Annotated in this window: 99 protein-coding genes and 1 pseudogene (1 of these 100 only partly in view); 66 read left to right on the plus strand and 34 right to left on the minus strand. The window is 72.4% G+C overall.

Annotated features, from left to right (window positions below; genetic code table 11):
* Positions 1-141: 141 nt before the first annotated feature.
* Positions 142-1173 (minus strand): class II fructose-bisphosphatase, encoded by a 1032-nt coding sequence (gene glpX, locus ACH4K1_RS03780; protein WP_398086219.1) that lies wholly within the window; start codon positions 1171-1173, stop codon positions 142-144.
* Between the two features lie 188 nt (positions 1174-1361).
* On the opposite strand from glpX, the gene ACH4K1_RS03785 reads away from it, so the two are divergent.
* Entirely contained in the window at positions 1362-1901 is a 540-nt protein-coding gene (locus tag ACH4K1_RS03785) for a DUF4245 domain-containing protein (protein WP_398086221.1), read from the plus strand.
* 87 nt (positions 1902-1988) lie between these two features.
* On the opposite strand, the gene ACH4K1_RS03790 is transcribed toward ACH4K1_RS03785, so the two are convergent.
* From ACH4K1_RS03790 to ACH4K1_RS03805, 4 genes are all read right to left on the minus strand, one after another.
* The gene (locus tag ACH4K1_RS03790) at positions 1989-2579 is read right to left on the minus strand and encodes a malonic semialdehyde reductase (protein ID WP_398086224.1); all 591 of its coding nucleotides are present in this window, start codon (positions 2577-2579) and stop codon (positions 1989-1991) included.
* Between the two features lie 280 nt (positions 2580-2859).
* A complete protein-coding gene (locus tag ACH4K1_RS03795; RefSeq protein ID WP_073764334.1) occupies positions 2860-3102 on the minus strand; it encodes an exodeoxyribonuclease VII small subunit in 243 nt (80 codons plus the stop codon).
* A gap of 48 nt (positions 3103-3150) precedes the next feature.
* Complete coding sequence (gene xseA / locus ACH4K1_RS03800; protein WP_398086226.1) at positions 3151-4362, minus strand: exodeoxyribonuclease VII large subunit; 1212 nt, start codon at positions 4360-4362, stop codon at positions 3151-3153.
* 110 nt (positions 4363-4472) lie between these two features.
* Positions 4473-6062, minus strand: coding sequence for an APC family permease (locus tag ACH4K1_RS03805; RefSeq protein ID WP_398086229.1), 1590 nt, complete (start codon positions 6060-6062; stop codon positions 4473-4475).
* Positions 6063-6155: 93 nt separating this feature from the next.
* On the opposite strand from ACH4K1_RS03805, the gene ACH4K1_RS03810 reads away from it, so the two are divergent.
* Positions 6156-7145 (plus strand): 4-hydroxy-3-methylbut-2-enyl diphosphate reductase, encoded by a 990-nt coding sequence (locus ACH4K1_RS03810; protein ID WP_398086231.1) that lies wholly within the window; start codon positions 6156-6158, stop codon positions 7143-7145.
* Positions 7146-7183: 38 nt separating this feature from the next.
* Positions 7184-7933: a polyphosphate--glucose phosphotransferase gene (gene ppgK / locus ACH4K1_RS03815; protein WP_398086234.1), complete on the plus strand. Its 750-nt coding sequence runs from the start codon at positions 7184-7186 to the stop codon at positions 7931-7933.
* A gap of 195 nt (positions 7934-8128) precedes the next feature.
* On the opposite strand, the gene ACH4K1_RS03820 is transcribed toward ppgK, so the two are convergent.
* The gene (locus ACH4K1_RS03820) at positions 8129-8701 is read right to left on the minus strand and encodes a DUF6542 domain-containing protein (protein ID WP_398086597.1); all 573 of its coding nucleotides are present in this window, start codon (positions 8699-8701) and stop codon (positions 8129-8131) included.
* 479 nt (positions 8702-9180) lie between these two features.
* Here ACH4K1_RS03820 and ychF point away from each other — a divergent pair, with 479 nt between their 5' ends.
* The gene (gene ychF, locus ACH4K1_RS03825; RefSeq protein WP_073764325.1) at positions 9181-10269 is read left to right on the plus strand and encodes a redox-regulated ATPase YchF; all 1089 of its coding nucleotides are present in this window, start codon (positions 9181-9183) and stop codon (positions 10267-10269) included.
* Between the two features lie 133 nt (positions 10270-10402).
* Here ychF and ACH4K1_RS03830 read toward each other — a convergent pair whose 3' ends face one another.
* The 3 genes from ACH4K1_RS03830 to ACH4K1_RS03840 form a co-directional block, all read right to left on the minus strand.
* A complete protein-coding gene (locus tag ACH4K1_RS03830) occupies positions 10403-10666 on the minus strand; it encodes a type II toxin-antitoxin system RelE/ParE family toxin (protein ID WP_398086236.1) in 264 nt (87 codons plus the stop codon).
* Positions 10659-10928, minus strand: a complete 270-nt coding sequence (locus tag ACH4K1_RS03835) for a type II toxin-antitoxin system Phd/YefM family antitoxin (protein WP_019434848.1) — start codon at positions 10926-10928, stop codon at positions 10659-10661. Before ACH4K1_RS03835 ends, ACH4K1_RS03830 begins: the two co-directional genes overlap by 8 nt.
* Before the next feature lie 638 nt (positions 10929-11566).
* Positions 11567-11713: a CPCC family cysteine-rich protein gene (locus ACH4K1_RS03840; protein WP_398086239.1), complete on the minus strand. Its 147-nt coding sequence runs from the start codon at positions 11711-11713 to the stop codon at positions 11567-11569.
* A gap of 143 nt (positions 11714-11856) precedes the next feature.
* Between ACH4K1_RS03840 and ACH4K1_RS03845 the strand changes: the two genes are divergently transcribed.
* Positions 11857-12111, plus strand: coding sequence for a hypothetical protein (locus ACH4K1_RS03845; protein WP_398086241.1), 255 nt, complete (start codon positions 11857-11859; stop codon positions 12109-12111).
* A 38-nt stretch (positions 12112-12149) separates the two neighbouring features.
* On the opposite strand, the gene ACH4K1_RS03850 is transcribed toward ACH4K1_RS03845, so the two are convergent.
* Positions 12150-12794 (minus strand): TetR/AcrR family transcriptional regulator, encoded by a 645-nt coding sequence (locus tag ACH4K1_RS03850; protein WP_398086242.1) that lies wholly within the window; start codon positions 12792-12794, stop codon positions 12150-12152.
* Between the two features lie 385 nt (positions 12795-13179).
* Between ACH4K1_RS03850 and ACH4K1_RS03855 the strand changes: the two genes are divergently transcribed.
* The 5 genes from ACH4K1_RS03855 to ACH4K1_RS03875 all read left to right on the plus strand — a co-directional run bounded on the left by ACH4K1_RS03855 (position 13180) and on the right by ACH4K1_RS03875 (position 19164).
* Entirely contained in the window at positions 13180-14409 is a 1230-nt protein-coding gene (locus tag ACH4K1_RS03855) for a YncE family protein (protein ID WP_398086599.1), read from the plus strand.
* Between the two features lie 264 nt (positions 14410-14673).
* Positions 14674-15111: an NfeD family protein gene (locus ACH4K1_RS03860; protein WP_398086243.1), complete on the plus strand. Its 438-nt coding sequence runs from the start codon at positions 14674-14676 to the stop codon at positions 15109-15111.
* A gap of 140 nt (positions 15112-15251) precedes the next feature.
* Positions 15252-16367 carry an SPFH domain-containing protein gene (locus ACH4K1_RS03865; protein ID WP_398086246.1) on the plus strand — a complete coding sequence of 372 codons (1116 nt, stop codon included), beginning with the start codon at positions 15252-15254 and terminating at the stop codon, positions 16365-16367.
* A gap of 252 nt (positions 16368-16619) precedes the next feature.
* Positions 16620-18176: a hypothetical protein gene (locus tag ACH4K1_RS03870; RefSeq protein WP_398086249.1), complete on the plus strand. Its 1557-nt coding sequence runs from the start codon at positions 16620-16622 to the stop codon at positions 18174-18176.
* Positions 18177-18303: 127 nt separating this feature from the next.
* Positions 18304-19164 carry a hypothetical protein gene (locus ACH4K1_RS03875; RefSeq protein ID WP_398086252.1) on the plus strand — a complete coding sequence of 287 codons (861 nt, stop codon included), beginning with the start codon at positions 18304-18306 and terminating at the stop codon, positions 19162-19164.
* Between the two features lie 69 nt (positions 19165-19233).
* On the opposite strand, the gene ACH4K1_RS03880 is transcribed toward ACH4K1_RS03875, so the two are convergent.
* Both ACH4K1_RS03880 and ACH4K1_RS03885 read right to left on the minus strand, forming a co-directional pair.
* Positions 19234-21870: a glycosyl hydrolase family 65 protein gene (locus ACH4K1_RS03880; RefSeq protein ID WP_398086255.1), complete on the minus strand. Its 2637-nt coding sequence runs from the start codon at positions 21868-21870 to the stop codon at positions 19234-19236.
* Between the two features lie 158 nt (positions 21871-22028).
* Positions 22029-23288, minus strand: a complete 1260-nt coding sequence (locus tag ACH4K1_RS03885; RefSeq protein WP_398086257.1) for a threonine synthase — start codon at positions 23286-23288, stop codon at positions 22029-22031.
* Between the two features lie 268 nt (positions 23289-23556).
* Here ACH4K1_RS03885 and ACH4K1_RS03890 point away from each other — a divergent pair, with 268 nt between their 5' ends.
* Positions 23557-25140: a S8 family peptidase gene (locus tag ACH4K1_RS03890; protein ID WP_398086259.1), complete on the plus strand. Its 1584-nt coding sequence runs from the start codon at positions 23557-23559 to the stop codon at positions 25138-25140.
* A gap of 96 nt (positions 25141-25236) precedes the next feature.
* Here ACH4K1_RS03890 and ACH4K1_RS03895 read toward each other — a convergent pair whose 3' ends face one another.
* Positions 25237-26637, minus strand: coding sequence for a glycoside hydrolase family 18 protein (locus tag ACH4K1_RS03895; RefSeq protein ID WP_398086261.1), 1401 nt, complete (start codon positions 26635-26637; stop codon positions 25237-25239).
* Positions 26638-27032: 395 nt separating this feature from the next.
* Here ACH4K1_RS03895 and ACH4K1_RS03900 point away from each other — a divergent pair, with 395 nt between their 5' ends.
* The 5 genes from ACH4K1_RS03900 (at position 27033) to ACH4K1_RS03920 (ending at position 32480) form a co-directional block, all read left to right on the plus strand.
* Positions 27033-27785 (plus strand): GntR family transcriptional regulator, encoded by a 753-nt coding sequence (locus ACH4K1_RS03900; protein WP_398086264.1) that lies wholly within the window; start codon positions 27033-27035, stop codon positions 27783-27785.
* A gap of 250 nt (positions 27786-28035) precedes the next feature.
* Positions 28036-28236: a hypothetical protein gene (locus ACH4K1_RS03905; RefSeq protein ID WP_073765605.1), complete on the plus strand. Its 201-nt coding sequence runs from the start codon at positions 28036-28038 to the stop codon at positions 28234-28236.
* 338 nt (positions 28237-28574) lie between these two features.
* Positions 28575-28979, plus strand: a complete 405-nt coding sequence (locus ACH4K1_RS03910) for an NUDIX domain-containing protein (protein WP_398086266.1) — start codon at positions 28575-28577, stop codon at positions 28977-28979.
* Between the two features lie 197 nt (positions 28980-29176).
* A complete protein-coding gene (locus tag ACH4K1_RS03915) occupies positions 29177-29698 on the plus strand; it encodes an ATP-binding protein (RefSeq protein WP_398086268.1) in 522 nt (173 codons plus the stop codon).
* A 214-nt stretch (positions 29699-29912) separates the two neighbouring features.
* The gene (locus ACH4K1_RS03920; protein WP_398086600.1) at positions 29913-32480 is read left to right on the plus strand and encodes a SpoIIE family protein phosphatase; all 2568 of its coding nucleotides are present in this window, start codon (positions 29913-29915) and stop codon (positions 32478-32480) included.
* Positions 32481-32528: 48 nt separating this feature from the next.
* On the opposite strand, the gene ACH4K1_RS03925 is transcribed toward ACH4K1_RS03920, so the two are convergent.
* Together ACH4K1_RS03925 and ACH4K1_RS03930 are read right to left on the minus strand one after the other, a co-directional pair.
* Positions 32529-33242: a PspA/IM30 family protein gene (locus tag ACH4K1_RS03925; protein ID WP_398086271.1), complete on the minus strand. Its 714-nt coding sequence runs from the start codon at positions 33240-33242 to the stop codon at positions 32529-32531.
* Positions 33243-33486: 244 nt separating this feature from the next.
* Positions 33487-35610 (minus strand): TPM domain-containing protein, encoded by a 2124-nt coding sequence (locus ACH4K1_RS03930; RefSeq protein ID WP_398086274.1) that lies wholly within the window; start codon positions 35608-35610, stop codon positions 33487-33489.
* A 250-nt stretch (positions 35611-35860) separates the two neighbouring features.
* Between ACH4K1_RS03930 and ACH4K1_RS03935 the strand changes: the two genes are divergently transcribed.
* From ACH4K1_RS03935 to ACH4K1_RS03945, 3 genes are all read left to right on the plus strand, one after another.
* A complete protein-coding gene (locus ACH4K1_RS03935; protein WP_398086277.1) occupies positions 35861-37459 on the plus strand; it encodes a glycosyltransferase in 1599 nt (532 codons plus the stop codon).
* Between the two features lie 8 nt (positions 37460-37467).
* The gene (locus tag ACH4K1_RS03940; RefSeq protein ID WP_398086279.1) at positions 37468-39033 is read left to right on the plus strand and encodes a DUF6056 family protein; all 1566 of its coding nucleotides are present in this window, start codon (positions 37468-37470) and stop codon (positions 39031-39033) included.
* Positions 39034-39150: 117 nt separating this feature from the next.
* Positions 39151-39591 (plus strand): hypothetical protein, encoded by a 441-nt coding sequence (locus ACH4K1_RS03945; RefSeq protein ID WP_398086281.1) that lies wholly within the window; start codon positions 39151-39153, stop codon positions 39589-39591.
* A gap of 159 nt (positions 39592-39750) precedes the next feature.
* On the opposite strand, the gene ACH4K1_RS03950 is transcribed toward ACH4K1_RS03945, so the two are convergent.
* Positions 39751-40821, minus strand: coding sequence for a hypothetical protein (locus tag ACH4K1_RS03950; protein ID WP_398086284.1), 1071 nt, complete (start codon positions 40819-40821; stop codon positions 39751-39753).
* Between the two features lie 103 nt (positions 40822-40924).
* Here ACH4K1_RS03950 and ACH4K1_RS03955 point away from each other — a divergent pair, with 103 nt between their 5' ends.
* Entirely contained in the window at positions 40925-41386 is a 462-nt protein-coding gene (locus ACH4K1_RS03955; RefSeq protein ID WP_398086287.1) for a PaaI family thioesterase, read from the plus strand.
* A gap of 200 nt (positions 41387-41586) precedes the next feature.
* Here ACH4K1_RS03955 and ACH4K1_RS03960 read toward each other — a convergent pair whose 3' ends face one another.
* Positions 41587-42369: a D-Ala-D-Ala carboxypeptidase family metallohydrolase gene (locus ACH4K1_RS03960; protein WP_398086290.1), complete on the minus strand. Its 783-nt coding sequence runs from the start codon at positions 42367-42369 to the stop codon at positions 41587-41589.
* Between the two features lie 289 nt (positions 42370-42658).
* On the opposite strand from ACH4K1_RS03960, the gene ACH4K1_RS03965 reads away from it, so the two are divergent.
* The 9 genes and pseudogenes from ACH4K1_RS03965 to ACH4K1_RS04005 all read left to right on the plus strand — a co-directional run bounded on the left by ACH4K1_RS03965 (position 42659) and on the right by ACH4K1_RS04005 (position 52749).
* Positions 42659-43510, plus strand: coding sequence for an alpha/beta fold hydrolase (locus ACH4K1_RS03965; protein WP_398086293.1), 852 nt, complete (start codon positions 42659-42661; stop codon positions 43508-43510).
* 168 nt (positions 43511-43678) lie between these two features.
* Positions 43679-44209 (plus strand): VOC family protein, encoded by a 531-nt coding sequence (locus ACH4K1_RS03970; RefSeq protein WP_398086296.1) that lies wholly within the window; start codon positions 43679-43681, stop codon positions 44207-44209.
* On the plus strand, positions 44202-45017 hold the full coding sequence (locus ACH4K1_RS03975) for a MerR family transcriptional regulator (RefSeq protein ID WP_398086299.1): 816 nt from the start codon (positions 44202-44204) through the stop codon (positions 45015-45017). Before ACH4K1_RS03970 ends, ACH4K1_RS03975 begins: the two co-directional genes overlap by 8 nt.
* A 58-nt stretch (positions 45018-45075) precedes the next feature.
* Complete coding sequence (locus tag ACH4K1_RS03980) at positions 45076-45525, plus strand: transposase (RefSeq protein WP_398086301.1); 450 nt, start codon at positions 45076-45078, stop codon at positions 45523-45525.
* Between the two features lie 220 nt (positions 45526-45745).
* Positions 45746-47218, plus strand: coding sequence for an MFS transporter (locus tag ACH4K1_RS03985; protein WP_398086304.1), 1473 nt, complete (start codon positions 45746-45748; stop codon positions 47216-47218).
* A gap of 209 nt (positions 47219-47427) precedes the next feature.
* The gene (locus ACH4K1_RS03990) at positions 47428-47778 is read left to right on the plus strand and encodes a hypothetical protein (protein WP_398086306.1); all 351 of its coding nucleotides are present in this window, start codon (positions 47428-47430) and stop codon (positions 47776-47778) included.
* Positions 47775-49655 (plus strand): caspase family protein, encoded by a 1881-nt coding sequence (locus tag ACH4K1_RS03995; RefSeq protein ID WP_398086308.1) that lies wholly within the window; start codon positions 47775-47777, stop codon positions 49653-49655. The genes ACH4K1_RS03990 and ACH4K1_RS03995 overlap by 4 nt, the downstream gene beginning before the upstream one ends.
* Before the next feature lie 125 nt (positions 49656-49780).
* Positions 49781-50197 (plus strand): annotated as a pseudogene (locus ACH4K1_RS04000) (transposase family protein); the annotation flags it as partial.
* A gap of 386 nt (positions 50198-50583) precedes the next feature.
* Positions 50584-52749: an alpha/beta fold hydrolase gene (locus tag ACH4K1_RS04005; RefSeq protein WP_398086310.1), complete on the plus strand. Its 2166-nt coding sequence runs from the start codon at positions 50584-50586 to the stop codon at positions 52747-52749.
* A 72-nt stretch (positions 52750-52821) separates the two neighbouring features.
* On the opposite strand, the gene ACH4K1_RS04010 is transcribed toward ACH4K1_RS04005, so the two are convergent.
* The 3 genes from ACH4K1_RS04010 to ACH4K1_RS04020 all read right to left on the minus strand — a co-directional run bounded on the left by ACH4K1_RS04010 (position 52822) and on the right by ACH4K1_RS04020 (position 54322).
* On the minus strand, positions 52822-53154 hold the full coding sequence (locus ACH4K1_RS04010; protein WP_398086313.1) for a hypothetical protein: 333 nt from the start codon (positions 53152-53154) through the stop codon (positions 52822-52824).
* Between the two features lie 113 nt (positions 53155-53267).
* Positions 53268-53486 carry a DUF397 domain-containing protein gene (locus ACH4K1_RS04015; RefSeq protein WP_398086316.1) on the minus strand — a complete coding sequence of 73 codons (219 nt, stop codon included), beginning with the start codon at positions 53484-53486 and terminating at the stop codon, positions 53268-53270.
* A complete protein-coding gene (locus tag ACH4K1_RS04020; protein ID WP_398086602.1) occupies positions 53483-54322 on the minus strand; it encodes a Scr1 family TA system antitoxin-like transcriptional regulator in 840 nt (279 codons plus the stop codon). Before ACH4K1_RS04020 ends, ACH4K1_RS04015 begins: the two co-directional genes overlap by 4 nt.
* 241 nt (positions 54323-54563) lie before the next feature.
* Between ACH4K1_RS04020 and ACH4K1_RS04025 the strand changes: the two genes are divergently transcribed.
* The 3 genes from ACH4K1_RS04025 (at position 54564) to ACH4K1_RS04035 (ending at position 55734) form a co-directional block, all read left to right on the plus strand.
* Positions 54564-54758 carry a hypothetical protein gene (locus ACH4K1_RS04025; protein WP_267488511.1) on the plus strand — a complete coding sequence of 65 codons (195 nt, stop codon included), beginning with the start codon at positions 54564-54566 and terminating at the stop codon, positions 54756-54758.
* Positions 54759-54880: 122 nt separating this feature from the next.
* Positions 54881-55333 carry a hypothetical protein gene (locus tag ACH4K1_RS04030; protein ID WP_398086319.1) on the plus strand — a complete coding sequence of 151 codons (453 nt, stop codon included), beginning with the start codon at positions 54881-54883 and terminating at the stop codon, positions 55331-55333.
* 23 nt (positions 55334-55356) lie between these two features.
* Positions 55357-55734 carry a hypothetical protein gene (locus ACH4K1_RS04035; protein ID WP_398086322.1) on the plus strand — a complete coding sequence of 126 codons (378 nt, stop codon included), beginning with the start codon at positions 55357-55359 and terminating at the stop codon, positions 55732-55734.
* Between the two features lie 81 nt (positions 55735-55815).
* Here ACH4K1_RS04035 and ACH4K1_RS04040 read toward each other — a convergent pair whose 3' ends face one another.
* On the minus strand, positions 55816-56235 hold the full coding sequence (locus tag ACH4K1_RS04040; protein WP_398086324.1) for a GNAT family N-acetyltransferase: 420 nt from the start codon (positions 56233-56235) through the stop codon (positions 55816-55818).
* A 579-nt stretch (positions 56236-56814) separates the two neighbouring features.
* Positions 56815-57483, minus strand: coding sequence for a hypothetical protein (locus tag ACH4K1_RS04045; RefSeq protein WP_398086325.1), 669 nt, complete (start codon positions 57481-57483; stop codon positions 56815-56817).
* A gap of 356 nt (positions 57484-57839) precedes the next feature.
* Between ACH4K1_RS04045 and ACH4K1_RS04050 the strand changes: the two genes are divergently transcribed.
* Entirely contained in the window at positions 57840-58853 is a 1014-nt protein-coding gene (locus tag ACH4K1_RS04050) for an acetylxylan esterase (RefSeq protein ID WP_398086328.1), read from the plus strand.
* 90 nt (positions 58854-58943) lie between these two features.
* Here ACH4K1_RS04050 and ACH4K1_RS04055 read toward each other — a convergent pair whose 3' ends face one another.
* The gene (locus ACH4K1_RS04055; protein ID WP_398086330.1) at positions 58944-60137 is read right to left on the minus strand and encodes a PP2C family protein-serine/threonine phosphatase; all 1194 of its coding nucleotides are present in this window, start codon (positions 60135-60137) and stop codon (positions 58944-58946) included.
* Positions 60138-60644: 507 nt separating this feature from the next.
* On the opposite strand from ACH4K1_RS04055, the gene ACH4K1_RS04060 reads away from it, so the two are divergent.
* On the plus strand, positions 60645-61121 hold the full coding sequence (locus tag ACH4K1_RS04060) for an RICIN domain-containing protein (RefSeq protein WP_398086333.1): 477 nt from the start codon (positions 60645-60647) through the stop codon (positions 61119-61121).
* Positions 61122-61345: 224 nt separating this feature from the next.
* On the opposite strand, the gene ACH4K1_RS04065 is transcribed toward ACH4K1_RS04060, so the two are convergent.
* Together ACH4K1_RS04065 and ACH4K1_RS04070 are read right to left on the minus strand one after the other, a co-directional pair.
* The gene (locus ACH4K1_RS04065; RefSeq protein ID WP_398086335.1) at positions 61346-62500 is read right to left on the minus strand and encodes a serine hydrolase domain-containing protein; all 1155 of its coding nucleotides are present in this window, start codon (positions 62498-62500) and stop codon (positions 61346-61348) included.
* Between the two features lie 113 nt (positions 62501-62613).
* The gene (locus ACH4K1_RS04070; protein ID WP_398086338.1) at positions 62614-64953 is read right to left on the minus strand and encodes an MMPL family transporter; all 2340 of its coding nucleotides are present in this window, start codon (positions 64951-64953) and stop codon (positions 62614-62616) included.
* A gap of 249 nt (positions 64954-65202) precedes the next feature.
* Between ACH4K1_RS04070 and ACH4K1_RS04075 the strand changes: the two genes are divergently transcribed.
* From ACH4K1_RS04075 to ACH4K1_RS04165, 19 genes are all read left to right on the plus strand, one after another.
* Positions 65203-66393, plus strand: a complete 1191-nt coding sequence (locus ACH4K1_RS04075) for a sensor histidine kinase (RefSeq protein ID WP_398086341.1) — start codon at positions 65203-65205, stop codon at positions 66391-66393.
* A 191-nt stretch (positions 66394-66584) separates the two neighbouring features.
* Positions 66585-67256 carry a response regulator gene (locus ACH4K1_RS04080; RefSeq protein ID WP_398086603.1) on the plus strand — a complete coding sequence of 224 codons (672 nt, stop codon included), beginning with the start codon at positions 66585-66587 and terminating at the stop codon, positions 67254-67256.
* 267 nt (positions 67257-67523) lie between these two features.
* A complete protein-coding gene (locus ACH4K1_RS04085; RefSeq protein ID WP_398086343.1) occupies positions 67524-68345 on the plus strand; it encodes a S1 family peptidase in 822 nt (273 codons plus the stop codon).
* Positions 68346-68552: 207 nt separating this feature from the next.
* Positions 68553-68831, plus strand: a complete 279-nt coding sequence (locus tag ACH4K1_RS04090; protein WP_398086345.1) for a polyprenyl synthetase — start codon at positions 68553-68555, stop codon at positions 68829-68831.
* The gene (locus tag ACH4K1_RS04095; RefSeq protein ID WP_398086605.1) at positions 68821-69876 is read left to right on the plus strand and encodes a polyprenyl synthetase family protein; all 1056 of its coding nucleotides are present in this window, start codon (positions 68821-68823) and stop codon (positions 69874-69876) included. The genes ACH4K1_RS04090 and ACH4K1_RS04095 overlap by 11 nt, the downstream gene beginning before the upstream one ends.
* 52 nt (positions 69877-69928) lie before the next feature.
* A complete protein-coding gene (locus ACH4K1_RS04100; RefSeq protein ID WP_398086348.1) occupies positions 69929-71092 on the plus strand; it encodes an oxygenase MpaB family protein in 1164 nt (387 codons plus the stop codon).
* A gap of 238 nt (positions 71093-71330) precedes the next feature.
* Positions 71331-73778, plus strand: coding sequence for an ABC transporter family substrate-binding protein (locus tag ACH4K1_RS04105; protein WP_398086350.1), 2448 nt, complete (start codon positions 71331-71333; stop codon positions 73776-73778).
* A gap of 368 nt (positions 73779-74146) precedes the next feature.
* Positions 74147-76021 (plus strand): translational GTPase TypA, encoded by a 1875-nt coding sequence (gene typA, locus ACH4K1_RS04110; RefSeq protein WP_073764236.1) that lies wholly within the window; start codon positions 74147-74149, stop codon positions 76019-76021.
* Between the two features lie 631 nt (positions 76022-76652).
* Positions 76653-78269 carry an ABC transporter substrate-binding protein gene (locus ACH4K1_RS04115; protein WP_398086354.1) on the plus strand — a complete coding sequence of 539 codons (1617 nt, stop codon included), beginning with the start codon at positions 76653-76655 and terminating at the stop codon, positions 78267-78269.
* Between the two features lie 128 nt (positions 78270-78397).
* Complete coding sequence (locus tag ACH4K1_RS04120) at positions 78398-79327, plus strand: ABC transporter permease (protein ID WP_398086356.1); 930 nt, start codon at positions 78398-78400, stop codon at positions 79325-79327.
* Positions 79320-80273, plus strand: a complete 954-nt coding sequence (locus ACH4K1_RS04125; RefSeq protein WP_398086358.1) for an ABC transporter permease — start codon at positions 79320-79322, stop codon at positions 80271-80273. Before ACH4K1_RS04120 ends, ACH4K1_RS04125 begins: the two co-directional genes overlap by 8 nt.
* Positions 80274-80284: 11 nt before the next feature.
* The gene (locus tag ACH4K1_RS04130; protein ID WP_398086361.1) at positions 80285-81343 is read left to right on the plus strand and encodes an ABC transporter ATP-binding protein; all 1059 of its coding nucleotides are present in this window, start codon (positions 80285-80287) and stop codon (positions 81341-81343) included.
* Complete coding sequence (locus tag ACH4K1_RS04135) at positions 81336-82478, plus strand: ABC transporter ATP-binding protein (protein WP_398086363.1); 1143 nt, start codon at positions 81336-81338, stop codon at positions 82476-82478. Before ACH4K1_RS04130 ends, ACH4K1_RS04135 begins: the two co-directional genes overlap by 8 nt.
* A gap of 165 nt (positions 82479-82643) precedes the next feature.
* Positions 82644-84278, plus strand: a complete 1635-nt coding sequence (locus ACH4K1_RS04140; protein ID WP_398086366.1) for an ABC transporter substrate-binding protein — start codon at positions 82644-82646, stop codon at positions 84276-84278.
* Positions 84279-84411: 133 nt separating this feature from the next.
* A complete protein-coding gene (locus ACH4K1_RS04145; RefSeq protein ID WP_398086369.1) occupies positions 84412-85335 on the plus strand; it encodes an ABC transporter permease in 924 nt (307 codons plus the stop codon).
* Entirely contained in the window at positions 85328-86305 is a 978-nt protein-coding gene (locus tag ACH4K1_RS04150) for an ABC transporter permease (RefSeq protein ID WP_398086372.1), read from the plus strand. Before ACH4K1_RS04145 ends, ACH4K1_RS04150 begins: the two co-directional genes overlap by 8 nt.
* Before the next feature lie 13 nt (positions 86306-86318).
* Positions 86319-87296, plus strand: a complete 978-nt coding sequence (locus ACH4K1_RS04155) for an ABC transporter ATP-binding protein (RefSeq protein ID WP_398086375.1) — start codon at positions 86319-86321, stop codon at positions 87294-87296.
* A complete protein-coding gene (locus tag ACH4K1_RS04160) occupies positions 87286-88560 on the plus strand; it encodes an ABC transporter ATP-binding protein (protein WP_398086378.1) in 1275 nt (424 codons plus the stop codon). The genes ACH4K1_RS04155 and ACH4K1_RS04160 overlap by 11 nt, the downstream gene beginning before the upstream one ends.
* Positions 88561-88826: 266 nt before the next feature.
* A complete protein-coding gene (locus ACH4K1_RS04165) occupies positions 88827-89885 on the plus strand; it encodes a hypothetical protein (RefSeq protein ID WP_398086380.1) in 1059 nt (352 codons plus the stop codon).
* A gap of 23 nt (positions 89886-89908) precedes the next feature.
* Here ACH4K1_RS04165 and ACH4K1_RS04170 read toward each other — a convergent pair whose 3' ends face one another.
* The gene (locus tag ACH4K1_RS04170) at positions 89909-92035 is read right to left on the minus strand and encodes a prolyl oligopeptidase family serine peptidase (protein ID WP_398086383.1); all 2127 of its coding nucleotides are present in this window, start codon (positions 92033-92035) and stop codon (positions 89909-89911) included.
* A gap of 168 nt (positions 92036-92203) precedes the next feature.
* Between ACH4K1_RS04170 and ACH4K1_RS04175 the strand changes: the two genes are divergently transcribed.
* The 4 genes from ACH4K1_RS04175 (at position 92204) to ACH4K1_RS04190 (ending at position 96285) form a co-directional block, all read left to right on the plus strand.
* Positions 92204-92398 (plus strand): hypothetical protein, encoded by a 195-nt coding sequence (locus ACH4K1_RS04175; protein WP_026290246.1) that lies wholly within the window; start codon positions 92204-92206, stop codon positions 92396-92398.
* Positions 92399-92475: 77 nt separating this feature from the next.
* On the plus strand, positions 92476-93378 hold the full coding sequence (gene mshB / locus ACH4K1_RS04180; protein WP_398086386.1) for an N-acetyl-1-D-myo-inositol-2-amino-2-deoxy-alpha-D-glucopyranoside deacetylase: 903 nt from the start codon (positions 92476-92478) through the stop codon (positions 93376-93378).
* The gene (locus ACH4K1_RS04185; protein WP_398086388.1) at positions 93375-93980 is read left to right on the plus strand and encodes a DUF6113 family protein; all 606 of its coding nucleotides are present in this window, start codon (positions 93375-93377) and stop codon (positions 93978-93980) included. The genes mshB and ACH4K1_RS04185 overlap by 4 nt, the downstream gene beginning before the upstream one ends.
* 175 nt (positions 93981-94155) lie before the next feature.
* Entirely contained in the window at positions 94156-96285 is a 2130-nt protein-coding gene (locus ACH4K1_RS04190) for a hypothetical protein (RefSeq protein ID WP_398086390.1), read from the plus strand.
* Between the two features lie 223 nt (positions 96286-96508).
* Here ACH4K1_RS04190 and ACH4K1_RS04195 read toward each other — a convergent pair whose 3' ends face one another.
* Positions 96509-97063: a sugar O-acetyltransferase gene (locus ACH4K1_RS04195; RefSeq protein WP_398086606.1), complete on the minus strand. Its 555-nt coding sequence runs from the start codon at positions 97061-97063 to the stop codon at positions 96509-96511.
* A 53-nt stretch (positions 97064-97116) separates the two neighbouring features.
* Complete coding sequence (locus ACH4K1_RS04200) at positions 97117-98397, minus strand: MFS transporter (protein ID WP_398086392.1); 1281 nt, start codon at positions 98395-98397, stop codon at positions 97117-97119.
* A 241-nt stretch (positions 98398-98638) separates the two neighbouring features.
* Here ACH4K1_RS04200 and ACH4K1_RS04205 point away from each other — a divergent pair, with 241 nt between their 5' ends.
* The 5 genes from ACH4K1_RS04205 to ACH4K1_RS04225 all read left to right on the plus strand — a co-directional run bounded on the left by ACH4K1_RS04205 (position 98639) and on the right by ACH4K1_RS04225 (position 106679).
* Positions 98639-99616, plus strand: coding sequence for an ArsR/SmtB family transcription factor (locus tag ACH4K1_RS04205; protein WP_398086395.1), 978 nt, complete (start codon positions 98639-98641; stop codon positions 99614-99616).
* 208 nt (positions 99617-99824) lie between these two features.
* Positions 99825-102500 (plus strand): class III lanthionine synthetase LanKC, encoded by a 2676-nt coding sequence (lanKC, locus tag ACH4K1_RS04210; RefSeq protein WP_398086398.1) that lies wholly within the window; start codon positions 99825-99827, stop codon positions 102498-102500.
* Between the two features lie 43 nt (positions 102501-102543).
* On the plus strand, positions 102544-102675 hold the full coding sequence (locus tag ACH4K1_RS04215; RefSeq protein WP_003966507.1) for a SapB/AmfS family lanthipeptide: 132 nt from the start codon (positions 102544-102546) through the stop codon (positions 102673-102675).
* Between the two features lie 204 nt (positions 102676-102879).
* The gene (locus ACH4K1_RS04220; protein WP_398086401.1) at positions 102880-104625 is read left to right on the plus strand and encodes an ATP-binding cassette domain-containing protein; all 1746 of its coding nucleotides are present in this window, start codon (positions 102880-102882) and stop codon (positions 104623-104625) included.
* A 5-nt stretch (positions 104626-104630) separates the two neighbouring features.
* The gene (locus tag ACH4K1_RS04225; RefSeq protein WP_398086607.1) at positions 104631-106679 is read left to right on the plus strand and encodes an ATP-binding cassette domain-containing protein; all 2049 of its coding nucleotides are present in this window, start codon (positions 104631-104633) and stop codon (positions 106677-106679) included.
* On the opposite strand, the gene ACH4K1_RS04230 is transcribed toward ACH4K1_RS04225, so the two are convergent.
* From ACH4K1_RS04230 to ACH4K1_RS04240, 3 genes are all read right to left on the minus strand, one after another.
* Positions 106648-107253, minus strand: coding sequence for a LuxR C-terminal-related transcriptional regulator (locus ACH4K1_RS04230; protein ID WP_398086403.1), 606 nt, complete (start codon positions 107251-107253; stop codon positions 106648-106650). The genes ACH4K1_RS04225 and ACH4K1_RS04230 overlap by 32 nt on opposite strands.
* A gap of 289 nt (positions 107254-107542) precedes the next feature.
* Entirely contained in the window at positions 107543-108424 is an 882-nt protein-coding gene (locus ACH4K1_RS04235; protein WP_398086406.1) for a transglutaminase-like domain-containing protein, read from the minus strand.
* A gap of 184 nt (positions 108425-108608) precedes the next feature.
* Positions 108609-109604 carry a GNAT family N-acetyltransferase gene (locus ACH4K1_RS04240; RefSeq protein WP_398086408.1) on the minus strand — a complete coding sequence of 332 codons (996 nt, stop codon included), beginning with the start codon at positions 109602-109604 and terminating at the stop codon, positions 108609-108611.
* A gap of 117 nt (positions 109605-109721) precedes the next feature.
* Here ACH4K1_RS04240 and fdxA point away from each other — a divergent pair, with 117 nt between their 5' ends.
* Together fdxA and dapC are read left to right on the plus strand one after the other, a co-directional pair.
* The gene (gene fdxA / locus ACH4K1_RS04245) at positions 109722-110042 is read left to right on the plus strand and encodes a ferredoxin (protein ID WP_018956287.1); all 321 of its coding nucleotides are present in this window, start codon (positions 109722-109724) and stop codon (positions 110040-110042) included.
* A gap of 141 nt (positions 110043-110183) precedes the next feature.
* Positions 110184-111278, plus strand: a complete 1095-nt coding sequence (gene dapC, locus ACH4K1_RS04250) for a succinyldiaminopimelate transaminase (protein WP_398086409.1) — start codon at positions 110184-110186, stop codon at positions 111276-111278.
* 66 nt (positions 111279-111344) lie between these two features.
* Here the strand turns inward: dapC and ACH4K1_RS04255 are convergent, their stop codons facing one another.
* Positions 111345-111785, minus strand: coding sequence for an ATP-binding protein (locus tag ACH4K1_RS04255; RefSeq protein ID WP_398086411.1), 441 nt, complete (start codon positions 111783-111785; stop codon positions 111345-111347).
* A 290-nt stretch (positions 111786-112075) separates the two neighbouring features.
* A complete protein-coding gene (locus ACH4K1_RS04260) occupies positions 112076-113002 on the minus strand; it encodes a hypothetical protein (RefSeq protein WP_398086414.1) in 927 nt (308 codons plus the stop codon).
* A gap of 61 nt (positions 113003-113063) precedes the next feature.
* On the opposite strand from ACH4K1_RS04260, the gene dapE reads away from it, so the two are divergent.
* Together dapE and ACH4K1_RS04270 are read left to right on the plus strand one after the other, a co-directional pair.
* Entirely contained in the window at positions 113064-114143 is a 1080-nt protein-coding gene (gene dapE, locus ACH4K1_RS04265; protein ID WP_398086417.1) for a succinyl-diaminopimelate desuccinylase, read from the plus strand.
* Between the two features lie 103 nt (positions 114144-114246).
* Entirely contained in the window at positions 114247-115032 is a 786-nt protein-coding gene (locus tag ACH4K1_RS04270; protein ID WP_398086420.1) for a TIGR00730 family Rossman fold protein, read from the plus strand.
* Positions 115033-115218: 186 nt separating this feature from the next.
* Here ACH4K1_RS04270 and folP read toward each other — a convergent pair whose 3' ends face one another.
* Positions 115219-115343: the 3' end of a dihydropteroate synthase gene (folP, locus tag ACH4K1_RS04275; RefSeq protein WP_398086423.1), read on the minus strand. 748 nt of this gene lie beyond the right edge of the window; 125 of the gene's 873 nt are visible here — the last part of the coding sequence; its start codon lies off the right edge, out of view — the gene reads right to left on this strand; it ends in the stop codon at positions 115219-115221.

A 115343-nucleotide genomic window follows, 5' to 3' on the forward strand; every position in this document is an offset into this window, starting at 1 on the left:
GGGGGGGGGGAGCCCGCGCGCCCGCGGGGGGGGGGGGCCCCGGGGGGGGGGGGGGGGCGGGGGGGGCCGCGCCCCGGGGGGGGGGGGGGGCCCGCCCGCCCCCCCCCCCCCCCCCCCCCCGCCCCGTGCGCCGGACTTCGGCTACTTCGCGCGGTCGAAGTCGATGGCGCTGTAGGCGCGCAGCTTCGACAACCGGTGGGTCGAGGAGATCGTCCGGATCGTGCCGGACTTGGACCGCATCACGATGGACTCGGTGGTCGCCGTCTCCGCGCGGTACCGCACCCCGCGCATCAGCTCGCCGTCCGTGATCCCCGTCGCCACGAAGAACACGTTGTCCCCGCTGACCAGGTCGTCGGTGGACAGCACCCGGTCCAGGTCGTGGCCGGCGTCCAGCGCCTTCTGCCGCTCCGCCTCGTCCTTGGGCCAGAGCTTGCCCTGGATGACGCCGCCGAGGCACTTTATGGCGCAGGCGGAGATGATGCCCTCGGGCGTCCCGCCGACGCCCATCAGCAGATCGACGCCGGTGCCCTCGCGGGCGGCCATGATCGAGCCCGCGACGTCGCCGTCGGAGATGAACTTGATCCGCGCGCCGGTCTCCCGGATCTCCTTGACGATGCCCTCGTGCCGGGGCCGGTCGAGGATGACGACGGTGACGTCCTCGGGCGTGGAGTTCTTGGCCCGGGCCACGCGCCGGATGTTCACGGCCACGGGCGCGTTGATGTCGACGAACTCCGCCGCCTCGGGCCCGGTGACCAGCTTGTCCATGTAGAAGACCGCCGACGGGTCGAACATCGCGCCGCGGTCGGCCGCCGCGAGGACGGCGATGGCGTTCGGCATGCCCTTGGCGTTGAGCGTGGTGCCGTCGATCGGATCGACCGCGATGTCGACCTCGGCGCCGGTGCCGTCGCCGACCCGTTCGCCGTTGAACAGCATCGGGGCCTCGTCCTTCTCGCCCTCTCCGATGACGACGACGCCGTTCATCGAGACGGTCGAGACGAGGGTGCGCATGGCCTTCACGGCGGCGCCGTCGGCGCCGATCTTGTCGCCGCGGCCCACCCAGCGCCCGGCCGCCATGGCGGCGGCCTCGGTGACCCGGACCAGCTCCAGGGCCAGGTTGCGGTCCGGGGCCTCCGGGGAGACCTCCAGTTGGGACGGCAGATGATGCTCGGACATCGGAGCGCACCTTTCTGTACGGCGACGACCGGATATGAGGGTGCTGTGACTCTATCGGTAGGTCGATAAAATGAGCAGGGCGGGTCACGCATGAGCGCCCGTGCCTCGCGCATTCCGGCCGGTGCCCGCGCCGCCCCCGACCGGTACCCTGCGGCCGGGCGTGCCGGGCCGCGTGCCACCATGGACCCGTGGCAAGCAAGCGAGGCAAGCAGACAGTCCGGGACATGCTCCTGTCGACGTTGGTGATCGCCGCCTGCGCGGGGGTCATCTACCTCTTCATCCCGAAGGACGAGCACGCGGACCCGGTCAAGGCGGTCGACTTCACCGTGGAGCTGGCGACGGTGCGCACGGCGGCCCCTTACCCGGTGGCCGCGCCGGAGGGCCTGCCGGAGAAGTGGAAGGCGACCTCCGTCCGGTACGACGAGGCCGCGGACAAGGCCTGGCACCTCGGCTTCCTCGACGCGGACCGCAAGTACGTCGCGGTCGAGCAGTCCACCGCCGCCGCGCGCACCTACGTCCCCGAGGTCAGCCAGAAGGCGCAGGACACCGGGCGGACCGAGACGGTGGACGGCAAGGAGTGGCAGGTCTGGGAGGGCGAGAAGTACAACGCCCTCGTCCTGCCCGGGAAGGGCCACACCACGGTGGTGACCGGCTCGGCGCCCAAGGAGAGCCTGGTGAGGATGGCCGCGGCGCTGAAGACGACGCCGCCGCCCGCCCCGGCGTCCTGACGCCCGGCCGCACCGCACCGGCCCGCGGGCGGCACGCACGGAAAAGGCCCCCGGGACACCGGGGGCCTTTTCCGTGCGCGAGGGGCCTCAGACGGTCTTGACGACCTCGTCGTAGGAGAGGCGGGGGCTGCGCGGGAACCACGCGTCCTCGCCCGGCTTGCCGATGTTGACGACCATCAGCGGGGTGTGGTCGTCGTCCAGGAACTCCTTCTGGATGCCCGCGGCGTCGTAACCGGTCATCGGGCCGGCGGCCAGGCCGGCGGCGCGGACGCCGATGATGAAGTAGGCGGCCTGGAGCGCGGCGTTGAGGCCGGCGGCCGACTCGCGGACCGGGCGCTCCGAGAAGAACACGTCCTTGGCCTGCGGGAAGTGCGGGAGCAGCGCCGGGAGCTCCTCGTGGAACTCGTTGTCGGCGGCCAGGATCGCGACCAGCGGGGCGGACGCGGTCTTCGGGCGGTTGCCCTCGGCCATGTGCTGCACCAGGCGCTCGCGACCCTCGGCGGACCGGACCAGGACGACGCGCAGCGGCGACTGGTTGAAGGCGGTGGGGCCGAACTTGACCAGGTCGTAGATCGCCTGGACCTGCTCGTCGGTCACCGGCTCGTCGGTGAACGTGTTGGCGGTGCGGGCCTCGCGGAAGAGGAGGTCCTGGGCGGCGGGGTCGAGAACGAGGGACATGTGGTGCTGACCTTCCGATGTGCACAGTGGGGGAAGAAGGTTCGAACGTACGCCTGAAGTAGGTTAACTTTCAACTAAAATGAGCGTGGAGTGATCCATTCCACAGGCTTCCCCGGCCGGGCCCCGCCCGCGCGGAACCCCGGGCCCCGCTGGAGGGGCTACCACACCCGGGCCGCGCCCCTTCCGCGCGCGGGGGACCGCGGGCTCCGGAGGGTTCAGGAGGCCCTGCGGGAGCGCACCCCTCCCGCGCGAGGGACCGGGGCCTCCCCGGCCCGCCGCCTCAGCCCTCGTCCGCGTCCTGCGGGCGGGCGAGCGCCGCGTCCAGCCGGGCGCGGGCGCCCTCCAGCCAGTGGCGGCAGACCCTCGCCAGCTCCTCGCCCCGCTCCCACAGGGCCAGCGACTCCTCCAGGGTCGTGCCGCCCGCCTCCAGCCGGCGCACGACCTCGATCAGCTCGTCGCGCGCCTGCTCGTACCCGAGCGTGCCCGTGGCGGCGGCCGCCGCCGTACCCTCGTCGTCCGTCATGTGATCCACCCTAAGTGTGAGCTGCCATGTGATCAGAGGCGCCGGGAGCTACTCCGCCACCCGTACGGTGAACTCGCCCTCCGCCACCCGGGCCCGCAGCGGTTCGCCGGCCGCCCCCGCCTCGGCGGGGGAGCGCACCACGTGCCCGTCCGGCCGCTGGAGCACCGCGTACCCGCGCTCCAGGGTGGCGGCGGGGGAGAGGGAGACGACCCGGGCGAGCGTGTGCGACAGCTCGGAGTCGGCGCGGTCCAGGAGGTGGCCCAGCACCCGGCGGCTGCGCCCGACGAGCGCGTCCACCTCCGCCTCGCGCTCGTCCACCAGCCGCTGGGGCCGCTCCATCGCCGGCCGGCGCAGCGCGTGCGCGAGCCCCCGCTCCTCGCGGTCCAGCAGCCCCCGCACGGTCCGCAGCGCCCGGTCCCGCAACTGCTGCACCCGCTCCAGCTCCTCGCCCACGTCCGGGACGACCTTCTTGGCCGCGTCCGTGGGCGTGGAGGCGCGCAGGTCGGCGACCAGGTCGAGCAGCGGCGAGTCCGGCTCGTGGCCGATCGCGGAGACCACCGGCGTACGGCAGGCGGCCACGGTCCGGACCAGCTGCTCGTCGGAGAACGGCAGCAGGTCCTCGACGCTGCCGCCGCCCCGGGCGACCACGATCACGTCGACCTCGGGCAGCGCGTCCAGCTCCTCGACCGCCCGCACGACCTGGGCGACCGCGTGCACCCCCTGGACGGCGGTGTTGCGGACCTCGAAGCGGACGGCGGGCCAGCGGCGGCGGGCGTTCTCCAGGACGTCGCGCTCGGCGGCGGAGGCGCGCCCGCAGACCAGCCCGATGAGCTGCGGCAGGAAGGGGAGCGGCTTCTTCCGGTCCAGTGCGAAGAGCCCCTCCGCGGCGAGCGACTTCTTCAGCTGCTCCAACCGCACCAGCAACTCGCCGATGCCGACCGGGCGTATGTCGGTGGCCCGCAGCGACAGCTGCCCACGGGGGGCGTACCACTCGGGCTTGGCGAGGACGACGACGCGCGCCCCCTCGCTCACCACGTCGGCGATCCGGTCGAAGACCTGCCGGAAGCAGGTCACGCTCACCGAGACGTCCTGGGAGGGGTCGCGCAGGGTCAGGAAGACGACGCCGGCCCCGGGCCGCCGCGACAGCTGGGTGATCTGCCCTTCCACCCAGACGGCGCCGAGCCGGTCGATCCACCCGCCGATGAGCCGGGAGACCTCACCGACGGGCAACGGCGCTTCCGCGGACGTGTTGAGAGCCATACCGGCGAGCGTATCGGCACCCGCCGACAGGCCCCCGCCCCCGCGCCCGCCGCCCTGGGGGCGAAGGCCGCACGCACGGCCGCCCGCCTCCCCGGTACGCCCCCGCCGCCTCACTGCGCCGTGCCGCGCGCGCCTTCCGCCTCTCCCGGCTCCTCCGGGCCTCCCGGCTCCTCCGGGCCTCCCGGCCCCTCCGCGCCGCCCCGGCGGCCCGTCCCCTGCACCGCCAGCACCACGAGCCCCACGCCGAGCCAGCAGACGCCCACCACCTGGGAGGACGTCGTCGCCTCGACGATGACCGCGACCAGGATGCCCGCGCCGACCACCGGGACGAGGACGTGCCGCCACCAAACGGGCGGCCCCGCCATCCGGCGTACGGCGAACCAGCCGACCACCGAGGCGTGCAACAGCACGAACGCCGTCAGCGCGCCGATGTCCACCACCGAGACCAGATGGTCCAGACCGTCGTCGCGCCGGGCCGCCCACACGGCGGCCACCAGCGTCACCACGGCCGCGCAGAGGATCGCCACCCGCGGCACCCCGGAGGACGGGCTGACCTTCGCGAGCACCCCCGGCAGCCGCCGCTCGCGGGCCATCGCGAAGACGAGCCGGCCGGCGGCGGCCTGCCCCGCCAGCGCGGCGAAGGCGGCGCCGATCGCCTTGCTGACCGCCACCAGATCGTGCAGCCAGCTCCCCACCGAGGCGTCCACCGCGTCGTAGAACGCCGACCCCTGCGCCGCCGGGTCCGCCGCCAGCTCGGCCGAGCTGACCGGTTCCAGCAGCGCCGCCAGGTAGGACTGCGCCACGAACAGCGTGCCGGCCAGCACCAGGCAGAACAGCACCGCCCGCGCCACCTTCTGCGAGCCGCCCGTCACCTCCTCGGCGAACGAGGCGATGGCGTCGAAACCGAGGTACGACAGCACGGCGATCGACACGGCCCCCAGGACGGCGGCCAGGGAGAACCCGGTGTCCCCGGTCAGCGGCGTCAGCCAGCCGCGCTGGGCCCCGTCCCGTGCCAGGACGACGAGAGCCGCCACCACGAAGACCAACAGGACGACGATCTCCATGGCCAGCACCGCGAAGCCGACGCGGGCGGCCGCCCGTACGCCCCACAGGTTGAGCAGGGTCGTCACGAGCACCGCGAGCGCGGTCCACACCCAGCGCGAGACCTCCGGGACCAGGGCGTTCATCGCGATCCCGGAGAAGAGGTAGGCGACGGCCGGGATGAGGAGGTAGTCGAGCATGGCCATCCACCCGGCGATGAACCCCGGCCCTTCCCCGAGCCCCTTGCGGGCATACGTGAAGACCGAACCGGCGAAGGGGGCGACCCGCACCATCTGGGCGTAACTGAAGGCGGTGAACCCCATGACGACCGTGGCCACCAGATAGACGAGGGCGACCGCCCCGTCGGACTTCGCGTCGAGGGCGCCGAACACGCCGACGGGGGCCATCGGGGCGATGAAGAGGAGCCCGTAGACCACCAGGTCCCGGAAGCCGAGCGTCCGCCGCAGCCGGCCCTGCGCGGCACCGCTCCCGGAACCCCCGGAGCCCGGCCCCGGGCGGCCCCCCGGCGGCCCGCCCGTACCGGCCCCGGCCCCGTCGCCCGTACCGCCCACCGCTCCTCCTCTTCCGCCGTTCCCCGTACCGCTTCCCGTACCGTTCCCCGTACCGCTTCCCGATCCGCTCCCGGGTACCGACGCCATCACCCCTCCATCACCGTCAGCGAGCTGCTGCACACGCACCGCGACCAGTGTCCCGATCCGGCCGTCCGCGCGCCTGTTCGCCACGGCCTTACGATGGGACGCATGACTGCAACGCCTGCCCGCCGTGTCCTGCTCGCCGCTCCCCGTGGCTACTGCGCGGGCGTGGACCGCGCCGTGATCGCCGTCGAGAAGGCCCTGGAGCAGTACGGGGCCCCGATCTACGTCCGCCACGAGATCGTGCACAACAAGTACGTCGTGCAGACCCTGGAGAAGAAGGGCGCGATCTTCGTGGACGTCACGGCGGAGGTGCCCGAGGGCTCCATCGTGATGTTCTCCGCGCACGGAGTCGCGCCCACCGTCCACGCGGAGGCCGCCGAGCGTAAGCTCGCCACCATCGACGCGACCTGCCCGCTGGTCACCAAGGTCCACAAGGAGGCCGTCCGGTACGCCAAGGAGGACTACGACATCCTCCTGATCGGCCACGAGGGCCACGAGGAGGTCATCGGCACCTCCGGCGAGGCCCCCGACCACATCCAGCTGGTCGACGGCCCCGAGGACGTGGCCGACGTCCAGGTGCGCGACGAGTCGAAGGTCGTCTGGCTCTCCCAGACCACCCTGTCCGTCGACGAGACGATGGAGACGGTCGACGCCCTCAAGTCGAAGTTCCCCAACCTCCTCTCGCCGCCCAGCGACGACATCTGCTACGCCACGCAGAACCGCCAGATCGCGGTGAAGAAGCTGGCCGAGGACGCCGAACTGGTCATCGTGGTCGGCTCCAAGAACTCCTCGAACTCCATCCGGATGGTCGAGGTCGCGCTGGACGCCGGGGCTCCCGCCGCCCACCTGGTCGACTTCGCGAGCGAGATCGACGAAGCGTGGCTGGAGGGCGTGACGACGGTCGGCCTGACCTCCGGGGCCTCGGTGCCGGACGTCCTGGTCGACGGCGTCCTGGAATGGCTCGCGGAACGCGGTTACGCGGATGTGGAAACGGTGAAGACGGCCGACGAGTCGATCACCTTCTCCCTCCCCAAGGAGCTCCGCCGCGACTTGCGCGCCGAGGCCGCCGCCCTTTCCGCCGAGTAGTCGCGCACCGGGCCCGGGCTCCCCGTACGGTGGACGCCATGGAGATCTTCGGCGTGGACATCGGCGGATCCGGGATCAAGGGCGCTCCCGTGGACCTGGACCGAGGGGACTTGGCGCAGGAGCGCCACAAAGTGCTGACACCGCACCCGGCCACGCCCGAGGGCGTGGCCGGGTGCGTGGCGGAGGTGGTCGGCCACTTCGACTGGTCGGGCCCGGTCGGCGTCACGTTCCCGGGAGTCGTCACGGACGGGATCACCCGCACCGCGGCCAATGTCGACAAGGGCTGGATCGACACGGACGCCCGCGCCCTGCTGGGCGAGCGGATCGGTCGGCCCGTCACCATCCTGAACGACGCGGACGCGGCCGGCGTCGCCGAGATGACGTTCGGGGCGGGGAAGGGCCGTACGGGCACGGTCATCCTGTTGACGTTCGGCACGGGCATCGGCAGCGCGGTCTTCACCGACGGGAAGCTGGTCCCGAACACCGAGCTGGGCCACCTGGAGCTGCACGGCCACGAGGCGGAGAAGCACGCCTCGACGAAGGCCAAGGACGACGGGGACCTCAGCTGGCAGCACTGGGCGCACCGGGTCCAGAAGTACCTGCTCCACGTGGAGATGCTGTTCTCGCCGGAGCTGTTCATCATCGGCGGGGGCGTGAGCCGCAAGGCGGAGAAGTTCCTGCCGCTGATCGAGAAGGTCCGTGCCGAGATCGTCCCGGCCCAGCTGCAGAACAACGCGGGCATCGTGGGAGCGGCGATGGCGGCGGCGGCGACACGGGACGGGCACTGAGGAACGCCTGGCCGCCTTTGAGGGCCGGGGGCGGGCACGACCCGCGTCCCCCGTCCCGGGGCGGGTACGGCCCATGGCCCCCGTCTCGGGGCGGGTACGGCCCACGTCCCTAGGCTCGGGACGGGCACGACCCCCGCCCCCGTCCTCCGAAGGCGGCACCCTCACAGGCGGACGGGGCGTCGCCCGTCGCGGACCTCAGAGCCGCGGGGGCCGGCGTGCGGCGACCGCCCCGGCTCCGGCCCGTTCGGGCGTGACGTCCTCGCCGCCGGGCGCCGCGGCCCGGGCGGCGGCCCGGGGCGTCCGCTCCTGAACGCCGGCGTCGCGTTCCTGGGCCGGTAGGTACTGCCGCCGGGCCCGCATCAGCCGCACCTTGCGTACGGAGGCGATGAGCCCCGCGACGAGCGTGCCGCCGTACAGCCAGCCGGCGTGGACGGCGAGGGCGGTCACCAGACCCATGAGCTGTCCGCCGAAACCGTCCGAGCCCCCGGAGATCGGGAACACGCCCACGGCGAAGGCGATCGGCACGCTGATCGGCGCGGTGACCAGGTCGGCGGGGCGGACCCAGAGGGCGGTCAGCGCGCTGACGGAGAGGAAGAGCAGCCCGTAGACGAGCTCGGAGCTGTCGAACAGCAGCCGGTCCAGGCAGGCGAGCACGAACAGGGTGAGGGAGGCGAACAGCCCGGCCCCGATCCCGGTCAGCCGGGGGTTGGGGAACCGCCGCAGCGCGAGCACCACGGGAGGCGCGCTGCGCACCCGTACCCGGTACACGGCGGAACTCTCGCCGGGGGGAACATCCGGCGAAGGCGGTACGGGCGCGGGCTGCGGGGTCTTCCTGCGCTGCGGGGGACGTGTCCTGGGCTGCTCCACCCCACCAACGTAGGTCGCGGGAGGCGGGGAATCAGGGGTTGGACACGCGCTTGGGCGGACCTTGGAGTTGCGTTCGATGTCACACGGCCGAAAGTAAGCCGTGCACGGCCGGAAGTGGAGGGCGGCCCGGACCGGGGAGGAGGCGGCACGGCCGCACGGCACGCCCGCCGTGAGCAACCGCCCGGGGCCGGTGACGCGATCCGCACCACCGGGCTCCACGGGCCGACGGATCAGCACCGCGAACCGCCCCGTCCCGGCCCGGCGGGGGCGGCCCGTAAACTGGAGAATCGGTCCACTCCGGGGCCCGGCCGACCCGGCCGGAACAGCCGGGCCGGACCCGGACGCCCCTGACCCCCTCCTCACTCCAGGAAGTCGCCAAAGTGTCGCTCACGATCGGAATCGTCGGCCTGCCGAATGTCGGCAAGTCGACCCTGTTCAACGCCCTGACCAAGAACGACGTGCTGGCGGCCAACTACCCGTTCGCCACGATCGAGCCGAACGTCGGCGTGGTCGGCGTCCCGGACCCGCGCCTGAACAAGCTCGCCGAGATCTTCAACTCGCAGCGGCTCCTCCCGGCGACGGTTGACTTCGTCGACATCGCCGGCATCGTCCGGGGCGCGTCGGAGGGCGAGGGGCTGGGCAACAAGTTCCTGGCGAACATCCGCGAGTCCGACGCGATCTGCCAGGTCATCCGGGCCTTCAAGGACGAGAACGTCGTGCACGTCGACGGCAAGGTCTCGCCGAAGGACGACATCGAGACGATCAACACCGAGCTGATCCTCGCCGACCTCCAGTCCGTCGAGAAGGCCGTCCCGCGCCTGACGAAGGAATCCCGCCTCCAGAAGGAGAAGGTCGCGGTGCTCGCCGCGGTCGAGGAGGCGCAGAAGATCCTGGAGTCCGGCCAGACGCTGTTCGCCGCGGGCATCACGGCGGGCACCGAGAAGGGCAGGCTCCTGCACGAGCTGCACCTGCTCACCACCAAGCCGTTCCTGTACGTGTTCAACGTCGACGAGGACGAGCTGGTCGACGAGGACTTCAAGAACGAGCAGCGCGCGCTCGTCGCCCCGGCCGAGGCGATCTTCCTGAACGCCAAGATCGAGTCCGAGCTGATCGAACTGGACGACGACGAGGCCCTGGAACTCCTCCAGTCCATGGGCCAGGAGGAGCCCGGCCTCGCCACCCTCGGCCGCGTCGGCTTCGAGACCCTGGGCCTCCAGACCTACCTCACGGCAGGCCCGAAGGAAGCCCGCGCCTGGACCATCAAGAAGGGCGCGACGGCCCCCGAGGCGGCCGGTGTGATCCACACCGACTTCCAGAAGGGCTTCATCAAGGCGGAGATCATCTCCTTCGACGACCTGGTCGAAACCGGCTCGGTCGCCGAGGCCCGCGCCAAGGGCAAGGCCCGCATGGAAGGCAAGGAGTACGTCATGCAGGACGGGGATGTGGTGGAGTTCCGCTTCAACGTGTAGTCGTACGCATACTGCACGTTAGTCATTGAGCCAAACGTGCAGGCCAGAAGGGGTCGGACTCTGACGAGTCCGACCCCTTCGTCGTCACCGTGCTGGATGGGTGCTGGATATTCTGACGCGCGGTCAGAGGCCATCAGGTGTCGTAAACGGTGGATCGGTGTCCCACGTGAACGACCCAGACCAGCAGTTCCCCGTTGTCGATCGTGTAGACGACGCGGTAGTCGCCAACCCGTAGTCGCCGGCGGTCTGGCTGGGACACGAGTGCGGTGGTGTTGAAGCCGAGCGGATCGCTTTCCAGCTCGGTCAGCTTGGCCAGGATGCGCAGTGCCATTTCGCGCGGGATCTTCCGAAGCTCGGCCTGCGCCTCGGGTCGGAAGACGGTTCGGTACTCACTCACCGCGCGCCAGCGTCTCCCTCATGATGTCCTCGATCGGGATGCCGGGTGCGGGGTTGGCCATGCGCTCGTCGATGATCCGGTTGATCTCGCGCTCTTCCCATTCCTGGTACTTGCGCAGCACCTCGATGGAGACCACGGCGGCGACTTCCTTGCCCCGGCGCGTGATCACCGTGGGCACGTCGTCGCGGTCGGCCCGCTCCACAACCTCGGCCAGGTGTGCCCGGACATCGCGGATTGACTCTATGGGCAGCGGCTGTGTCATGCGCTCAAAGGTACCGGGTGTCGCATGTGTACACAACGCGTCACGGGCGACGAACGTTCGTCACGCTCGTGCGTACTGGATGAACTTGCACCGTGCTGGATGGGCGCTGGATAAGGGCTCCGAGAACCGCGTTTTCGCAGGTGGGAGCGCTGTGCTGAACGTTCCGCTTCAACGTGTGAGCGGATGAAATGACATCACGTCGCTGATCCGGCAAACATGCAGATCAGAAGGGGCCGGGCTCTCACAAGCCCGGCCCCTTCGTCGATCCCGCGCTGGATCGGTGCTGGATTCCCTGACTCGGTGCCAGGAGTGCTCAGGTGTTGTAGACGGTGGAGCGATGCCCGACATGGACGACCCGGACCACCAGCTCGCTCGAGCTGCTGGACGAGTGTCCCGATGGGGGAGGCCATGACGCGGAGCGGTCCCGGCGCCAGAAGGTGGGAAACCGCCGGCAGAGCACCGAGCGGTCGTCCGGCCCCGGGGCGCGGTCCTTGGATTCCCCGTCCTCGAAGGAGTCGCGCGTCAGGTCGATGGGCCGCCGGGCGGGGTCGCGCGGCTCCTCCTCGGCCGGCGGGCGGACATACCGGAGGCCGTCTCGTCGCAGGCGCCGAAGTCCTGGTAGTTCCGCTGGACCGCGATCAGGGAGACCTCGCTCGCAAGCCGCTCATGGTGGGCCGGCGGAACTGGACCCCGTCGTCCTCCCGGAAGCAGAGGGGGCAGATCGCGTACGAGCCGGGCATCTCGTCCAGCACGCGGTGCCCGCAACAGGGGCAGGAGTCGCTCACCTGCGCAGTCTCCTTGCAGGCCCGGCCGGTGTGCCAGGGATCTTGACCCACTCGAAGAAGGGCCGGGACGGCATACGGCATCGGGGGAGGGCCGGCGGCGCGGGTGAGCCTGTCGCTGCCGGAGGGGCCCGCCCAGCTGGAGCTTGCACCCCCACGCCCCACGCCGCGAGGGCCTGCGCGCCGCGGCGGCCCGCGGCTGCGCCGCCTGCGGGCGCGTCGCCCCGGCCTCCCTCAAGGCCCCTGGCGTACCCGAAGCCGAGCGCGCCGCACCACTGATCGGAGGGCTCGTCGACGGGCTGGACCTGCGCGGCCTCGCGGTCGACGACCTCCACACCGGCCTCGCCGAAGCGCCCGCCGGGCTCGTGGCCGGCCTCAACGGCTCGTCCGCGCCCGAGTAACGCCTCGTCCGCACCCCGACAGGGACGGCGGGATCGGATCAGTCGGCGATCCGGAAACGTCCCATGGCGATCTTGATGAGCTCGTCGGCGATCTCCTCGACGCTCGCGTCGACCCAGCCGACGACCCAGTCGTGCATCAGGCCGTTGACGGCGCCGATGAAGGCGGCGCGGGCGATGCGGTAGTCGTCGGGGACGAGCTCGCCGCGTTCGAGGGCCTCGTCGATCTGCCGGCCGAGGAGGTCGATCCAGACCGCGCGGCGCTCAAGGCGCTGGCGGTCCAGGCGAGGGCTGACGCCGACGATCTCGACGTAGGCGATGCGGGCGTGGCGGGGGTCGGACGCGGCGCCCGCGACGTAGGCGCGGAGCATCAGCATGAGCCGCTTGCGCGGAGGCTCGTCCTGGATGGCGGGCAGGATGGAGAGGACGGCCTGTTCGGCGATGTCGTTGACGTGCAGATGCAGTTCGGCCAGCAGGTCTTCCAGAGTGCGGAACTCTTCGTAGAACTGACGGGACGACAGTCCGGCGGCCTTGCAGAGGTCGGCGATCTTGGTGCCGCGGTAACCGGGGTGCGCGCCGAACATCTCCAGGCCGGCCTCCAGGAAGCGCTGATGGCGCTCGGCCCGCCGCTCGCCGGCGTCCCTGCCCCCGTACCGGCCTGCCGCCGGGGCGATCCTGCCGCTCACGTCTGCCCCCATCAGTTGGTACGGAGAATCTTCCCGCACCGGTCTTGCGGCGGAGACCGCCCCCTCCCTACCATCCAGTAATTCAGTTCGAAAATTGCGATGTTCAGATTCAGGGAAAGGTTCGCGCGCGGCTCACGAAGCCGCGCGGAGCCTGAACTCGTCCTGCTTCGCCCCCCTCATCGCCCCGCTGGGGCCGCAGGCTCTCCGCGCGCCCTACGCCTTCGTGCCCAGCTGGGCAGGGTGCCGCCCTGGAACTGAATCTCTCCGTACCGTGCGCCCCTGCGCGCACCCGCCTGGAGGAGATACACGCATGCCTTCTGTGAGCAGCCCTGCTCGGGTGGCCCCCGCACGCGGGGACCGTCGCCGCCTCCGCCGTCTGCGGCGCATGACCGCGGCCGCCGTTCTCGCGGCCGGCGCCCTCGTGCCCCTCTCGGTCGGTTCCGCCCAAGCCGCCCCCACCTCCGCCCCCGCCCTGCGGGAGGTGATGCTCGTCGGCAACAACTGGGAGGGCACCGCCGACGTCATCAAGCCCGGCGGCGACTTCGGCAGGATCGGCCGGATCAACATCGTTCCGGACAAGGTCGAGCGGCTCGCCCGCATCTACACGAACCCGGTCAACCTGGCCGTCTACCTGGGGATCCGGGCGACAGCGGGCGAGGGACACGACCAGCTCGTCGACGACCTCTACTCCACCCCCGACGGCCGTTCCGTCGTCGCCTCACGGCCCAGCTTCGGCGACGTCGTATCCATCGACCTGGCCACCGGGAAGGTCAACTGGCGGTTCGCGGTCTCGGGTTACCGCTCCGACCACATGGCCGTCTCCCCGGACGGCACGAAGGTCGCGGTCTCGGCCTCGCTCGGCAACACCGTGCACGTCCTCGACATCGACACCGGCAGTCAGTTGGGCAGATTCAGCACCGGCGACAAGCCGCACGAGAACATCTGGACCGAAGGGGGCAAGTACATCTGGAACATGTCCATCGGCAACGTCGAGACCGCTCTCGACGCCCCGTGGCTGGACTGGGCCAAGGGTGACCGGCATATCACCGTCACCGATGCGAGTACGTTCGAGGTCGTGCGGACGATCGACATGCGCGAGCGCCTGGACGCCTTCGGACGCAAGGACCTGTCCAACTCCGTCCGCCCGGCGGTGTTCAGCCCCGACTTCTCCAAGCTGTACTTCCAGGTCTCCTACTTCAACGGTTTCCTGGAGTACGACGTCGCCACCGACAGGATCACCCGGGTCAGGACCCTGCCCAAGAACCCGGCGACCAGCGACGACCGCACCACCTTCGTCAACGACTCGCGCCATCACGGCATGTCCATGAACCCCGACGGCAGCAAGCTGTGCATCGCGGGCACGATGGACGACTACGCCACCGTCGTCGACCGCGACAGCCTTCGGCAAGGCCCGCTCGTCACCGCGTCCAAGCCCTACTGGGCCACCGTCAGCGGCGACGGCCGCGCCTGCGTGATCTCCGAGAGCGGCGCCGACCAGGTCACCGCCATCGACTTCGCCACCGGGGAGAAGGTCGCCTCCGTGCCCGTCGGGGACCACCCCCAACGTGTCCGCCTCGCCCGGATCCCCGCCGACTGGTCCAGCCCCGCGGGCTGACTTCCGTCCCTGGGGGCGCAGGGGTGCGAAGTCCCCCTGCGCCCCCTCACGCGATCACCGCGCCGAGCCCCGTGTTCCGCGAGGCGGGCCGGGGGCGGGGCGCCGGGCCCCGGCCCCGGGTTCTTCGCCTGCTCCGCCGACGCACCGCTTCCGATCCGTCCGGCTCCGGAGCCGAGGTCGGCGGGAATCGGGCGGGTGCGGACGGGTTCGACTCGCGACCAAAGGGTACAAAACGGTATAGATCCCTCTGGGGAGGCTGATGCAATGCCGTGGTTCGCCTGGTTGCTCACCGCCGCGGCGCTCGGGGCTGCGGAGTTCTTCACCCTCACGCTGGTCTTCGGGCTGCTGGCCGGTGCGGCGCTGGTGGCTGCCGTGGTGGCCGGAGTCGGCGTCGGACTGTTCGGGCAGCTCGTGGCGCTCGGGCTGACGGCGGTGGCGGGGCTCGCCCTGGTCCGGCCCGTCGCCCTGCGGCAGATGGCCCAGGCGCCCCTGACCGTCGAGGGCAGCGACGCCCTGATCGGCAAGCGGGCCGAAGTGGTGCAGGAGGTCACCGCGTCCCACGGACTGATCAAGCTCTCCGGCGAGGAATGGTCCGCCCGCGCCTTCGACGAGAGCCAGGTGATCCCCGTGGGCGCCCTGGTGGACGTCATGGAGATCGACGGCGCGACCGCTGTGGTGTACCCCCGCGAACTGCTCCCCTGACCACACGAACCCGCCGCCTGAACCGGCAGTTCGAACCGGCCGCCCGAACGTCATGGACCGACCGTCTGTCACCTGCGGTGTACGGAGCGCTCGCAGCGAAGGAAGAAGGAAAGCCGAAGGAAGAAGGAAAGTGAGGAGATATGGATCCGGTCGTCATCCCGATCCTCGTGGCGGCGATCGTCGTCGTCTTTCTCGTGGCCGCCACCGTCCGCATCGTCCCGCAGGCGCGCCGCTACAACATCGAGCGGTTCGGCCGCTACCGCCGCACGCTGCAACCCGGCCTGAACTTCGTCCTGCCGGTGGCGGACCGGATCAACACCAAGCTCGACGTACGCGAGCAGGTGTACTCCTCCGACCCCAAACCGGTGATCACCGAGGACAACCTCGTGGTCAACATCGACACCGTCCTCTACTACCAGATCACCGACCCGCGGGCGGCCGCCTACGAGGTCGCCGACTATCTGCAGGCCATCGACCAACTCACCGTGACCACCCTCCGCAACGTCATCGGCTCCATGGACCTGGAGGGCACGCTCACCTCTCGCGAGGAGATCAACGCCCGGCTCCGCGCCGTCCTCGACGACGCCACCGGCAAGTGGGGCATCCGCGTCAACCGCGTCGAGATCAAGGCCATCGACCCGCCGAACACCATCAAGGAGGCGATGGAGAAGCAGATGCGGGCCGAGCGCGACAAGCGCGCCGCCATCCTGCACGCCGAGGGCGAGCGGCAGGCCAAGATCCTCACCGCCGAAGGCACCCAGCAGAAGGACATCCTGGAGGCCCAGGGCACCCAGCAGGCGATGATTCTGCGCGCGGACGGCGAGTCCAAGGCCGTGGAACTGGTCTTCCAGTCCGTCCACCGCAACAACGCCGACGCGAAGGTCCTCGCCTACAAGTACTTGGAGACCCTCCCGCACCTCGCCCAGAGCGACAACAACACCTTCTGGGTGATCCCCGGCGAGCTGACCGAGGCGATCCGTACCGTCACCCATGCCTTCGGCGACCGGGCGACCGGTACGGGACCGCCGGCGGCCACCCGGCGCGAGGACGCGGATGACCCCGCCTCCGACGGCGAGGACAAGGACCACGTGGACGCCCCGGAGATCCAGCCGAACTCCACGCTCGCCCTGGACGCCGTCGCCGCGGCCGACGAGGCCGCCAAACAGGCAGCCGTCGCGGTGAGCGACGCGAAGGCGGAGGCGGAGGCCGCCGGTGAGACCCGGCCGCCGGGACGGCGGGGTACGGCTGGAGGCTGACGGGCCGGCGGGGTACGGCCGGAGGTTGACGGGCCGGCGGGGTACGGCCGGAGGTTGACGGGGGCGGGGCCCTCCGCTTTCCGCCTCTCCCGGCCCCGGGCTGCGTGATCCCCCGTGTTCCGCCCCGGGGGCCCCTCGTCGGTGCTCCCGGCTCGGTTCCGTCCCCGTAAAGTCCTTGGTACCGCCGCGCCCGTACGGCAGACTTACGGCCGCAGTTCACATGAGGGCGCGGGCGACTCGGGGGAAGACAACGTGAATCGCCGCCTGTCCGTGGCGCTGGCCGTCTACGGGGTGTGGAACCAGGCCATCATCCTGTTCCTGTTCGAACCGTTGAAGGAGTGGGTCTCCGGTTTCCTTCCGGCCGGCACGGCCGTGGGAGAAGTCCGGCTGCTCGGACTCTCCTTCGACGGGTTCGCGGTGCGCGACCCGGAGCACGCCGTGGGGTGGGTGCCGCAGCTCGTCTTCCTGGTGGTGGGCGGACTCCTCATGTACGGCGTGTTCCGCGGGAGCGCGGCCGTCAGGCCGAGGGTCAGGGCCGTCCTCGCCCTCGGCGGAGCCTTGCTGCTCGCCTCGGGTGCGGCCACGCTGATCACCCCCGCTCTGGACCCGGGCGCCGCCTCTGCCCTCCCCTCGTACGGTGAATGGGTCGTGCGGGCCCAGCTCGGTGAAGTGCCCGCAGCGGCGGCGCAGTTCGCGCTGCTCACCCTGTGGGTGCCGTTGATCCCCTGGTTCCTGGTGTGGAGGTACCGCGCTCTGCCGCCTCTGCGGGCCCACTTCGGAACCATGGAGGGCGCCGAGAGCCGCGAGGGCGGCCCCGAGGGGGCCCACGGAGGCCGCGAAGAGGTCCAGGCGGGAGCTGAGAACACGCAGGAGGCCCGGGAGAGCCGGGAGGGCCCCGCGGAGGCCGTACCGCCGGCCGTCACCGCCCGCGAGCGGCGGCACCTGGTCTGTGCCGGGCTCATTCCGGCCGTGCTGCTGGCCGTGGCCGGAGGGCCGGTCCTTCGCCATGTCAGGGTGCGGTACCTGTCCCAGGGGGCCCCGGGTTCCCCGGACGTGTCGGTCACCTTCGACCCGGACCTGTGGAACTCCTACACCCCGCCGCCCCTCGTCGCCGAGTGGAGCGGCGTCCTCTACCCGGCGCTGCGCCTGCGCCCGCTCCGGACCGAGATGACCGTCGGCTGGACCGTCACCCTCGTGGTCTGCGCCGTCTTTCTCGGGGTCCTGGCGCTGGTGCTCCGCTCGGTGGCCACGCGCTCGGCGGGGCTCGTGCGGAGGCCCCCGGCGGAGTCCGGCGCGACCCCCGCCTTCGCCCCGGCCGGGCCCGCCGCGTACCTCGGGCTCGTCATGAAGGGGTGGTACGCGACGCTGCTGGCCGCCGCCGTCGCCGCCTTCGTGGACGGCCGGCTGCTCCGTTGGTTCGCGCCGCGCAGAGAGAGCGGTACGGCGGTCACCGACCACCTGGGCGTGGCGCTCGGCGACGCCGTCCGGTTCGGCGCGGCCTGGGGGTGGGCGACCGGGCTCGCGTGCCTGGCCGCGGTTCTGCTGATGAGGCGCCGGGCGGCCCCCGCGGCCCCGCCCCCCGACGCGTACGAGAAGCGGCCGGATCACGCGGACGAGACGCAGCCGGGCCGTCAGGACGCGATGCGCTCGGGCCGTCGGGACATGATGCGCTCGGGCCGTCAGGACGGGGGACAGCCGGACCGCCGGGGTGAGGAACAACCGGGCCGCCAGGGTGAGGAACAGCTGAGCCGTCAGAGCGAGGAACAACCGGTCCGCGAGTGCGAGGAGCAGTCGGCCCATGGCGAATAACCGACGGGGGGCCGGGGCCCGCAGGACGGGTGCGCTGACCCGGGCGAGCGTACGCCGGGGGAGCGGGTCGCGCCCAGCGCGCCCCGAGGCGGAAGAGGAGACGGAGGCCGGGGGCCGGCTGCGGTTCGTGAAAAGCCCGACCGCCTGGCTGCTGGGCATCCTGCTGGCCGTGGCGACCATGACGTTCCAGGACGTCCTGACCGCGACGGTGAAGGCGATCCTTCCGTTGGACCGGGTGCCGGACCGGCTCTCACCGCAGAACGCCGTCGACGTCGTCGACGTCAAGGACGTCAAGGACATCGGGTACTACGTGGTGCGCGACGGCGGGGGCGCCGAGGACGGGAAGCTCCTCGAAGCGATCTCGTCGGGCGGGCCCTGGCGGGAGGGCCGCACCGTCGTCGACGCGGGGGAGGCCGACTGGATGATCACCGTGCAGGGCAGGGCCTCCCAGCAGGTCCGCATCACCGACATCGTGCCCGTACTGGAGGGAGGGGCGTGCGAGAAGCCGCTCGGCGGCAGCCTGGCGCACTTCCCGTCCCAGGGCGTCACGGACGTCATCCCCCTGGAACTGGAGGTGGACGCCCCCCGCCCCCGCCTCAAGACCTACGGCAAGGACGGCAAGGGCGGCAAGGACGCCAAGCCGTTCTTCACCGGGCCCCAGGCCAAGCACATCACGTTGAACCCGAACGAGACCGAGGCGTTCATCGTCCACGCGACCTCCGAGACCGGCTACTGCCGCTGGCGGTACCGCGTGCACTACGAAGTCGGCGGCAGCACGGCGGAGACCACGATCAGCGGGCCCGGGGGAAAGCCCTTCGAGCTGACCGCGCGCCTGCCCGACGCGTCCGCGTACCGGAAGGTCTACTTTCCCGGCCTCGACTGCGTGTCCCCGGCCTCCCGGCCGGTGGGCACCTGGTACGAGCAGACCGGCCCGGAGTACGCCCGCGCCCGCAAGAGCGACCGGGTGCCGCCCTGCCCCAAGAGCTGAGCCCCCAGAGCTGACTCCCACGAGCCGGGCCTCGGGGGGCGAGCCCCGGAGCCGAGGCGGCGGTCCCCGCTACCGGGCGTCCGCCTCCACCCGCAGCTCCGCCAGGCCCGCCGGCTTCTCCGGGTCCTCCGAGCCGACTCTCACCCGGACCTTCCTGGCTGTGTCACCCGCCAGGAAGGGGCGCCAGAAGCGGCCGTCGACGGAGGTCTCCACCGTGTGGGACGCCGGCGGTACGTCGCTCCAGCGCGGCGTCACCGCCGTGATCCGTGCCGGGCGCGGGCCCACGTCCACCGTCAGGGAACCCTCCGCGCCGTCCGGGGACCAGGACGTCGCCGGGCTGCCGTCCACCGCCGCCTCCGCGTACAGCCCCGGCGCCTGGGAGGTCGCCGTCACCGGGCGGCAGCGCGCCGCGTCGGCCGTCGGGACCAGGTCGGGGCGGCGGGTCGGCAGGGTCAGCGTGGTGGTCAGCCGGCGCGGACCCTCGGCCGTGTGGACCGTGAACGGGGTGCCCGAGGCCAGGCGGACCGTGGTCGTCCGGGGCCCGATCCCGACGTCGTACGTCGCGTCCCGGAACCGCAGGCCCTTCAGCGCGACGCCCTCGCGCAGCTGGGGCGGCAGCGTGGGGGCCAGGCGGACGCCGTCCTCGCGCAGCCGCAGGCCGGTCAGGCCGTGCGTGAACACCTGGAGGAAGCCGCCCTTCCCGGTCAGGAAGTCGTCGGCCGGGAAGCCCGACAGCGGGTCCTCCGCCCCCGCCTTCTCGCCGCGCGCCTCGGAGAACAGGTCGTACGGGCCCCGCATGAAGGGGCGTACCGCCCGCTGGAGGTACGTGTACGCCGAGCAGCCCGGTTCTCCGGTCGCCGCCGCGACGATCGCGTGCACGGAGTCCGTCATCGCCGGGCCGTCCGGGTCGGTGCGGGCCGCGTAGTGGTCCAGGGTGGCCGCCGCCGCACCCGGCTCCATCGGCCACTCCAGCGGGTAGGCCAGCAGGACCGCGTCCGCCTGCTTGATCGTGGAGCCGTTGTACCCGGCGTACTGGAGGAAGACCTTCCGCTCCGCGTCGTACGGGATACGGAGACCGGCCGCCACCCGGTTCCAGGCGGCGGGCGGGCGGTGGCCGAGGAGGCGGGCGGCGCGGGTCGCGTTGCGCAGCGCGGTGGCGGCGACCGCGTTGGTGAAGACGCCGTCGTCGACGCCGTTGCTGTACTCGTCCGGGCCCGCCACGTTCCGGACGGAGTAGCTGCCGTCCGCGTTCGCCGTGGCGCGGGAGCGCCAGAAGTCCGCGATGCCCTTCAGCAGCGGCCAGCCCCTCGCCGACAGCCAGTCGCGGTCGCCGGTGGCCAGGTAGTACTGCCAGACCGCGAGCGACACGTCTCCCTGGAGGTGGTTCTGCGTCAGGCAGTGCGGCGGGTCCCAGCTCTGGCACTCGGAGTCCAGACGGCCCCGGCTCGCGCTGGTCCACGGGTAGAACAGGCCGTCGTAACCCAGCTTCTCGGCGTTCGCGCGGGCCGCGTGCCGGGTGCGGTAGCGGTACTCGACGACCGGACGCGCCAGTTCCGGGCGGGTGGCGAGCAGCCCCGGGAACATCCACGTCTCCGCGTCCCAGAAGACCATCCCCGCGTAGTTGTCGCTGGTCAGCCCGGCCGGGGCGATGCTGTCGGCGGAGCCGCGCCGGACGTTCGCCAGCAGCCCGTACTGGGTGGAGCGCAGCCACCGCTGCAACGCGCGGTCGCCGGGGACCAGCACGTCGGCGGACCAGGCGTCGCGCCAGGCCGCCTCGTTCGCCGCGAAGACCCGGCCCCAGCCGCGCCGCGCCGCCCGGTGCGCGGCCTCGCGGGCGTCCTCGGAGGGGGCGCGGGAGGTGAGGGCGGTGTCGACGCCGACGTACTTCTCGAAGGTGTACGTCCGCCCCGCGCGGACCGGGGCCACGTGCCGCGACGCGCCGGTCCGCAGGGTCTCGACCACGCCCGAGCCGCTCCGCATCGTCTGCGCGACGGCCCCCTCGATCCCCGTGCCGAGCGTGCGGAACGTGCCGTCCCCGCGCAGCGTGATCCGGCGTGCGCCCCGCTCGTCGAACCGGCCGGTGACGGTCGTGGTACCGCTCCAGCGCGGGGTCATCCGCAGGCGCACGGCGCCGGTGTGGACGTCGGATCGGTCGGCCAGCACGTCGTACACGAGGTCGGTGGCCCGGCCGTCCGCCGTCGTCCACCGCAGCGAGGTCCGCACGAGGCCGCAGGAGAGGAAGACCGTCTGCCGGTAGTGCGAGATCCGGTCCGCCGGGGTGTCCGGACCGAGGGTCTCCTCGCCCACGCCCACGTCGATGTTGGTCCAGCTCGGCAGCGCGGCGATCACCTCGCGGCCCTCGGAGACGGCCCGGTCGCGGGCGTAGAGGCCGGAGACGAACGCGCCGTCGTAGCGCGGGGTGTAGAGCGGCCAGCCGGTCTTCTCGCCGGTGGCCGCGTAGCCCGCGCCGGTGGCGGGGACCCGGTGGCCCAGGTAGCCGTTCCCGACGTACGGGTCGTAGCCGTCGGCCTCCCCGAAGCGGGTGGACGCCCGCGCCCAGGCCGGATCGGAGGCGTCCCCGCAGGCGGGGGGAGCCGGGGCGGCGGCCGGGGAGCCGGTGGCCCGGGCGGCGGGCGGCGGCGGGGCGATCAGGGCCGCCGAGACCACGGTGGCGAGGGCGAGGACGGAGATGCGCGGAAGGCTCACGGGACGACGGTAGGGAGGGGACCGCACGGTAGGCCGCCACGGCGCGCAGGGCCGCCCGTACCCGCCCCGCGCCGGGGGCCGCCTGGCCGCCGGATGGAGCAGGTCCCGCCCCGGGGCGGCGCACGTCGGGCGTATCGCGCCGCCGGTCCTTCGGCGTCCTACCCGGCGGCCGTCCCCGCCTGCGTCCCCGCCCCGCACAGCGGCACCACCACTTTCCCCCGGAGCGCGTCGCCCCCTTCCCGTACCGCCGCCCAGCAGACCGCCCCGGTCGGCTCGACGAAGAGGCCGCGTGCCGCCAGGTCCTGCCGGGCGGCGCGGATGGCGTCCTCCGACACCGTCAGGAAGGCACCGCCCGAGGTGCGTACCGCCGCCAGGATCTGGCGGGCGCGGGGCGGCCGGGGGATCGCGATGCCCTCCGCGAGAGTGGGGGCGGTACCGGCGGCGGGCACGGTGCCCGAGCCGTCCGGGACCGCCGCCCCGGGAGAGGCCGGAAGCAGCCCCTCCGCGCCCGACGCGTCTCCGGCAAGCAGCCCCTCCGCCCCTGAGTCCGTGCCCGGCACGTCTTCCGGAAGCAGGTCCTCCGCGCCCGGCACGTCTTCCGGGAGCAGGTCCTCCGCCCCCGCCCGGAAGGCTGCGGCCAGCGGGGAGACCGCCTCCGCCTGGACCGCGACCAGCCGGGGACGGGCCGTGATCAGCCCCAGCGCGCGCAGTTCGGCGACGGCCAGGGCCGCGCCCAGCAGCAGCGTGCCGTTGCCCACCGGGAGCACCAGCGTGTCCGGGAGCCGTCCGCCCAGCTCCTCCCACAGCTCGTACACGTACGTCTTCGTGCCGTGCAGGAAGTACGGGTTGAAGACGTGCGAGGCGTAGAAGACCCCCGGCCCGTCCGCCGCGGCGCGGGCCGCCGACGCGGTCGCCTCCCGCCCGCCCGGGACCGCGACCGGGCGCGCGCCGTGGGCCCGGATCCGCTCGGTCTTCCCGGCCGGCGTGCCCTCGGGGACGTACACCGTGCACGGGAGTCCGGCCCGCGCGCAGTACGCGGCGACGGACGCGCCCGCGTTGCCGGAGCTGTCCGCCACGACCCGGTCCGGCGCCAGCCGCCGGGCCAGCTCCACGAGCACCACCGCGCCGCGGTCCTTGAAGGAGAGCGTCGGCATGAGGAAGTCGAGCTTGGCCGAGACGGCGTCCGTGAGGGGGACGAGCGGGGTGCGCCCCTCGCCCAGGGAGATCGCCGGGGTGTTGAGCGGGAGGAATTCCTTGTAACGCCACAAGGAATCGGCCCGCCCGGAAAGCGCGTCCACTCCGACGCCCCGCGCGGGGGCGAAGTCGAGGTCCCACGGGCCCCGGCAGACCGGACAGCACCAGGTCAGCGCCGTGATACCGGACCGCGTCCCGTCCCTCGGACACCGATAGCTCGTCATGTCGGCCAGCATGTCAGGCATATGGCAGGTGAATGGCGTGCGTATGGAGCGTCTCAAGGCGCTCTTGTGAGTTCGCCATGGATCGGTCAATCTTTCGCTGGCAGCAGGGCAGGCCGCTCCCCGGACGATGCGGTACACCGTGCGCTGCAAGGGATGATTTGTCATGCCCATGCAGAGTTTCGGTCCTGCGGCTCCGGCGCCACCGCACTGCCCCCGTACCACCGCACCACCCCCCACCAGAGCACCGCCGACGAGGAGGACCCCTCAGATGTCAGTGACGCGTCACACCCCCCAGGCCCGTCGAAGACTCGCCGCGGCGACCGTCATAGCCACCGCAGCCGCCGTCGCGCTCGCCACCGCCGCCCTCCCGGCGACCGCGGCCGAGCGCGCCCCCGAAGGCGTGATCCTGAACGCGGACGCACCGGGCACCATCAGCGACAGCTACATCGTCACGCTGAAGGACTCGGCCGCGAAGTCGGACTCCGCCCAGGGCAGGGCCCTCGCGAAGAAGTACGGCGCGAGCATCGAGCGCACCTACCGCGCGGCCCTCAACGGCTACGCGGTCGAGGCGTCGGAGGCGGAGGCGAGGAAGTTCGCCGCCGACCCGGCCGTCGCGTCCGTCTCGCAGAACCGTACCTTCACGGTCTCCGCCACCCAGACCAACCCGCCCTCCTGGGGACTGGACCGGATCGACCAGCGGGGCCTCCCGCTGGACCAGCGCTACACCTACCCCGACAAGGCCGGTGAGGGCGTCACCGCGTACGTCATCGACACCGGGGTGCGCATCAGCCACAGCGACTTCGGCGGCCGGGCCTTCAACGGCTACGACGCCATCGACAACGACAACGTCGCCCAGGACGGCCACGGCCACGGCACGCACGTGGCGGGCACCGTCGCGGGCACCGCCCACGGCGTCGCCAAGAAGGCGAAGATCGTCGGCGTCCGGGTCCTGAACAACCAGGGCTCCGGCACCACCGCCCAGGTCGTCGCCGGCATCGACTGGGTGACGGCCAACGCCGTGAAGCCCGCCGTCGCCAACATGAGCCTCGGCGGCGGCGCGGACGCGGTCCTCGACGCGGCCGTGCAGCGGTCCATCGCCGCCGGCATCACCTACGCCGTCGCGGCGGGCAACGAGTCGACCAACGCCAACACCAAGTCCCCGGCGCGCGTCGCCGAGGCCATCACGGTCGGCTCGACGACCAACACCGACGCCCGCTCCAGCTTCTCCAACTACGGCGCGGTCGTGGACATCTTCGCGCCCGGCTCCTCGATCACCTCGACGTGGAGCACGAGCGACAGCGCGACGAACACCATCTCCGGTACGTCGATGGCCAGCCCGCACGTGGCCGGCGCCGCCGCGATCTACCTCGCCGACAACCCGGGCTCGACCCCCGCCCAGGTCTCCGCCGGACTCGTCGCGGCCGCCACCCCGAACGTGGTCACCAACCCGGGCACCGGCTCGCCCAACCGCCTGCTGTACGTCGGCGCGGGCAGCACCAACCCGCCGGGCAAGAAGTTCGAGAACACCACCGGGTACGCGATCAACGACAACGCCACCGTCGAGTCCCCGATCACCGTCTCCGGCATCACCGGCAACGCCCCGGCCGCGCTGAGCGTCCCGGTCAACATCTCCCACACCTACATCGGCGACCTGAAGATCGACCTGGTCGCCCCGAACGGCACCGTCTTCAACCTGAAGGCGTACGGCTCCGGCGGCAGCAGCGACAACGTGGTCACCACGTACACCGTCAACGCCTCCTCCGTCGTCGCCAACGGCACCTGGAAGCTCCGGGTCAGCGACAACGCGAGCGCCGACACGGGCCGGATCAACAGCTGGGCGCTCCAGTTCTGATCCCGCCCCGGCGGTGAACCACCGAACCCCGCGAGAAGGGCCGGGGCGGTCGCGTCATGCGACCGCCCCGGCCCCTCCGGCTCAACCGCCGCCCGGTCAGCGGCGGTTGAGCCCGCGGTCGACCGCGGTGATCAGCTCACCGTTCTCGGTGTCCCCGTCCAGCGACCAGAACATCGCCCCGCCGAGGCCCTTGTCCCGGATGTACGCCGCCTTCGTGCGCAGCACCTGCGGGTCGTCGTACGTCCACAGCGTGGTGCCGTCGAACAGCCAGGCGTGGCCGTTCTTCGCGTCCCGGTGGACCGTGTACGCCCCCGAAGCGGCCAGCTTCTTCAGGACCTTGTAGTCCTCGTAGCCCGCCGCCCAGGTGGCCGGGGCCGGGCCCGTCGCCGGCTGTCCCATGCCCGTGCCGCCGCCGCTCACCCCGGTCCAGCCCTGGCCGTAGGTCGGCATGCCCATCACGATCTTGTGCTTGGGCGCGCCGCGCCGCACCCAGTCGCGCACGGTCCGGTCGACGCTGAAGTCGTTCCGCGCGTACAGGGCCGACTGCTGGGCCGTCTTCTTCTCACTCGAGACGTGGTAGTCGTACCCCTGGATGTTGACGAAGTCGAAGTCCTTCATGAGGCGCTTCACGTCGAAACCCGCGTCGATCGCCTTCGGGTTGGCCGGGACGTACGCCGACAGGTCGTAGTGCTTGGGCTTCGGCCTGTGGTGCCCGTCCCCCTTCCCCTCGCCCGCCTTCCGCCCGGCCTTCGCCTCGCTCTTCGCGTGGGCGTCGAGCTGGGTGCGGAACTCGTGGATCAGGGCGGTGAAGTTCTTCTTGTCCTCCGGTCGGAAGACCGTGCCCTCGTTGGCCGCCGAGCCGGGCCACTCCCAGTCGACGTCGATGCCGTCGAAGAGGCCGGCCGCCGCGCCCTCGCCGCCGCGCGCCCCGTCCTGGGGGAGGTTGCCCTTGATGTACAGGTCGATGCAGGAGGAGACGAGCGCCTTGCGGGAGGCCGCGGTGCGGACCGCGTCGGAGAAGTGGGTGGACCAGCTCCAGCCGCCCAGCGAGATCATGACCTTGAGGCCGGGGTGCTTGGCCTTCAGCTCGCGCAGCTGGTTGAAGTTGCCCGCGAGCGGCTGGGTGTCGGTGTCGGCGACGCCGTCCACCGATCCCGCGGCGTCGAGCGGACGGGCGTAGTCCGCCCAGGCGTCGGCCTGGCCGGGCACGTTGCCGGTGAAGCACTTCCCCTCGGCGCTCACGTTGCCGAAGGCGTAGTTGACGTGGGTCAGCTTGGCCGCGGCGCCGCTGGTGTCCAGGTCCTTGACCTGGAAGTCGCGTCCGTAGACGCCCCATTGGGTGAAGTAGCCGATGCTCTTGTACGCGGGGCGGTGGTGGCCCTTGCCGCGGTCGCCGCCGTTGTCGCGGTCGTGGCCGACGGCGGCCGGGGCGACGCCTGCCAACAGGGCAAGGGAGACGCCGGCGACGGTCATTCGGGACAGGTTGCTTCGACGCATGGGGCTCGTTCCTGTGCGTGATCCGGTGCGGGAGGCAGAGCGGAAGGAGAGCGGGAGGAAAAACGGGAGCCGTGCTGTGCACAGGAAGGTATTGGTCTGGACCAAAAATGGTCAAGAGGTCGCGGGGGTCGGAGTCGGCGGCCGTGTCGGACCCCGGGGAACGGGGCAGATTCCGGGCGGCCCCCGTGGCCCGGGGCCGCCCGGCGTCGACTTCGGGACGGGTTCGGGGCGGCCCCGGGGGCGAGGGTCGGCCGGTTCTGCTCTGGCGTCCACGTGCGGGTTATGCCTGAGTCGCCGCAAGGTCATCACATTGAGTGAAACCTTGGCCCATGCTTGCGGTGCACAACCCACGGTTGTCAGGCTGTCGCAGACTGTCAACCTGTTGGGAGTGGCCTGTGACTTTCGGTGAGCAGCCCGCCTATCTGCGCGTGGCGAGCGATCTCAGGGAGAAGATCGTCAACGGCGCGCTGCCGCCCCATACCCGCCTGCCGTCGCAGGCCCGCATCCGGGAGGAGTACGGGGTCTCGGACACCGTCGCCCTGGAGGCGCGGAAGGTGCTGATGGCGGAGGGGCTGGTCGAGGGGCGGTCCGGCTCCGGAACGTACGTGCGCGAGCGCCCCGTCCCCCGCATGATCGCCCGCTCCGGATACCGGCCGGACAAGGGGTCCAACCCCTTCCGGCAGGAGCAGGCTGCCGAGGGGGTGCGCGGGACCTGGGAGTCCCGCAGCGAGCAGGAGGGCGCGAGTCCCGAGATCGCGGGGCGGCTGGGGATCGAGCCCGGCGACCGGGTGATGCGCACGCACTACGTCTTCCGGGAGGCGGGCGAGCCGGTCATGCTCTCCACCTCCTGGGAGCCGCTCGCCGTCACCGGCAGGACGCCCGTGATGCTCCCGGAGGAGGGTCCGTTGGGCGGCTGCGGAGTGGTCGACCGGATGGCCGCGATCGACGTCGTCGTGGACAACGTCGCCGAAGAGGTCGGCGCGCGCCCGGGGCTGGCGGAGGAGCTCCTGGCGCTCGGCGGCGTCCCCGGCCATGTGGTCATCGTCATCGGGCGCACGTACTACGCCTCGGGCCGGGCCGTGGAGACGGCCGACGTGGTGGTGCCGGCCGACCGGTACCGGGTCGCCTACCACCTGCCCGTCAGGTGAGCCCCGCCCGGCCGGGCGGGGACCTGCCGGAGGGTGGCGGCGCCCGGGGCGGGTGAGGGAGGGGCCGGGGCCGAGGAGTACGCGTAGGGGCGCATTCAGCGGATGCGCCCCTTTCGCGATGGCCGGATGTGTCTCTCTTTGTGCAAAGCCGCCTGCGCTGAGTGAAGGTCAGGCGTACGCTCGGGCATATGCGCACTGGGGTTTCCTGGGGATGGTCAGAGACGTGCACGCCGGTGGGGAGAGGGGCGATATGCGAGGGGGCGGCACGATGAGCGACAGTGGCGCCGTGCTCCCTTGGCTGGTGATACGGCAGGACGACGGCGGAGGCCGCTACCGCGTGGGCCGGTACGCCACGCAGGCGGAGGCGCAGAAGGTCGCGGACGGCCTCGACGACCGCCACCGCCACCAGGTCTACCGGGTGGAGCGCGTGGGCCAGACGCCCCGACCCTGACGCCCGCGCGCCCCGGCTCTGACGCCCGCGTGCCCCGGCCCTGAGGCCCGGGTGGCGGACGTGCGGAGCCCGGCGCGCGGTGCGGGGGCCCGGGGCGGGGCGCGGGGCGAGAAGGATGCGCGCGCACCCGCGTACGCCCCCGCAGCCCTTGCCGTGCCCGCAGCCCTTGTCGTGTCCGTCGCCCGTCCCGCAGTCCTTGCCGTGCCCGCACCCCTGCCGGGACCGCCGCCCGTCCCGCCGTGCGTGCGGTGTACCGACGGCCCGGGCGGTAGGGTCCGGCCCGACCGGCGGCGCGGAAGCCGCCAAGGACGCGGCGAGCGGGGCGGAGTGATGGTCAGGTGGCGTCGATGCTGATCGACACGGTGGCGTGGGTACGGATCGAGGGCGGCAGGATCCTCTGCGCGCGGCCCCGGGGCAAGGGCGTCTTCTACATCCCGGGCGGCAAGCGCGAGGGCGCGGAGACCGACCTGGAGACCCTTCTGCGGGAGGTCGAGGAGGAGCTGACGGTCGGCCTGATCCGGGAGACCGTCGTCCACGCCGGTACGTACGAGGCTCCCGTGGACGACCGTCCCGACGCCGCCGTCGTACGGATGAGCTGCTACTACGGCGACTACCGGGGCACGCTCGCCGCGAGCGCCGAGATCGAGGAGACGGCCTGGTTCTCCTACGCGGACCGGCCCCTCGTGCCTCCCGTGGACCGACTCCTCTTCGACGACCTCAAGGCGGCGGGCGCCCTGCTCTGACCCGGCCGCCCGGCGGGGCGCACCGCCCCGGCCCCGGCCCGGTCGGCGCCGGGAGCGCGGGCGGGGTGCGGGCGGGGTGCGGGCGTGTACGGCCGTCCGCATCAAACGCCGTAGGAGGCGGTAGCGGGGCGTAAATGGTGGGTATGGGGTTTTTAGTCCCTATTTGCGCAGGGTGTGCCCGTGGTCGTCCTTGGGAAGTGGTCGGCGTGATCGATACCGAAGGCGACTGCGCCGCGTGGACCTTCGAGGGCGAGCCCGGTTCCGTGCGCAGCGCCCGGCACGCCGTGCGCGGCACCCTCTGCTCCTGGGGGCTCGACGCGGCGGTGGGCGACCTGGCGGTCCTGCTGGTCAGCGAGCTGGTGACCAACTCCCTCCGGTACGCCTCCGGCCCCATCGGCGTACGCCTGGTCCGCTCGCACCCCGACGGAGACCTCGCGCTCGCGGGCGGCCCGCCCGCAGCCGGCCGGGTGGGGGGAGGGCCGGTCGGCGGCGGTGGCCCGCTCGCCGACGTTCCGCTCGCCGAGCGCCCTCCCGCCGCCCCCGGACTCCTGGTGGAAGTCTCCGATCCGCTTCCGGACCTGCCCACCGAACGCCGTGCGGGGCCCGACGACGAAGGCGGCCGGGGGCTCCAGCTCGTGGCCTGTTCCGCACGCCGCTGGGGAACCCGTCGCGGAAAGACCGGCAAGACCGTGTGGTTCGAGCTGGCTCTCCCTGGTTAGGAGAGTGGAGGGAAGCACAGCGATCACCCGAGGTCGGGAAGAACCTGGCTGAAAGGGACTGAGACCTTGCTGTGATCGTGAACGCCGTGTCGGTCGGGGCCGTAGTGCTGAATACTGCGGGCAGGACCGGTCCGGTGCGTGAGCTGGAGGGGACGGTCGCGTGAGCGAAATACCTGGGACAACGGGCGATATCGGCGGGACGGCCGGCGATGTCGTGTGGCAGAGCAGCCCGCCCGGCTCGATCTACGACCACATCAAGGTCGCCTCCTTCTCGATCGGGCCGGACGGTCTGATCGAGCAGTGGAGCAGCCGGGCCGCCGGTCTGTTCGGCATGACCTCGACCGAGGTGATCGGCCGTGACCCGGTGGAGGCGTTCCTCCCCGCCGAGCTGCGCTCCGGCGGACACCGGCGGGTCGGCGAGATCCTGGACGGCAAGGAGTGGACGGGCCTGGTCCCGTTCCGGATACCGGGCGAGGGCGGGGCGCACGGCCTCGCCGAGGTCTACGTGATGCCGAGCCTGACGGGCCGGGGGGAGCGGGCCGCGCTCTGTATCGTCGTGGACGTCCGGGCCCTGCGCCGCATCGAGACGGACCTCGCCGCCTCCCAAGCCATATTCGGCCAATCTCCTTTCGGTTTCGTGCTGTTCGGCACGGACCTCGCCGTCGTCCGGGCGAACCAGCGCTTCGCCACCGTCTTCGGCGGCGCCGCCGAGGACCACCGGGGCCGCACGGTGGAGGACTACCTGCCGCGCCCCGAGGCCGACCGGCTGACCGCCACCCTGAAGCGCGTCCTGGAGACCGGGGAGTCCGTCACCGACCTCCAACTCGTCGGCCCCGCACCCCGCACCGCCGAGCGCCGCCACTGGTCCATGAACCTCTACCGGGTGCACAGCGGAGCCGGCCGGCCCGTCGGCGTCGCCGGACTCGCCACCGACGTCACCCGCCGGCACATCGCCGCCCGGGAGGCGGCCAGCGCCCGCCGCAACCTCGCCCTCCTCAACGAGGCCAGCGCCCGCATCGGCAACTCCCTGGACCTGGAGACCACCGCCCGCGAACTGCTCGACGTGGCCGTCCCCGGCTTCTGCGACCTCGCCTCCGTCGACCTCTACCAGGGGCTCCTCACCGGCGAGGAGGCCGCGCCCGGCAGCTGGGCCTCCGCGCACCGCGAGTCCGCCGGCGGCTCGGCCGAACTGCGCCGGGTGGCCCACGCCAGCGCGGTCGCCGACGCGCTGCCCACCGCAGTGGCGGGCAGCGGGGCCCCCGGTCCGGACGACCTGCCGCCCGCCCTCGGCTCCGTCCACCGCTTCCCGTTCGGCTCGCCCTGCGCCATGGCGCTGCGCTCCGGCCGGGCCGAGGACGTCCCCGGCGACGAGATGGGCTTCGTCCAGTCGACGCTCGCCGTGCCGATGGTCGCCCACGACACCGTCGTCGGCCTCGTCCAGTTCTCCCGGACCAAGGGCAGCGAACCGTTCGGGGAGCGCGACCGGGGCCTCGCCACCGAATTGGCCGCCCGCGCGGCCGTCTGCATCGACAACGCCCGCCTCTACCGCCGCGAGCACGAGCGCGCCCTGATCCTCCAGCGCAGCCTGCTGCCCCCGGGCGACCCCGAGGCCGCCGGGCTCGACATCGCCTGCCGCTATCTGCCGGGCAACGCCGCCACCGAGGTCGGCGGCGACTGGTTCGACGTGATCGAGCTGCCGGGCCACCGCACCGCCCTCGTCGTCGGCGACGTCATGGGGCGCGGACTGCGCGCCGCCGTCGCCATGGGCGAACTGCGCACCGCCGTACGGACCCTGGCCCTCCTCGACCTGGAACCCGCCGAAGTGCTGTACGCCCTGGACGAGGTCGCCCGCGGCCTCGGCTCCCCGGGCGGCGGCGAGCGCAGCGAGGGGCTCGGCGGCAGCGGGGGAGCGCAGTGGCCCTCCCGCGCCGCGCAGAAGTCCCGCGAGGCCGACCTCTCCGAGGTGTACCTCGCGACCTGCGTGTACGCGGTCTACGACCCGGTCACCCGGCGGTGCACCATCGCCAACGCCGGGCACATGCCGCCGGCCGTCGTCGAGCCCGGCAAGCCCGCCCGGCTCATCGACGTACCGCCGGGCATGCCGCTGGGCGTCGGCGGGGAGCCGTTCGAGGAGGTCGAGGTCGAGCTGGCCGAGAACGCCCTGCTCACCCTGTACACCGACGGGCTGGTCGAGTCCCGGGACCAGGCGCTGGACGAAGGGCTGGAGGCGCTGCGGTCCGTCCTGACCGGCCCGCAGATGGAGTTGGAGGACGCCTGCGACTTCGTCCTCTCCACCCTCGACACCGAGCACGGCGAGGACGACATCGCGCTCCTGATGGCCCGTATCCAGGGGCTCCCCGCCGAGGCGGTGGGGGACTGGACGCTGCCGCGCGAACCCCGGTCGGTGGGGCGCGCCCGCGACCTGGCCCGCACCCAGCTCCTCGCCTGGGACCTCGACGACCTGGTCGACACCACCGAACTCCTCGTCAGCGAGCTGGTCACCAACGCCCTGCGCTACGGCGAGGGCGAGATCCGGCTCCGCCTGCTGCGTGACCGCACCCTGGTCTGCGAGGTGTGGGACGCCGGTCTCGTCCAGCCGCGCCGCCGCCGCGCCCGCGACACCGACGAGGGGGGCCGCGGCCTCCAGCTGGTCGGACTGCTCAGCGCGGCCTGGGGAACGCGGCGAACCCCGCGCGGCAAGACCGTCTGGTTCGAACTGGCCCTCCCGGACGGGGAGCCGGCCGCCGAACTCTCCGTGGAGCAGTTGCTGAGCATGTACTGACGCGACCGATCCGCGGAGGCACGCCCGCGGCCCCGCTCCGCGGCCGGCCTACGACCCCGCCTTCAGGGCCGCCAGCCGGGCCTCCACCTCCGCGCTGTCGCCCAGGGCGTCCAACTCCTCGAACTGGGCGTCCAGCGAGGAGGCGGCCAGCTCCTGCCTCCCCAGGGCCTTCGCCTCCTCACGCCGTACCTTCTCCTCGAAGCGGCCCAGCTCGCTCGTCGGGTCGAGGACGTCGACGCTCTTCACCGCGTCCATCATCCGGTTCTGCGCCTGGGCCGACGTCGCCCGCGCCACCAACTCGTCGCGCTTGGCCGTCAGCTCGGAGAGTTGGACCTTCATCCGGTCGAGCCCGCTCCTGAGCTTGCCGACGACCTCGGTCTGCGCGGCGATCGTCGGCTCGGCGGCCTTCGCCTCCCGCTCCGACTGGAGCTGCCGTCCGAGCGCGACCTTCGCCAGGTGGTCGAACTTGTCCGCGTCCGCCGGCGCCCCGGTCCCGCGCAGTTCGTCGGCCTTCCGGCTGGCCGCCAGCGCCTTGCCGCCCCACTCGGCCGCCGCCTCCACGTCCTCCCGGTGGTCCTCCTCCATCAGCCGGAGGTTGCCGATGGTGGCCGCAACGGCCTGCTCGGCCTCCGCGATGTTGTCCGTGTAATCGCGGATGAGCTGGTCCAGCATCTTCCGCGGGTCCTCGGCCTGGTCGAGCAGGGCGTTGACGTTGGCCTTCGCGAGCTGGGTGACGCGGCCGAGGACGGTCTGCTTGGTCATGGCACGGCTCCTTGGGGTCGAACAGGGGTACGGGGCGGTCCTGCCGGCGGGGCGGGTGGCGGTCGGCGGGTGGCGGTCGTCGGTCGGAGGGGGGCGGTCAGCGGACGGTGGTCGGTCTCGATGTGCGGTGGTCGGCGGCGGGCGGGCGGTGGCCGGTCTCGGCTGTCGGCGGTGCGCGGTGTGTGGGGTGCGGTCCGCTGTCGGAGGTGCGGGGCCGGGGTTTTCGCCCGTCCCCCGTCGTCGTTCAGAAGCGGCCCCCGCCGCCCCGCCGGCCCCGGGTTCCGCCCCCGCCGCCCCGCCGGCCCCGGGTTCCGCCCCCGCCGAAACTGCCCGGCGTCCCGCCGAAGCCCCCGGACCGCCCCCTTCCGCCGAACCCGCCCCCGTACGTCCCGCCCCTTCCCCCGCCCCCGAACAGGCCGCCGAGAAGGATGCCGCCGAGCACCGCCCCACCCGTTCCGCCCGGCCCGCCGGGGCCCTGCGGGGAGCGGAAACCACGTACGTCCTGTTCGGCCAGGGCCAGCGCCTGCCCGGCCAGCGCGTCCGCCTGCCGCGCCTCGGCCAGCGCCCCCCGGGCGTCCACGGGCGTCAGCTCCCGGGCCCGCTCCCACCGCCGCTGCGCCTCCGCGAGCCGGGTACGGGCCCCGCTGCCGACCGCGCCCCGGTGTGTCGTGACGTAGTCCGCCGCCGCCCCGACCGAGGACCGGGCGGTGAGCATCGCCTGGTCGAGGAGGGCGCGGGCCTTCGCCTCGCCCCGCTCCTGGTCCCGGGCCCCCGCCAGCGCCTCGTCCAGTGCCGCGTCCGCCTCTTCCACCCGGCGCAGCGCGTCGATCGGGTCGTACGGTCCCGCCGCCGCGTTCCGCACATCGGCGAGTACGGCCTCGGCGCGGGCGATCCGGCCGCGCAGATCGGCGGTCGACGCGCCCTCGGCGGCCCCTTCGAGCAGCCCGCCCGCGTCGGCGAGGTCCGTCTCCGTCTCGGTCAGCGCCGCGGCCAGCTTCCCCGCGGCCTCGTCCAGCTCCGCCGCCCGCCGGTCCACCGAGTCCAGCAGCGTGCCCGCCTGGTCCACCGCGCCCTCGGCTCCCCGGATGTACACGGCGGCCCGGGAGTTCTCGCCGCCCTCGACCGCCGCACGAGCCTGCTCCACGGCCGAGCCCGCGAAGACGAGCCGGTCCTGCGCCTGCTCGACGTCGGCGGCCACGGGCGCGGCGACCCGTTCCCCGTACCGCTCCCGCAGCTCGGCGACGCCCGACCCGGCCGCCGCGATCCGGCCGGTGAGGTCGCGGTGGGCGGCCGTCACGGCGGCGAGGGCCCGCGGAGCGTCGCGTTCCAGGGCGCGCAACCGGTCGAAGTCCTCGGAGACGGCGTCCAGGCCCTCGTCCGCAGCTGCGCACCGCCGCAGGATCTCCTCCAGCATCCGGCGGCGGGCCGGATCGTCCTCGGGGAACGCGTCGTCGAGCCGCTGACGCAACCGGAAGGACTGCGTCAGCTCCTCCTTCGCCCGCGCGACCGCCTCCGTGAACGGCTTCGCCGCCTCCTCGCCGAACTGGGCCGTGGCGAAACCGAGTTCCTCCTCGCTGGTGCGCACCGCGTCGTCGGTGTCCACCAGCACCTGCCGGGTCCGCGCGTCCAGCTCCGGCAGCGGCTCCGGCGGCCCCGGCGCACCACCCGTCCCGGCGGTCCGCCCCCAGCCGGTGGCCGCCGGGGTGGTACGGGCCGCCGTACGCCGTCTGCGCCGGGCGTACGCGTAGACGCCGAACGCGCCCGCGCCCGCGACGACCGCCACCGGAAGGATGTAGTCGCGCGCCCCGACGGACTCGGACGGGCCCGCCCCGGGGTCGGCGGGGCCCGGGGTGACGGCGGGCGCGGTCACGGGGCGCCCGGCGAGGGAGGAGGCGTACCCGTCGGCCGCGCCGACCGCCGCTCCCGCCCAGTCGTTCTCCCGCAGCGCGGGTTCGATCGCCGTGCGTGCCACGTCCCGCAACTGCTCGTCGGTGAGCGGCGCGTCGGCGTCGACGGAGTAGCCGTACCGGCGGTCGTGGGTGGCGACGGAGAGCAGCACGTCGTCCTGGCCGAGGCCGTTGCGGTCGGCGGTCTCGTCGCTCCAGCTCTGCCCGGACCGGCCGGAGAAGTCGCGTACGTACACCACGAAGAGCTGGACGCGGTGCTCGGCGTACAACCGGTCGAGGGCCTCCTCCACCTGCGCCGCCCGGTCGCCGAGGGCCCCCACCCGGTCGGTGATCTGCCCGTCCCGGGACAGCTCGACGGGGTCGTCGGCGCGGGCGGCCCCGGCGGCGGGGAGCACCAGCCAGCACACGGCGAGCAGCAGAGCCAGCGGGGCGGCGATCCGCGCCAGGGGTGGAGACGTCACCTTTGCGAGGCTATGTGCGCTCCTGTGCCCCCGCGACCCGGCGGTCCACCGGCTCACGCCGCCGACCGCGTGAACGGTCTCCGGCCCGCGTCGGCTGTTCGCATGAAAGGAGGCGGGAAAGCGGTCCACCCGTGCGTGTACGAAGAGGCGGAGGCCGCCGCCCGTCGTCAGATGGGGCCGAACGTGGCGTGCTCCGGGCCCGGTATCCGAGGCCCCGCAGGTGCTGAGGACCGAAGTCCGGAGGTGACGTGTGGCGGACCTTCAGCTGTCGGTCGTCGTGCCGTGTTTCGACGAGGCCGAGGTCATCGAGTCCTTCCACGCCACCCTCCTCGGCGTCCTGGACGCGCTCGGGGAGAGCTTCGAGATCTGCTACGTGGACGACGGCAGCCGGGACCGCACCCGCCCCCTGCTCAGCGCCATCGCCGCCGGCGACCCGCGCGTCCACTACACCGCCTTCAGCCGCAACTTCGGCAAGGAGGCCGCCATGCTCGCCGGCCTCCGCATGGCGCGGGGCGCCGCCGTGGTCATCATGGACGCCGACCTCCAGCACCCGCCCGAGCTGATCCCCCGCATGCTGGAGCTGCACCGGCACGGCTACGACCAGGTCATCCCGCGCCGCGACCGCACGGGCGAGGGCATGGTCCGCACCACCCTCAGCCACACCTACTACGCCCTGGTCCGCCGCTGCATGGACGTGGAGCTGATCGACGGCTCCGGGGACTTCCGGCTGCTGTCGAGGCGGGCGGTGGAGAGCGTCCTCTCCCTCCCCGAGAGCAACCGCTTCTCCAAGGGGATCTTCTCCTGGATCGGCTTCGACACGGTCACCTTCCGCTACCGCAACAGCGAACGGGCGGCGGGCCGCTCCAAGTGGGGTGGCAAACGGCTGCTGAACTACGGCATCGACGGCCTGCTCTCCTTCAACGACCGACCGCTCCGCCTCGCGATCTACACCGGCTTCTGGGTCTTCGTCTCGGCCCTGGTCTACGCCCTGTGGACGGTCGTCGGCGTCGTCCTGCACGGGGCGGACACCCCGGGGTACGCCACCCTGCTCACCGCCGTCGTCGCCCTCAGCGGCATCCAGCTGGTGACGCTCGGGGTGATCGGGGAGTACGTGGGCCGCATCTACCACGAGGCGAAGCACCGGCCGCCGTACGTGGTGCGGGAGACCGACGCGACCTGCCGCATGCTGCCGGACGGTCCGCCGCGCCGGCCGGCTCTCACCGGTGAACGGGTGGTGGCCCACTCCGCCGCCGTCACCGCGGAACCCGCCGCCCCCCGCCCCGGCCGGACGCGCACGGTCCGCCAGTTCACCAGTTTCGTCCTCATCGGATGCGTGAACACCGCCGTCTACCTCGCCGTCTACGCCACGCTCAACCGCTGGATCCCGTACCTGACGGCCCATGTCATCGGCTACGTGGTCAGCATCGTGTGCTCGTTCCTGCTCAACTCCTACGTCACCTGCCGGACGCGGCCGACCTGGCGCGGGTTCGTCCGCTTCCCGCTCTCCAGCCTGGTGAACCTGGTGGCGTCCGGGGCGCTGCTCTACGGGGCGGTCAGCGGCCTCGGGATGGACAAGAACCTCGCCGCGCTGGCGGCGGGCGTCCTCGTCACCCCGGTCTCGTTCCTGCTGGCGCGCTGGGCGATCACCTCGGGGCAGACCGGGGAGGCCGCGGCCCCGGAGGCGGTGGTGGAAGCGGAGACGGCGGCGGGGGCGGACGCGGAGGCGGGTACGCGGACGGAGGCGGGTACGCGGACGGAAGCGGCGGAGGGGGCGGGAGGCGCGGCGGAGACGGCGCCCGGCCGCCCCGCCCCCGCGACGCTGCCCACCCGCTCGTCCCGGGACCGGTGAGGGCCGCGATGCCCGACGACGTACCCGTGGGCGCCGCCCCCTCCGGTCCGCAGCGCGCGACCGCGACCGCCCGGGCCGGGCGGGGCCGGGCGGGGCGGGGCGGGGGCCGAGCCCCCTCGGGCCGCCCCTGGACCGCTCTCTGGGTGACCGCCCTCGCGCTCCCGCCCCTCGCCCTCCTCGCCGCCGCGTCCTGGTTCGGGCGGTGGGTGCGGCCCGGCGCGGACGACTGGTGCTTCCTGCCGCTCGTACGGGACGACGGCGTCGGCGGCCTGGTCGGGAAGTTCTACCTCGACGACAACGGGCGGGTCGCCAACGCGCTGCTGGTCGGGGCGTACGCGAAGTTCCAGGTCGCCGGGCACCAGTGGTTCCCCGTGGTCAGCGGGGTCCTGGTGGTCGCGGTGCTGTGGGCGGCGGCCGTCCTCGCCCTGCGCCGGGCAGCTCTGCGCACCCCGCCCGGGCTGCCGCTCCTGCTCGCGGCCATGACCACCGCCCTCTTCCTGTTCGCCACGCCGAACACGTACAAGACGTTCTACTGGCCCGCCGCGTCCGTCTCGCACACCCTGCCGCCCGTCCTGGCCTGCGCCGCCCTCATCCCGCTCCTGCTCGCCCGCTCGCGCCGGGGGCGCGCCTTCGCGGTGGCCGTCGCCCTGGCCGCGGCGGCCTTCCTCGCCACGCTGTCGGAGGAGACGGCGATCGTGGTGGTGGCGGTGCTCCTGGCCGCGCTTCTCGTCTCCGGCCGGACCGTCGCCGCGGCGCACCGGGGGTTCATCCGGCTGTGGTGCGCGGCGGGCCTCGCCGGAACGGCGGCCGGGGCCCTCGTCCTCATCACCTCGCCCGGCTCCCGCACCCGCAGGGAGCGCTTCGGCGCGGAGACCGCGTCCCTGCTCGCCTCGGACTCGTTGGCCGCGTCGCTGCGGGCGTTCGCCGAGATCACCGTCACCGTGGTCACCACCTGGCAGTACGTCGGCGCGGTCGCGGCGGGCGTGCTGCTGGGGCTGCTGTGCCGGAGGGCGGACGGCACGGCGCCCCGCCCGCCCGCGCACGGGCCGCTGCTCCTCACCGCCGGGGCGCTCGCGCTCCTGGTCTCCGGCTACCTCTGCACGGTCATCGCCTACCCGGTGTTCGGCGCACGGGTGAGCGATACGAGCGCGAACCGGCTGTGGAACGACTACCTGCTGCTGTATGTGATCCTCCTCGTCGGGGCGGGAACCCTGCTGGGCCTGGTCCTCCGCCGGTACGCCCCCCGCACCGCGGCCCCGGCGAAGGCCGTATGCGCCGTGCTCTGCGTCCTGGTCTGCGTGGGCCCGGCCATCGCCCTGGCCCACCTGGACACGGCGCTGCGGGACCGGGCCGGGAAGTGGGACGCGCAGGACCGCCGACTGCGCGAGGGAGCGGCCCACGGCGAACGGGTCATGCCGTACGAGCGCCTGGTGATCAGCCAGATGCTGGAACCGTTCAGCCAGGGCGGCCGCGCCTACTGGCCCGGCGGCTGCGTCGCGGACTTCTACGGACTCGACCGGGTCACGGACGGTCGCGCGGAACACCCTCGCCGGCACGGCGGCCCCGGATCGTGACCCTGCCACCGGGGACGGCACGGAGGCGACCGAAGCCGCTGGCGGCCCCACCCTCGGCCCGTGCCGACGGCCGCGGCCGTCCGCCGACTGTCAGAGCCCCCTGCAAGACTCCTCGGCATGGGCGTCTTCTTCGACTATTTCCGTGCTCCAGGTGATCAGGAAGCGGCCTCGGCCTTTGCGGAGGGGCCGGATGACGCGGGGTTCGCCACGGTCTGCGTGAAGACGATCGATCCCGCTGTCCTCCTCGGGAAGGCGGTGGCGCTGCTGATGCGGGAACCCGTCGAAGCCGTCATCCGCCATCCCCGGTTCGCTCACCTGGTGACGAGTCCGGAGGCGGAGAGCACCTGGATCGTCACCCTGCCGGACGAGGTGCGCGACGCTCTGGCGGAGGCCCCCCGCGAGCTGCTGGCCGAGATATCCGTACCGTGGTCGCGGGCGGAGGAGTTCTACGGCGCCGCGGACGCCCGCCACCTCGCGGATTTCCTCGACGAGCTCGCGGCACTGGCCAGAGCGGCCCGGTCACACGGCCACGGACTCTACTGCCGTATGACGCTGTAGGGCTCCGGCCGGGCATCGTGTTCCTCGGGCCGGGGGACGGTCGGGATGTGCACCGAGCACACCGGGACGGCCGCCCCTCGTCGGCCGGAGCACCGGCATGGCGACCCGCCACCGTGCGGCGGCGCCGGTGGCGGGAACACCTCGGGACGCGTGCTCGCCTCAGTCGGCGACGGGCTGGTGGACGCGCGGGACGCCCAGGTCCGGGAGTTCGAGGTGGAAGCCCCGGCCCCGCCCGCTGATCGTGCCGTCGTAGGAGAGGTCGGCCAACTCGACGCCCAGGTGCCGTAGCTCCTCGATGAGCATGCGGGAGGCGGTGGCCGCCGCCTGATCGCGGTCCTCCATGGCGTCGGGGAAGCGGCGTTGCCAGATCGAGCGGGAGAAATCCCAGCCGTTCCGGGCCAGGTGCGCGGGGTTGGCCGCGTCCGGGTGGTGGAGGTAGCCGGTGGCCTCGATGACGAGGCTCAGGTCCTGGCTCCAGCACTGGACGAAGCGCTGCGGATCGTGGGCCGCCCCCAGGTGCAGGATGAACCTGCCGGGGAAGAACGGCGCGCAGCGGTTGAGGGGCCGCAGGGCCTGGGCCAGGCGCTTCTCCACCTCCTCCCAGGTGGTGGCGGGCCGATCGGGTGCGGCGGAAACGGAGGCGGGCGGCAGGTGGGACGGCTCGGCGGCGTACCAGCGGCCCCGGGCGCCCGCCTGCCCGACGGTGCCGGCCTCCGATCCGGGCGGCAGGAGGTCCAGGCTCATCCGGCCGTCGTCGTACGTGTGCACCAGGAGATCGGGGAGGCCGTGGGGCCGGGGGCCGCCGGGCGCGTCGGCCCCGGGGCGCCGCCACAGCATCCACGGGCCCGAGCAGCCTCCCCACATCGCGGGCGGGCCCAGTTCTTCCTCCATGACCCACCACGCGGCGCGCGTACGGCCCGCGACGGAGAAGACGTCCTCCTCGGGCAGGTCGACGAGGCTGACGTTCAGCCTGCGTATCCGCTCGGGCGCGGACGCGTCGGCGACCAGGGTGCCGTACCCGTACGAGGGGCCGTTCCGCGGGGCGAACCTGTGCCAGACGCTGTCCCCGACCGTCCTCGGTTCCCGGAGTTCCCAGCCCAGCGCGGAGGTGGCCCGCGCGAAATCCGCCAGGGTCCACGAGTCCGGCCGCAGCGGCACGACCTCCTTCACCAGCGTGCGGAAGTCGTCGTCGTCGAACCACCGTCCGCGCGGGATCGTGTTCTTCTCCATGCGGCAGACAGTAGCGGGCCGGTCCGGGGGCGGGTCCGGCGTTGACGGGAGGGCGGCGGGGAGGCGACGCTCGTCCCGTCCTTTCCCGGAGATGAGGTGGAGCATGGAGGCGGAAGCCTCGGAACTCGCGTACGGGCGGAAGGTGTTGGAGGCGCAGCCCTTCAGCGTCCTGCTGGGTGCACGGCTGACGGCCTTCGGTGACGGCGAGGCGGTCCTGGAGCTGGACGTCCGGGACGAGCTGCGCCAGCAGAACGGGTTCGTGCACGGCGGCGTCCTGAGTTACGCGGCCGACAACGCGCTCACCTTCGCGGCGGGTGCGGCCGTGGGCCCGGCCGTCCTCACCGCCGGTTTCACCATCGACTATCTGCGTCCGGCCCGGGGCGAGGTGCTGCGCGCTCGGGCGGCGGTGGTCCGCGCCGGCCGTACGCGCGTGGTCTGCCGCTGCGACCTGCTGATGGTGGACGCGGAGGGGGCGGAGACGCTGTGCGCGGTGGCTCAGGGGACGATCGCCGTCGCGGCGGACGGAGCGGACGGAGCGGAGGGGGCGGAGGGGGCCCGGGGCTGACCGCCGGCCGTGCGATGCGGGGCCGGCCGGCCGCTCCGCGGTACGGGGTCGGCCGTCTGCTGTGCGACACGGGGCCGACCGACCGACCGTCCGCCCGCCGTGACGGGTCGGGGCCGCCCGTCGACGGCGAGGGCTCGGGTCCGCTTGCCGTGCGCGGAGGGGCGGGACCTCCCGCTGCGAGGCCCCGCCCCTCCCGGGCCTCAGATGCCGCAGCTGGGCGCGGACCAGAAGCGTCCGCTGCCCCCGGCGATGTGGGTGTGGTCGTTGTGGCCGGGGTAGCCCGGGCCGAGGATCTCGGTGAAGCCGTGGTTGCGCGCGGCCTTGGCGAGGGCGCAGAAGCCCTGGGAGCCCGCCCCGAGGTCCGCCGCGTGGCCGTACATGTGGCGGCTGTTGGTCGCGCCGCCGACCGCGCTGTTGCAGGACACGCTGCGGAAGCCGCCGTTGACGACGATCGGCCGGTCGCCCATCGCGTGCCGCATCGCCTGGAGCTTCCACATGGTCACCAGGGCGTTGGCGCGCGCGGTTCCGGCGCTGACCTTGCCCCCGGACCAGTCCGAGTTGCAGCGGTTCAGCTCGGCGTAGGTGAAGTTGACCGGGGTGCAGTCGTCGTCCTGGAGCTGGTAGATCTTGTTGAACGTCTGGGTTCCGGCAATGCCGTCGGAGGCCAGCCCGTACGCGGCCTGGAAGCGCGCGACCGCCGCCTTGGTGGCCGGGCCGAACTGTCCGTCGACGGCGATCTGGCTGCCGTAGCCCGGGTAGCCCGAGACCCGGATCTGGAGCTGGCGCACGGCTTCCCCGCTGGAGCCCTCGCGGAGGGTTCCGCTCCAGGTGTAACAGGCGTCGGCCGTACCGACGTCCGTGGCCGAAGCGGAGCCGGGGGCCGGGGCGGGGGACGGGCCCGCGGAGGCGGTGGTCGTGCCGCCGAACGCGAGGGCCGCGCCGGCGATGGCCGAGACGAGGAATCCGATGGGGCGTGATCGCATGGGTCTCCACCTCATTGTCGTCAAGCTGTCCATGGTTCTTGGGGGATTCCGAGCCTCGGGGGCGGGCCTGTGACTGTCAAGCTCATGTCAACATGCTGCCACGGGTGCGCCTCCGCACCTCCCCGGGCGCTTTCCGTGCGGGGCGCGCCGGGGCGGGCGGCGACGCGCCCCGCGGGGAAGCGCGCGGAGGATCTCGCCGGCGCGCCGATGAGTTCTCGGCGGCCCGGGGGTCTGCATCCGGGGCGACCGGTCCGGTCGCCCTTTCCTGTACGCAGACCGGGAGTCACCCATGGCCGCAGACCACGTCCGTTCGCAGTCCGGCACCGAGGGAGGGGGCACGGCCGTCGTCGTTTCCGCCGACGGCACGGAGATCGCCTACGAACGGTCGGGCAGCGGGCCCGCCGTCGTTCTGGTGGCGTCGGCGCTGGCCGATCGCTCCGACACGGTGAAGCTCGCCGCGCTGCTCGCCGAGCACTTCACCGTGGTCAACTACGACCGGCGCGGCCGGGGGGCCAGTGGTGATGCCGACGCCTACGCCGTCGACCGTGAGATCGAGGACATCGCCGTGCTGGTCGACCGACTTGGCGGCTCGGCCTCGCTGTTCGGCTCGTCCTCCGGTGCGGTGCTCGCCCTGCGCGCGGTCGCCGCCGGGGTGAAGGTGGACCGACTGGCCCTGTACGAGCCGCCGTTCGTGGTCGCGAAGGGCGACGCCGGGCCGCCCCCGGACCTCGCGGAGCAGGTCGGCGCGCTGCTGGCGCAGGGCCGGGACGGCGAGGCGGTCAAGTACTTCATGACGAAGGTGCAGGGCATGCCGGGCATCGCCGTGTCCTTCATGAAGCTCATGCCGAAGATCTGGAAGAACCTCGTCGGCCTGGCCCGCACCCTCCCGTACGACATCGCCGTCATGGGCGACACGCAGCGGGGCAGGCCGCTCGACGAGGGGGAGTGGAAGGGCGTGGACGTCCCCACCCTGGTCCTGACCGGCGGCAAGAGCCCGGCGGCCTTCCAGCGTGCGGCCGGAGCCCTCGCCGGGATACTGCCGAAGGCCGACCACCGGACGCTGCCCGGACTCAACCACGGGGCCGTCGTCATGGCCCCGAAGAAGGTCGCCCCGGAGATCACCCGGTTCCTGAAGGGCTGACCACGCCCCGGCCCGGCCCCGGTCTGCGCTTGCGTGCTGTGTGCTGTGTGCTGTGTGCTGCGTGGGCCGGGGTGGGGGCCGGGGCGGGGCCCGGCTGCCGGCGCGTCGGAGAACACCTCACGTCTCCGGCTTGACCCTCACGTTGCGTGAGGCTCAACAGTGGGGCCCATGAGCGACTACTACAACGCGTTCGAGATGAGCCCCGTCCCCGCCCCCGGCCCGGACGCGGTTCCGCCGGAGCCGTTCCACGGCATCTACGGCATGCCCTCCTTCGTATCGGTCCCCACGACCGACCTGGCGGAGTCGGTGGACTTCTGGACCCGGGGCCTCGGGTTCTTCGAGCTGTTCAGCGTCCCCGGCGCGCTGGTGCACCTGCGCCGCTGGGCGTTCCAGGACGTCCTCCTCATCGCGGCGGAGAGCGTTCCGGAACAGCCCCCGGCGATGAGCTTCAGCTTCTCTGGCGTCCTCAGCCAGGTCGAATCCCTCGCCGAGGCGTGCCGCGCGCTGCGTCCGGACGCGGTGGACGGCCCGCGTGACACGCCCTGGAACACCCGTGACGTGGAGGTGATCACGCCCGAGAACGCCCGGATCGTCTTCACCGCGGCGAAGCCCTTCGATCCGGCCGGCCAGGAGGCACGGAACCTGGAAGCCATGGGGATCACCCCGCCCGGCGACGATGACAATGAGGACCATGGCTGAGACACCGGACGCCGAGGGCCTGACCGTAGGACAGGTGTCGACGCGCCTGTCCGTGACGGTCCGCGCGCTGCACCACTGGGACGACATCGGACTGGCGCGCCCTTCGCTGCGCACGGCTGCTGGATACCGCCTCTACACCGCCGCTGACCTGGAACGCCTGCACCGCATCGTCGTCTACCGTGAGCTCGGCCTCGGTTTGGACAAGATCCGGGCCGTCCTGGACGACTCGGCCACCGACGTGCCCGCCGCGCTGCGTACACAGCGCACCCAGGTGGCCGAACGGATCGAACGTCTCCAGCAGTTGATCACCGGGCTGGACCGGATGATCGACGCCCAGGAGCGCGGCATGCTGCTGACCGCGGAGCAGCAGGCCGCGATCTTCGGCCCCCGGTGGGATCCGGAGGGGGCGGTCAAGGCGCGCCACCTCTACGGGGACACCACGCAGTGGCGGCAGTACGCCGAACGTTCGGCCTCCCGCACCCCGGAGGAGTGGCAGGCCGTCGCCGACGACATCGCCGCTCTCGACCGGGCCCTCGGGGAGGCGATGGACGCCGGTGTGGCTCCCGGCAGCCCGGAAGCACATCGACTCGTCGAGCGGCACCGCGACGTCTTCGCCGCGAACTTCCCCCTCACCAGGGAGATGCAGGTCTGCCTCGCCCGCATGTACGAGGACGACCCGGGGTTCGCCGCCCACTACGACGGCGTCCGCCCAGGCCTCGCCACCTGGTTCCGCCACCTCGTCGACGCCGACGCCCGCGCCCACGGCCTCGACCCGGACACCGCGACCTGGGACGGGGGAACAGCCTGAGGGGCCCGCACGTCGAGACGGTACGTAGGGAATCCCGTGCTGTGAATGATCACGGTTCATGGGCCGGGGAGGTGTCGCGGACGAGCAGTGGGCGGTGTCGGAGCCGCCGCTGCCGAAGGGCGCGAAGGCGGGCCGGCCGCCTGCCCGGCCCCGGCGGCAGGTGGTCGACGGCATACGGTTCCGGGTCCGTACCGGTGTTCCGTGGCGGGACGTACCTGACGAGTACGGGCCGTGGGGACGGGTGTACGACCTCTTCCGCCGATGGCAGCGGAACCGCACCTGGCACCGGATCGTGAGCCGACTTCCAAACTCGCTGTCCGCTACGAGGCGACCGTCCTCGTCGCGGCTCTCAACGAGTGGCTGTGAACCCCGGCCCGTGCTCGACGAGCCGCTTGCGAGGTATGCGGGGTGCGCGGGCCCCGACGACTGCCGTACTGTGTTGAGATTCCTGCTGCGTGGCGATCTCGGCGGTGGGGCTCGAACTCTTCGTTTCACGATCTTGAGGTGAGCTTGTACCCCCAGGCCAAGTAGCCGTCCGTCGTTTCCCCGCGTGCTGATGTGTCGCACGTGTGCGGGAGCGGACGTCGCGCTGGTCTGAGTTGCGTCACCCCCCGCCTTTCCCTTGCTGTTTCCCGGGTGCAGCTCTGCCGTCTGCCCCGGGCTCTGTGCTGTGCTGCCCCGGCGTGGCTGACGGTGGGCTCCCCGATTCCTCGATCAGGAGCTTTCCCGTGGTTTCCCCCGCGCTCGGTAACGAGCCGCAGCCCTCTCCCCGGCCCTCGGCCCGGCCAGGTACGTCCGAAGTGGCCCTGGCCGCGAAGATATCGCTGGCGGTGGTCCTGGTCGCCGAGCTCATGAACGTCCTGGACCACTCGGTCGTCCTCAACGCCATCCCCACCCTCCAAGCCTCGCTCGGTGCCACCCCGGCCCAGGTGCAGTGGCTCACCGCCGGCTACGGACTCGCCCTCGCTCTCGGCCTGGTCTCGGGCGGCCGGCTCGGCGACACCTACGGCAGGCGCAAGGTCTTCCTGCTGGGCACCGCGGTCTTCACCACAGCTTCCCTGCTGTGCGGGCTCGCCCAGGGGCCCGGGATGCTCATCGGCGCCCGCGTGCTCCAAGGCATAGGGGCTGCGGTGATGATCCCGCAAGTCCTTGCATCTCTCCACGTCACCTTCGAGGGTGAGCACCGCAGCCGCGCCTTCAGCCTCTACGGAGCCGTCCTGACCGTCGGCTCGGTCCTGGGACCGGTCCTGGGCGGCGTGCTCACCGGAGCAGACCTGTTCGGATGGGGGTGGCGGACGATTTTCCTGATCAACCTGCCCATCGGCCTAGCCGTACTCCTCGGCGGCTGGAAGTTCCTCACCGAGTCGACCGCACCCAAGGCGGAGCGCCTGGACCTGATGGGCGTGCTGCTCTCCGCGCTCGCCGTCGTCCTGATCGTCTTCCCGCTCACCGCGGGCCACGCCCACCGGTGGCCGCTGTGGTGCTTCGCCATGCTCGCCGCAGGACTCGCCGTGCTCGGTGTGTTCCTGCGCCAGCAGCAGCGCAGACAGCACGATGCCCCGCTCGTGGTGTTGGCCCTGTTCCGCGAGAAGGCGTTCTCCGCCGGCCTGTCCGCGCAGCTGACGTTCGGCCTGCTGTCGGGCATGTTCTTCATCACCTGGACGCTGTTCCTCCAGCACGGTCTGGGCATGAGCCCACTCCACGCGGCCCTGGCCTTCGTGCTGCTCACCGTCGGCGAGCTGGCCGGCGTCGGGATCACGATGAAGACCGCGGGGCGCTATGGACGCCGCCTGCCTCAGGCCGGAGCCCTGCTCGCCCTTCTCGCGACGGCAGGCTACGCAATCCACATCAGCAGCGGACAGGCCGGCCTGACGCTCCTCGCGATGGCGCCGCCCCTGCTACTGCTCGGCCTCGCCTTCGGCACCATCGGAGGACCGCTCGCCGACCTGTCGCTCAGCAAGGTCCCGCACGAGAACGCCGGTTCCGCCTCGGGACTGTTCAACACCTCGATCCACCTGGGCATGGCCCTGGGGACCGCCCTGACCACCCTCGTGTTCTTCTCCGCCACCAACGGTTCACCCGACGCCGCGGTCAACCGCGACGCCTTCACCCACGTCCTGTGGTGGATCGGCGCAGCCTTCGCCGCCATGGGGGCCCTGATGTTCCTCCTGCCCACAGGATCGAACACCCAGGCCGGCTGAGCCATGACCCGCTGCGACGGCACACGAAGGACATGCCGTCGCGGCGGGCCCAGAGCACTTCCGGCACACGCGCCAGCCGTCAGCACCGTCCGGCGTACGAAACGAACCACTCCCAGGCCTCGGCGCCGAGGCCGAGGTGGTCAGTCATGCCCCGACAACTCCGCCTGCCGCCCCTATACTTGGCGCCCTATCCTGGAACGGGGGCCGTTTTGGAGATCGTCGTTCAGTGCAGCGGCAGCGGGGCCGAGGACGAACTCCGCTCGTTGGGCCGGTGGCTTGAGGCGGACTCGGCCGTGCGCCGTCATGCGCAGGTCGTACCGGGATCGGCACGGCCGGCGACCCCCGGACTGCAGGGCGATCTGCTGGATCTGATCACGCTGCTGGTCAGCAGCGGATTCAGTGCTGCTTCGCTGGCCGTGTCCATAGCTTCCTGGCGAGCCAGCCGCCCCAGCCCGCCCGAATCCGTCATCGTGCGGGCGGTGGGAGAACAGATCGAGATTCCCGGTGATGCTTCCGGAGAGGAAGCCGAGGCGATGATCCGACGCCTCTTCGAAGGATGACCTCCACGAAGCAGCCTCCGGCCCCCGACGACGGCGAATTGACAAGCCCCCTCGCCGGCACGGGCCTGCCCGACCCGTCGGGAACCCGCATCGTGCTGATCGGCGCCGGACGGTTCAACGAACTCCACCCCTTGCCGGCGACGCGCCGCAACGTCGAGGACCTGGCCGATCTCATCACCGCCGCCTGGAACCTTCCCGTGGCGAACTGCACCGTCCTTCGTGACCCGGCATCGCCCCGCGATCTCTCGCGCGCCGTGGAAGAGGCCGCCAAGGAGGCCACCGACACCCTGCTGGTGTACTACGCAGGCCACGGACTCATCGACTGGTCCGGACACTTTCACCTGGCGGTGCGAAGCAGTGAGCGGGAGTCCGTGCACGACACCGCGGTCCCGTACGCCTGGGTCAAGGAACATGTCGAGAAAAGTCGCGCCGAGCGGCGCGTCGTCATCCTCGACTGCTGCTACGCCGCCCGCGCCTTCGGGTTGCAGTCCGACTCCGCCCTTTTTGAGGTGGCGGGAACCTACGTCCTCGCCGCAGCGAGCGAGACCGCCACTGCGGTGTCACCGCCGGGCGAGGAATTCACCGCGTTCACAGGCGCGTTACTCGCCGTACTGCGCAACGGGATCCCGGGCCTGCCTCGTTACCTTGATCTCGACAGCATCTTCCGCCGGCTGAGTAAAGAGCTCACCCTCAGGAACAGGCCCCAGCCGTCAAAGCAGTGCCGCGACCACCTGGACCGCGCCCCGTTCATCAAGAACGCCGCCTACGCCCCTTCCGGTGACGCCCCTCTGCCGGGTGTTCCCGCGCAGCAACGGTCCCCCTCCGAAACCAGCGGCCCGGGAACACCGCCGTCGCGCACGTCTGCCACCTCAAGGGCTGACGCGGTTCCCCGGCGGACCGCGAACATCCCGGACGGCAATCCGATCCCGGTAAGGCGACGGAAGGCCGTCCGCCTCGTGGGGCTTCCGGCGGCTGCCCTGGCCCTGCTTCTGGGGGGATACTCCGTGTTCTCCGTCTCGCACGAGGACTCCGCTCAGATCCGCCAAATACACGACAGGGGTGTCATCAAGGTCGGAGTCAAAGCGGATCAGCCAGGCCTCGCCAGGGAAATAGCACCCGACAAATGGCAGGGCTTCGAAATCGACTTGGCATACAATATTGCCGCAGGTCTTGGATTCCCCCGAAACAAGGTGGATTTTGAAGCCGTGGAAACGAAGGACCGTGACCGACTGCTGCAGAGCGGAGCAGTGGACTTCGTCGTAGCGACCTGGACCATGGACGGATCCCAGGCGACGAAGGCCAGGAAACACGCCACCGCTCCGCTTGATTTCGTCGGCCCCTATTTCAAGACAAGCCTGTCCGCGCTGGTGTGGGAAACGGAAGAGGGTGCTGCCTCGGTAGAAGGAATCGACGACATCGGAGAGAAGTACGACCGGGGCCGCATCTGCACCGCCATCGGGTCGACGTCGGAGGAGTACCTGAAGGAGAAAGATATCGACCACAAGACGAAGACCTCGTATCAGCAATGCTGGGAGGACGAGGAAGTCCACGTCGTCATTACGGATGAAATCATCCTCGCAGGCCTCAATCAGGAGAATGACTATCCAATCAGAGAGGGCGAAAAGGTAAGAAAAGGGCATGTGGTTCGGCTCGCCGACACCGTTGAATCGTACGGCGTGGGAATCCCTGCAGACGACCCGATCTTCGAATACCTGACGTGCCGGGCGATCCCGAAGGACTGGGAATCGAACGTGAGCGCCAACCTGGAGAAGATGGCAAAGGAACATCTGGACAGGGAATGGACGCGGCCCACCGTAAAATTCCCTGAGTGCAGCCGACTGGACGCATGGAAATTCAAAATGCGCAACTTCTTCTGACCGGGCTGCGTCGCTGAGCGTTTTCAGCGCTGCCGCCGGACAGGTGACGAGGCCGGCATCCGCGACGCACGAGGCCCCCGTGCCGTTGGGAGAGATGTTCGACGTCTCAACCCGTCAGCGCAGGCGCCTCGTTGGTTTCCTGCAAGCGCAGACGGCACGGCGTGAACGTGCAGGCCCTCACCGATTCCGCCGGCCAGGTCCTGTGGCTGCCGCCGACGCTGCCGGGCCGGACCCACGACCTGACGGCTGCCCGTACCCCCAAGATCATCCGAATCTGTGAGCGCCAGGGCGTCCCGGCCCTCGCGGACACGGCCTGCACCGGAGCCGGGGACCGGGCCACCAGTGCGAAGCGCCGCCCGTCAGGCGGCGAACTCACCTCCACCGAGCGGACCGTCGACCGGGCCCTGTCCGCAGCCCGAGCACCCGTCGAACGCGGAGTCGCCCGCCTGAAGTCCTGGCGGATCTTCCGCAGTGCGCGCTGCAGCCCCAACCTCATGACCGTCATCGCCAGAGCCGTCCTCACGCTGGAGAGGCCACGCTGAGAACGCTCGCCGCGCGGTGCCCGTGACGCCGCCACCGGAGCGGCCGGACGGGTGCCGGGAATCGGCGACGGCAGACCACGATGCGCACGGTCCCGGTTCACTCCGGCAAGGGTGCGCACCGCATCACCACCTCGGGCGGGCGGTTCGCGCCCTTTCCCGTGGCCTGCCGTGATCTTCGTACTCCACCGAGCGGTGGCTGAAACATTCTCGACGTACGGCTGCGACTTTCGGCGGCGAGTCTTGTTCAGCGGCGGCGCAGGGGGGAGTTGCCTCCTGCCGGCCGCCTGTGTGAGGAGTGCCGGCACGACGGGATGACTGCTGGATCGCTTCCATGACAGACGAAGTTGCCGTTTCCCACCGAAGAGGTGTAGATCATCTTGCGGTATGTGACCGTCCCATCGATTGCAGTCGGAATCAGCGTTGTCGCCTCGCTGTTTTCCCTGGCAGCCGTTCCCGCCGATGCAGCTTCGCGTGCTGCCCCGGACCGCGTGAAGTGGGAGCTCTGCCGGGATGCGGCGCCGGACTGGAATCGCAACGACAACCGCAGCGAATGCGCGCTCATTCCCGTTCCGGTGGATTACGCCAAGCCTACGGGCAGAAAAATCAACATCGCTGTGAGCAGGGTCAAGGCCACCGGAAAGCGTACGGGGGCCCTGTTCGGCAACCCCGGGGGGCCCGGCCTGGCCGGTACGCCGTTCCCGCACGAACTGCTCGGCAGCCGACTGGCGCCGATGAACAAGGAATGGGACTTCATCGGTATCGATACGCGGGGTACGGGCTACAGCTCCCAGGTCTCCTGCGATACGCCCGAGTTCCGGGAGGGGGAGAGCGAGAGGGAGAGCTTCGAGCGTCAGGCGGATGCGAAGCGCACATGCATCGCCAAGGACCCGGAACTGGCGCTCTCCATCAGCATGGAAAACGCGTCCCGAGACATGGACCGCATCCGGCAGGTACTGGGATTCCGCAAGATAAACTTTTATGGAAATTCCGGCGGAACGGCGCTGGGCGCGGTCTACCGCTCCATGTTCGACAGCCGCGTGGATCGCATGTGGCTGGACTCGATCATGTCCCCGGTCGGCCAGAACGCAGCGGTCACCGCAGAAGCCGCGCACTACCATGCCGGGTACCAGCGGTTCTTCCAGTGGCTGGCCGGCAAGGATTCGACGTACCACTTCGGGAACTCGCCCAAGAAGGTCGAATCCGCGTTGAAGGCATTGCAGGCGAAGGTGGGACGGGACGAGTTCGCCGCCTTCCTCGATCCCAACCTGGAAGCCATACCGGACCGGTGGGAGCGATCTGCCGCAAAGTTGCTGGAACTCCAGAATGAGCGGACAGGCGAGGCCGTCCCCAAGCAGAAGGATATGAAACGGAAGCCCTTCGGTTTCGGAGAGATGGGGCAGAATTACGGGTTCACCCATGACGCCTTCATGTGCAATGCGAGCGCCGACGGCCGTACATATTCCGATCTCGTCAGGATGAGGAAAGAGCGGCAGGCGAAGTACCCGTTCTCCGCGGACTTCAACGACCAGCCCATCACGTACTGCGCCGGCTGGCCGGCGGGCAAGCCGTGGGACCTGAAGCCCGGCAAGAGCCGGCTGCAGCTGTCCGGCCACAAGTTCGAAACCGTCACGCCTTACGTGTGGGCGAAGATGATGCACAAGAAGATCGGCGGATCGCTGCTGACCGTCACGGATGCGACGCATTCCACCATGAAGTCCACAGAACTCGCATGCGGCTCCAAGGTGGTGGACTTCTTCCGGAACGGCACGCAGGCGAAGGGCAGCTGTCCCGGTTTCCCCGCCGAGCAGACCGGTCCCGCAGGACCTGCCGGCGATCTGGCGGGGACCGTGAAGCTCCCGAACTGCTCCGCTTCGCTGGTCCGTCCCCGCACCGCCCGCGACGAGGACAAGGCGCTGCTGCTCACGAACGGGCACTGCCACCCCGAGGGGCGGCCGAAGCCGGGTGAAGTGATCACCGGAGAGGGCGCCCCGATCGAAGGCAGCGTGTTGAGCCCGGCGGGCCGCGAACTCGGTCCGGTGACGGGGCGGGTTCTCTACGCGACGATGACCGGAACCGACATCACGCTGGCACAGCTGGATTCCACGTACGCGGACATCCGGCAGAAGTACAAGATCGAGGCGTTCCCGTTGGCTTCGACCGGTCCTGTCCCCGGGCAGAAGATCAAGGTGGCGTCGAGTTTCCTGGAGAGTGTCTGGTCGTGCCGGGCCGAGGCTGTGGTTCCGACGCTCAAGGAAGGCGACTACACCTCGACCGACGCGATCCGGTACGCGAAGGAATGCAACACCCAGCCCGGGAGCTCGGGTTCAGCCGTCGTCGATGCCGAGACCCGGGAGCTCGTCGCGGTGAACAGCACCAGCAACCGTGACGGCGAGAAGTGCGAACTGAACAACCCGTGCGAGATCGACGAGACGGGCACCACGGTTCACCAGGGACGCGGATACGCCACCCAGACCGCGGCGATCGCCGCATGCATCGGCGCCGGCAACACCATCGACCTCAAGCGCCAGGAGTGCACCCTGCCCAAGCCCTGACCTGATCCGGTCTCCTCCCGCGCGTCCGCCCCACGGTCCTCTCACGGACGACCGTGGGGCGGACGCGCGTAATCAGGAGGGTGGCTGCCCCTCACCGGTGCCGGTGCCGGTGCCGGTTCTGGTACCTGTGTCGGCGGTCCGGTTCGTCGCCGTCCACCAGGCGATCACGCGGGAAGCCATCGCCTCCGGTCGCGAGCCCGAGGGGTCCATGCCGAAGTGGTCCTCCAGCTCGTGGTGCAGGTAGTCGGCGATCTCCGTCTGCCCGGCGCCGTCCCGGAGCCGCTGGAGCAGCGGGAGGAGCATGCAGTCGTACTCGTCCCCCACCTCGTCCGCCACACCGAGCGGATCCCACGCGTTGAGCTGGTCCCGCAGGCCCTTCTCGGTGCCGTCTCTTCCCCGTCGCATCGGTCCAGGGTGCCACCCGGGGGGCACGAAGTCGCGGGCCGGTCGTCGGCCGGACCAGCAGGACGCCCCACCGTGCGGTGCACGGTGGGGCGTAGTCGCGAGGGCGGCGACGGTCAGACGGCGGGGGTGAACCCGCCGGCCTTGACGCCTGCCACGAACGAGGTGAACGCGGCGGCGGCGACGGTCAGCGCCGGGCCGTGCGGGTTCTTGGAGTCGCGTACGGGGACGGTGCCGGTGAGGGAGGCGGTGCGCGGGGCCCACTCGACGCACGAACCGCCGTTGCCGCTGTAGGAGGACTTGACCCACTGCTGGGTCGTGGATTCGCTCGTCACGGGGTGCCCTTTCGATGCTGGCGGACCATGTCCACGGTCTCTGCCTGGGACAGAGACACGGCCTGCAATTGATGGTAGCCCCTCATCACGGGGAGGACGGGGCTGAGTTCACGGTCCAGATGGCCCTGCGTTTCGGACTCGACGTAGGAGACCAGGGACCGGTCCGGGAGCGTCAGCAGATTCACCAGTCGGTTGAAGGGCCGGTGTTCGCCGATGCTGAAAGGCGCGATCTGCAGCATGGTGTGAGGCTGCGCGGCGAAGTCGACCAGATGCCGCAACTGGGCTTCCATCACGGCGGGGCCGCCGACCGGCCGACGGATGCAGCTTTCGTCCAGCACCGCGATGATCATCGGTGGCGTGGGGTGGATCAGAGCTTTCTGCCGCTCCATCAGCAACGCCAGGCGCTGCTCGGCCTGTTCGGGGGTGATGACGCCTCGGGCGACGGCCGCGTTGTCCAGTGCCTGCGCGTATGCCCGGGTCTGAAGCAGCCCCGGGATCACGCCGACCTCGAACAGCCGGATCTCTGTCGCCTCGCCCTCCAGTGCCACGTACTCCGGGAAACCCTGCACGAGCACGCCTTGCTTGATCTTGAGCCATTCCCGCTCGAACGAATCGACGGTTTCGGTGAAGCCGAAAGCGCCGTCGATCGCAATCGAGAACTTGCGGGTTGGCGATTTGGTACAGGTTTCCACCCCGGAAATGTGGCGTCCCGAGTACCCGGCGCGTAAGCCGAGGTCGTCCTGCTTCCAGCCCCGGGCCTCTCGCGCGTTGCGCAGACGCGCACCGTAGGCGGCCTCCGGGCTCGCGTCGGGGTTGAGTTCCCTCCGGTTGACCAACGTACCCCCCAGGTTTGAAACGTTGATGGCGAGGCTCACGCTAGGCCACGCTGTGTCGCCCCGGTAGCCGATCGGCTACAGAGAGGAGCGAACGGTGTACGGCGAGAACGCCAGCCCGAATGCGGAGCACCCTCCGGACCAGCCCTTATGTGAGCCTCTGTGTCAGCCGCCGACCGGTTCGACCGTTCCGGCCGCCCCGGCCGCCCCCGCCCTCCCGGCCGCCCCCGTCCGCGGGACTCTTCTGGCGGACACGAGCCGGGGTGACCGGGTGGGGGAGTTCCAGGGGGTCGCCGGCCCGTACTGGTCCCTCCGGCCGGTCGGCGGCGGGCGCGAGTGGGAGGTCGAACCCCGGTTCGTACGGCCCGCGTTGCTCATGGAGCAGCTTCGGGCCCGTACCGCGCGGCTCAACGCCCGCAGCCGGGGAGAGGTCCTGTGAACGCACCGGACTCCGGGCTTCCCGTGCCGAGCGCCGCGTGGTCGTCGGCACGGCTCCCCGTGCCGCTTGCCGTGCGGCTCGCGGTGCGCCCGTCTCCGGCACGTACGGAAGGTGGCTGAGCCGTGCTGCAATGCACTGCCGTGACGGAGATCCCCTACGCCGAGGCGCTGTTGGCGCTGGCCACCATGGAAGGCGGACCGGCGCATCCGCCCGACTTCGTGGAGCAGGACGACTTCGTCCTGTGCGAGCTGGGCGACCACGGCGAGTCGGCCGAGCATGCCGCGCACCTGTGGGTGGCGGAGACCCCGGACGACCAGGAGCTGTGGTTCCGCTGGTCGGGGGAGGGGGCCCACCGCGTCCACCGGCTCGACGTGCTGCCGGTCTGCCCCGCCAGGCTCCGCGTGCTGGCGACCGAGGCGGTCACGTTGTGCGCGTTCTTCGACCACCACCCCGGGCCGCACTCCTTCTCCGTGACCGACCCGCTCGGCGACCTGATCGCGGACCACGCACCCGGCCCGCCGGACAGCCAGGGCTACCCCGACGACCCCGACGCACCCGACGGCGACGCGCCGTGACGGCGCCCGGAGGTCTTCCGACCGTGAACCCCTGCACCGCCGTGACCCTGTTGCCGCCACCGGAGTTCGTCGTCCGGCTCGCCGCGCCCGGTGGTGGCCGCCCGGAAGCCGGATACCTGCTGTGCGAGCTGGCCGCCGACCACGACGGGGGCCACGCGGCGGTGTTGTGGGAGGACGACGCGAGATACCTGGCCGTCTGGGCCCGCTGGAGCGGCGACCGGGCGACGCCGGCGGAACTTGCCTGGTGCGGCGCGACCGACCCCGGAGGCAGGGACGCGTGCGGGCTGTTCGCGGGGCACCCCTCCGCCCACGACTGGGCCATCGTCGACGCGACGCTCACGGCGGTGGACGCCGTACTCGCACGGGAGCACCCGCACCTGGCCCCGCGCGACGGTGCGTGAGGGGCGGAGGACCGGGCGGGCGGCAGCTGGTGCCGCATCAGGCGACGTTCGCCCCCTTGTGGGCAACGTCCGGTCACTTCTTCACACGGTGCGGTGCATTCCCACCGAGGCCGGTGCGGTCTCGCGGAAGCCGAACTTCTCGTAGAGATGCCGGGCATCCCCGTCGGCGATGAGGGAGACATAGGCGCCGGCCGGAGCCCGGCGCTCCAGCTCGCCGATCAGCTCGGCCATGATGCGCTTCCCGAGGCCCCGCCCCTGATGGTCGGGGTGGACACAGATGTCGACGACCTGGAAGAAGCAACCGCCGTCGCCGATCACCCGCCCCATGCCGACCGGCTCGCCACCGTGCCGGATCTGGACCGAGTGCCAGGTGTTCGGCAGGCCCAGCACCGCAGCCTCGCGGGGCTTCGCGCTCAATCCCGCCGCAGGTCGCAGCCGCAGGTAGGTCTCGACGGTAGGCAGCTCGTCGGACAGTTCGTAAGGGTCATCAGTGATCTGCATGCATTACATGCTAGGTGAGTCCGGCAGCCATGGACCCAGCAGGCGGGCCCTTGAGGCGCACCAGGGGGCGAACGGTGCCTGATGCGGCACTAGGGCTTGTCTGAAGTCGTGGTAAAGGTGTGAGGGGTTCCGCTCGGGCGCTCGGTGGGGGGAGACGCCGCCGGAGTTCGGCGTCTGGTAGACCGTTTACGACCGCTTCGTCCGGTGGCGTGATACGGACGTCTTCCAGACGCTGATGGGCGGATTGATCGCTGAGGCGGCCCGGTGCGGGCAGGCGGAGTTGTCGCTGGTCGGCGTGGACTCCACGAGTGTCCGCGCCCATCGCGATCACGGCTTTCAGGTAGGCCCTATGCATGTGATGCGTGCCGGGGGGAGCGGTCCTCCCGGCCTCGATCTGCTTGATCGGCATGACCCAGCTGTTCTCCTTGCCCCAGCCGGTCGTTGCACGCCCGCCGGTGGTGTGGCCGCGCACCATGCCCACCCCCAAACCCCCGCCACTCCAGGCCGAGTTGCCTGCCATCGGAGGCTGCCGCCCCGCCGGGCCGTTCGGAGGCGGGGGCAGGAGTTCTTCCGGGCCGGTCAGAGGCGGGGGCAGGGGTTCTCCGGGTCCAGCACCTCGTGGCCCCCTACGGACGGGGACGCGCTGCCGTCGGCCGTGCCGGTCAGGCACACGCTCCCCAGGTCCAGACTGAAGCGTGTCCCGGTGCCGGGCTGCTCGCGCGTCTTCAGCACGCTGTCCACGTATCCGCTGCGGTTCAGTGAACCGCGCACCTGCGCAGGGGCCTTGAGGCCCTTCACCGCCTTGGTGACGCGATCGGCGTGCGCCTTGGTGACGCACTTGTTCCTGGCCTCCAGCTCCGCCTCCGCCTTCTTGTCCTCCTCGGTCTCCTTGTACGAGCCCGGGTTCAACTCGTCGGGCGAGGGCGGCCCGTCGGGGATGGGCGGCAAAGGGGCCGGCGCAGTGGCGGGCGCTTCGTCGGCGATCGGCGGCTCCTTGGGGAGGTCAGGGGAGCAGGGCTCGGCGACCTTGTTCAGGAACGTCATGAAGGTGAGCAGCTGAGCAGATTCCTCGGGGCCGGGCTCGGCATCCGGTTTCGGAGCCGCCGCGGCGTCGGCGCCCTTCGCGGGCTTGGCCGCCGTCGCGGGGCCCCTGTCGTCGGCCTGAGTGGTGCCGCATGCCGTGAGGGCCAGTGCGCACAGGGCGGTTGCGGAGACGAGGTAACGATGCGTGCCGAAGATTCGCTTCATGCGCACATCCTGTGCGCGCCGGATCGACGGCACGTGAGTACGGGTACCCACCTGTCCCTGGGTGAACTTCCCCGCGGCGTTCGAGTGGACCGACCAAGCCGGATCAGGCCCTTGGTCCTCCCGCACAAGCCTCGCGAAGAGCTCATATATGTGTCGACCTGGAGGAACATCTCGTTCAATGTAATTCCGACGGCTCTTGAGCCATGCTGAGGATACGCAGCCTCCGGTGATCACGACTTCAGACAAGCCCTAGGAGAGCGCGGCGTCGATGGCCTTGGGCAGGAGCGCGAAGCGGTGATCGCCCTCGTGGACGACGCGGGAGACCCGGCCGGTGGCGCGGCGTCTACCCTCGCGGCATGGCCTCATCCCGCCCGCTCTCCCACGGCTTCCCGTTCGACCCCGCCTACGGGTACGACGCGCCGGACGCCCTGCTGGCCGTCCCCGCGCCATCCGCCCCCGAGGACTTCGACGCGTTCTGGCGGGGCCGGTACGCGCGAGCCCGCGCCGTGGACCCGCGGCCGGTCCTCGGTCCGGTGGAGGAGGAGCGCGACGGGGTGACGGTCCACGGCGTCGCCTTCACCTCCGTGGGCGGCGTCCGGCTCGGCGGCTGGCTCGCCCTGCCCGCCGAGGGCCCTGTCCGGTACGGATTCGTCGTCGGGCACGGGTACGGCGGCCGCCAGGGGCCCGGCCGGGACCTTCCGCCGCCGCTGCCCGGGGCCGCCGCGATCCTGCCGTGCGTACGGGGCATGGGGGAGCGGAGCCGGATGGACGGCATCCCGGACGTGGCCGACGCACACGTCCTGCACGGCATCGGCTCCCGCGACACGTACGTCCTCGGCGGTTGCGCGGCCGACCTCTGGTGCGCCGCCTCCGCCCTCACCGCGCTCGTACCGGAGCTGGCGTCGGCCGGGGAGCCGGGCGGGCCTCGCCTCGGCTACCTCGGTGAGAGCTTCGGCGGCGGACTCGGGGCCCTCGCACTGTCCTGGGACGACCGCTTCGGCGCGGCCCAGCTCACCGTCCCCACCTTCGGCAACCACCCGCTGCGCCTGACGCTGCCGTGCGCGGGCAGCGGCGAGGCGGTGCGCGGCCACCACCGCGAACACCCCGACGTCACGGACGTCCTGCGCTACTTCGACGCGGCGACGGCGGCGACCCGGCTGACCCTGCCCACGCTGGTCGCGGCCGCCCTGTTCGACCCGTCCGTGCCGCCGCCGGGCCAGTTCGCCGTACACAACGCGCTGGCCGGGGAACGCGAACTCCAGGTGCTGACGGCGGGGCACTTCGCGTACCGGGGAATGGCGGCCGAGGCGGCGGAACTCGACGCGAGGCGGACGCGGTTCTTCGGGGAGCGGCTCGCTCCCGCCGCCTGACGGGATCGCTGCTTGACGAGAGTGCCGCCTGACGGGAGCGCTCGCTTCCCCGGCCCGGCCGTCCGCCGGGTCGCGCGGGGCGCCGCGGGCTCAGGCGCCCGGTCGGCGGGGCTTGCCCCGGGGGCCGTACCAGTCCAGGCACAGGACGGTGGCGTCGTCCTTGGGCGGCTGGCCCCCGTAGGCGTCGGCCACCGCGGTGACCATCGTGCGGACGACCTCGCGCGGGTGGTCGGCGGCGGTCTCCAGGAGGAGTCCGGGCAGGTCGACCACCTCCGCGTCGCGTTCCTGCACGCCGTCCGTGTACAGCACGATGCGGTCGCCGGGGCGCAGGTCGAGCTCCTGCACCTGGTAGGAGCCCTGTCTGGGGAAGCCGAAGGGCATGTCGACCCGCAGGCCGATCTCCTCGACCGATCCGTCGCGCATCCGGAGCGGCCCGGGGTGGCCGGCGTTGACGAGGCGGGCGTGGCTCCCGTCCAGGGCGATGCGGAGCAGCTGACCGGTGGCGAAGGTGTTGTGCCCGTGGTCGAGGAGCGCCTGATGCATCCGGCGGGCTTGTTCGGTGAGGTCCGCCCCGGAGCGGCGTGCGCCGCGTGAGGCGTTCACGACGAGGGTGGCGATGAGGGATGCGTTGACGTCGTGGCCCATGGCGTCGGTGACGGACAGGTGGAGGGCGCCGGTGTCGAGGCTGTAGTCGTAGGTGTCCCCGGCGATGTCGGACGCCGGTACCAGGGCTCCGGCGAGGGCGAACTCGGCCGCGTCGCAGGAGGGGGCGGAGGGAAGGAGCTGGCGCTGGATCTCCGCCGCCAGGCTGACCGGGGTGGTGCGGTTGCCCCAGTGGTAGAGGTCGGTGAAGCGGCGGTCGGTGACGATGATGTAGGCCAGCGCGTGCGCGGCCTCCTCGACCTGGGCCAGCACGTCCTCGGTGACGGCGTCCAGGAACAGCTCCAGCACGCCGATGGTGTCACCGCGGTTGGTCACGGGGGCGAGCACGCGCCGGCCCCGGCCGCCCTCCCCCACCTGCATCACCTTCTGCGCGCGCAGGACCTCGTCGTAGATGCCGCTGCCCGCGAGGGAAACCTGCTCGGTCCGGGGCTCCTGGGAGGAGCCGTCCATGTCGTTGACCCGCAGCATGCGTCTGCCGACCACGTCCACGAAGAGGAACGACACGTACCGCGCTCCGAACCGGGTGCGCAGGTCGCGCGCCACGACGTCGAGCGAATCCACCGGTGCGGCATCCTCCGCTGCCGCCAGCACTGCGGCCAGTCCCGTCCGATCACCCACCACAGCCTCCTCAAGTAGAAAATGCTTATGCCCTCTCGAACCCTGCTCACCGCATCACTCGTGAAACTGGGTGGATGTATCCGTACACAGCGTCTGATAAGGGGGCGCGTCACGTGGTGGGGGGGCGCGTACCGAGGTGGCTGGCGGAGGCGGACACCACGGCACGCCGGAGGCCCGGCCCGCCCCGGCCCGACCGCGCCCGGACCGCGGTCACCGGGGCCGGGGGCGGACGCGGCGAACGGTCTTTTCGCGCGGGCCCTCTCGCCCGGCCGGGTGCGTCGCGGACGGGTGGGCGTCCGCCGGTCGAGGACCCGTCGCGGCGCGGTGAGGCCCCGGCCGATCCGGAGCCGTTCCTCGGCGTGTCACTCCCGATCCTTCCGGATGCCCTCCCGGTGACCCGGCGGATTACGGTGCCGACCATTGGACGACGGGCCGCCCCACCTCGCACGCTCACCGCGCGGCCGTTTCCGATTCGCCCGAAAGCTGCCCGAAGGAAGAGAGAGACAGCCCATGCGCGGCAAGCACGCACTCCTGCTCGGTGGAGTCATCACCCTCGCGTCCCTGGTCGCACCGCCCGGCGCTGTGGCCGCCGAGAGCGATTCCCGGGCCACCCCCCGAACGGCTGTCGCCACCCAGACCTTCCGCAATCAGGCCACGGGCCGGTGCCTGGACGACACCGACAACGGGTTCCGGACATGGAGCTGCAACGGGACCAACCCGCAGTTGTGGGACGTGAGGGTCTGGGGCGACGGAACGCGCCAGTTGCGTAACGTCAACACACAGCGCTGCATCGAGGACAGCCACGCCCACGGTCTCCGCACGGTCGGCTCGTGCAGCTCCGCCGCTGAACAGAGCTGGTGGATCAAGGTCTGGGACGACGGGACCGTCCGCTTCCAGAACCAGGCGACGCTGCGGTGCATCGACGACAGCTCCTTGGGCCTTCGCACCTTTGCGTGCAACAACCTGGAGTTCCAGAGCTGGTTCTGACCTCGGCCCCCATCGGCGTCCCGGCGGCTGACGAGCCGCCGGGACGCCGGCTTGTGGTCACTCTCGTGGACGACGGCCGCCGGCCCGTCCGGTCGCGGTGCCGGCCGACGCTCGTCGGCCCCCGGGCCGTTCCTCCCGGCTCTCGGGCCACCTGCCCGAGAGCCGGGAGGAACGGGGACTCCCGAGGGCCGGGGGCCGGACGCGCTCCCGGCCCGAACGCCCCCTCAGCGGCACATCGCCGTGTCCACCGCCGCTGCCGCCCGCGCGCCGCCCCTGCCGTCCGGCACGGCGGTGACCGTGACGTTCACCGCTCGGCCGTCCGCGGTGACGCCGCCGTACGTGCTGAAGCCGGGGAGGGAACCGCCGTGGCCCCAGTAGCGTCCGCCGCAGCTCAGCGGGGTGCTCTGGACGCCCAGGCCGTAACGGGTGCCGGGGAGCGCGCCCTCGGCGTCGACCGGGACCGTCCTGCGCATCTCGGTGAGCTGGGCCGGGGCGAGGAGCCGGCCGGAGAAGAGCGCGCGGTAGAAGCGGTTGAGGTCGGCGTCGGTGGAGACCATGCCGCCCGCCGCCCACCCCCACGAGGGGTCCAGCTCGGTGTAGTCGCGCCAGGGACCGCCGGCGGTGAGCCGGTGGTAGCCGTGCGGATGGCTGCCGCGTACGGTCATGTCGCCGGGGGCCGGGAGGTAGGTGTGCCGCAGGCCGACGCGGTCGGTGATCCGCCTCTTGATCTCCTCGCCCAGCGGGCGTCCGGTGACCTTCTGTACGAGCAGCCCGGCGACGATGTAGTTGGTGTTGCTGTAGGCCCACCTCGCCCCCGGAGCGAAGTCGGCCGGGCGGTCGAGGGCGCGGTCGATGAGTTCCCGCGGCTCGTAGTAGCGGTGCGGATCGGTGAGCACCGCCCGGCGGTCCAGGTACTCGGGGAGCCCGCTGGTGTGCTGGAGGAGGTGGCGGACCGTGATGCCCCGGCCGTCGATGCCGTCGCCGCGCAGCAGCCCCGGCAGGTACGTGTCCACCGGCTCGTCGAGGGCCACCTCGCCCTCGCCGACCAGCTGGAGCACGACCGTCGCGGTGAACGCCTTGGTGTTGCTGCCGATGCGGACGGAGCCGCCGCGGGGCACGGCGGAGCCGGTCGCCAGGTCGCCCACGCCCGAGGTGTAGCGCCGCGCCTCGCCGCCGGCCCTCACGACGTGGGCGAGGGCGCCGGGGGCGACGCCGTCGCGGGTCAGGGCGTCCAACTGCCGCTGCACGGGGTCGGAGGCGCGGGCGGAGGGAACGGCGGCGGCGGGGGCGGTGAGGAGACCCGCGGCGAGGGCGGCGAGCGCGGTCAGCGTGGCCGCGCGGAACGCGGTCCGGGTGGAGGCGGAGGTGGGTACGGGCATGGGTGCTCCCTTGGGTCGGGTCGGCCGTGTCGGATCAGGTGGGGCGGGTCAGGTGTGGCGGGCCGGCCCGGAGCTCTTGCTGCGGACAGGCCGGGGCGTGGGCGGGGAGTGGGTCAGCCGGTGGGCGGGAAGGGGCGCGGGTCGTGCTCGGCCGGGGCGCGTACGGGGGCGGTGGGGCGTGGCTCGTACTCGGCCGTGGCGCCCACGGGTGCGGCGGAGTGGGGCTCGTACGCGTTCGTGGCGCCCACGGGCGCTGCGGGCTCCGCGTGCCCGCCGTGGGCGCGGCGTCCGCCCGGGCGTACCGGCCACCAGATGCCGCGGCCGAGCAGCGCCGCCGCGGCCGGGACGAGCACGACCGACAGGACGAACGCCGAGAGCAGGATGCCGAGCCCCGTCGCGAAGCCGATCTGCCGGGTGGAGGCGTTCGAGCCGACGGCGAGGCTGCCGAAGGAGGCGGCGAGGACGATGCCCGCGGTGGCGATGGCCGGTGCGGTGTGGCGTACGGCGCGGGCGACGGCGGCGCGGGCCGTGCGCGGGCCCTCCATCTCCTCGCGGAGGCGGTCGCTGATCAGGATGTTGTAGTCGGTGCCGATCGCGACGACGAAGAGGAACAGCACCAGCGGCAGGACGAAGTTGACGCCGGGCCCGTCGAGGGCGTGCTGGAAGACGAGGGTCGAGGCGCCGAGCGTGGCGGCGAAGCACAGCCCCACGGAGAGCAGCAGGACGACCGGGGCGAGCACGCTGCGCAACAGTACGAGCAGGATCAGGGCGATCAGGCCGGCGGCGACGGGGAAGACGGTCCTCAGGTCCTCGTCGACGGCGGTGGAGAGGTCCGCGAAGACCGCCGCCGTGCCGCCGACATGGGCTTCGAAACCCTTCGGGGTGTAGGCCGCGACGGTGTCGCGGACCGGCCCCGAGACCAGGTCGCGGGCCGCTTGCGACTGGGAGCCCGACGTCAGGTAGAGGTCGATGCGGGCGGCGTCGCCCCGCTCGTTGAGGGTGGGGGCGCCCACCTCGCCGACCCCTTCGAGCCGGGCCAGTTCGCCGGAGAGCGCGCCCAGGGACCGGGGGGCGACTCGGTCGCCCTCGGGGGCCGTGACGTAGACGGTGGCCGGGTCGGACACGCCGGCCGGGAGGGCGCGGGCGATCTCGGCGGCGGTGGCGGCGGCCGGGGTGTCATGGGGGGTTCCGCCCTGGCCGAAGTCCATGCGGATGCCGGTCATGCCCACCGCGAGCGCGCCGAGCAGAGCGGTCCCGGCGAGGAGGGCGGCCACCGGCCTGCGGGACACGAGGTCACCGGTGCGCCCGGCGAGCCCGGGGCGCGGTGTGCGCTTCAGGGCGCGGGAGGGCCAGAACATGCGGCGGCCGGTGACCGCGAGGAGGGCGGGCATCAACGTGAGGCTGGCGAGGAGCATGACGAGTACGGCCACGGCCACGGCGGGACCGAGCACCTGGAACCCCCCGTAGGTCGCGATGCCCAGGGTGGCGAAGGCGGCCACGATGGTGAGGGCTGCGGAGGTGATGGCGGTGCCGACGCGGGCGCCGACCTCGGCGGCGACGGCGCGCGGGGACGCGTCGGGGCGCTCCCGCAGGAATTCGCGGAAGCGGAAGAGCAGGAACAGGAAGTAGTCGACGCCGATGCCGATGAGGACGACGCTGATCATGCTGGGCGTCGACGTGTCGAGCGCGGTGCCGGTGAGCAGGGCGCCGCCGACGATGACGCCGGTCGCCGCGCCGCCCACGACGGTGACCGCGATCAGCGGGATGAGCGCGGCGCACACACTGCGGAACACCAGCACGTTCACCAGCACGATCAGGCCCAGCATCAGCATGCCGACGATGCGCTGGGTGGGCTCCTCGGCGTCGCGGGTGTCGACCTGGTCGGCGAGGCCGCCGGTGAACCCGGTCCGCAGGCGCACCTCGGCGAAGGCGTCCTCGGTGTGCTCGCGGAACTCCCGGAACAGGTTGTGCATGCCCGGGTCGACGGTGTTGCCCTCCAGGCGTACCGACAGCAGCGTGAAGGTGCGGTCCGGGGCGGTCATGCCCACGCCGACCTCGGGCGTCTGCGAGTAGTCCGTGACGAGGAAGGGGATCTGGTCGTCCGCCGTGGTCGAGGTGTCCTGCGGGTCCGGCATCGTCACGCGGCGGCTGCCCAGTTCCTTCGCCACGGACGCGATGTTCTTCCGGTCGGCGCCGGTCAGCGGCGCACCGTCGGGCCTGCCGACCAGGACGGTGAGCGTGCCGGAGTCGGACGCCACGCCGAACCTCTCCTCGGCGGTCCGGAGCGCGGCGGCCGAGTCGTAGTCCTTCGGCAGGAAGTCGCCGGTCTGCGCCTGCATGGCGCGGGGCATCAACGCTCCGGCGGCCACGGCGAGGAAGACGCCGATCACCGACCACAGGGCGATGACCTTCCAGGGATGACGGGTCGAGAACCCGGTCAGGGCGCGGATCACGGCGTGCCTCCGGCAGAGAGAAGGGAGAGGGGGGCGGGCCGGGGTTTCCGGCCTGCCTCCAGCACATCAGCGGAGACGCGCCGGATCGTCCGAGCCGGGAACGAGATGAGGGGTGGGAGCGGGGCGCCGCCCGGCCCCGGACCAGGACCGTGCTCCCGGCCCGGTATCGTCCTGGGGCCCCACGGCCCCGGCGGCAACCCGGGGAGAATGGGGGCGAGGCGCCCGAAAAGGGGCCGAGGAAGGAACACGATGCCCACCGCTCACGCCGAGCCCGCCGCGAGGCGCACCCTCTCGTTCCTCGGCGACGCCCCCCTCTGGACCCGCAACGACGCCCTCGTCGCCGTCGGCGCGGCGGCCCTCGACCTGATCGGGTTCACCCTCAGCAGCCAGGACGCCCAGGGCTTCGTCCCCGTGACCGGCTGTCTGCTGATGACGGTGTCCGGCCTGGCGCTCCTCGCCCGCCGCCGGGCCCCGGTGCTCACCTTCGCCGCCGTCCTGGCCCTCGGGCTCGCCGTCCACCTGAGCTGGCCGGTGGGCCAGGGGCTCAACGCCTCCATGATCGTCGTCCTCTACTCCGTCGTACGGGCCAGGGGCGCCGCCGTGTACGTACCGGCGGTCCTGGTGAGTGCGGTGCTGCCCCTGGCCGTACGGGCGCCCTGGTCGCAGGGCTCGCTCCTGAAGCTGGCGGGGAACGGTGCGGCCGTGCTGTTCGTGATCGCCGCCGGGCTCGTGATGAACCGCTGGCAGCAGGAGGTCGAGACGCACCGCAGGCTGCTCGCCGAGCGGGCCGTGGCCGACGAGCGGCGCCGTATCGCCCGCGAGATGCACGACATCGTCGCCCACCACGTCACGACGATGCAGCTGATGGCGGGCGGCGCCCGCGCCAACCTCGACCGGAACCCCGAGATCGCGCGGGACGCCCTCGTCACCCTGGAGGGCCTGGGGCGCACGGCGCTGCACGAGATGCGGCAACTCCTCGACGTCCTGCGGGCCGAGGGCGAGACGCGGGAGGCGTCGACCGCCCCCCAGCCGGGGATCGCGGATCTGGACCGGATCGTCGCCGAGTCGTGCGCGGCCGGGCTGCCCACGGAGTTCGACGTGCGGGGAGCCCCCCGCCGGCTCCCGGAGGGCATGCAGCTGACGGTGTTCCGCGTCGTGCAGGAGGCGCTGACCAACGCCCGTAAGCACGCGGGGAGCGGAGCCCGGGCGCGCGTGTGCCTCACGTACGGCGACCACGAGACGACGGTGGACGTACGGGACGACGGAGAAGGGACGGCCGGCGGTTCCGTGCCCGTCCCCGGCTCCGGATACGGCCTGATCGGCATGGGCGAACGCGTCGCGCTGCACGGCGGCACCCTGTGGACGGGCCGGGACGAAGGACAGGGCTACCGGGTCACGGCCCGGCTGCCGCTGCCGAAGGAAGAAGGAGCACTGCGGTGAGCGGGACGACGGACGGCACGCGGGGGACGGACGGGACGCGAGGGATGGACAGGACGGACGCGGCGGGCGGGGCGGACAGGGCGGGCGGGGCGGACGGGCCGCAAGGGGCGGGCAGGCCGCGAGGGACGGACGCGGCGGGCGGGGCGGGCGCGGCGTACACGTGGGGAGTGGCGGCCCCCGCTCCCATCCGCGTGCTGATCGCCGACGACCAACTCCTCGTACGCCGCGGCCTGGTGCTCATGCTCGGACCCGAACCCACCGTCGAGGTGGTCGGCGAGGCGGCCGACGGCGCACAGGCCGTGGAACTCGCGCGGCGGCTGCGGCCCGACGTGGTCGTCATGGACATCCGCATGCCGGTCCTGGACGGCATCGCCGCCACCGAACGGCTCACCCGCGAGGCCCCGGACTGCCGGGTACTCGCGCTCAGCACCTTCGACATGGACGAGTACGTGGTCGCCGCCCTGCGTGCGGGCGCCTGCGGCTTCCTGCCCAAGGACATCTCGCCCGAGGAGCTGGTCACCGCGCTGCGCGTGGTCCACACCGGCGAGGCGGTGGTCGCCCCGCGCCTGCTGACCCGCCTCATCTCCTCCTACGTGACGGCCCCGCGGGGCCCGGCGCAGCCCGCCGCCGGGGCCGGGGCGGCGGGCGGGCCGGACGAACTGACGCCGCGCGAGCGCGAGGTGTGGCGGCTGATCGCCACCGGCCTGGACAACGCGGGGATCGCCGCGGAGATGGCCATCAGCCCGTCGACGGTGAAGAACCACATCACCGCCCTCTTCGCGAAGCTCCAGGTCCGCGACCGGGCGCAGGCGGTGATCGCCGCGTACGAGGCGGGTCTCATCACGGCGGGTGAGCGCGGTTGACGGGGACGGCTGACGAGCGCGGTTGACGAGCGCGGTTGACGAGCGCGGTTGACGGGGGCGGTTGACGAGGGCGGTTCTGCGGGGGAGGCGGCGGGCCCGGCGGGTCCATCGCCCCGGGGCGGTCGGCGGCGACGGAGCCGGTGGGGTTCTCCCCACCCCGTACGGTCCCGCTGGCCGGACCACGGAGAGGCCGGTGGGCCGGATGGATCAGTTCCTCCTGATCGCGGAGGCTGAACATGCAGCAGTTGCTCACCGATCGGAGAACCAGTGTTCAGTTTGAAGCCCTCCCGCCGCACGTGGGCGCGTACCGCCGCAGGCGTCCTGGCCGCGGCGGCGTGCGCCGCCATGATGACCGGGAACGCCGAGGCCATCGTCAACGGGGAGGATTCCACGCAGCGTTACCCGTTCATGGTGTCGATCCCCGTGTCGGGGGCGGAGGACGCCACGTTCAAGGGCGTCTGCGGGGGAGCGTTGATCGACCGGCAATGGGTGCTCACCGCTGCCCACTGTGTGGACCCGGCGCTGGTCACCCTGGACGGCGCCGTCCGCATCGGCAGCGAAGAGAAGGACTCCGGAGGGACGGTCCGGTCCATCGCGAAGACGGTGTCCCACGCCGGCTACGAGAACGGTGAGGACACCGGACCCAACCGCAACGACATCGCTCTGATCCGCCTGGACCGGCCGGTCGCGGAGAAGCCCGTCCGCATCGCCGACCGTCCCGGCCGGCCCGGCGCCCCGACGCGGATCCTGGGCTTCGGCCGGACCGACGACGCGCCCGACGCTCCGTGGGCCTTCCCCGAGCGGCTCCAGCAGCTCGACACCCGCCGGGGCGCGGTCTCCGACTGCGCACCGGGCTACGCGGACAGCACCCGTCTGTGCACCCTCAGCCAGGTGCCCGACGCCATGGCGTGCCACGGTGACTCCGGCGGCCCGCAGCTCCAGCGGAACCGGACGGGACGCTGGGAGCTCATCGGCGTCACCTCGGGCCCCGGCGCCCCGGGCGTTCGGTGCAGTGAAGGGCCGGGGCTCTACTCCAGCGCTCCCGCCCACGCGGAGTGGATCCGTAAGGCGATAAGCCGCCGCGGCTGAGCCGGCCCGCCGCCGGGCGAGGGCGCCGCGACGCAAGCGGCGGGCGAAGCGAGCCCCCGCCTTCGCTGCTCCGCCCCGGAGATTTCGCACATGTGAGCGTCTTGCTCACTCGATGGTGGTTTCTCTCCCTCGGGCGCCCGGCGTGTCGGGATGCTGTGAGCAGGGCGCGTGGCCTGCACCGCCCGACGTGCTGGGGTGGGGAGCGGTATGACGCGAGAAGCGGGACGTGGCGGAACACCTGAAGAACGGGCGGTCCTGCTCGTGGCGGGCGCGGCCGATCTGGCGGTGAGCGCGATCGGTTCGGCCCTGGGCGCGGTACGGGGGCTGCTGCGCCGCTCCGACGCCGCCGAACTGGCGGCGGAGGCCGAGCACGAGCTGATGGCGCGCGGGCGCCTGGTGCTGGACCGGTACACGGCCCCGCCCCCCGCCCACCTGGAGCTCCTCGCCCGGCATGCCGTCGCGCGACGGGCCGCCGATGATGGCTGACCGGTGGGACGCGGCCACCTTCAAGAGCCGGGTCGACGAGGTGCTGCACCCGTTCGTCGCCCGGGAAGCCGACCTGTTCGCGGAGATCGACCCCTCCCTCGCCCCGGTCGCCGCCCAGGTGGAGGCGGCCGTCGCGGACGGCAAACGGCTGCGGGCCGCGTTCTGTTACTGGGGCTGGCGGGGGGCGGGGCAGCCGGACAGCACCGCGCTGCTGCGGGCGGCCGCGTCCCTGGAGCTGGTCCATGCCGCTGCGGTCGTGCACGACGACCTCATCGACGACAGCGCTCTGCGGCACGGCCGTCCCACCGCGCACATCGCCCTGCGCGGGGCCGTGCGCCGGCGCCCCCGTTCCGCTGCCGCCGCCAGGTCGTTGGCGATGCTGGTCGGTGACCTGCTGATGGGGTTGGCCGGGCAGTTGTTCGCCACCAGCGGTCTGCCCGCCGCCTACCTGGGCCGGGCCCGCCCGTTGTGGTCGGTTCTGGGCCGGGAGCTGATCGCGGGCGAGTGCCTGGAGATCCTGCGCACCGGGGCCGAGCCGGACACCGAAGCCTCCTTGCAGGTGATCCGGTACAAGACCGCCAAGTACACCGTGGAGCAGCCCCTGTTGATCGGCGGTGCGCTGGCCGGGGCCGACAGGCGGCTACGCGAGGGCTACTCCGCCTTCGGCCTGCCCCTGGGCGAGGCGTTCCAGCTCAGGGACGATCTGCTCGGGCTGTTCGGAGACCCCGCGCGCACCGGCAAGGCGAACACGGACGACCTGTGCGGCCAGCGGCCCACGGCGCTGCTGGCGGAGACCTGGCGCGTCGCCGGTGACGACGACCGGGCCCTGCTCCGGGACCACCTGGGCCGACGCGGCCTCGACGAGGACGGGCTGCACGCGGTGCGGGAAGTGATGGGGCGGCTCAAGGCCCCCGCTCTCGTCGAAGACATGATCACGGCGCGGGTCGAGGAGGCCCTCGGCGCCCTCCACGAGCTGGACGTGCCGGCCTGTGCGGCCGACGCCCTGAGCGCCCTGGCGAACTCGGCGACCGTCCGGCTGTCCTGAACCCCGCCCGCCCCCGGCCCCCGCTCACGCCCCGAGGACAAGGAACCCCGTCATGAACTACACCGAGGCTTCGATGAACGCCCTGCGGGAGGGCGGCGACGAACTGGCCGACGCGACCGTCGCGACCCTCTTCGAGAGGGGGGAGGTGGGCAAGTTCAACTCCCTGATGCGCTATGTCTCCACCGCGGGCGCCCCTCTTCCGGACGGACTGCCCGACGTCGCCCGGGAGTACCTGCGGGCGACGAGCGCCCCGCCGGACTGGGTCGACTGGGAGGTGATGGAGAAGGCCCGGCTGTTCTTCATCGACAACAACGTGCACATCTCCACAGCCCTCTCGTTCGCCTCCATGCCGGCCTGCTACGTGGTCCCGCACGTGGCGAAGCTGCTCTCGGCCACCCACGGACTGGAGTACCCCTCCAAACGCATGGCGGAGACCGGCCAGTTCACCGTCTACCTGATGCGGCCCGACGCCTTCGAGGCCGGGGGCCGCTTCCTCCCCGCCGCCCAGAAGGTCCGGCTCCTGCACGCCTCCATCCGCCACCACCTCCAGCGCGAGAACCGCTGGGACACCGCCGCGCTGGGGACGCCGATCTGCCAGGAAGACATGATCGGCGGGCAGATGTTCTTCTCGCTCCTCGTCCTCGACAGCCTGCACCGGCTCGGCATCCACATGTCCGAGGAGGGCGCGGACGCCTACTACTACGCCTGGCGCGTGGTCGGCGCGATGCTGGGCGTCAGCCAGGAAGCCGCGCCCCGGTCCCTGGACGACGCCCGCGCCTTCCTCGACCTGTACATGATCCGGCACATGGGGCCCTCCGAGGAGGGCGCGTCGCTCACCCGGCAGCTCATCGACCTCTACGAGGAGGTGGTGCCCGGGACCTTCTTCGACCCGATCGTCTCCGCGCTCATCCGCCACCTCACCGGCGACACCTGTGCCGACTGGCTGCGGGTGCCCCGCACCTCCTGGGACACCGTCGTCAAGGCCGTGCCCCACCTCCTCGGTGTCCTGGAGACGATCGAGGACCGCTCCCCCCTGGGCGCCCGGGCGCTGGACCGCCTCGGCCACCTCACCACCCTGCTCGAACTGTCCTCGCTCACCCGGGGACGCGTCATGCACTACGCCATCCCCGAACAGCTCAAGAAGGAGTACGACGTCCCCTCCGCCTCTCCCCGCCACCACCGCTGGCGCCCGCCCGCCGCCACCGTTCCCCTCTGACCGCCGACCGGCGGTCCTGTACGGGGCGGGGGCCGCGACCCCACCGGGCCGGGGTGGAACGTTCCCCCGGCCGGGTGAGGTTGCGGCCCCCGCCCGCCGTGTCGGAGCCCCCTCGCGCGAGGGGGCGCTTTCAGTGGGCGGAAGGAACCAGTGTGATCAACTGCAAATGCCACCAGTTACGCATCATCCGGCCCATTCCGGTACGGGGTGGTCCGGGCCGGCCCCGGAGGTATCAGCCATGTCCCACGTCGGCGTCCCGCGCGGGACGGTTCGCAAGCGCCGCACGCTCGCGCTCCTCACGGCGGGGGTGCTCACGATCCCGGTGCTGGCGGGCTGCGGCTCCGGCGGCGAGGAGGCGCCCCGGGGCGTACCCCAGGACATCGGGGCCACCGCCCGCCAGGCGGTCGCCGACGGTTCCACCGTGAACTGGGCGATCGACGCGCTGCCCGCCACCTTCAACGCGTTCCAGGCGGACGCGGACAGCGCCACCGCCCGGGTCACCGAAGCCCTGCTGCCGACCCTCTTCCCCATGGACGGGACCGGGCGGCCGAAGCTCAACCCGGACTACCTGGAATCCGCGAAGATCATCGAGCGGGAGCCGAAGCAGGTCGTGCTCTACAAGCTCAACCAGCAGGCGGTGTGGAGCGACGGCCGCGAGATCGGCGCCCCCGACTTCGTCGCCCAGTGGCGGGCCCTGAGGGGCAAGGACTCCGCGTTCTGGACCGCCCGCAACGCCGGCTACGAGCGGATCGAGAAGATCGAGCGCGGCGCGGACGACCTCCAGGTGCGGGTCACCTTCTCCAAGCCGTACGCCGACTGGCGCTCGCTGTTCTCGCCGCTGTACCCGAAGGAGATCACCGGCTCGCCGGAGACCTTCAACGACGGCGCGCGCACCACCCTCAAGAACACCGCCGGCCCCTTCCTCCTGCGCGGCGTCAGCAAGGCCGAGGGCACCGTCACCCTGGCCCGCAACCCGCGCTGGTGGGGCGAGAAGGCCAAGCTCGACACCCTCGTCTTCCGGGCGGTCGCCCCCGAGGACCGTACGAAGGCCCTCGCGGACGGCACGGTGGACGTCGCCGACATCGACCCGTCCACCGCCCACCGCATCACGCGCGCCCGCCGCGACCGGGGCGGCGACGGGCCGCCCGCCCACGGTCCGGGCGCCGGGATCTCGCCCGCCGCCGCCCTGCGCTCCTACGCCGTGGCGCACGGCAGCGACGAGAAGGCCGCCGAGATCGAGCGGGCCGCCCGGGCGAAGAACCGCAAGGCCGCCCTCGCGTACGCCGCTGAGCAGAAGGCCCTGCGCGCCTTCGCCGTACGCAAGTCCCTGGAGCCCGCCTACACCCAGCTCGCGCTGAACGGCGAGTCCGGACCGCTCGCCGACGACCGGGTCCGGCGGGCGGTGGCCCGTGCCCTGGACCGCCAGGAGCTGGCGCAGGCGGTGCTGGGGCCGCTGGGGCTGCCGGCGAAGCCGCTCGGCAGCCACCTCGCCCTGGCGGGCCAGCCCGGGTACAAGGACGGCAGCGGGGCGCTCGGCGAGCAGAACACCGAGGAGGCCCGGGCCCTGCTGGCGGACGCGGGCTGGACCCGGGGCGGCGCGCTCCAGCAGCCCAAGGACACCAAGGCCGGCAGCGAGGCGGAGAAGAAGAAGGGCGACGCCGAGGCCGGCGCGGAGGAGGGCGCGGGGTGGGACGAGGACGCCCCGGCCGGCAAGGAGGAGGAAGGCGAGAAGGCCGACAAGGCAGATAAGGGCGAGAAGGGCGACAAGGAGGCGGAGAAGGCCGGGCAGGACGCCGAGAAGGCGGACAAGGCCGACAAGGCCGCCGACCGGGGTGAGGAGGACACCGCGGCCTCCCGGGACGAGGGCCTCTACATCGTCGGCGAGGACAACAAACCCGGCGCGCACGCCCCCGCCGCCACGAGCGGCACGTCCCCCGTCCACGTCCTCGCCCCCGCCCGGCACGCCGCCGTCCAGAGCGCCGCGCTGCGCCGTCAGGCCGCCGTGGTGCTCGGCGAGGACGGTTCCGTCGCCGCCCGGGACAAGCAACCCGGAGGAGCCGCCGGAGCGTACGCCCCCGTCGGCACCGCCGCCCCCGCGCCCGCCGCGGCCAAGGGGCGGCTCGGCAAGGACGGCAAGGCGCTGACCCTGCGCTTCGTGCTCCCCTCCGGCCCCGGTTCCCAGACGCTGCGCAGCGTCGGTGAGAAGATCGCGGCGATGCTGGAGAAGATCGGCATCGGCACCGAGATCACCAAGGTCCCCGACGAGAGCTACTTCAAGGACCACATCGCCTCCGGCGTGTACGACCTGGCGCTCTACTCGTGGCCCGCCACCGCCTACCCGGCCACGGACGGACGCCCCATCTACGCCAAGCCGGAGCCCGCCACCGACGGATCGCTCCTGGTGGAGCAGAACTACACCCGGGTCGGCACCGACCACATCGACCAGCTCTTCGACCAGGCCGCCGCCGAACTGGACGAGAACGCCGCACGGGAGCTGATGAAGCAGGCCGACGCCCGGATCTGGGCCGCCGCCGGGTCGATCCCGCTCTACCAGCGCCCGCAGCTCGTCGCCGTCGACAAGAAGCTCGCGAACGTCGGGGCGTTCGGGTTCGCGGCCCCCCGGTACCAGGACATCGGGTTCAAGAACCGGCAAGCCGCAGGTTCCTCCGCAGACCGCAAGAAGTAGCGGTCAAATACCACACCCGCACGCCGCGAAGCTCAGATGCACCTCAAAACTCTTGCCCGCCGGTTCCGCCGGCGGGCAGGGTGGTGTCTGCCCCGACCCGGGCCGTTCGTCGCTTCACCGCACCTCACCCCCCCCCACAGCTCCGCCCGCGTTCCGGCCGCATCGACGGCCCGGCAGTTCCTTGACACCGGCTGAATATTGCCTGAATCACACGGGAAGACCGCCTTCGCGGATCGGCTCGGGAAGCCCGGCGGGCCCAGGGCCCGTACGATGGTACGAGCCGTGGCGTGCCGCCCGGCGGGCGTACGAGGACTCGAAGACCGACTGAGACGCCTGATCCCACGATCCGAGAGAAGCGCAAGCCACCCATGCCCACGCGCCACGACATCCGTAACGTAGCCATCGTCGCCCACGTCGACCACGGCAAGACCACGCTGGTCGACGCCATGCTCAAGCAGGCCGGCTCCTTCGCCGCACACGCTGCCGAGTCGCTCGACGACCGCATGATGGACTCGAACGACCTGGAGCGTGAGAAGGGCATCACGATCCTCGCCAAGAACACGGCGGTGAAGTATCACCCCAAGGACGGCGGGGACCCGATCACGATCAACATCATCGACACCCCCGGCCACGCCGACTTCGGTGGCGAGGTCGAGCGTGGTCTGTCGATGGTGGACGCCGTCGTGCTGCTCGTCGACGCCTCCGAGGGCCCGCTGCCCCAGACCCGCTTCGTCCTGCGCAAGGCGCTCTCCGCGCGGATGCCGGTCATCCTCTGCATCAACAAGACGGACCGCCCCGACTCCCGGATCGCCGAGGTCGTCGACGAGACGTACGACCTGTTCCTGGACCTGGACGCGGACGAGGACCAGATCGAGTTCCCGATCGTCTACGCCTGCGCCCGTGACGGCGTGGCCTCGCTGACCAAGCCCGAGGACGGCACCGTCCCGCAGGACAGCGACAGCCTGGAGCCGTTCTTCAACACGATCCTGGCGCACGTCCCGGCCCCCGAGTTCGACGCGGAAGCGCCGCTCCAGGCCCACGTCACCAACCTGGACGCCGACAACTTCCTCGGCCGCATCGCGCTCTGCCGCGTCGAGCAGGGCGAACTGCGCAAGGGCCAGACCGTCACGTGGATCAAGCGCGACGGCACCATGTCCAACGTCCGCATCACCGAGCTGCTGATGACCGAGGCGCTCACCCGCAAGCCGGCCGAGGTGGCGGGCCCCGGTGACATCTGCGCCATCGCCGGTATCCCGGACATCATGATCGGCGAGACCCTGGCCGACCCGGAGAACCCGATCGCGCTGCCGCTGATCACGGTCGACGAGCCGGCCATCTCCATGACCATCGGCACCAACACCTCGCCGCTCGTCGGCAAGGGCGGCAAGGGCCACAAGGTCACCGCCCGCCAGGTGAAGGACCGCCTCGACCGCGAGCTGATCGGCAACGTCTCGCTCCGCGTCCTGGACACCGAGCGCCCCGACGCCTGGGAGGTCCAGGGCCGCGGCGAGCTGGCGCTCGCCATCCTGGTCGAGCAGATGCGCCGCGAGGGCTTCGAGCTGACCGTCGGCAAGCCCGAGGTCGTCACCAAGCAGATCGACGGCAAGACGTACGAGCCGATCGAGCGCATGACGATCGACTCGCCCGAGGAGCACCTCGGCGCCATCACCCAGCTCATGGCGACCCGCAAGGGCCGCATGGAGACCATGACGAACCACGGCTCCGGCTGGGTCCGCATGGAGTGGATCGTCCCGTCCCGCGGCCTCATCGGCTTCCGTACGGAGTTCCTGACCCAGACCCGCGGCACCGGCATCGCGCACTCCATCTTCGAGGGCCACGAGCCGTGGTTCGGCGAGCTGCGCACCCGTCACAACGGTTCGCTGGTCGCGGACCGCGCGGGCTCGGTCACGCCGTTCGCGATGGTCAACCTCCAGGAGCGCGGTGTCATCTTCACCGAGGCCGGCACCGAGGTGTACGAGGGCATGATCATCGGCGAGAACTCGCGCGCCGACGACATGGACGTCAACATCACCAAGGAGAAGAAGCTCACCAACATGCGTGCGGCCTCCGCGGACACCACCGAGAACGTGGTCCCGGCCCGCAAGCTGTCCCTGGAGCAGTCCCTGGAGTTCTGCCGCGAGGACGAGTGCATCGAGGTGACCCCGGAGACCGTGCGCATCCGCAAGGTCGTCCTGGACCAGCGCGAGCGCAGCCGCGCCGCCTCCCGCGCCAAGAACGGCTGACACCTCTCGTAGGGCCCGGTCCTCGGGCAGGGGTCCGGTCCCCGGGCCGGTGGGAGCCGTACGCGCCGACGTGCGGCTCCCACCGCCGTTCCCCGGGGCCACCCGCAGGTCTCTCCCGGGAGCGTCCGAGCGGGGCCGGGGCGGCCCCGCGGGCGGTTTACCGGCCTCGGAGCCGTACGCTCCGTATGCGAAGGCCCCCGCGCACCCCGGCACCCCGGCGGACGGTGCGTCAGTACAGGCATTGACAGAAGGCCCGGCCCACCACGGAGACTGTGGTGGGCCGGGCCTTCGTCAATCGCTTTTCCTGACCGTGGTGTCCGGATATCGGGGGTCGCTCTCCGGAACATGTGTTAACAGTCCGTTTCGGGCGTGTCTGTCTGGGATCACTTTGTCCGGATTTCGGGCACACGGGCGGGTCTGATGTTGTCAAACCGAGACCCTTTAAGTGTGGTTTACAGCCCGGACGTACTCAATAGTTGGCTCCATTGAGCTCGGGTCAATGGGTCACGCACTGTGGGGAGTGCCGACTCACGAGCACACTCGGGGCACTGAACGATCACCGTCAGGGGTGTCGGTGAATCTCTCCAGTGCCCTTCTTGTAGTCAAAAGTGGACTCATGAGGAGGAAACCCATGCGCGGTGCCAAGAGCGCCAAGTGGGTCGCGGGAGCGGCCGTCATCGCCCTGGCCGCGACTGCCTGTGGCGGCGGCGACAGTGGTAGCGACAAGAAGAACACGTCGGGCCAGCCCGCCGGGTACGTCTCGATCGACGTCGGTGAGCCCCAGAAGCCTCTGATGCCGGCCGACACCAACGAGAGCAACGGCTCCTACGTCATCCAGTCGCTGTTCACGCAGCTGCTGGACTTCGACGACAAGGGCGAGATCGTTCTCACGAACGCCGAGTCCGTCGAGACCGAGGACTCCAAGACCTGGACGGTCAAGCTCAAGGCCGGCTGGAAGTTCCACAACGGCGAGGCCGTGACCGCGCAGTCGTACATCGACGCGTGGAACTGGTACGCCAACGTCGAGAACAAGCAGCAGAACGCGTTCTGGTTCTCCGACATCAAGGGCTACGCGGACGTCCACCCCGAGAAGGGCGCCCCGAAGTCCGACAAGATGTCGGGTCTGAAGGCCGTGGACGACACCACGTTCACGATCGAGCTGACCGACAAGGTCCCGTACTTCAACTACAAGCTCGGCTACGCGACCTTCGCGCCGCTGCCCAAGGTCTTCTACGACGACCCGAAGGCGTTCGGCCAGAAGCCGATCGGCAACGGCCCGTACACGTTCGAGAAGTGGACCCACAAGAAGCTCATCCAGGTCAAGGCCTGGCCCGAGTACCAGGGTCCGAACAAGGCTGCCAACAAGGGCATCCAGTTCAAGAACTACTCGACCGTCGAGGCCGCGTACTCGGACGTCATCTCCGGCAACCTGGACATGATCCGCCAGGTCGGCCCGCGTGACCTCCCGAAGTACAAGACGGACCTCGGTGACGGCGCGATCGACCAGCCGTACGCCGCGATCCAGACGCTGACCCCGGCGTTCTACTCGAAGACGTTCAAGGACATCGACCCCAAGGTCCTCCAGGGTCTGTCCATGGCGATCGACCGTGAGACCATCACGAAGACCGTCCTGAACGGCACCCGCATCCCGGCGACGAGCTTCACGCCTCCGCAGGTCAAGGGCAACCAGACGCTCGACTCGGACGTCCTGAAGTTCAACCCGGCCAAGGCCAAGCAGCTCATCAAGGAGGGCGGCGGCGTCCCGGAGAACAAGTTCTCCATCCAGTACAACGCCGACGGTGGGCACAAGGAGTGGGTGACCGCTGTCTGCGAGTCCATCCGCAACGCCACCGGGGTCGACTGCGTGGGCGACGCCAAGCCGGACTTCCCGACCGACCTCGAAGCGCGTGACAACAACGAGGTCAAGGGCTTCTACCGCGGTGGCTGGGTGGCCGACTACCCCGTCAACGTGAACTTCCTCAAGGAGCTCTACCACTCCAAGGCGGAGTCGAACAACGGTCGCTTCAACGACAAGAAGATCGACGACCTGATGGCGAAGGGCGACAAGGCCGACTCCCTGGAGGAGTCCGTCGCCGCCTACCAGGAGGTCGAGAAGGCCCTGGTGGACAAGATGCCCGCCATCCCGCTCTGGTACTACGCCATCAACGGCGGCCACGGCAAGAACGTCGACAACGTCAAGGTCGACTTCCACGGTGACCTCGAACTGACCGGCGTCACCACCAAGTAACGCCTGCGGGTCATTCCCCAACTGGCCGTCATCCGCCCGTGCTGCCCCTCAGCACGGCCGGAGGCGCGGGGGTCGTCTCTGCGAAGAGGCGGCCCCCGCGCCGCAGTTATCCCCACACGGAGGCACCCATGGGGCGCTATGTCGCACGACGACTGCTCCAGATGATCCCGGTCTTCATCGGGTCGACCCTGCTGGTCTTCCTGATGATGTACGCACTGCCCGGCGACCCCGTCAGAGCGCTTGCCGGTGAACAGCACGTAGACGCGACGCAGATCGCGCAGATCAAGGCAAGTCTCGGACTGGATCAGCCGATCTGGCAGCAGTACCTGAACTACCTCGGCAACCTGTTCCAGGGCGACTTGGGCACCCAGATCGGAACGCAGCGTCCGGTCGCCGAAGTCATCGCAGACGCCTATCCGATCACCATCAGACTGGCGATCTTCGCCTTCGTCTTCACGGTCGTCGCCGGTATCTCGCTCGGCATCGTCGCCGGCCTCAAGGCCGACTCCCTCCGGGACCGCGGTCTGCTCGGCCTGACGCTGGTGCTGATCTCCATGCCGTCCTTCGTGCTGGGCTTCCTCGTTCAGTACTTCTTCGCGTTCCAGCTCGGCATCGCCAAGCCGAACGTGAGCCTTGAGCCGACCAACGGCGAGCTGCTCATGCCGGCCATCGTGCTGGCGTCGCTGTCGCTCGCGTACGTCGCCCGCCTCACCCGTACCTCGGTCGCCGAGAACCTGCGCGCCGACTACATGCGTACGGCCGTCGCCAAGGGCCTGCCGCGTCGGCGCGTCATCGGCGTGCACCTGATGCGCAACTCGCTCATCCCGGTCGTCACCTTCCTCGGCACCGACATCGGCGCCCTCATGGGCGGCGCGATCGTGACCGAGGGCATCTTCAACATCAAGGGCGTCGGACAGCTCGTCTTCGAGGCGCTCGGCAAGCGCGAAGGCGCCACCGTCGTCGGCGTCGTGACGCTGCTCGTCATCGTCTATCTCGTCGCCAGCCTGCTCGTCGACCTGCTCTACGCGGTCCTGGACCCGAGGATCCGGTATGCCTGACACCACCGCACTCAAGAGCACCGACGCTCCGGCCACGGCCGTCGACGCGGCGCCCGCCACGGACACGGGCCCCGCGCCCGGCAAGCCGCGCAGCCTCTGGTCGGACGCCTGGCACGACCTGCGCCGCAACCCGCTCTTCCTCATCTCGATGGTGCTGATCCTGCTGCTCGCCGTCATGGCGATCTTCCCGAGCCTGTTCACCAGCGCCTCGCCGCGGGACGCCAACCTGGCCGAGCACTACCTCCAGCACCCGAACTGGGGGCACTTCTTCGCCCCCGACTGGCTCGGGTACGACGTCCAGGGCCGCTCCATCTACGCGCGGCTGATCTACGGCGCCCGCGCCTCGATCATGGTCGGCGTGATCGTCACCATCGCGGTCACCGTCACCGGACTGGTGATCGGCATGATCGCGGGCTACTTCGGCGGCTGGGTCGACACGATCCTCTCCCGGATCACCGACGTCTTCTTCGGCGTCCCCTTCATCGTCGGCGCCATGGTCATCCTGACCAGCTTCGAGGAGCGCTCCGTCTGGGTCGTCATCCTGTCGATGGCCTTCCTCGGCTGGACGCAGATCGCCCGTGTCGCCCGCGGCTCGGTCATCACGATCAAGCAGGCCGACTACGTGGTCGCCGCCAAGGCGCTCGGCGCCTCCACCACCCGGATCCTGACGCGGCACATCCTGCCGAACGCCATCGCTCCGGTGATCGTGGTCGCCACCATCGCGCTCGGCGGTTACATCGCCGCCGAGGCCACCCTGTCCTTCCTCGGCATCGGCCTCGCCGAGCCGACGGTCTCGTGGGGCATCGACGTGTCCGCCGCGAAGGACCAGCTCCGCAACGCGCCGTTCGTCCTGGTCATCCCCTCGGTGATGGTCTCGGTCACGGTGCTGTCCTTCCTGATGTTCGGCGATGCGGTCCGCAACGCCCTCGACCCCAAGATGCGCTGAGGGAGGCGTTCGTGACCACCATCGACAAGACGGCTCACGTCCCCGCACCGCGGGAGTCCGCGAGTGGCGACGGTCCACTGCTCGACGTCCGTGACCTGCACGTGGAGTTCCACACCCGCGACGGTGTGGCCAAGGCGGTCAACGGTGTGAACTACACCGTCAGCGCCGGCGAGACGCTCGCCGTGCTGGGCGAGTCCGGCTCCGGCAAGTCCGTGACCGCGCAGACCATCATGGGCATCCTCGACATGCCGCCCGGGAAGATCACGCAGGGCGAGATCCTCTTCCGCGGCCAGGACATGCTGAAGATGTCCAACGAGGAGCGCCGGAAGATCCGCGGCCGCAAGATCGCGATGATCTTCCAGGACGCGCTGTCCTCGCTGAACCCGGTCCTCACCGTCGGCTACCAGCTCGGCGAGATGTTCCGGGTCCACCAGGGCCTGTCCAAGAAGGAGGCCAAGGCCAAGTCCATCGAGCTGATGGACCAGGTCAAGATCCCGGCCGCCGCGGCCCGTGTCTCGGACTTCCCGCACCAGTTCTCCGGCGGTATGCGCCAGCGCATCATGATCGCCATGGCGCTGGCCCTGGAGCCGGACCTGATCATCGCGGACGAGCCGACCACCGCGCTCGACGTGACGGTGCAGGCCCAGGTCATGGACCTGCTGGCCGAGCTGCAGCGCGAGTACAACATGGGTCTGATCCTGATCACCCACGACCTCGGCGTCGTCGCCGACGTGGCGGACAAGATCGCCGTGATGTACGCGGGGCGGATCGTGGAGACGGCCCCGGTCGGCGAGCTGTACAGCCGCCCGGCCCACCCGTACACCAAGGGTCTGCTGGACTCCATCCCGCGCCTGGACCAGAAGGGCCAGGAGCTGTACGCGATCAAGGGCCTTCCGCCCAACCTCACGCGTATCCCCGCGGGCTGTGCCTTCAGCCCGCGCTGCCCCAAGGCACAGGACATCTGCCGTACCGAGGTTCCGCCGCTCGCCCCGGTGACCGAGCCGGACGGCCTCGAGCTGGTCGGCCGCGGCAGCGCGTGCCACTTCTGGAAGGAGACGATCCATGGCTGAGCTCAAGAAGGAGCCCGTGGACGCCACCCCCAACGTCTCCGCCGTGGAGACCGTGGACGCCGCCACCGAGGCGGAGACCGTGGCCGCCATCGACGCGCCCGTCAGCCAGGGCGAGCCGATCCTCCAGGTGCGCAACCTCGTCAAGCACTTCCCGCTGACGCAGGGCATCCTCTTCAAGAAGCAGATCGGCGCGGTCAAGGCCGTCGACGGGATCTCCTTCGACCTGTACGCCGGGGAGACCCTGGGCATCGTGGGCGAGTCCGGCTGCGGCAAGTCCACGGTCGCCAAGCTCCTGATGACCCTGGAGCGGGCCACCGCCGGCGAGGTCTTCTACAAGGGCCAGGACATCACCAAGCTGTCCGGCCGTGCGCTGAAGGCCGTGCGCCGCAACATCCAGATGGTGTTCCAGGACCCGTACACCTCGCTGAACCCCCGGATGACGGTCGGCGACATCATCGGGGAGACCTTCGAGATCCACCCCGAGGTGGCCCCGAAGGGCGACCGGCGCCGCCGCGTCCAGGAGCTCCTGGACGTCGTGGGCCTGAACCCGGAGTACATCAACCGGTACCCGCACCAGTTCTCCGGCGGTCAGCGCCAGCGCATCGGCATCGCCCGCGGCCTCGCGCTCAACCCGGAGATCATCATCTGCGACGAGCCGGTCTCCGCGCTCGACGTGTCGGTGCAGGCGCAGGTCATCAACCTGATGGAGAAGCTCCAGGACGAGTTCAACCTCTCCTACGTCTTCATCGCGCACGACCTCTCCATCGTCCGGCACATCTCCGACCGGGTCGGCGTGATGTACCTCGGCAAGATGGCCGAGATCGGTACGGACACCCAGATCTACGACCACCCGACGCACCCCTACACCCAGGCGCTGCTGTCGGCGGTCCCGGTCCCCGACCCGACGGCCCGCGAGGGACGCGAGCGGATCATCCTCACCGGTGACGTTCCGTCGCCGGCGAACCCGCCCTCGGGCTGCCGCTTCCGCACCCGGTGCTGGAAGGCGGAGGAGCGCTGCGCGACGGAGGAGCCCCTGCTGGCGATCCCCGAGCGCTTCGTCGCGGGGAAGACCCCGGCTGCGCACGAGTCGGCGTGCCACTTCGCCGAGGAGAAGGACGTCGTGAACGCGGCGTAACCGCTGCTCCTCTCCGACGACGAGGCCCGGCCCCCTGCCGCAGGGGGCCGGGCCTCGTCGTGCCGCCCGTCCTCGGCGCCCGTACGGGGTAAGCCCGCATGCGGTACATAGGGTTATGGGGTGATATGAGGCATTGAGCTACTCGATGACTCTAGGAGGCACTCCATGCGCGGAGCCACACACGTCAGGTGGGCCGCATGTGCGGTGGCCGTAGCCCTGGCGGCGACGGCCTGTGGCGGCGGCGGTGACGAGGGCGGCGGCGGCAGCGGCGCCGACGGCATCGTCAGCTCCTCCTGGGGAGACCCGCAGAACCCGCTGGAGCCGGCCAACACCAACGAGGTCCAGGGCGGCAAGGTCCTCGACATGGTCTTCCGCGGCCTGATCCGCTACGACCCGAAGACCGGCGAGGCCGAGAACATGGTCGCCGACTCCATCGACACGAAGGACTCCCAGAACTTCACGATCAAGCTCAAGGACGGCTGGACGTTCTCCAACGGCGAGAAGGTCACCGCCAAGTCCTTCGTGGACGCCTGGAACTACGGCGCGGCGCTGAAGAACAACCAGAAGAACGCCTACTTCTTCCAGTACATCGAGGGCTACGACAAGGTCCACCCGGAGTCCGGCTCCGCCTCCGCCGAGACCATGTCCGGGCTGAAGGTCGTCGACGACCTCACCTTCACCGCCAAGCTCACCCAGAAGTTCTCCCTGTGGCCCGACACCCTCGGCTACACCGCCTTCGTCCCGCTGCCCAAGGCGTTCTACGACGACCACGACGCCTGGCTCTCCAAGCCCGTCGGAAACGGCCCGTACACGATCGACTCGTACGCCAAGGGCTCCTCGATGAAGCTCCGCAAGTGGGACGACTACCCGGGCGACGACAAGGCGAAGAACGGCGGCGTCCACCTCAAGGTCTTCACCGACAACAACACCGCCTACACCGACCTGACCTCGGGCAACCTCGACCTCGTCGACGACGTGCCGGCCTCCCAGCTCCGCAACGTCGAGGCAGACCTCGGCGACCGGTACATCAACACCCCCGCCGGCATCATCCAGACCCTGGCCTTCCCCTTCTACGACAAGAAGTGGGACACCGACGACGCGCGCAAGGTCCGCCAGGGCCTGTCGATGGCGATCAACCGGGCGCAGATCACCGACCAGATCTTCCAGAAGACCCGCACCCCCGCCTCCGACTGGACCTCCCCGGTCCTCGGCGAGGACGGCGGCTTCAAGAAGGGGCTGTGCGGCAAGGAGTGCACATACGACAAGGCGGCGGCCAAGAAGCTGATCGAGGAGGGCGGCGGCATCCCCGGCGGCCAGCTGAAGATCTCGTACAACGCGGACACCGGCTCCCACAAGGAATGGGTCGACGCCGTCTGCAACAGCATCAACAACGTGATGGGCAACAACAAGGCGTGTGTCGGCGGCCCGGTCGGCACCTTCGCCGACTTCCGCGCCCAGGTCTCCACCCAGAAGCTCTCCAGCGCCTGGCGCGCGGGCTGGCAGATGGACTACCCGCTCATCCAGAACTTCCTCCAGCCGCTCTACTACACCAACGCCCCGTCCAACGACGGCAAGTGGAGCGACAAGAAGTTCGACGACCTGATCGACAAGGCGAACGCCGAGAGCGACAAGGCGAAGGCCGTCACCACCTTCCAGGAGGCGGAGAAGGTCCTCGTCGAGCAGATGCCGGTCATCCCGCTCTGGTACCAGAACGGCAGCGCCGGCTACTCGGACCGGGTCGACAACGTCTCGCTGAACCCGTTCAGCGTCCCGGTCTACGAAGAGATCACCGTCAAGTGACGCGCTGAGCGACGCGGACGGCCGGGACGCCCGGCCGTCCGCGCTCCCGCACCCCCTGCCCGGTACCGCTCGTCCCCAGGGGGCGCCCCGCCGGTCAGGCCGACAGGACGCCCCCCGACCCCCGGAGCCCCTCATGGGACGTTATGTGATCCGGCGGCTGCTGCAGATGATCCCCGTCTTCTTCGGCACCACGCTGTTGATCTTCCTCATGGTGAACGTGATGGGCGACCCCATCGCCGGCCTCTGCGGCGACCGCCAGTGCGATCCGGCCACCGCCGCCCGACTGCGCTCCGATTTCGGCCTCGACAAGCCGGTGTGGCAGCAATACCTCACCTACATGGGCAACGTGTTCACCGGCGACTTCGGCACCGCGTTCAACGGGCAGAAGGTCACCGAGCTGATGTCCACGGCCTTCCCCATCACGATCCGGCTCACCATCGTCGCGATCGTCTTCGAGGTCGTCATCGGCATCACCCTCGGCGTCGTCACCGGCTTGCGCCGCGGACGCCCCGTCGACACCACCGTCCTCATCCTCACGCTGGTCGTCATCGCCGTCCCGACCTTCGTCACCGGCCTGCTGCTCCAGCTCCTCCTGGGCGTCAAGTGGGGCATCATCAAGCCCTCGGTCTCCGCCGACCCCGCCTTCGACGAACTGCTCGTCCCCGGACTGGTCCTCGCCTCGGTCTCGCTCGCCTACGTCACCCGGCTCACCCGCACCTCGATCGCCGAGAACGCCCGCGCCGACTACGTACGCACCGCCGTCGCCAAAGGGCTGCCCCGCCGCCGGGTCGTCGTACGGCACCTGCTGCGCAACTCGCTGATCCCCGTGGTCACCTTCATCGGCACCGACGTGGGGGCCCTCATGGGCGGAGCCATCGTCACCGAGCGGATCTTCAACATCCACGGCGTCGGCTACCAGCTCTACCAGGGCATCCTGCGCCAGAACTCCCAGACCGTCGTCGGGTTCGTCACCATCCTCGTCCTCGTCTTCCTGGCCGCCAACCTGATCGTCGACCTCCTGTACGCCGTACTCGACCCGAGGATCCGCTATGCCTGAGCCCCAGCCATCGGACGGAGCGATCTCCCCGGCGGGCACCGGTGGCCCGATGGACCTCGCCCTGGAGGAGGGCGCCAGCCTGGAGAAGAACCCGGACGGCCCCGACGGCGCCGGGCCCACCGGAAAGCCCCGCAGCCTCTGGTCGGACGCCTGGCGCGACCTGCGGCGCAACCCGGTCTTCATCATCTCCTCCCTGGTCATCCTCTTCCTGGTGATCATCTCGATCTGGCCCTCGCTCATCGCGAGCGGCGACCCCCTCCAGGCCGACCTGGACGACGCCCAGAAGGGCTCCGAGCCCGGCCACCCCTTCGGCTTCGACCCGCAGGGCCGCGACGTCTACACCCGGGTCGTGTACGGCGCCCGCACCTCGGTGACCGTCGGCGTCTGCGCCACCCTCGGCGTCGCGATCCTCGGCAGTGTGCTCGGCGGACTCGCGGGCTTCTTCGGCGGCTGGTGGGACTCGATCCTCTCCCGCCTCACCGACGTCTTCTTCGGCATCCCCGTCGTCCTCGGCGGCCTGGTCTTCCTCTCCGTCGTCACCAGCTCCACCGTCTGGCCCGTCGTCGGCTTCATCGTCCTGCTCGGCTGGCCCCAGATCGCCCGCATCGCCCGCGGCTCGGTCATCACCGCCAAACAGAACGACTACGTCCAGGCGGCCCGCGCCCTCGGCGCCTCCAACTCCCGGATGATGCTGCGCCACATCACCCCGAACGCCATCGCACCCGTCATCGTCGTGGCGACCATCGCGCTCGGTACGTACATCTCCCTGGAGGCGACCCTCTCCTTCCTCGGCGTCGGCCTGAAGGACCCGGCCGTCTCCTGGGGCATCGACATCTCCGCGGCCGCCAACTACATCCGCAACGCCCCGCACATGCTGCTCTGGCCCGCCGGGGCGCTGGCGATCACCGTGCTCGCGTTCATCATGCTCGGCGACGCGGTGCGCGACGCCCTCGACCCCAAGCTGCGCTGAGGAGCCGGTTGCCATGTTGCTCGAAGTGCGCGATCTGCACGTGGAGTTCCACACCCGCGAAGGCGTCGCCAAGGCCGTCAACGGCGTCGACTACTCGGTGGCCGAGGGCGAGACCCTGGCCGTCCTCGGGGAGTCCGGCTCCGGCAAGTCCGTCACCGCACAGGCGATCATGGGCATCCTCGACATGCCGCCGGGGAGGATCGCCGGCGGGGAGATCCTCTTCAAGGGCCAGGACCTGCTGAAGCTCAAGCCGGAGGAGCGCCGCAAGATCCGGGGCCAGGAGATGGCCATGATCTTCCAGGACGCCCTCTCCTCGCTGAACCCGGTCCTCACCGTGGGCCAGCAGCTCGGCGAGATGTTCGTCGTGCACCGGGGGATGTCCCGCAAGGACGCCAAGGCCAAGTCCGTCGAGCTGATGGACCGGGTGCGCATCCCGGCCGCCAAGGAGCGGGTCGGCCAGTACCCGCACCAGTTCTCCGGCGGCATGCGCCAGCGCATCATGATCGCCATGGCGATGGCCCTGGAGCCGTCCCTGATCATCGCGGACGAGCCGACCACCGCGCTCGACGTGACGGTGCAGGCCCAGGTCATGGACCTCCTCGCCGAACTCCAGCGCGAGTACAACATGGGCCTGATCCTGATCACCCACGACCTCGGCGTCGTCGCCGACGTCGCTGACAAGATCGCCGTGATGTACGCCGGCCGCATCGTCGAGACGGCCCCCGTGCACGAGATCTACCGGGCCCCCGCCCACCCGTACACCAAGGGCCTCCTGAAGTCGATCCCGCGCCTGGACCAGAAGGGCCGGGAGCTGTACGCGATCAAGGGCCTGCCGCCCAACCTCACCCGCATCCCGCCGGGCTGCGCCTTCAACCCGCGCTGCCCGATGGCGCGGGACGTGTGCCTGACGGAGGTGCCGCCGCTCTACGAGGTCGACGAGCAGCGCCGCAGCGCCTGCCACTTCTGGAAGGAGACGCTCGATGCACGCTGACCGCGACGGGAGCGACACGGCGGGCGGCGGGGGCGGGACGTCCGGCGGCCCGGGCGGCTCGACCCTGCTGTCCGAGGTCCGGGAGGACGCCGCCACCCCGTACGCCGAGGGCGACCCGATCCTCCAGGTGCGCGGCCTCGCCAAGCACTACCCCCTCACCCAGGGCGTCCTCGTCAAACGGCAGATCGGCGCGGTCAAGGCCGTCGACGGCGTCGACTTCGACCTGCACGCGGGCGAGACGCTCGGCATCGTGGGGGAGTCCGGCTGCGGCAAGTCGACCGTCGCCAGGATGCTCGTCCACCTGGAGCGCCCCACCGCCGGGGCGATCCGCTACAAGGGGGAGGACATCTCCCGGCTCTCCGGCCGGGCGCTGAAGGCCGTGCGCCGCAACATCCAGATGGTGTTCCAGGACCCCTACACCTCGCTGAACCCCCGGATGACGGTCGGCGACATCATCGGGGAACCGTACGAGATCCACCCCGAGGTCGCCCCGAAGGGCAGCCGGCGACAGAAGGTGCAGGACCTGCTGGACGTCGTCGGACTCAACCCGGAGTACATCAACCGCTATCCGCACCAGTTCTCCGGCGGTCAGCGCCAGCGCATCGGCATCGCCCGCGGCCTCGCGCTCAACCCGGAGATCATCGTCGCCGACGAACCGGTCTCCGCGCTCGACGTCTCCGTCCAGGCCCAGGTGGTCAACCTGCTGGACCGGCTCCAGGCCGAGTTCAGCCTCAGCTTCGTCTTCATCGCGCACGACCTCTCGATCGTCCGCCACATCTCCGACCGGGTCGGCGTGATGTACCTCGGCCGGATCGTGGAGATCGGCACCGACGCGGAGATCTACGACCACCCCACCCACCCGTACACCCAGGCGCTGCTGTCCGCCGTCCCCGTACCCGACCCGACCGCCCGCGAGCACCGGGAGCGGATCATCCTGCACGGCGACGTGCCCTCGCCCGCCAACATCCCCTCGGGCTGCCGGTTCCGCACCCGGTGCTGGAAGGCGCGGGAGCGGTGCGAGCTGGAGGTACCGCTGCTGGCGGTGCCCGCGGAGTTCCGGCTGGCCGACACCCCCGCCCGCCACGACTCCGCGTGCCACTTCGCGGAGGAGAAGCGGGTGGTGGCGCCGGAGGGGGAGCGGGAGGACCCGGGGCGGGGGCCGGGCCCCGACGTGGAGGCTCCGGGCACGACGACCCGCGGCCGGCCGGTGGAGGAGGCGCCCGGTCCCGAGGAGCCGGAACACGGGGACCGGGAAGCCCCCTGACCCGCCGTCAGGAGCGTTGACACGCGGGCAACCCGGCCGACACCGCACCGATACACCGACGCCCCATGCTGGACCGCGTACGGCCGTGCGGGTGCCGTGGTCCGGCCGGAGCGCCGTCCTGTCGCTCCGGCCGGTCGGCCACCGCCCGCCGGCCGCCCGCCGCCTCCACCGCGCCGCCCCGGCCGGACCGACGCGCACCGGCCCGGCGCCGCCCCCGCTCCCCGAACGCCCTTGTCCATCGGGTCGGCGCCGTGGAGTATCGCCGGGTGACACTTACACGGGGAGCAAGAATCACCGGCGCCGTCCTGTGCGCGCTGCCGGCCGTCGTCATCATCGCCTGGATCGTCCGGGACCTCCGGGCGGCCGGGAGTCCGGAGCCGGTCTGGGAGTACTGGACGGGCACCGGAAACCTCCGGGACGCGATGCGGCCCACGACCTCGGCGACCAGCTTCGTCCTGCTGGTCGCCTACGCGGTGGCAGGGGTGGCGGTCCTGCGGTCCGCCGCCGCGTCGGTCCTGGTCGTCACGGGCGTCCTCACCTTCGTCCTGCGGCTGCCCGGCGTCTGGCTCGTCGCCGACGCCCCGGCCCCCGAGGAGCTGCGCGACCGGGCGCTGATGACCACGTACGCCGTCCTGGCGGCCGGCCTCGCCCTGGTCGTCGTGGGGACGGTGGGCCGCCGTCCGGCGCCCGAGGGCGCGGAGCGGCCCGCAGGACCGGGGCGCGGCGCCGGGGTCGCCGTCTTCCTGCTGCTCGGCTTCCAGGCGGCGCTGTTCACGGCCTGGGAGATCCGGCAGCCGTTCGTCTACCCGTCCGAGCTGTACCCCGCCTGGTTCATCGGCGGGAAGCCCCTGACCCTCCCGCTGACCGAAGGGCCGCCCGGCTGGGTCACCGCCGCCACCGTCCTGGTCTTCCTGGCGGCGGCCGTGAGCACGGTCGCCGGAGCGGTCCACGCGCGACCGCTCGGCCTGTTCGCGGGCGCGTTCGTGTTCTGCTCCGGTGTGCTGGGCGTGACGCGCATGGTCCACTTCGATATGCACGAGCGGTTCTTCGACCTCGGTGTCGAGCCCCAGCTGAATCTCCTGAGCTTCGTCAGCTCGCTCCTGGTCGGGCCCGTCGTGATCGCCCTGCTCGCCCGCACGGGCGCCGACCGGTCCTCCGGCGGCCTCCCGGGCCCGTGGGGCGGGACAGGTCCCTGGGGCGCCCAGCCCCCCGGCGTGCCGGGACAGCACGCCCCCTGGCAGCCGCCCGCCCCGGCCCCCGGCTTCGGCCCCCCGCAGGGCGGCGGGTTCGGCCCGCCGCCCTCCTCCCCGCCGCCCCGCTGGTGAGCCGGTGACGGGGAGGGCGCCGCTCAGGCCCCCGTCATCCCCAGCGACCGCTTGAGGAAGTCCACCTGGAGCAGGAGCAGGTTCTCCGCGACCTGCTCCTGCGGCGTCATGTGCGTCACCCCGCTCAGCGGCAGCACCTCGTGCGGACGCCCCGCCGCCAGCAGCGCAGAGGAGAGCCGCAGGGCGTGGGCGACCACCACGTTGTCGTCGGCCAGACCGTGCACGATCATCATCGGCCGGACCTCGGAGGCCGGTTGGGAGAGCCCGTCGTCGGTGAGCAGCGAGTTGTACGCGTACACCTCCGGCTGCTCCGCCGGATCACCGAGGTAGCGCTCGGTGTAGTGGGTGTCGTACAGCCGCTGGTCCGTCACCGGAGCGCCCACGACCGCCGCGTGGAAGACGTCGGGCCGCCGCAGCACCGCGAGCCCCGCCAGGTACCCGCCGAAGGACCAGCCCCGGATCGCCACCCGGGACAGGTCGAGCGGGAAGCGGTCCGCCAGCCCGTGCAACGCCTCGACCTGGTCCTCCATGGTCAGCACGAGGTTGTCCCGGACCGCCTTCTCCCAGGCGGGCGAACGGCCCGGCGCCCCCCGCCCGTCCGCCACGACCACCGCGAAGCCCTGGTCCGCGAACCACTGCGACGTCAGGTGCGCGTTGTGGGCGGCGACCACCCGGCGGCCGTGCGGACCGCCGTACGGGTCCATCAGGACCGGAAGGGGACCGTCCTCCTCCCGGTAGTCCGACGGAAGCAGCACGGCGCACGGAATTCGCCGTGCGCCCCCTTCGGTGAGGGTCACCCGGGCCGAGACCACCGGCTCCTGCGCGTGGCTCGCGATCCGCGTCAGCCGCCTGCCGTCGCGCACCACCCACGCGGCGGCCCCGGGCTCCTCGGGGACGGCCGAGACCACGACCGACAGAGCGCCCGAGCGGACCGCGGAGTGCACACCCACCCCTTCGGAAATCCGCTCGATTCCCAGCTCGTTCACCCGGTACACATGGATCTGCCCGATCTCCGGTTCGACCGCGTCCTCCCCGGCCACCGCCGAGACGAGGATGTCGGACTCCCCGATGTCCAGCACCGACTGGACGTGCAGCTGCGCGCCGGTGAGCAGCCGGTCCCCGACCGCCAGCGCCCGCGCGCCGCCCTCGTCGACGATCCGCACGAGCCGCCCGTCCGGCGCCCACGCGGGCACTCCGGGGAAAAGATCCAGCCACACCGGGTCCTCGTCCACGTGGACGATCCGGGTCGCACCGGTCTCCGGATCCACCGCCAGGTACCGCTGGCTGCGCTGGTCCCGGGCCTGCACCAGCAGCAGCGGAGCGCCCGCGGCCGACCAGTGGACCTGCGCCAGATACGGGAACGCGGCCCGGTCCCAGACCACTTCGGTACGGGAACCCTCCAGGTCCACGACGAACAGCCGCACCTCGGCGTTGGGCGTTCCCGCCGCCGGGTAGGCGACCTCGGCCGGCTTGCGCTCGGGGTGGGCCGGATCGGCGATGTACCAGCGCTGCACCGGGCTGTCGTCGGCCCGCGCCACCAGCAGCCGGTCCGACTCCGGCGACCACCAGAAACCCCGGTACCGGTGCATCTCCTCGGCCGCGATGAACTCGGCCAGGCCGTAGGTGACCCCGGGGCCCTCCGGTTCGGCCAGCGCCCGGTCGCCCTCGCCGTCCGCGCCGACGACCCGCAACGCGCCCTTGGCCGCGTACGCGACGTGCCGGCCGTCGGGGGACGGGCGGGGGTCGATCACCGGGCCCGGCACCGGCAGCGCCCGCGCGGTCCCGGCCCGCAGCTCGGCCACGTACACCTTTCCGGACAGGGCGAACGCGGCCAACTCCGCCGCCGCGTCCACCGCGTAGGAGACGATCCCCGACGAACCCTCCCGGGTCCGCTCCCGCCGGGCCCGCTCCTGCGCCGACAGCCTCTCGGCCGAACCGCCCAGCAGTACTCCGGGATCGGCGGCGATCCGCTCCTCGCCGGTCGCCGGGTCGAGCACCCAGAGCCGGTTGGTCCGGTCCGTCCCGGAGGTGGACCGCAGGAAGATCACCCGCGTCTCATCCGGTGAGACGGTGAAGGCGCGGGGTGCGCCGAGGGTGAAGCGCTGGGTGCGTGCCTGCTGGCGGGGAAAGGACAGCTTCTGCGAGGTCATGGCAGTGAACCTAGCCGCGTGGCACGGTTCGTGCGCCCCTCGTGCTGCTGTGCCCCGACCAATGCGTTGGCACGGATAGTTATGATCCGTAGCGCTCGGTGGGTAGATACCAGCCGACCGTGTACCCCCGTTCCGACCGTCCGAACGTACCGATGGAGGTGAACCGCCGTGGCGCTCTCGATTTCGGCGGTAGTGCTGCTGGCGATCATCGTCTTCCTGCTGATCCGGAAATCCGGACTGAAGGGAGGTCACGCGGTGGTCTGCATGCTGCTCGGGTTCTACATCGCGAGCTCGTCCGTCGCGCCCACCATCTCCGATCTGACGAGCAACGTGGCGGGGATGATCAGCAGCATCAAGTTCTGACCGGCCGTCCCGGGGGCGGGGCGCCGGCCGGGGGCGGAGGTCACCGGCGGCCCTCCGGGGCTCGTAGGGTGGTCCCCATGAAGGACCTCCCCGCCCGCCGCCTGCTGCTGGTGCACGCGCACCCCGACGACGAGTCGATCAACAACGGCGCCACGATGGCCAGGTACGCGGCCGAGGGCGCCCACGTCACCCTGGTGACGTGCACGCTCGGCGAGGAGGGCGAGGTCATCCCGCCCGCGCTCGCCCACCTCGCCGCCGACCGGGACGACGCCCTCGGCCCGCACCGCGTCGGCGAACTGGCCGCGGCGATGCGGGAGCTCGGCGTCACCGACCACCGGTTCCTCGGCGGCGCGGGCCGCTACCGGGACTCCGGCATGATGGGCGCCGAACAGAACGACCGCCCCGGCTCCTTCTGGTCCGCCCCGGTGGACGAGGCGGCGGCCCACCTCGTCGAGGTGATCCGCGAGGTCCGCCCCCAGGTCCTGGTCGCCTACGACCCGGACGGCGGCTACGGCCACCCCGACCACGTCCAGGCCCACCGGGTCGCGATGCGCGCCGCCGACCTGGCCGCCGACCCGGCGCACGGCGCCGGCGCACCGCACGCCGTCGCGAAGATCTACTGGAACCGGGTGGAGCGCGAGGCGGTGGAGGCCGCCTTCGACCGGCTGCGCACGACCGCGCCGGACGTCTTCCCGGGGATCGCCGCCGTGGACGACGTGCCGGGCGTGACCGACGGGGAGCACATCACCGCGGAGATCGACGGATCGGCGTACGCCGGGGCGAAGTCGGCGGCGATGCGCGCCCACGCCACCCAGATCGTGGTCGAGGGGCCCTTCTTCGCCCTCTCCAACGATCTCGGCCAGCCGCTGCTGACCACCGAGTGCTACCAACTGGTGCGCGGCCAACGCGGGGTGGCCGCGCCGGAGCGCGAGAGCGACCTGTTCGCGGGCGTCCCGGGCGCCGAGGGAGGCGCCGCGTGAACGGGAAGACGGGAGAGGGCGACGGGAAGCCCCGCCGGGCCGGGGCGGACCCGGGGAGGGAGCACGGCACGGGCGACGGGCCCGGTACGGGCCGCGAGAAGGGCCGTGCGCCGGGCAAGGGCGGGTCGGGCTCCGGGAAGGACCGCGTCCGCGCGGGCTCGTCCTCGGCCTCGCACGCCCCGCGACGGAACGCCCCGCCCCGGGAGCCCGAACCCGTCGGCTTCGCCGCCCGCCCCAACCCGGCCCGGATCGCGGCCTACGCGGGTCTCGCCGTACTCGGCGCGCTCGTCGGGCTCGCCGGCGCCCTCGTCCAAGCCGCCTGGTTCCCCGGCGGGTTGATCGTCGCCCTGGCGGGCGCGGCGGGCCTCTTCTGCGGCGGCCGGCTCCTGGCCCGTACGCAGGTCGGCGCGCTGGCTCCGGCGGCCGGCTGGTTCATCACCGTGTTCCTGCTGCTGAGCGGCCGGCCGGAGGGCGACTACGTCTTCGGCGACGAACTCGGCCTGGTGCTCTTCATGCTCGGCGGGACCGCGGTCGCTGTGATCTGCGCCACCACCTCCAAACTGCCGCAATCAGCCATGCGCGGCGTCCGGTCCGGCGCGTGAAGTGCCACGTCCGGGCCGGGCGCGGCCCCCACAGGTGTGATGCGCGGGTGGAGGTTTCCCCCGGTCGCGGAGTGTCCGACGGCGGCGGCCAGTATGGTGGTGCGCGCGCCGAGCCGTCCCCTGGCCTGCGGCATGGGGGAAGTACGGGCGGCGGAGCCAATCGGGAGAACCTGCTTTGAGTCGTGAAACTGACAGTTCGTCCTCCGGGCCCCAGGGCCGCGGCGGAGCCGCGTACCCGTCGGGTACTCCGCCGTACGGATCCGGCCAGTATCCGTCGCCGCACCCGTCGCAGGACGGCTCTGACATGAACCCGGAATCCGTGGATCCGCCCCGGCCCGAGGAGCCGAAGACCGAGACGACGCTGACGACCCGCATCCGGATCAACATCCCCGGATCGCGCCCCATCCCGCCCGTCGTGATGCGTACGCCGATGGCGGAGAGCGACGTCTCGGGCCGCCCCGACCCGGAGCGCACCGCGGCGACGCCGCGGCCCGGCACCCCGCCGGCCGCGCCGCCGCCGGGAGCCGCGGACCGTCCGGCGGGTCAGGACGGCGGTGCGCCCGCGGACCGGTCCCGGGACGGCGGCCCGGCCGCCGCCGAACCGGCGCCCGCGGAGAAGCCGGCCCGCGACAAGGGCGGCAGCGACTGGTTCGCCCCGCGCAAGGCTCCGACGCCCGGAGCGACCGCCCCGGGCGGGGGCGCGCCGGCCCAGGCGTCCGCCGGCCCCGGCGGCCCGGTTCCGAGTGGCCCGGGCACGCCTTCCGGCGGACCGGACGGCTCCGGCACCCCCGGGGGCCCCGGCGGCACGTCCGAGGACGGCGCCGGCCGGGCGCGTCCCGACCTGCCGTACTTCTCGGACGCCCCGCAGCCCGGCGGCGGGCCGGACGCGCCCGGCCCCGCCCGCAGCGCGCTCGACGGCTACGGCTCCGGCCTCCCCGGCGGCCCGGGCTCCGCTCCCGGCCCGGGGGCGCGCAGGCCCGGACCGTCCGGCCCCACCACGGGGCCGGTCACCGGCACGTCCTCGCTGACCCCGAACCTCGACGGCGTCCCGGGCCTCCCCGGGCCCGGCCCGGTGGTCCCGGGCGGTCCCGGCGCGACCCCGCCCCGGCTGTCCGACGACACCGCGATCCTCACGCCGCAGGCCCCGGCCCCCGAACCCGGCCCCGGCGGCCACGTCTCGGGCGACACGCTGACGAGCGGCATCCCGGTGGTGTCGGGCGAACCCCGCTCCCCGTTCCCGGGCGCCCCGCACAGCCCCGGCGGCCCGCGGGCGGGCGGTTCGGGCGTGCCCGGCCCGGCCGCCCCGCGTCCGGCCCCTCAGGCCCCCGAGCCCGCGCCGGCGCCCGCCCCCGCGAAGAAGGGCCGCTCCAAGCTGGTCCTCCTCGGCGTGGTCGCGGTCGTGCTGCTCGGCATCGCGTACGGGGCGGGCCTCCTGCTGAACCACGCCGAGGTCCCCAAGGGCACCACGGTGCTCGGCGTCGACATCGGCGGCTCCACGAAGGAGGAGGCGGTCGCCAAGCTCGACGCCGCCCTCGGCGAGCGGGCCAAGAAGCCCCTCCAGCTGTCGGTGGACGGCAAGGAGGAGAAGCTCGACCCGGAGAAGGCCGGCCTCACCCTGGACAGCCAGGAGACCGTGCGCGGCGCGGCGGGAAGCGACTACAACCCCGTCTCGGTGATCGGTTCGCTCTTCGGCGGGGAGCGCCCCGCCGACCCGGTGATCCCGGTCGACGAGGAGAAGCTCGGCGTGGCCCTGAACGACCTCGCGGGCACCTCCGGCTCGGCCGACGACGGCACCATCCGCTTCGAGCCGAACAAGGCCGTGGCGGTGCCGGGCAAGCCGGGCAAGCGGCTGGACGCCGCGCAGTCCCTCATCTCCGTCCGGGACGCCTACCGCGCCCAGGTGCAGACGGGGAAGGCCCGACTGGTCGAACTCCCCGTCACCACCAGCGAACCCACCATCACCAAGGCCGAACTGGACCGGGCGATGAAGGAGTTCGCCGAGCCCGCGATGTCCGGCCTGATCACCATCAAGGCCGGCCCCAAGCAGATCCAGTTCGGCCCGGCCCGGTCGCTGCCGCGGATCCTCTCCATGAAGCCCGTCGACGGCCGACTGGTCGACGTCTACGACAAGAAGGCGATCGACGAGCTCCTCGACGGCGTCTTCGACGGCATCATGGCGGTCAAGGCCGACGGCAAGAAGCACCAGGTCGGCCCGGACGACGTGGCCCAGGCGATGAAGACCGCCCTGACCGGGAAGACGGAGGCCGAGCGCACGGTCACCATCGACCTGACCGGCGAGGGCTGACCCCCGGCGCCAACCGCCGCTCCACCCGCTCCGCGCCTCCGCCCCCGCCCGGGAAGTCTCCGGCCGGGGGCGGAGGCGTGGGGGCCGGGGCCCGCGGTCGGCATCGCGGTCCGGTCGGCGGAGCCGTGCCCCGGGCACCTCCGGGCGGCCACGTCACCGGCTCCTCCCCACCGGTCCCGGGGGGTGCGACAGGGAGGCCCGGGGGCGGCGACGTGCGGGGGCGTCACGCCCCGGCCCGCTCCTCGCCGATCGTGCGGATCACCCGGGCCGGGTTGCCGACCGCCACCACGTCGGCCGGGAGGTCCCTGGTGACCACCGAGCCCGCGCCGACCACCGTGTTCTCGCCGATGGTCACCCCGGGGCAGACGATCACCCCGCCGCCCAGCCACACGTTGTCCCCGATGGTGATCGGCCGCGCGGCCTCCCACTTGGCGCGGCGCGGCCCGGGGTCGACGGGGTGGGTCGGGGTGAGCAGCTGGACGTTCGGGCCCATCTGGACGTCCGCGCCGACGGCGATGCGGGCGACGTCCAGGAAGACCGCGCCGAAGTTGACGAACGTCCGGGGGCCGATGGTGGTCCGGTAGCCGTAGTCGACCCGCAGTGGCGGCCGGACCTCCACGCCCTCGCCGACCGCGCCGAGGAGCTCGGCCAGGACCGCGCGCCGGGCCTCGGGGTCGGCAGCCGACGTGGCGTTGTAGCGCTCGCTCAGCACGGCCGCGTGCAGGGCCTCCGCCGCCAGCTCGGGATCGTCCGCGAGGTACAGCTCGCCGGCGAGCATGGCCTCCTTCTGGCTGCGTCCGCTTCCGTCCCGGCCGGGCCTGGTCTCGTCGCTCAACTCGTCTCCTGCGTCCGGTGTGTGGGGGGGTGTGCGGGGCGCTCGGGGTGCGCGGGCGCCGGGGCCCCGCTCCCCGGAGGCGTGCCGTCCGCTCCGGGCGGCCCGCCCCTCCCGCTCCGGTAACGATCGCCCAGCCCCGGGGCCAGCGCCAGTGTCACCGCCGCCGAGAGTCCCGCGACCACCGCCATTCCCGTCGCGGGCGAGGTCAGCTGGGCGATGCCGCCCGCCACGGCCGCCCCCACCCCCTGCATCGCCAGCGTGCCCGAGGAGCTGAGCCCGAGCGCCTGGCCGCTCAGGTCGGGCGGGGTGAGCGCCAGCAGCCGTTCCTGGAGCAGCAGGCCCGCGGCGAAGCCCACACTGGCCAGGGCCACCAACGCCAAGGCGAGCGGCAGCCCCGGCCGCAGCGCGAAGAGCAGGTACGGGGCGGCCAGCAGCAGCCGCAGCGGCGCGCCGAGCCGGGCGCGCCACCGGGCCGTGACGAACCGCCCGACCAGCGTGTCCCCGACCAGCATCCCCAGGGCCCCACAGGCGAAGAGGACCCCGGCGTGGGCGGGGGCGTACGCCACGTACAGGGACTCGCAGCCGACGACGAGCCCGTTGGGCACCCACAGCGCCAGGAACACGTACCGGCGCGGTACGGACGACCAGAGCAGCACGTTCGTCCGCCGGGTCTCGCGGACGGAGGGCCGGCCGGCGGCCCGGGGCGGCCGGGCCGACAGCCCGAGCCGGGTCACGGCCGCCGCGACGACGTACAGGGCCGCCCCCACCAGCAGCGTGCCGCGCGCCGAGACCACCGCCACCAGCGCCCCGCCCACCGCGAACCCGCAGATCTGCATCGCGCCGCCCGTCATGTTGAGCACCGACCGGCCGATCAGGTACCCCTCGCGCGGCACGACCTCGTTGAGCAGCCCGTACCGCACGCCCCCGCCCGGCGCTCCGGCCGCCCCGACCACCAGCAGCACCGCGAACGCCCCCCACAGCGGCAGTCCCGGCACGGCCTGCACGCAGGCGGCCACCGCCGACAGCAGGGCGAGCGCGGTCAGCGTGGCTCTCGGCGGCAGCCGGTCCGCCGCCGACAGCATCGTGAGCGCCCCGGCCACCTGGGCCAGCGACGGACCGAACATCGCCAGCGCCGACAGCAGGGGCGAACCCGTACGCGTGTACACGAGGGTGGCCAGCGCCAGGCCGGTCGCGGTCTGGGCGGCCGTCTGGACCGAGACGGCCGCGAAGAAGGGGGTGAACTCCGGGGTCCGGAACAGTTCGCGGTAGGTGCGCATGGGCGGAGTCTCCGACGCCGCCGCCGGAGCCGTTACAGTTTCGCGCGGACGCGAAAGCCCGGGGGCGGCCGGTGGGGCGGAGGTCCCAGGGAACCCGGGCCGGGGCCTTCGCCGGGCCGCCGCGGACAGCGCGGGCGGGGCGGTCGGGCCGCCCTGGCGAGGAGTGCGGTCGGGCGGCCACGGGGAGCAGGACGGTCGGGCGGCCACGGCGAGCAGAGCGGGAACGGGGCGGTGGGCGGGGATGGGCTGGTGGCAGGTGGGCGCCGACACGCTCGCGGGCAGCCGCTTCGTCATCTCGCCGCTCGCGGAGGCCGTCGCCGGTCTGATGCTCCTGGAGCGGGCCGCCGCCGCGCATCCGGGGGAGCGCGCCTGGCTCGACGCCCATCTGCCCGCCTACCGGCGGCGGGCGGCCGACGACCCGGTCTCCGCGCTGGTGGTCCGGTCCGCCCTCGCGCCCCGCTGGACCGCCGACTTCCTCGCTTTCGCACCGGTCCCCGCCCCGCCCGGCCAGGCCCCGCCCCCCTTCGCCGAGGAGCTGGCGCGGATGCGGGCCACCCCGCCCGAACAGGCCCGTGCCGACCTGGCGGTGACGCTGGGCGGACCGCTGCCCGCCGCCCTCGACCGGGACGACCTGGCCGAACGCGCCGCCGACGCCGTGGAGTGGGTCTGGACGCACACCGTGCTCCCCGACTGGCCGAGGCGGCGGCGGGTGCTCGAGGCCGACGTGGTCGCGCGTACGGCCCAACTGGGCCGGGGCGGCTGGGCCGAGGCGCTCAACGGCATGCGCCCCGGTATCCGCTGGCTCGGCGGGAGCCGCCTCCAGATCAACGCCTACGACAACCCGCCCCGTGAACTGGGCAGCGCCCAACTGCTGTTCGTCCCCGTCACCCCGCACCGGTGCTGGGTCGGATGGGACATTCCGCACCGGTACGCGCTGGTGTACCCGTGCTCCGGTGCGCTCGCCGAGGCCGGGCACGGCCCCGTACCGACGGCGCTGGGGGCGCTGCTCGGCCCGGCGCGGGCGGCCGTCCTGGTCCTGCTCGCCTCCCCGCTCAGCACGACGCAACTCGTCGCGCTGACCGGCCAGGGGCTGGGTTCGGTCGGCCGCCATCTGCGGATCCTGCGGGACGCCGGTCTGGTCCGCCGACGCCGCGCGGGCCGCTCGGTGCTCTATTTCCGTACCGAAGCGGGCGACGTCCTGGTGCGTGGCGCGGGCTGAACGGCGCCGGAAGCGCCGGCCGTGCGCCCCCGCACGCCCCCGGCCCGTACCTGCGCGGGAAGGGAAACGCACCGGTCCGCGGTGCACTTCGCATGTGCGGTGACGGTTGGCGTGCATGTGCGACTGGTGACAACCGTGACTATGGGCAGCACTCATCGTTGTGACAACTTCTCTCTCGCCGCGACCGAACCGAGCGAGGGGAACGTGCGTGAATCCGGAGTACGCCGCGTACTGCCAGGCGGACCGCCGCTTCTACGACGCACCCCACCGCGCCCTCGGACCGGCCGGGAACGGCGACGAGGAGCAGGCGTTCTACTCGGCCGTCCGCGGCTCCGCCCCCCGGGGGTGGACCCGCTCCCGGCGCGGTGACTGGCTCTCCTACAGCCCCGACGGGCTGCGGCTGCCGCCCCAGGGCTGGAAGCTCCACATATCCGCCGCCCTCGACAACGCGGACTCCGTGCTGGAGCGGGTCGTCGCCCACTGCCTGGCGCAGCGGCTGGCCTTCAAGTGCGTGCCCGGACCCGGGCTGCTGGCGCTGCGGAACGCCAAGTACGCGGACCGGGCGGGCAGCGGGAAGTTCATCACCGTGTACCCGCCGTCCGACGAGGCGTTCCCCGAGGTGTGCACCGCCCTGATGAAGCTGCTGGAGGGCGAGCACGGCCCGTACATCCTGAGCGACCTGCGGTGCGGGAACGGCCCCGTGCACACCCGGTACGGGGCGTTCGCCGCCCGCTTCTGCTCCGGTCCGGACGGGCGGCCCGTGCCCGCCGTGGCCGACCCCCGGGGCCGGCTCGTCCCGGACGACCGGGGGCCCGCCTTCCGCGTCCCGTCCTGGGTGACCCCGCCCGGCTTCCTGGCCCCGCACCTCGAAGCCCGTGCCGCCGTGGGCCTCGCCGGCCTCCCGTACACCGTGGAGAAGGCGCTGCACTTCTCCAACGGCGGCGGGGTCTACCTCGGACGCGACACCCGCACCGACGAGCAGGTCGTCCTCAAGGAGGCCCGCCCGTACGCCGGTCTGGCCGCCGACGGGGCGGACGCCGTCGCCCGGCTGGACCGTGAACGGACCGCCCTGGAGCACCTGGCGGGGCTGGAGTGCGTACCGGCGGTCCGGGACGTGTTCGAGGTCGGCGACCACCACTTCCTGGTCCTGCAGTACATGCCCGGAGCCACCCTCAACACCGTCTTCGCCCGCCGCTTCCCGCTCGCCCGGCAGCACCCGTCGCCCGAACTGCTCGCCGAACACGCGGCGTGGGCCGAGGAGGTCTACGGGCAGATCGAGCGCGCCGTCGAGGCGGTGCACGCCCGGGGCATCGTCATCAGCGACCTGCACATGAGCAACGTCATGGTCGACGAGGAGAGCTCCCGCATCAGCCTGCTCGACTTCGAGGCGGCCTTCCCGGCGGCCGACCGCCGCCGCCAGATCGTCGCCAACCCGGCCTTCGTCGCCCCGGCCGACCGGCGCGGCACCGACATCGACCGGTACGCGCTGGCCTGTCTGCGGCTCGCGCTGTACCTGCCGCTCACCACCCTGTTCGGCATCGACCGCACCAAGGCGGCCGGGCTCGCCCACGACATCGCCCGCGTCTTCCCGGTCGCGGAGGAGGCGCTGCGCCCGGCGGTCGCGGAGATCCTGCGCGGGGCGGGGGAGACGGGCAGCCGGGACGCGTCGGCGCCGGCCCCGGCTGCGGCACCCGGTTCCGCCTCCGGCCGCCCCGCCCCCGGCCCCTCCGCCTCCGACCTCCGGGAGTGGCCGCGCGGCCGGGACGCGCTGGTCCGGGCCATCACCGCCTCCCGCACCCCGGAGCGCGACGACCGCTGCTTCCCCGGGGACATCGCCCAGTTCGCCACGGCCACCGGCGGCCAGTCCCTCGCGTACGGGGCGGCCGGGGTGCTCTACGCCCTCCACGAGACCGGTGCCCCGCCCTGCCCGGAGGCCGAGGACTGGCTCCTGCGGCACGCCAAGGCCCCGGCGTCCGGCAGCCCCCTCGGCTTCTACGACGGGCTCACCGGCATCGCCTGGACCCTGCACCGGATCGGCCGCACCGCCGAGGCCGCCGACCTCCTCCGGATCATCCTCGACCAGCCGCTGGAGGGCCTGGCCCCCGGCCTGCACAACGGGTACGCGGGCATCGGCCTCGCCCTCGACGACCTGGCCCGCACCGCCGCCGCCGACGCCCCGGCGCTCTCCGCCGCGGCGGACCGCTGCACCGCCCTCGCCGCCCGCGCGCTCACCGAGGGACCGCCCTCGCCCCGCACCGGGCTGCTGCACGGCGCGAGCGGCGTCGCCCTGCTGCTGGTGCGCCGGTACGAGGCCACCGGCGACAGCACCCTCCTCGACCTGGCCGCCGCCGCGCTCCACCGCGACCTGGAGCGGTGCCGGACCGGCGACGACGGCGCACTCCTGGTCGTCGAGGGCAGACGGCTGATGCCGTACCTCGGCTCGGGCAGCGCCGGGATCGCGGCCGTCGTCGACGCCTACCTGGCCCAGCGCCCGGACCCCGCGCTCGAAGAGGCGGGCCGCGCCCTCCTGCCGGCCGCCCGCTCCGCCTTCTACGTGCAGCCGGGACTGTTCCGGGGCTCCGCCGGACTCCTCGCCCACCTCGCGGCCACCCCGCTCTGCGAGGGGGCCGACCGGCAGCGGGCGATCGACCGCCACCTCGACCTGCTGGGCAGCCACGTACTGGCGTACGGCGGCGGACTCGCCTTCCCCGGCGAGCAGTTGATGCGCCTGTCGATGGACCTGGCCACCGGGACCGCCGGCGTGCTGCTCGCCCTGGCCGCCGCACACGGCGTCCCCGTCGGACTTCCCTTCCTGCCCGCCGCCCCGGCGGCGCACCCCGGCCGCCTCGGCGGCCCCACGGACCGGCCCCTCCAGGGGTCGTAGCAACACCGTTCTGTACGACAACCGTCCCCGAAAGGACATCATCATGGCGCTTCTCGACCTTCAGGCGATGGACACCCCGGCCGAGGACTCGTTCGGCGAGCTCGCCACGGGCAGCCAGGTCTCGCTGCTGGTCTGTGAGTACAGCTCCCTCAGCGTGGTCCTCTGCACCCCGTGATCCACCCCGGCCGGCCCGTCGGTGATCACCACCGGCGGGCCGGCCGGCCACGTTCCCGTGCCACATGCACCCGAACCCCGCTCCTCCGGGGGCCGTCCGACCGGCCGGACCAGCGACCCGGGGCCCCGCCCAGGGCTGTCCCGCCCCTCCGATGACGGCTCCGGCCCCCTCGGGCGACCGTCCCGCCGACCGGAAAGGCGACCCGTGCCGCTGTACCCCCGCCCGGTCCGCGCGTCCGGCGTCCGGCGGCTCGCCCGGCGGCATCCGGCCGCCCTCGCCTGGCTGTTCCTCTGCTCCACCGGCGGCGCGCTCGCCGCCCTCGCCCTGCCCGCCACCCTCGGCCACACCGTCGACCGGCTCGTCTCCGGCGGGCCCGTGCCCTGGTCCGGGCTGCTGCTCTGCGCCGCGCTGACCCTCGCCGAGACCGGCTTCGACGCGGCGGCCGCCGTGACCGGCACGACCACCACCGCCCGGCTCACCGCGTCCCTGCGCGCCCGCACCGCCGCCCGCCTCCTGGCCGCCGAACCCCGCCGCGCCCTCGCCCTGCCCACCGGCGACCTCACCGCCCGGCTCACCGCCCGCACCGCCGACGCCGCCTCCGCGCCCGCCACCGCCGCCGGAGCCGTCGCGGGCGTCCTGCTCCCGCTGGGCGCGCTCGGCGGCCTCCTCCTCATCGACGTGTGGACGGCCGCCGCCCTCCTGGTGGGCGCACCCCTCCTCGTCCTCCTGCTGCGCGCCTTCACCCGGGGGACCGCCGACGCCGGGGCCGACTACCAGCGCGCCCAGTCGCTCATCGCCCACCGGCTCACCGAGGCGCTGGAAGGCGCCGACACCATCCGCGCCGCCCGCACCGCCGCCCGCGAACACCGCCGCGTCCTGGAGCCCCTGGCCGTCCTCGCCGAACACGGCCGACGCACCTGGGAGGTGTACGGGCGGGCGGTCGGCCGCAGCGGGCTTCTGCTGCCCCTGCTCATGCTGCTGGTCCTCGCGGCCGCCGGACTCCGCCTCGGCGCGGGCGCGATCGGCGTCGGGGAACTGGTCGCCGCCTCCCGCTACGCGAGCCTCGCGGTCGGCATCGGCTCGCTGACCGGCGCGCTCGGCTCGCTGGCCCGCAGCCGCGCCGCCGCCGACGCCCTCGAACCCCTCCTCACCCTCCCTCCGCTGCCGCACCGCGGCCTCGGCCCGGTCCCGGACGCCCCCGGGCGCCTCGAACTCCGGGACGTCGGCGTCGAACAGGACGGCGAACCGCTGCTGACCGGCGTCCACCTGACCGTGCCCGGCGGCACGTCCCTGGCCGTCGTCGGACGCTCCGGCTCCGGCAAGTCGCAGCTGGCCGCGGTCGCCGGGCGGCTGCTGGACCCGGACACCGGCGCCGTGCTGCTGGACGGCGTGCCGATGGACGGCATGGAGCCGGCCCGGCTGCGCCGTGAGGTGGCGTACGCCTTCGCCCGGCCCTCCCTCCCCGGGACCACCGTCGAGGACACGATCGCCTACGGCCCCTGGACCGCCCCGCCCGACGCGGTGCGCGAAGCGGCCCGCGCGGCCCGCGCCGACGGGTTCCTCGCCCTGCTCCCGGACGGCTACGCCACCCCGGTCGCCGACGCCCCGCTCTCCGGCGGCGAGCGCCAACGGCTGGGTCTGGCCCGCGCCTTCGCCCACCCGGGCCGGCTGCTGATCCTCGACGACGCGCTGTCCAGCCTCGACACCGTGACCGAGCACCACGTCCGCCGCGCCCTCGACGCGCAGGCGGGGAGCTGCACCCGGATCATCGTCGCCCATCGGTTGTCCTCGGCCGCGCGGGCGGACCGGGTCGCCTGGCTGGAGGACGGACGGCTCCGCGCGACCGGCCGCCACGACGAGCTGTGGGCGGACCCGGAGTACCGGGCGGTCTTCCGCGGCGGCCCCCCGGACGCCCACCGGGAGCGGGCCGGAGCGGAGGCGGCCCGGTGAACCCGATGAAGGAGCACGACGGCGGGGACGACGGCGTGAACGACGCGGTGCCGCCCACCGGGGGCGGGACCGCGCACGCCGGGGCTCCGCGCCCCCGGCGCGACACCGCCCTGCGCCGCGTCAGCCGGGAGGCCCGGCCCTTCCTGCGGGCGCGCACCGGGGCGGTCCTGCGGCTGGCCGGCTGGTCGCTGCTGGAGTTCGCGCAGACCTTCCTCAGCGGGTACGGGGTCGCCCGCGCCCTCGACGACGGCTTCCTGGCCGGGCGCCCGGCGGCCGGCCTCCTCTGGCTGGCCGTCGCCGCGGTCGCCGTCCTGCCCTCCGTGCTCGCCGCCCGCGGGGTGTTCGGCCGGCTCGCGGACCTGGTGGAGCCGCTGCGCGACGGACTGGTCCGGCGCGCCGTGTCCCGGGCGCTGTCCGGCGCACTCGGCCGCTCCGGCGACGTCAGCACCCGGTCCCTCTCCCAGGTCACCCATCAGAGTGAGATCGCCCGGGACGGCTGGGCCGGACTGGTCCTGACGCTGCGCTCGTTCGCGTTCACCGCCGCCGGGGCCGTCACCGGCCTGCTCGCCCTCTCGCCCGCCCTCCTCCTGATCGTCCTGCCGCCGCTGGTCGTGGGGTCCGCCCTCTTCCTCGCCACCCTGCCGCCCATGGCCGCCCGCCAGCGCGCCTACCTCGCCGCCGACGAGGCGTACGCGGCGCACGCGGGCGAGCTGGCCGCCTCCGTGCGCGACATCGCCGCCGCCGGGGCCGCCGAGCGGACCGTGGAGGAGTCCGGATCCCTGGCCGCCGCCCAGCTCGCCGCCTCCCGGTCGCTGGCCCGCTGGTCGGCCGTACGGGTGCTGGCGCTCGCCGTCTGCGGCCGGTTCCCCCCGCTCCTGCTGCTCCTGGGAGCGCCCTGGCTGCTGCGGAACGGGCTGACCCCGGGCGCGCTCGTCGGCGCGCTGACCTATCTCACCCAGGCGCTCGCCCCCGCCGTCCAGGCGCTGATGACGATGCTGGGCACGGCCGGGGGCCGCCTCGTCGTGGTCCTGGACCGCTTCACGGACGCGCCGCCCCCGCCCGCCGACGACCCGCCGCCCGCCGCCGTCCCCCCGCCGTCCCGCGGAGCCCCGGTCGTCGAACTCCACGAGGCCACCTTCGCGTACGGCCCCCGCGCCCACCCCGTCCTGGACCGGCTCTCCCTGACGGTCGGGGAGGGGGAGCACCTGGCGGTCGTCGGACCGAGCGGCAGCGGCAAGTCCACCCTGGCCGCCGTCCTCGCCGGGGTCGAACGGCCCACCGGCGGAGCGGTGCGCTGGCGGGGGCGGCCGGTGTGCGAGGCCGACGCCACCTCCGTACGGGTGCTGCTGCCCCAGCACGCCTATGTGTTCAGCGGCACCCTGCGGGACAACCTCCGCTACCTCCGTCCCGACGCCGGCGACCGGGAGATCGCGGCCATGGCGGACGCGATCGGCCTGGAGGCGCTGCTCTCCCGGCTCGGCTCCCTCGACGCGGAGGTCGAACCGGGCCGGCTCTCGCAGGGCGAACGGCAGCTCGTCGCGCTGGGCCGGGCCTACCTCGCCGCGCCGCCCCTGCTGATCCTCGACGAGGCCACCAGCCGGCTCGACCCGGCCGCCGAGGCCCGGGCCGAGCTGGCGTGCGCCGCCCTGCCGGGCGCCCTCGTCGTCGTCGCCCACCGGCTCAGCTCGGCCCGCCGTGCCGGGCGGACCCTGGTGATGGACGGCCCGCGCACCCGGTGCGGCACCCCCGGCGAACTCCTGCTCTCCAGCCCCCTCTACCGCGACCTGGCCGGCCTCTGGGAGCCGGAGGAGGCGGACGCGCCGGGCAGGGACTCCCTACCGGGGGCGGAGGGGGCGGGCACGCCGGGGGAGGCCCTCGTACCGGACGCGGAGGACGCGGAGGACGCGGTGGCCGTCGCCGGTCGGCGCGGGACGGCCGGTACCGGTCAGGACGCGTCGGCCACCGCCGGTCGGGGTACGCCGGGCGAGACCGTCGCACCGGACGAGGAGCGGGAGCCCGGCGTCAGATCCAGCCGGCCTCCTTCGCCCGTCTGATCGCGTCGAGCCGGTTGCGCGCCCCGGACTTGCGGATGGCGGCGGCCAGATAGTTGCGCACCGTCCCCGGCGTCAGATGGAGCCGGTCGGCGATCCCGGCCACGGTGTCGCCCCCCTCGGCCATCGAGAGCACGCTCAGCTCGCGGGGGGATAACGGCATGTCGGCCACCTGGAGCAGACTGAACGCCAGCGACTCGTCGATGTGCCGCCCGCCGTCCGCCAGCTTGTGCATCACCTCGGACAGGTCGTCCACCGGGCGGTACTTGTCGATGTAGCCGAGCGCCCCCGCCTCGTACGCCCGCCGCAGGCCGCGCGGACGGTCGCTGCGGGTGAGCACGGCGAGCGGGTACGGGCCGCCGCGCGGCGCGGTCACCGTCTTCACCTCGTCGAGGACGTCCAGTGCGCCCGGACAGTCGAGGTCGGTGAGGAGCACGTCCGCGCTCGATCCCCCCAAGGCGTCGCGTATCGCACCGTGTTCGGCGGTCCGGACCTCTATACCCGGCCCCGCGCAGAGCAGCGAGGCCAGCGAAGCGCGCCACAACGGCACGGTGTGGACCAGCAGCACGGTTGTCATAGATCTGCCCTCAGTCTTCCTCTTGCGGCCCGCCCAACGCGGAATGCGATGGGTCATGTGCGTCGGGTAACGGTTCCAGTTGAGCGCATGGACCCTCACGTACGCCGACAAACGGGCCGAATAGTGTCCCCGTTGGGCGCGGAAGGGGGCGTTCGGATGTAAAACGGGAGCGCACAGCGCTCGCCGGCCCCTCTGTCTCGCTCTTTCCTGGGTATTCGGGAACCCGTAGGCATCCGTCAGCAGGCCGGGCGCCGGGGAATTCCCGCCGAATGGCCGGTTCGGTGAGGGTTCAGTTGAGGAGGGCGCGCGCTGCGTGGGCCTTGCGCCGGATGTTCTCGGCCGTTGTCGGCTCGATGCCGTCGAGGAGTTCCGCGTACTCCTCCATCTCCGCCGCCCCGCGCAGGAACTCGCCGCGCTGGACCAGGAGCTGGGCGTGCTCGTAGCGCAGCCGCGCCGGACGCGAGGGCAGCAGCAGGGACAACTCCACCGCCCACAGGGCCACATCGGTGCGCTCCGGCCGGGCCGCCGCCCACGCCCGGACGTTGTTCAGGATGCGCAGCACGATCTCCAGCGGGCGCGCGGGCGTCGTCGTCGACGGGTCGAGGGCCGCCCCGGTCGCGCTGGTGACCAGCAGCTCCGCGTCCTGGCCGGTCAGCGGCGCGCCCCCGGCGAACGGGTCGGCCAGCACCGGCTGCTCCGGGTCGCCGAAGCCGACCACGAAGTGACCGGGCAGCGCCACCCCGTACACCGGCGCTCCCGCCCTCCGGGCGACCTCGATCCAGACCACGGAGAGCAGGATCGGCAGCCCCCGGCGGCGGCGCAGCACCTGCTGGAGCAGCGAGGAGTCCAGCCGCTGGTAGTCGGCCGACGAGCCGCCGAAACCGCAGCGCCCGCCCAGCAGTTCGGCCAGCGCCGAGGCCCAGCCGGCGGGGGAGCGGGAGCCGTACGGCAGCAGGCCCGCCAGCCGGTCCAGCTCGATCTGCGCGGCGTCGATGCCGTACGGGTCGGGGTCGGCCTCCCCGGGGACCACCGGGCGGACCTCCGCCGGGCCGACCGGTCCGGCCTCCGCCCCCAGCAGCAGGCACAGCAGGGCGAGGTCCGGCCGCTCGGACCGGGCCTCCTCGGCGAACCGCCGCCGCCGCTCGGCCGCCCCGGAATCCAGCGTGCTCATCTCCGACCCCTGCCCTCGTCCCCGTGCCTGTCCCCGTTCATGTGCGCCCATCCGCCCGCCGTACGGCTGAGGGGCCGTCACCGCCGCTTGCCCGGGCAGCCCTCCGTCGGCCTGCCCGGAGAGCCCGCCCCGGAACCGGTTCCGGGAGTCCGGGGACCGGCTCCGGAAGCCCCGGCGCGTTCCGTCACGCCGAACGGTAGTGGTGGTAGCGGTGGTGGAGCGCGAAGCCCATGCCGTCGTACAGCGCCCGGGCCCCCTCGTTGTCCTCCTCGACCTGGAGCCACGCCGCCGAAGCGCCCTCGTCCAGGGCGCGGCGGGCCAGCGCGGTCATCACGGCGGTCGCGAGTCCGCGCCGCCGCCGCTCCGGGGCCACCTCGACGGCCAGGAACCCCGCCCACCGGCCGTCCACCACGCACCGCCCGATCGCGTCCGGCGCGTCGCCGTCCCCCGCGACCGTGGCGAACCAGACCGAAGGGCCGCTCCTCAGCACGGGCAGCACCTGCGGTCCGGGGGTGGAGAACCGCTGGTAGCGGGAGAGCCAGGCCGCGTCCGGCTCGCGGGTCAGCCGGACCGCCGCTTCGTCCGCAGCCCCGTCACCGACCGGCGCCAGCGCGGCGATCCGCACCTGGGCCGAGACCTCGCGCCGCCAGCCGTGCCGCTCCAGCTCCGCGCACAGGACCTCCTGCGTGCCCGCGGCCCCGGTCGCGGTCTGGACGTACGGGGGCAGCCCCCGCTCCCCGTACCAGGCGCGCACCCGCCCGAGCGCCTCACCGACCGGGAGCCCCGGATCGCCGAGCGGCAGCACGGAGTTGGCGCGCCGGGTGAAACCGGCGGCGGCGCGCAGCCGCCAGTCGCCCAGCGCCTCGCTCTCCACGGGCTGCCAGGCGCGCGCCGTCACGGCGGCCAGCTCCTCGAAGGAGGCGGCGGGCCCGCGTCGGCGGGCCGGCGCGGCGGGCACGACCTTCCCGGCGACGAGGGAGGATTCCACGATGTGGACGGACTCCCCGCTCTTCCGTGTGATCGAGAGCACACCGTCGGTCCATGAGGTGAGCACCCCGACCGTGTCGGTGAACTCCGCGCCCGCGCCGCCGAGATCCGTCCGGCGTCGCACGGACACGCGTTTGCCCACGTCAGCGCGGGTGATGCGAACGTCCAACCGTCCGCCGATCGTGAATTCCACAGCTCTGTCCGCCCCTCCTGTTCGGTTCGTGCCCAAGAACGGAGATACTAGGGGTGGGCATCGACGACGCCGCGCTCCCGCGCGAGAGCCAACGCCCTACCGAGGAGGAACGACAGCGTGACCTACGTCATCGCGCAGCCTTGTGTCGACGTGAAGGACAAGGCCTGCATCGAAGAGTGCCCCGTCGACTGCATCTACGAGGGCCAGCGGTCCTTGTACATCCACCCGGACGAGTGCGTCGACTGTGGAGCGTGTGAGCCGGTCTGCCCGGTCGAGGCCATCTTCTACGAGGACGACACTCCGGAGGAGTGGAAGGACTACTACAAGGCGAACGTCGAGTTCTTCGACGACCTCGGCTCGCCGGGCGGTGCTTCCAAGCTCGGCCTCATCGAGCGCGACCACGCGTTCATCGCCGCACTGCCCCCGCAGAACCAGTAAGCGGCGGCACCACGCGCGGCCCGGTCCCGTACGGCTCGTCCCCGTGCGGGACCGAGGTGTTTTCCGCGCCGGAACATCCCGTACGGGCCCAGGCCGTACGGGAACGCACCGTACGAGATCAGCACGAGAAAGCAGAGCCCCGTGTCCGCAGTCTCCTCCCGCCTCCCGGTCTTCCCCTGGGACAGGCTCGCGCCCTACAAGTCGACCGCCGCGGCCCACCCGGACGGCCTCGTGGACCTGTCGGTCGGCACCCCGGTCGACCCGGTCCCCGACCTGATCCAGCGGGCGCTGGTGGCCGCGTCGGACAGCCCCGGCTATCCGACGGTGTGGGGCACCGAGGAGCTGCGGGACGCGCTCACCGGCTGGGTCGGACGCCGCCTCGGCGCGGTCGGCGTCACGCACGCCAACGTGCTGCCGGTCGTCGGCTCCAAGGAACTGGTGGCCTGGCTCCCGACCCAGCTCGGGCTCGGCGCGGGCGACCAGGTGGCCTACCCCCGGCTCGCCTACCCGACGTACGAGGTCGGCGCACGGCTCTGCGGCGCGGAGCCCGTCGTCTACGACGACCCGACCGAGCTGGACCCGGCCCGGCTGAAGCTGCTCTGGCTCAACTCGCCCTCCAACCCGACCGGCAAGGTGCTCTCCAAGGAGGAGCTGACCCGGATCGTCGCCTGGGCGCGCGAGCACGGCGTCCTGGTCTTCAGCGACGAGTGCTACCTGGAGCTGGGCTGGGACGCCGACCCGGTCTCGGTGCTCCACCCCGACGTCTGCGGCGGCCACTACGACGGCATCGTCGCGGTCCACTCGCTCTCCAAGCGCTCCAACCTGGCCGGATACCGGGCCGCGTTCATCGCGGGCGACGCCGCCGTCCTCGGTGAGCTGCTGCTGATCCGCAAGCACGGCGGGATGATGACGGCCGCCCCCGTCCAGGCGGCCACCGTCGCCGCCCTCGGCGACGAGGCGCACGTGTCCGAGCAGCGCGCCCGGTACGCCGACCGGCGCCTCGCCCTGCGCGCGGCCCTGGAGGCGCACGGTTTCCGGATCGAGCACAGCGAGGCCAGCCTCTACCTGTGGGCGACCCGCGACGAGCCGTGCTGGGACACCGTGGCGTACCTCGCGGAGCGGGGCATCCTGGTCGCGCCGGGTGACTTCTACGGCCCCGCGGGCGCCAACTTCGTCCGGGTGGCCTTCACCGCGACCGACGAGCGGGTGGCGGCGGCGGTCAAGCGCCTGTCCTGACCCGGACGCGCGGGAGGGCCCGAGGAGTGCGCACTCCTCGGGCCCTCCCGCGCGTGCGGCGGTGGATCAGCCGATCGGCAGGCCGTTCAGCGGCAGGCCGCCGGTGGGCAGGCCGCCCTGGGTGAGGGAGCCGGTGGGCAGACCGCCCCCGGCGGCCTCGGCCACCCCGCCCACGGCCTCGCCCGCGCTGCCCGCGGTCCGGCCGGCGGTCTCCTGGACGGCCGGGACGGCCACCTTGGCGGAGCCGCCGACGGCCTTGCCCGCGGCGGGAAGTGCGGTGCCCACGAGCCGGCCGCCGGTCTGCCCGGCCGCCTCGGTGCCCTGGCGGGCGGTGCTGTCGAGGGTGTCGCCGACGCCGGCGCCGTCCAGCGAGGTCAGGCCGCCCAGGTCCGTGGTCTGCGGGAGCTCTGCGGCGCTCGCGGCGCCGGCCGCACCGACCGCGGGGGCCGCGCCTGCGGCGATCAGCAGCGCGGCACGAGCGATCCGACGGGTCAGGGGGAGGGACATGATGCTCCTTCAGCGGGTTGTGCACGAATGCGTCCGTCCGGTGAGCGGACGTCCTGACAACCGCTGCGGGGGCGGGGGAGGTTGCGGTACGCAAAGGTAAAGACTGGGTAATGCGTCCGATTATCCGCAGCGCGGGAACCCGGGCAAACAATCCATACCGCCGTGTACCGATGAACCGTCACTTCTCTTGCGCCGCAAGGGAAACGAGGGGCGGATGCGAGTCTGGGGAAGGGGGTGCGGAAGACGTCCGGGACCAGGGCCCCCGGGGCCCGTACGAGGGATGGGGCGTACTACTGAGCGATCCGGATGCCGACCGTCGCCGTGCCCGTTTCCGAACCCTTCGCGCGTTCTGTCCGCCAGCCCCGGCCGGCCTCCCAAACCCGGTCCGCGTAGCTCACGCGCTCGATCCGCAGCGCCTCGGACTGCGCCACTGCCCAGTGCGCCAGCTCCCAGCCGCGCCGCGGCACGCCCCCGTCCCCGGCCTTCGCCGGGGCCGCCGGTACGGGTACGGAGACGGTCGAGGCGGCGGCGGCCCCCGCGGCCTTCGCGGCGGGCAGCACCTCCTTGCCGAAGGCGCGCACCAGCTCGGCCCGCACCCGCCCCGCGTCCCCGGGGCCGTTCGCCGTGGCGGTGGAGGGGGTGCAGTCCAGTGCGGCGGGCCTGCGCCCGGTCAGCGCGGCCGCCAGCAGCGCGGCGTCCGGCTCGTGCTTCGCGTACGCCTGGGGGAACCCACTGCGCTGCACGCGCTGCGCGGCCACGGTCAGCGGGAGCCGCGAATAGCCGGGGACCTCGGCCAGCCCCTCGTAGAACTTCGTCGACGAGTAGACCGGGTCCATGATCTGCTCCGCGCTGCCCCACCCCTGCGAGGGCCGCTGCTGGAACAGCCCCACCGAGTCCCGGTCGCCGTAGTCGATGTTGCGGAGCGCGGACTCCTGCAGCGCGGTGGCCAGCGCGATCGTCACCGCCCGCTCCGGCATGCCCCGGGTGGTGCCCACCGCGGAGATCGTCGCCGCGTTCACGGCCTGGGCGAGGCTCATCTCGTACCGCTGCGTCCCGCCCTCGTCCCCGTCCCCCGCCTCCACCACGCAGCGCGGCGGATTCCTCGAACCGGAGGAGTCGTACTGCACGGCCAGGTAGCCGCCGAGCGCCGCGAGCACGGCGAGGGCGGCCCCGTAGCGGAGGAGGCGTCGTCGGCGAGGGCTGGCTGTCCTGGGCACGCGCCCACCGTACTGGAGGGTACGGCCGGGGCCGAGATCTCGGTCCCTTAGGGTCGTGGCCATGGCCGACAGCACCCTTGACCTCACCCTGGACGGGCCGGCGCTCACCGCCCGGCTCGTCGACCTCCCCTCGGTCAGCGGGGAGGAGGGGGCGCTCGCCGACGCGATCGAGTCGGCCCTGCGCGCCCTCCCCCACCTCACCGTCGACCGCCACGGCAACAACGTCGTCGCCCGCACGGAGCTGGGCCGCGCCGAGCGCGTCGTCCTCGCCGGGCACATCGACACCGTGCCGATCGCCGACAACGTCCCCTCCCGCCTCGACGGCGACGGGATCCTCTGGGGCTGCGGCACCTCCGACATGAAGTCCGGCGTCGCCGTCCAGCTGCGGATCGCCGCCACGGTCCCCGCCCCCAACCGCGACCTGACCTTCGTCTTCTACGACAACGAAGAGGTCGCCGCCCACCTCAACGGCCTCGGCCACATCGCCGACGCCCACCCCGACTGGCTCGCGGGGGACTTCGCCGTCCTGCTGGAGCCCTCCGACGGCGAGGTCGAGGGCGGCTGCCAGGGCACGCTCCGGGTCCACCTGCGCACCACGGGCGAGCGGGCCCACTCCGCGCGCAGCTGGATGGGGTCCAACGCCGTCCACGCCGCCGCCCCGATCCTGGCGAAGCTCGCCGCGTACGAGCCCCGCCGCCCGGTCATCGACGGCCTCGAGTACCACGAGGGCCTCAACGCGGTGGGCATCGAGGGCGGCGTCGCCACCAACGTCGTCCCGGACGCCTGCACCGTCGTCGTCAACTACCGCTACGCCCCCGACCGCACCGAGGAGGAGGCGATCGCCCACGTCCGCGAGGTCTTCGCGGACTGCGGGGTCGAGGAGATGGTCGTCGACGACCACTCCGGCGCCGCCATGCCCGGTCTCTCCCACCCCGCCGCCCAGGCGTTCATGACCGCGGTCGGCGGCACCGCCCGCCCCAAGTTCGGCTGGACCGACGTCTCCCGCTTCGGCGCGCTCGGCGTCCCCGCCGTGAACTACGGGCCCGGCGACCCCATGTACGCCCACAAGCGCGACGAACACGTGGCCGTCGAGCGGATCACCCACTGCGAGGAGCGGCTGCGCTCCTGGCTGACCAGCTGACGCACGGCATTCCCCCGTACGTAACCCCCGCCGATCTACGCTGGCCGTACGCAGCACGACACGTACGACCCAGCACGACGCAGGTCGGTGGAGGGAGCGGAACATGGGCAACGCCGAGGACGCACGGATTCCCGACGGCGCGGAGGTCCCCGAGGGCGCGGTCAGCCCCGAGGAACAGTGGCTCGGCCCGGTCCTGCGCCGCAGGGAGCAGGTCCAGCCCGGCACGACCGACCAGCGGCTGCTGGACACCGAGGGCGACTCCGAGTGGGTGCACACCGACCCCTGGCGGGTGATGCGCATCCAGTCGGAGTTCGTCGAGGGCTTCGGCGCGCTCGCCGAACTGCCGAGCGCGATCAGCGTCTTCGGCTCGGCCCGCACCCCGGCCGGATCGCCCGAGTACGAGGCCGGGGTGGCGCTCGGCACGGCCCTGGTCGAGGCGGGCTTCGCGGTGATCACCGGCGGCGGACCGGGCGCGATGGAGGCCGCCAACAAGGGCGCCCGGGAGGCCAAGGGCGTCTCGGTCGGCCTCGGCATCGAGCTGCCCTTCGAGTCGGGCCTCAACCCGCACGTCGACATCGGCGTCAACTTCCGCTACTTCTTCGTCCGCAAGACGATGTTCGTGAAGTACGCCCAGGGCTTCGTGGTCCTGCCCGGCGGCCTCGGCACCCTCGACGAACTCTTCGAGGCGCTCACCCTCGTCCAGACCGGCAAGGTCACCCGCTTCCCGATCGTCCTGTTCGGCACGGCCTACTGGGGCGGCCTGGTCGACTGGCTCCGCGAGACGGTGGTCGCCCAGGGCAAGGCGTCGGAGAAGGACCTGCTGCTGTTCCACGTGACGGACGACGTGGAGGAAGCGGTGAGACTGGTGACCAAGGAGGTCGGGCGCTGACTCCCCGCCCTCCCGCGGCCCGAGGAGCGGGGCGCCGGCTCCCGGGCCGGGGCGCCGGGGCCGGCGCCCCGGCGCCCGCCGGGCGGGGGCCTTCCGCGGAGGCGCCGGGCGGGGAGGAGCCTGCTTGCCGAGGCGCCGGGCGGGGGAGGAACCCCCTGCGGAGGCGCCCGGAGGGGAGGGCGCGGCCTACGCCAGCCCCCGGCGCGCCACCGCCGGAGCCCGGCGGCCGGCGATCGACGCCACCATGTCCAGCACCTGTCGCGTCTCCGCCACCTCGTGCACCCGGTACACCCGCGCGCCCAGCCACGCCG

Origin of the sequence: Streptomyces sp. NPDC017448 (assembly GCF_044330565.1) — a bacterium.
In the GTDB taxonomy this organism is placed as follows: domain Bacteria; phylum Actinomycetota; class Actinomycetes; order Streptomycetales; family Streptomycetaceae; genus Streptomyces.

Excerpts from the sequence above, each read along its gene's own strand:
- ACH4K1_RS04010 (WP_398086313.1), bottom strand. The coding sequence starts at position 53,154 with ATGCGACGGGGAAGAGACGGCACCGAGAAGGGCCTGCGGGACCAGCTC.
- ACH4K1_RS03855 (WP_398086599.1), top strand. The coding sequence starts at position 13,180 with ATGACCGCGGCCGCCGTTCTCGCGGCCGGCGCCCTCGTGCCCCTCTCG.
- ACH4K1_RS04195 (WP_398086606.1), bottom strand. The coding sequence starts at position 97,063 with ATGCTCGCCGGCGAGCTGTACCTCGCGGACGATCCCGAGCTGGCGGCG.
- ACH4K1_RS04200 (WP_398086392.1), bottom strand. The coding sequence starts at position 98,397 with ATGCGCACCTACCGCGAACTGTTCCGGACCCCGGAGTTCACCCCCTTC.
- ACH4K1_RS03835 (WP_019434848.1), bottom strand. The coding sequence starts at position 10,928 with ATGACACAGCCGCTGCCCATAGAGTCAATCCGCGATGTCCGGGCACAC.
- ACH4K1_RS04120 (WP_398086356.1), top strand. The coding sequence starts at position 78,398 with ATGGGGCGCTATGTCGCACGACGACTGCTCCAGATGATCCCGGTCTTC.
- ACH4K1_RS04105 (WP_398086350.1), top strand. The coding sequence starts at position 71,331 with ATGTCCCACGTCGGCGTCCCGCGCGGGACGGTTCGCAAGCGCCGCACG.
- ACH4K1_RS04230 (WP_398086403.1), bottom strand. The coding sequence starts at position 107,253 with ATGACAACCGTGCTGCTGGTCCACACCGTGCCGTTGTGGCGCGCTTCG.
- ACH4K1_RS04170 (WP_398086383.1), bottom strand. The coding sequence starts at position 92,035 with ATGACCTCGCAGAAGCTGTCCTTTCCCCGCCAGCAGGCACGCACCCAG.
- ACH4K1_RS03965 (WP_398086293.1), top strand. The coding sequence starts at position 42,659 with ATGGCCGCAGACCACGTCCGTTCGCAGTCCGGCACCGAGGGAGGGGGC.
- ACH4K1_RS03810 (WP_398086231.1), top strand. The coding sequence starts at position 6,156 with ATGGGACGCATGACTGCAACGCCTGCCCGCCGTGTCCTGCTCGCCGCT.
- ACH4K1_RS03950 (WP_398086284.1), bottom strand. The coding sequence starts at position 40,821 with ATGGAGAAGAACACGATCCCGCGCGGACGGTGGTTCGACGACGACGAC.
- ACH4K1_RS03890 (WP_398086259.1), top strand. The coding sequence starts at position 23,557 with ATGTCAGTGACGCGTCACACCCCCCAGGCCCGTCGAAGACTCGCCGCG.
- ACH4K1_RS03860 (WP_398086243.1), top strand. The coding sequence starts at position 14,674 with ATGCCGTGGTTCGCCTGGTTGCTCACCGCCGCGGCGCTCGGGGCTGCG.
- ACH4K1_RS04235 (WP_398086406.1), bottom strand. The coding sequence starts at position 108,424 with ATGAGCACGCTGGATTCCGGGGCGGCCGAGCGGCGGCGGCGGTTCGCC.
- ACH4K1_RS04140 (WP_398086366.1), top strand. The coding sequence starts at position 82,644 with ATGCGCGGAGCCACACACGTCAGGTGGGCCGCATGTGCGGTGGCCGTA.
- ACH4K1_RS04205 (WP_398086395.1), top strand. The coding sequence starts at position 98,639 with ATGGGCTGGTGGCAGGTGGGCGCCGACACGCTCGCGGGCAGCCGCTTC.
- ACH4K1_RS04135 (WP_398086363.1), top strand. The coding sequence starts at position 81,336 with ATGGCTGAGCTCAAGAAGGAGCCCGTGGACGCCACCCCCAACGTCTCC.
- ACH4K1_RS04125 (WP_398086358.1), top strand. The coding sequence starts at position 79,320 with ATGCCTGACACCACCGCACTCAAGAGCACCGACGCTCCGGCCACGGCC.
- ppgK (WP_398086234.1), top strand. The coding sequence starts at position 7,184 with ATGGAGATCTTCGGCGTGGACATCGGCGGATCCGGGATCAAGGGCGCT.
- ACH4K1_RS03940 (WP_398086279.1), top strand. The coding sequence starts at position 37,468 with ATGCCCGACGACGTACCCGTGGGCGCCGCCCCCTCCGGTCCGCAGCGC.
- ACH4K1_RS04145 (WP_398086369.1), top strand. The coding sequence starts at position 84,412 with ATGGGACGTTATGTGATCCGGCGGCTGCTGCAGATGATCCCCGTCTTC.
- glpX (WP_398086219.1), bottom strand. The coding sequence starts at position 1,173 with ATGTCCGAGCATCATCTGCCGTCCCAACTGGAGGTCTCCCCGGAGGCC.
- ACH4K1_RS03795 (WP_073764334.1), bottom strand. The coding sequence starts at position 3,102 with ATGACGGACGACGAGGGTACGGCGGCGGCCGCCGCCACGGGCACGCTC.
- ACH4K1_RS04060 (WP_398086333.1), top strand. The coding sequence starts at position 60,645 with ATGCGCGGCAAGCACGCACTCCTGCTCGGTGGAGTCATCACCCTCGCG.
- ACH4K1_RS04115 (WP_398086354.1), top strand. The coding sequence starts at position 76,653 with ATGCGCGGTGCCAAGAGCGCCAAGTGGGTCGCGGGAGCGGCCGTCATC.
- ACH4K1_RS04155 (WP_398086375.1), top strand. The coding sequence starts at position 86,319 with ATGTTGCTCGAAGTGCGCGATCTGCACGTGGAGTTCCACACCCGCGAA.
- ACH4K1_RS03790 (WP_398086224.1), bottom strand. The coding sequence starts at position 2,579 with ATGTCCCTCGTTCTCGACCCCGCCGCCCAGGACCTCCTCTTCCGCGAG.
- ACH4K1_RS04150 (WP_398086372.1), top strand. The coding sequence starts at position 85,328 with ATGCCTGAGCCCCAGCCATCGGACGGAGCGATCTCCCCGGCGGGCACC.
- ACH4K1_RS03995 (WP_398086308.1), top strand. The coding sequence starts at position 47,775 with ATGACCTCCACGAAGCAGCCTCCGGCCCCCGACGACGGCGAATTGACA.
- ACH4K1_RS03885 (WP_398086257.1), bottom strand. The coding sequence starts at position 23,288 with ATGACGAGCTATCGGTGTCCGAGGGACGGGACGCGGTCCGGTATCACG.
- ACH4K1_RS04050 (WP_398086328.1), top strand. The coding sequence starts at position 57,840 with ATGGCCTCATCCCGCCCGCTCTCCCACGGCTTCCCGTTCGACCCCGCC.
- ACH4K1_RS03895 (WP_398086261.1), bottom strand. The coding sequence starts at position 26,637 with ATGCGTCGAAGCAACCTGTCCCGAATGACCGTCGCCGGCGTCTCCCTT.
- ACH4K1_RS04075 (WP_398086341.1), top strand. The coding sequence starts at position 65,203 with ATGCCCACCGCTCACGCCGAGCCCGCCGCGAGGCGCACCCTCTCGTTC.
- ACH4K1_RS03925 (WP_398086271.1), bottom strand. The coding sequence starts at position 33,242 with ATGACCAAGCAGACCGTCCTCGGCCGCGTCACCCAGCTCGCGAAGGCC.
- ACH4K1_RS04215 (WP_003966507.1), top strand. The coding sequence starts at position 102,544 with ATGGCGCTTCTCGACCTTCAGGCGATGGACACCCCGGCCGAGGACTCG.
- ACH4K1_RS04040 (WP_398086324.1), bottom strand. The coding sequence starts at position 56,235 with ATGCAGATCACTGATGACCCTTACGAACTGTCCGACGAGCTGCCTACC.
- ACH4K1_RS04095 (WP_398086605.1), top strand. The coding sequence starts at position 68,821 with ATGATGGCTGACCGGTGGGACGCGGCCACCTTCAAGAGCCGGGTCGAC.
- ACH4K1_RS04045 (WP_398086325.1), bottom strand. The coding sequence starts at position 57,483 with ATGAAGCGAATCTTCGGCACGCATCGTTACCTCGTCTCCGCAACCGCC.
- ACH4K1_RS04100 (WP_398086348.1), top strand. The coding sequence starts at position 69,929 with ATGAACTACACCGAGGCTTCGATGAACGCCCTGCGGGAGGGCGGCGAC.
- ACH4K1_RS04090 (WP_398086345.1), top strand. The coding sequence starts at position 68,553 with ATGACGCGAGAAGCGGGACGTGGCGGAACACCTGAAGAACGGGCGGTC.
- mshB (WP_398086386.1), top strand. The coding sequence starts at position 92,476 with ATGAAGGACCTCCCCGCCCGCCGCCTGCTGCTGGTGCACGCGCACCCC.
- ACH4K1_RS03905 (WP_073765605.1), top strand. The coding sequence starts at position 28,036 with ATGCGAGGGGGCGGCACGATGAGCGACAGTGGCGCCGTGCTCCCTTGG.
- ACH4K1_RS03865 (WP_398086246.1), top strand. The coding sequence starts at position 15,252 with ATGGATCCGGTCGTCATCCCGATCCTCGTGGCGGCGATCGTCGTCGTC.
- ACH4K1_RS03970 (WP_398086296.1), top strand. The coding sequence starts at position 43,679 with ATGAGCGACTACTACAACGCGTTCGAGATGAGCCCCGTCCCCGCCCCC.
- ACH4K1_RS03960 (WP_398086290.1), bottom strand. The coding sequence starts at position 42,369 with ATGCGATCACGCCCCATCGGATTCCTCGTCTCGGCCATCGCCGGCGCG.
- ACH4K1_RS03945 (WP_398086281.1), top strand. The coding sequence starts at position 39,151 with ATGGGCGTCTTCTTCGACTATTTCCGTGCTCCAGGTGATCAGGAAGCG.
- ACH4K1_RS03955 (WP_398086287.1), top strand. The coding sequence starts at position 40,925 with ATGGAGGCGGAAGCCTCGGAACTCGCGTACGGGCGGAAGGTGTTGGAG.
- ACH4K1_RS04270 (WP_398086420.1), top strand. The coding sequence starts at position 114,247 with ATGGGCAACGCCGAGGACGCACGGATTCCCGACGGCGCGGAGGTCCCC.
- ACH4K1_RS03975 (WP_398086299.1), top strand. The coding sequence starts at position 44,202 with ATGGCTGAGACACCGGACGCCGAGGGCCTGACCGTAGGACAGGTGTCG.
- typA (WP_073764236.1), top strand. The coding sequence starts at position 74,147 with ATGCCCACGCGCCACGACATCCGTAACGTAGCCATCGTCGCCCACGTC.
- ACH4K1_RS04255 (WP_398086411.1), bottom strand. The coding sequence starts at position 111,785 with ATGTCCCTCCCCCTGACCCGTCGGATCGCTCGTGCCGCGCTGCTGATC.
- ACH4K1_RS04225 (WP_398086607.1), top strand. The coding sequence starts at position 104,631 with ATGAAGGAGCACGACGGCGGGGACGACGGCGTGAACGACGCGGTGCCG.
- ACH4K1_RS04160 (WP_398086378.1), top strand. The coding sequence starts at position 87,286 with ATGCACGCTGACCGCGACGGGAGCGACACGGCGGGCGGCGGGGGCGGG.
- dapE (WP_398086417.1), top strand. The coding sequence starts at position 113,064 with ATGGCCGACAGCACCCTTGACCTCACCCTGGACGGGCCGGCGCTCACC.
- ACH4K1_RS03980 (WP_398086301.1), top strand. The coding sequence starts at position 45,076 with ATGGGCCGGGGAGGTGTCGCGGACGAGCAGTGGGCGGTGTCGGAGCCG.
- ACH4K1_RS04065 (WP_398086335.1), bottom strand. The coding sequence starts at position 62,500 with ATGCCCGTACCCACCTCCGCCTCCACCCGGACCGCGTTCCGCGCGGCC.
- ACH4K1_RS03805 (WP_398086229.1), bottom strand. The coding sequence starts at position 6,062 with ATGGCGTCGGTACCCGGGAGCGGATCGGGAAGCGGTACGGGGAACGGT.
- xseA (WP_398086226.1), bottom strand. The coding sequence starts at position 4,362 with ATGGCTCTCAACACGTCCGCGGAAGCGCCGTTGCCCGTCGGTGAGGTC.